Genomic DNA, 115,343 nt, shown 5'->3' on the forward strand with positions numbered 1-115,343 from the left:
GGCGCGCCGCCGCGGCAGCGCGCGGGCCGCAGACCGACTGGCAACTGGCGGCCACGCTGGCCGCGGCGCTGGCGGACTGCCTCGGCATGCCCGGCGACGAGCAGGTGTTCCCGCTGATGGCCGTGGATGCCTACCTGCGCGCCAACCTGGCCGCGCCCCTGCGCGTGGCGGAAGTCGCCGGGCATTTCGGCTGGAGCGTGCGGCGCTTCCAGACCCTGTTTGCCGAGGCCTTCGGCGATACCCCGCACCGCTACCAGACCCGACTGCGGCTGGACCGCGCGCTGCAGCTGCTGACGCAATCCACGCTGCCGCTGGCCGAGATCGCGCTGGCGTCAGGCTACCCGGACCAGACCACCTTCACGCGCAGCTTCACGCGGCGCTTCGGGCAGCCGCCCGGGGCGTGGCGGGCGGCCGCACGCGGCTAGCCTGCCTGCGCGGTAGGCGATTCTGGCACCGGACTAACCGTGGTGACCCTCTCGCGTCGAGGCGAGTTAGAGGGTGGCGCAGGTTGAACGTGCGGCGTATAAGGCTTCCGCCCCTTGCGAGATCCGAGCGCTTAGCGCCGCATTGATCTGCGTCAGACTCAGATCATGCAGGGAAGCTATTGTGTCAATGAGGGCCCCGCGAGTCCCGATATCGCATCGGACTCAACGGTCTGCTTGCCCAGTTTCCCAGGAGGGCGCCATGGCCACCCCACTAGTCACCTCGCTTCCAACTTCACCTTCCGCCGCGCTTTCCACCCCGGGCCCGACACCGCTTGCCGCTTGGCATACCGACCATATCCATTTCGCCTCAATGCTCGACCTGCTGGAAAAGCAGGTCAGCACCTTCCATCAGGGCGAGCAGCCCGACTACGGCCTGATGGCCACGATCATCCACTACCTGCGCAACTATGGCGATTGCGTGCACCACCCCCGTGAGGATGTTGCCTACGCGCTGCTCGTGGACCGGGATCCCGGCACGCGGATCATCATCAGCCGGTTACTGCAGGAACATCGCGTGATCGCCACAGTCGGCGCGGAATTGCTCGACCGCCTGCGTGAAGCCCAGAGCGAGGTGGTCACCTCGCGAGCGGCACTGGAAGCGGCCGCCGCCATGTACCTGGTGTACTACCGCAACCATCTGTCCACCGAGGAGAAACAGGTCATGCCGCGCGCCGCCCGGTTCCTGACCGAAGCGGACTGGGCGGAGGTCGCCGCCATCGATCCGGCCAGTGCCGATCCGCTATTCGGCGCCAATGTGGAGAGGCGCTTCGCGACCTTGCGCAAGCAGATCGACAGCGAAGCGAACGCGTCCATGCACTGAACGTCGGTCGCTTCGCGGCACTGCCGGGCCTCGGCTCAGAACTCATGCCTGCGGCGAGTGTCTTGGCCCTGGCAGAAACCGTCCCGGGCTTTTTAACGGCATCCGGCAACAGCAATGACGGACAGGTATTGCAGCCTATTTGCCGCTCTGGCGGCCCAGCAGCACCGTCTCGCCGGTCTCGCTCGAGTGCCGGCGCAGGGCGTCGTGAACCGAGGCGCCGGTGCCCTCAGCCCACCCTCAGCATCGCCATTGCGATGGTTCTTCTATAGCAACCACTCCCCGATCATCCGCAGGATTTCCGTCTTCACGGCTGCAGGGTCCATGGAGGCCCGGTTCAGGCGGTGCACGGAGATACCGCGCAGCAGGCTCATCAGGATGAAGGCCGCGGATCTTGCGTCCACGTCCGCCCGGATCTGCCCAAGGGTCTTCGCCTCGTTGAGCTTGTACTCGACGTAGGCCATGTTCTTTTCGTTGTAGTCGTGGACAAAGCCATGCAACGGCGAGTCGGCAACGGACGAGTCAAGCACGATGAAAAACATCGCACGGATACTGTTGACCGCGTTTTCCGGCCGCTGGGTGTAGGCGTCCACCAGCGAATAGATGCCGTGAATGCCGCTGGTATCGCTGCAATCCTTCTTGCGCTGGGCATTGAATTCACGCGAGAGCTGTTCCAGACATTCCTCCAGCAGCTTTTCCTTGGAGCCGAAGTGATTGTGCGCCAGGCCGCGGCTATAGCCCGCCTTGGTGCCGACTTCATTCATCGTCAGCCCGGCGAGGCCTTTTTCAGAAATCAGCTCGATAGCGGCCTGCACCATACGGCTGACAGACTCCTCACGCCGTTGCTCCTGGGTGCGACTGGTTTGCTGTTTCATAGGTAGTGAACGTTATGTCGCCTGCGGCCCGCCCGGCACAGTCCGGGCTGCGCCTGGCGCGGGCTCGCCGACCGATGCATGGATCGGCCGGCTATGTCTCGAAGCAGTGGTAATGGTCCATGGCGCCGTTGTGGCTTGCGTTGAACAGGGTATGGGGACCGTTCACGCGGAGCTGCACGGCGCCCAAATTGTACCGAAGCGAAAGGGCCACTTTTCAGAACTGCGTCGACACAAGGGCCTGCGTGCGCAGCTTCCGGCGCAGCAGTAAGGCCAGGCGCTCAACTCGGCCGGATATTGGCTTTTTCCGCCACACGCTTGAAGCGCAGGTATTCCGCACGCTGGAATTCCCCCAATTCGCCGAGCGCCTTGTTCAAAAAGGTACCCGCGCGCTTGGACTGGTATGCCTTTGCCGCCTCCGTCCCTTGCGCGGCGGAAATCGCTGCGGCAAGCTCCCTGAGCTTGTCCCGCGGGGTGCCGGCCTTCATCGAGAAGGACGACCACACGTAGGATTCAAAGTCCGTGTAGCCCAGTTCCTTCATCGTGGGGGCATTCGGCAACAGCTTGTCGCGCGCCCCGCCGGTGATGGCGAGCACGCGGAGCTTCTTGGCCTTTTCCATGGGGGCGATGCCGGTGATGTCGTTGAGGGCGATGTCCAGCCGGTTGCCGATCAGGTCCGTCACCATGGGCGCTCCGCCCTTGTAGGGCACGGGCGTGGTCTTGATACCCGTTACCTGCGCCAGCCACTCGCCTACCAGGCGATAGCCTTCGGAATAATTGCCAATCGAGATCGGGTTGCCCGTGGCCTTGTAGCGGGCCACTACATCCGCAATGCTGTTGTAGGGTGAATCGTTGCCGGCCACAAAGGCGGCGGCGGAGATAGCCAGGCCGTGCAGCGGCACCAGGTCCTTGAACGGGTCGTAGCCCAGGTCCTTCACCATCACCGGGTTCACCGCGATCAGCGAGTTGCTGCCCAGCAGGATGGTGTTGCCGTCCGCCGGCTCCGCCAGCACAGTGCGCACGGCGATGAGGCCGCTGGCCCCCGGCTTGTTCTCGACCACGATGGAGCGTCCCAGCGCCTTGGAGATCAGCTCCGCGTAAAAGCGCGCGCCCTCGTCCGAGCCGCTGCCCGCCGTGAAGGGCACGATGACGCGAATCACCTTGCCCTGCGCCCGGGCGATGTAGGGGAAACCCAACGCTGCCGCGCCCGCCAGCAGCGTGGCGCCAAATTGTCTCCGTTGCATGGTGCTTGTCTCCTGTATATCGAATTGGTTTGGCCTTGGCCGGATTCAGTCTTCAAAGACCGGCAGCCGCCTTTCGGCCATGGCCTTCACGCCCTCGGCCATGTCCGGGCCCGCAAACTGGATAGCCTGCTCCGCGCTCTCGCGCGAGATGGCGTTGCGGATATGGCTGAGCGAGTCCGCCTTCAAGGTTTGGCGGGTGGACTGCAACGCACGCGGGGATGAAGCGGCCATTTCCCGGGCCAGTGCCATCGCGGCGGTGCGCACCTCCGCCTTGGGGACGATGAAGTCCACCAGCCCCAGCTCACTGGCGCGGGCGCCATCTACGCGGGCGCCGGTATACAGCAACCACGCCGCCATCTGCTTGCCGATCAGCGCCGGCAGGGTGTACGAGAGCGCGAAGCCAGGGTGAATACCGAGCCGGTTGAAGTTGGCCGAGAACCGGGCCTCTGCGCACGACACCCGGAAGTCCGCCGCGAGCGCCAGGCCAAGGCCGCCACCCACGGCCGCGCCCTCGATGGCGGCCACAATCGGCTTGCTGAAGCTGAAGATGCGCAGTGCCTCCAGGTAGATGGGATTAATGCGCGAGGCGCTACGCCCCTCCGCGCCATTGCGCCGCGAAAAATCCGCCCCCGCGCAGAACGCGCTGCCGCCCGCCTGCAGCAGCACCGCACGGCAGGTCTTGTCGGCCTGCAGCCGGTCCAGCTCGTCGGCAATCCGGGCAATCATCTCCACATCAAAGAAATTGTGCGGCGGGCGGTTCAGCTCGATGATGGCGACATGGCCGTCGCGGCTGGTCAGGATGGTCTGGTTCGGCGTCTCAGACATGGGTGGTGGTCCTTTCTGCATGCATGGGTTGGGCTTGGTGGTCAGCCGGCGTTGCCGGGGCATCTGCCGACGGCAGGGTGCGCGCGGTCAGGTGCGGCCAGAACTGGTCCGAGCCTGCCTGGATGAACGCCTCGCCAAGGCGCTCTGCCCATTCGGTGCTGCTGCCCGCCTCGGCACGCCACGCCCACAAGCGCCGGGTGGCAAAGTTCAGCGGGTATTCGTGGGTAAAGCCAATGGCGCCATGCACCTGGTGCGCAATCGAGGCACCCGTGCGCACCGCGTCGCTGGCCGTCACCTTGGCTACGGCGGCGCTGAATTCAGCCTGGGGCGCGCTGTCCTCCTGCATGGCGGGCAGATCGCGCAGCGCCGTGGTCGCAGCCGCGTAGCTGCAGGCCACCTCGCCGGCCAGCACGGCAAGCTGCTGCTGGATGGCCTGGTTCTTGCCGATTGGCTTGCCAAACTGCACGCGGTCCTTCACATACTGCACCGCCAGGTCCAGCGCGTATTCCAGCGCGCCGGTTAGCTGCGCGGCGGTGGTGGCGGCGTAGAACACTTCCAGCGGCCGGCTCAGGCCGGAAATGCCAGCAGGCAGCACATGCGCCACGGGGGCATGGTCAAGCACCACCGTGTCGGCCGGCAGCGATGCGGCATCGGCCTTTGGCTCCACCCGCACGCCAGTTCCCTTGGCATCCACCAGGCAGACGTGGCCTGCCGCCTCCACCACCAGCCAATGGGCATGGCGCGCCCACTTCACCGCTGTCATCGTGCCGGTGAGGGTGGCGGGCGTCCCCGCCTCATTGCTGGTCAGTGCCAGTGCCCGCGTCTGCGCGCCGGCGGCCAGCGCAAACACGCTGTCGGCCGCCAGGTCCAGCCCGCTGCGCGATGCCAGGTACTGCCCCACCACCGCCTGCGACAGCGGCACCGGCGCCTGGGTATAGCCGACCTGGTAGAACAGGGGCAACGCTTCCGGCCACGAGGCCTCGATGCCGCCATGCGCCTCGCGGCAGAGGATCTTGGTCATGCCGGCGTCGGCGATGGCTTGCCACAGCCCGTCGGCAAATTCGCCAGCCTCGACAGCGGTGAGCAGTTCGCGGCTTACCTCGTTGGTCAGCAGTCGCTTGACGGTTTCTTCAATCATGTTGTCGCTCATCGCAGCCCCAGTCCTTTCGCAATAATTCCGCGCAAAATCTCCCTCGTGCCTCCGCGCAGCGAGAACGATGGCGCCGCCAGCGTTACCAGGTTCAGCACCTGGTCGAACTCGCTTCCATCCCCCAGCCGGTCGGGGAATACCTCGTATGCGATGTCGGGCAGCGACTGCTCCAGCAGCGCCCCCTGGTCCTTGACGATGGAGGCGGCCAGCGACGGGTCCTGCCCCTCGGCCATCATCAGCGCGATGCCCTGCGACATCTGGCGCAAGGTGGCGTAGCGCGCGATCGCCTTGCCGATGGCCACGGCCTGCTGACGGTTGCCTGCCTCCGCCGCATCGAGCATCTCCAGCAGCAGTTGCGTGCTGCTCAGGAAGCGCTCCGCGCCCGATCGCTCGTACTTCAGTTCATTGATCACCTGGCTCCAGCCCTTGCCCTCCTCGCCCACCAGATGGTCATCGGGCACGAACACGTCGTCGAGGATCACCTCGTTGAAGATGCGCGTGCCCAGCTGCGAGACGATGGGCCGCACCGTCACGCCCGGGCGGTCCATCTCGATGAAGATCTGGCTCATGCCGGCGTGGCGGTCATCGCCGCGCTCGCTGGTGCGCACCAGGGCCACCATGTAGTGCGCATGGTGCGCGCCCGAGGTCCACACCTTGCGGCCGTTGATCTTCCAGCCGCCTTCAACCTTGGTGCCGCGGGTGCGGATGGAGGCGAGGTCCGAGCCCGAGTCCGGTTCGCTCATGCCGATGCAAATGAAGGCCTCGCCCCGGCGGATCTGCGGAATGATTTCGGGAGCAAGCTGGTCGCGGCTGTAGCGGATGAGCAGCGGCCCCATCTGGCGGTCGGCGGCCCAGTGCGCGCCCATCGGGGCACCGACGGCCAGCAGTTCCTCCAGCATCACATAGCGCTCCAGCATGCTCTTTCCGCCGCCGCCGATGTCGGTTGGCCAGGTCATGCCAAGCCACCCCTTTTCGCCCATCTTCCTGGAGAAATCCGGGTCGCGGCCGGCCCAGTTGTGCGCCCGCTCGACGCGCGAATACTTGGTGATGTGCTCCCTGGCAAAGGCTCTTGCCTCCTCCCGGAGCGCCTCGCATTCGGGTGGCAGGTCCCCGACCGTGATGTGCAACGTATCCATGTTTATCCTTACTTGCTTGCTAACAAGCAACACTATAGAGTGGATACAACGAATCTGCTCTAGGTAATAACGATGAGAAGCGAGGCAACCATGAACGCAAGCGACATGACGAACGACCAGAAGAAGCCGGACGCCACCGCTCCCCGAGGCCCTCTTGCCGGTATCCGCGTGCTGGATCTGACCGCGGTGGTACTGGGTCCCGTCGCCACCCAGGTGCTGGCGGACTATGGCGCCGAGGTGATCAAGGTAGAACCGCCCGAGGGCGACCTGATGCGTGCGAACGGCGTGAGCCGCACGCCCGGCATGAGTTCCACCTTCATGAATATCAACCGCAACAAGAGTTCGGTGTGCATCGACCTCAAGACGGAAGAAGGCAAGGCGCAGCTACGCCGGCTGATCGGCCGCTGCGACGTGCTGGTGCACAACATCCGCGTCAAGGCGATCGAGCGGCTCGGCTTCGGCTACGATGCGGTGGCGCAGATCAACCCGGGCATCGTCTACTGCGCCGCCACCGGCTTTGGCGAGGGCGGCGCGTTTGCCGGCCAGCCCGCATTCGACGACATCATCCAGGGCGCCTGCGGCCTGGCCCATCTGGTGGGACACGAAAGCGGCGTCCCTGACTACCCGCCCACCCTGTTGGCCGACAAGATCGCGGGCCTGGCCACGGCCAACGCCATCCTGGGCGCGATCGTCCACAAGGTCCGCACCGGCGAAGGCCAGTACGTCGAAGTGCCGATGTTCGAGACAATGGTCGCCTTCACGATGACGGAGCATCTGGGCGGCCACGGCTTTCAGCCGCCCATTGGCGACGCCGGCTATGCGCGCCTGCTCAAGGGCGGCCGCAAGCCCTCGCCGACCAAGGACGGGTACATCGCCCTGCTGCCCTATACGGAGCAGCACTGGAAGGCCCTCTTTCACCGCTTCGGGCGCGGCGAATTCATCGAACAGTTCAACATCAGCAGCCGGATCGAGCGCAACAAGAACATCCAGGCGATCTATGCGGAGCTGCGCAACATCACCGCGCAGTACACCACAAAGGAGATGATGGACGTGTGCCGCGAGATGGATATCCCGGTCGCGGAAATGTATTCCATCCACACCATCCAGACCCATCCCCAGGTACAAAGCACCGGGCTGTTCCAGACCATGACGCACCCCACCGAAGGCGACGTGGTAACCACCCGCCCGACGGCCCTGTTCTCCAGGACGCCTGCTTCCATCTACAAGCCTGCCCCTCGTCTCGGCGAGGATACCGAGCGGGTCTTGGGTTCCGGGTCCGTGAAATGTTCGACTTGAAGGCGAACCTGAAAAACACGGCCCGGCTGCCGCCCATTGATCCCAAAGTGGAGAAAGCGTCTAATCATCGAGAGAAGGGACCTGAAGTGACGAGGTCTATATGCACTGCACAAACTGCGGTTCCGAGAACCCTCCTGACGCGAGGTTCTGCAAGGATTGCGGATCGCGACTGGGCCGACGCTGCCCGCACTGTGGCCACGACTCGGGTTCGGCCGACAGGTTTTGTACCGCATGCGGCGCATCGCTGACCTTGCCCACTGCCGGCCCTTCCGATGAAAACCAGCCGACGGCGGCGCCCGCTCCCATCGACTACACCCCACGCCACCTGGTCGAACGCATCCTGGCGCAGCAGGCGGCCATGGAAGCCAGGGGCGCGACCGCGGGCGAGCGCAAGACCATCACGGCGCTGTTCGCCGACATGGCGGGCTCCACGGCGCTGATCCACGACCTGGCCCCGGAAGAAGCGCGCCGCCTGATCGATCCCGTGATCGCGCTGATGATGGAGGCCGTGCACCACTACGAAGGCTATGTCGCCAAGTCGCTGGGCGACGGCATACTGGCCCTGTTCGGTGCGCCCATCGCGCATGAAGACCACCCGCAGCGCCCGCTGTATGCGGCGCTGCGGATGCAGGAAGCGATGCGCCGCCACAGCGACCGCATCCGCCTGGAGCAAGGCATACCGCTCCAGATCCGGGTGGGCATCCACACCGGCGAGGTGGTGGTGCGGTCCATCCGCCGGGACGACCTGCATACCGACTACGATCCGGTAGGACACACGATCAACATCGCCTCGCGGATGGAAAGCATCGCCACGCCGTCTTCCATTCTGGTCAGCGAGGCGACCTGCAAGCTGACGGAGGGGTATTTCGACTTCAAGGCCCTGGGCGCGACCCAGGTGAAGGGCATTCGGGAGCCGCTTGCCGTGTATGAGGTGCTGCGCCTGGGCGTGTTGCGCACGCGCCTGCAGGTGGCGCAACACCGCGGCCTGGCGCGCTTTGTAGGCCGCGAGGGTGAGCTGGCGCAATTGCGTGACGCGCTGGAGCGGGCCAAGGCGGGACACGGGCAGATCGTGGGCGTGGTCGGCGAGGCCGGGGTCGGCAAGTCACGGCTGTTCCATGAGTTCAAGATGCTGTCGCAGCGAGGCTGCATGGTGCTGGAGACCTTCTCGGTGTCGCACGGCAAATCATTCGCGTACCTGCCGCTGATCGACCTGGTGAAGAATTATTTCCAGATCGAGCCGCTCGATGATGAGCGCAGGTGCCGCGAGAAGGTCGCCGGCAGGATGCTGATGCTGGACCGCACACTGGAAGAGCTGCTGCCTTACCTGCTCTTCCTGCTGGGCATCAGCGAGCCGGGTTCGGCATTGCCCAACATGGATCCCCGCATCCGGCGCCAGCGCACCTTCGACGCGATCACGCGCCTGCTGGTCCGCGAGAGCCACAACCAGCCGCTCGAGTTGATCTTCGAGGACCTGCAATGGCTGGACAGCGAGACCGAGGCGTTCCTGGATGTCCTCGCCAGCCACCTGCCAGGTTCCAGGATCCTGCTGCTGCTCAACTATCGGCCCGAGTACCAGCATGGCCGGCACCAGCAGGACGCCTATACCGAGCTCCGGCTCGATCCGTTGGGCCAGGCCGAGGCCCAGGAACTGCTCGCCGCGCTGCTTGGCGACGATCCCGCGCTGATGCCGCTCAAGCGGCTCATCCTGGACAAGACCGAGGGCAATCCTTTCTTCATGGAGGAAGTGGTGCAGACCTTGTCCGAGGAGAAGGCCCTGCTCGGCGAACCTGGCCACTACCGCATCGAGCAGACCCCTATCGCGCTGCATATTCCCACCACGGTCCAGGGCGTGCTGGCCGCCCGCATCGACCGGCTGCCCAGCGCCGAGAAAGACTTGATGCAGAGCCTTGCCGTGATTGGCAAGGAGTTTTCCCTGAGCCTGATCCAGCGCGTGGTGTCCCAGCCGGAGGAACAGTTGCAGCCGCTGCTGGCCAGGCTGGAGGCCGGCGAATTCATCTACGAGCGGCCCGCATTCCCGGATACGGAGTACATGTTCAAGCATGCGCTGACCCAGGAAGTCGCCGGCAGCTCGCTGCTGACCGAAGAGCGCACCGCGCTGCACCAACGCACGGCGCAGGCAATCGAAGCCCTGTTCCAGCATCAGTTGAAGGATCACTACAGCGAGCTGGCCCGGCACTACAGCCTGAGCGGCAATGAACCGAAGGCCGTCGAGTACCTGCAGTGCACCGGCCAGCAGGCAGTGCAGCGCTCCGCGTACCACGAAGCGATCCGCCACCTGAATGCCGCGCTGGAATTGCTCCAGCGCCAGCCCGATTCGCCCGAACGCGCACACCAGGACTCACGCTGCGCCTTGCCATCGGGCCGGCGCTGATCGCCACCAGGGGCTTTGCCTCGTCCGAGGTCGAAGCCACTTGCAGCCGTGCCCTGGCGCTGTGCGGCGAGGTCGGGGAGACCCCACAGCTCTTTCCCACGCTGGTCGGCTTGCGCACGTATTTCTCCCTGCGCGCCGAGCATCGCAAGGCTTACAAGCTGGGCAAGCAACTGCTTGCCCAGGCCAGGAAGACGCAGGATCCGGAGCTCTTGGGCGAGGCCCATGTCTCGCTCGCCACGACCTTGTATTACTGCGGAAAGTTCAGGGCCTCCGATGGCCACCTGCGAGATGCGCTCGCCCTCTATGGCGCCAAACCGGATCACGTCCACGTGAATATGCATGGCGTCGACCCAGAGTCACGGGCGCTATCCTTTTCGGCATTGGTCCTGTGGAATCTCGGCTATCCGGACCAGGCCTGCAAGCGAGCACAGAACTCGCTCACGTTGGCCCGGCAGCTGTGCCATCCCTTCAGTCTCGCGCATTCCCTCTGCCTGGCGGCCGAGCTGCACCAGTTCCGCTGCGATCCAAGGCTCACGCTCGAGTGCGCCGACGCGGCCATCGCGCTCTCAAGCGAGCAGGGCTTCCCCGTGTGGCTTGCCTGGTCGACCTTCCTGCGCGGTTGGGCCCTGGCCGAGCAAGGGCAGCATGAGCAAGGCATCGCGCAGATGCGCCAGGGGCTGGCGGCGTACCACGCTACCGGCGCGGCGCTGGGGCAATCGCACCTCCAGCAACTGTTGGCGCTGATCTACGCACGCATGGGACAGGTCGATGCGGCCCTGGACGCGCTAGCCGAAGCGCAAGACGCGGTGCAAGGGACCGGTGAGCACTATTGCGAAGCTGAGTGGCATCGGATCAAGGGCGAGATGATCCTTCACGGCTGCCGTTCTGATGGCCTTCTGCCTGAAGATGACGCGCAAGCGTGTTTTCACCAGGCGATCACGGTAGCCCGCAGGCAGAATGCCAGGTCGCTGGAGTTGCGGGCCTCACTGAGCCTCGCGCGGCTCTGGCTGCACCAGGGCAGGCCCGAGCCGGCCAGGCAACTGCTGGACCAGATCGGCAGCGCGTTTACCGAAGGGCTGGACAGCGCGGACATGCGCGACGTCGAGGCGGCATGCCGTTGATGACGATTTCGCCGCCAGGGGCGATTTGCGCCAGTGTTTTCATTCTGAATCTCCTGATTTCCACTCAGGCCGCCTTGGCGGCCAGTGCGGGATAGTCGGTCAGCCCGCGTGCGCCACCACCAAACAGCGTGTCGCGGTCGTGGGGGTTGAGCGTCGCGCCAGCGCGCAGGCGCTCCGGCAGGTCGGGGTTGGCCACGAACGGCCGGCCGAAGGCAATCAGATCGGCCCATCCCTCGTTGAGCGCGGCTTGCGCACGTTCCGCGGTGTACTTGCCGGCGTAGATCAGCGTACCCCGATACACCTCGCGCAGCCGCTGCTTGAATGCGGCGGGCATATGCGGCGCATCGTCCCAGTCGGCCTCGGCGATATGGACGTAGCCCACGCCCAGCTCGCCGAGCAGCTTTGCCGCGGCCGTATAGGTGGTTTCCGGATCGGCGTCGACGCAGCCATTGAGCGTGGTCAGCGGCGCCAGGCGGATACCGACCCGGTCCTTGCTGCCCGTGCCCTCGATCAGCGCCTGCGTCACCTCGCCCAGGAAACGCAGGCGGTTTTCGAGCGAGCCGCCATATTCGTCGGTACGGTTGTTGGCTTCCGAGTCGATGAACTGGTTGACGAGATAGCCGTTGGCCGCGTGCAGTTCCACACCGTCGAAGCCGGCCGCCATCGCGTTGCGCGCGGCCTGGCGGAATTCGTCGACGATGGCGTGGATCTCTTCCACCTTGAGCGCGCGCGGCCGGGATGCCTGCACGAAGCCCGGCTTGCCATCCTGTTCGGCAACGAACACGTTCACACCGTGCGCCTGGATGGCGGACGACGACACCGGCGCGTGGCCATCGAGCAGACTGATATGGCTCAGGCGGCCCACGTGCCAGAGCTGCGCGAAGATGCGCCCGCCCGCTTCATGCACGGCAGTGGTGACCTTGCGCCAACCGGCGACCTGCGCCGGCGTGTGGATGCCGGGCGTCCACGCATAGCCCTTGCCGAGCGGCGAAATCCAGGTGCCCTCGCTGACGATCAGGCCGGCGCTGGCGCGTTGCGCGTAGTACTCGGCCATCAGTTCGTTCGGCACGTCGTCGGGCTGGCTTGCGCGCGAACGCGTCATCGGCGGCATCACGATACGGTTGGGCAGGGTGAGGGCACCCAGCGCATGCGGCCGGAACAGCGGATTGTATGTATCGGACATCATGGCCTCCTCAGTCCCAGGCCGGGGCGAGGCCCTCGGGGCTGACCTCGCGGCCGTTGCGCTCCAGCGCGGCGATCCGGGCCATGTCGTCGGCGTCGAGCTTCAGGTCGCGCGCCAGCAGGTTGCTGGCCAGGTTCTCGCGCCTGGTCGACGACGGAATCACCGCATAGCCGAGTTGCAGCGCCCATGCCAGCGCAACCTGCGCGACGGTGGCGCGGTGCTTGTTCGCGATCTGTGCCAGCACCGGGTCCTTCAGCACCTTGCCGTAGGCCAGCGTCATGTACGACGTCACGGCGATGCCCTGCTCCTTCAGGAACGCGGTGAGCTTGTGGTTCTGCAGATAGGGGCTCAGTTCGATCTGGTTGGTGGCGATTTCGCCCTTGCCAACCGCATCGGTCGCCTGCTTCGTCAGCGCGATATTGAAGTTGGAAACACCGATCTGCCGCGTCAGGCCCAGCGCCTTGGCTTCGGCCAGCGCTGCCATGAACTCGGGCAGCTCCACGCCATTGCCCGGCGCCGGCCAGTGGATCAGGGTCAGGTCGACGTAGTCGGTGCGCAGCTTGTCCAGGCTTTCGCGCAGGCTTGGCACAAGCTTGCCGGCGGCGTAGTTCGCCGTCCAGATCTTGGTGGTCACAAACAGTTCATCGCGCTTCACACCGGCCTCGGCGATAGCCTGGCCGACGTCGGCCTCGTTGCCATAGATCTGTGCCGTGTCGACGGCGCGATAGCCCAGGTCCAGCGCGTTGCGCACCGAATCGATCACGGCCTGGCCGGTCAGGCGGAAAGTACCAACACCAAATGAAGGAACGCTCATGGTGCAACTCCTATGAAGGAAACTCGAATGCACGCAGTTTGCCGCCCTTACCTTTGCAGATAAAGCCGTGTATAAGGGAAATTCATTTGATTTGAAATCAACAATGAAGACAACGATCGACGAACTGCTGGCCTTTGCCGCCGTGGTGGACACCGGCTCGATCACGGCGGCCGCCCCGCAGCNGTCTCCGCCGCCAGCCGCACCCTGGGCCGGCTGGAGGAAAAGCTGCAGACCACGCTGCTGCGGCGAACCACGCGGCGGCTGGAGCTGACCGAGGAAGGGGCGGCATTCCTGGAACACGCCCGCGCAATCCTGGCGATGGTCGACGAGGCGGAAGAGCAGATCGCGGCGCGCCGCTTGCGGCCGGTTGGGCGCTTGCGGGTCGATGCGGCAACGCCGTTCATGCTGCATGTGATCGTGCCGCTGCTGGAGGGCTTTCGCGCCAGCTACCCGGAAGTGGAACTGGAACTCAACTCGAACGAAGGCATCATCGACCTGATCGAAAAGCGGACCGATGTGGCGTTCCGCATCGGCCAGCTGAAGGACTCCACGCTGCACGCGCGCGCCATCGGCACCAGCCGAATCCGCATCCTGGCCAGTCCCGACTACCTGAAGCGCCACGGCACGCCCACCAAACCGGCGCAGCTCGCGCAGCATGCACTGCTGGGCTTCACGCAGCCGGAATCACTGAACGACTGGCCGCTGCGCGACGACGACGGCAGCGTGCTGCATATCAAGCCAACCATCGCCTCGTCCAGCGGCGAGACCCTCAGGAGCCTGGCCCTGAACGGCCAGGGCATTGTCTGCCTGTCGGACTTCATGACGCGCGACGATCGGCGGGACGGGCGACTGGTGCAGCTGTTTGCGAAACAGACCCTCGATGTGCGCCAGTCGATCAACGCGGTCTACTATCGCAACACCGCGTTGGCGTCCCGCATCACATGCTTCGTCGAATATGTGGTCAAGGTGCTCGGGCAGAAGGCATTCGAGAGCTAGTTTTCATATTTGATGCCAAATCAAAAGTATTTGACCGATACACGGCTTAATCTGCAAAGATGAACCGGGCAAACTGCGCTCCATCGAAACCCATCCCCTGGAGCACAAATGAGCCCCCTCTTCAAGCCCTTTGCCATGGCCGGGCGCACACTTTCCAACCGCATCGCCATGGCGCCGCTGACCCGTTCGCGCAACCCGGACGGGGTGCCCAACGATCTCAACGCGCTCTACTACGGCCAGCGTGCCGACGCCGGCCTGATCGTGACCGAAGGCACGGTGATCTCGCCCAGCGCGCAGGGATTCCTGTTCAATCCGGGCCTCTACACGCCGCAACAGGTTGAAGGCTGGCGCAAGGTGACCGACGCGGTGCATGCGAAGCGCGGAACGATCTTCACGCAGCTCTGGCATGTCGGCCGGGTGAGCCACGTCTCGATCCAGCCCGGCGGCATCCAGCCGGTCAGCGCAACCGGCCAGGTTGCGAAGAACACCAAGGCCTGGGGCTATACCGCCGACGGCACGCCCGGTGCGGTCGATGTGTCCGCGCCGCGCGCGCTGACCAGCGGTGAGGTCTACGGCGTGATCGCCGATTTCGCGGAAGCCGCGGCCAATGCGATCGCTGCCGGCTTCGACGGCGTGGAACTGCACGGTGCCAATGGCTACCTGATCGAACAGTTCCTGAACCCGACGGTGAACGACCGCACCGACGAATTCCGTGGCGACACATTGGAAGGCCGCACCCGCTTTGTACTGGCTGCCATTGACGCCGTGACGGCCCGGATCGGCGCGCATCGCACGGCCATCCGCCTGTCTCCCTATGGCGGACTGGGCGACATGGCCGAGTACCCCGAGCTGGAGCAAACCTATCTCCATCTGGCCGACGAACTCTCGAAGCGGAACATCGCCTACGTCCACCTCATGGACCAGAGCACGCGCGGCAGCTCGGCCACGCCGGTCGACTTCCTGGCAAGGTTCCGTCGTCGCTTCACGGGTGCGCTGATCCTTGCGGGTGGCATGACACGCGCACGCGCCGAGCAGCTGATAGCCGATGACCTGATCGACCTTGCCGCCTTCGGAGAGCCGTTCATCGCCAACCCCGACCTGGTTGCCCGGCTTGAGAAAAACTGGCCGCTGGCCTCGTCGGACCGCGCGCACCACTATGGTGGCGGCGCCGAAGGCTACACGGACTATCCCGCCTACGACGGCGCCGCCGCAGCCTGAACTGCGTCAGACCACCTCGCGCAGCCGCCCCCGGGCGTGGCGGGTGGCCGCACACGGATAGCAAGGCTGCCCTCAGTCCATCGAGCCACACGATTGCGCGCGGGGGTATCGCCGCTCCCGTCGCCAGCAATCTTTCCTGATTTTCACCACGAATTCAGCAACAAATACCCCGGTTATCTGATTAACCTGCCCGCTATTTTCCGTTTGCGACCCGCGCGGACGAGAAAATAGCTGCTCCCGCCGGCCCCACGAAGGCCGGCGCGGCCTTTCAGATGACACGGAGACAACGACACATGAGTGCAAGCGCAGAACATCTGCAACGCGGCCTGGGCGAACGGCATATCCGGCTGATGGCGCTGGGTTCGGCCATCGGCGTGGGCCTGTTCCTTGGCGCCGGCAATGCCATCAAGATGGCCGGCCCCGCCATCATGCTGGGCTACCTGATCGGCGGCGCGGTGATCTTCCTGATCATGCGCGCGCTGGGCGAAATGGCCGTGCACAACCCTGTGGCCGGCTCGTTCTGCCGCTACGCGCAGGACCACATGGGCCCGCTGGCCGGCTACCTGACCGGCTGGAACTACTGGTTCCTGTGGCTGGTGACCTGCGTGGCGGAGATCACCGCCGTGGCCATCTATATGGGCATGTGGTTCCCCGACGTGCCGCGCTGGATCTGGGCGCTGGCCGCACTGGCGGCGATGGGCTCGGTCAACCTGATGGCGGTCAAGGCCTATGGCGAGTTCGAGTTCTGGTTCGCCATGATCAAGATCGTCACCATCGTGCTGATGCTGATCGGCGGCGGCGCGATGATCGTGTTCGGCTTTGGCAACGGCGGTATCGCCACCGGCATCTCCAACCTGTGGGCGCACGGCGGTTTCATGCCCAACGGCGCCTCCGGCGTGCTGATGTCGCTGCAGATGGTGATGTTCGCCTACCTCGGCGTGGAGATGATCGGCCTGACCGCCGGCGAGGCGCGCAACCCGAAGAAGTCGATCCCGGACGCGATCAACTCGGTGTTCTGGCGCATCCTGATCTTCTATGTGGGCGCGCTGTTCGTGATCCTGTCGCTGTACCCGTGGAACGAGATCGGCGCCCAGGGCAGCCCCTTCGTGCTGACCTTCGAGCGGCTGGGCATCAAGACCGCCGCCGGCATCATCAACTTCGTGGTGCTGACCGCGGCGCTGTCGTCATGCAACGGCGGCATCTTCAGCACCGGGCGCATGCTGTACAACCTGGCGCAGCAGGGCCAGGCGCCCAGGGCCTTTGCCAAGGTGGACCGCAATGGCGTGCCGCGCCGCGCGCTGCTGGTGTCGATCGCCGCGCTGCTGTGCGGCGTGCTGCTCAACTACCTGGTGCCGGAGCAGGTCTTCGTCTGGGTGACGGCGATCTCCACCTTCGGCGCGGTCTGGACCTGGGCCATCATCCTGGTCACGCAGATCAATTTCCGCCGCAGCCTTTCGGTGGCCGAGCGCAAGGCGCTGGCCTTCCGCATGCCGTTCTGGCCGTATGGCTCCTACATCGCGCTGGCCTTCCTGGCGCTGGTGGTGGCACTGATGGCCTACTTCCCGGAGACCCGCGTGGCGCTGTACGTGGGCCCGGGCTGGCTGGTGCTGCTGACGGTGTGCTACTACGCGCTGGACATGCGCTCGCGCGGGCCGGTCAGCTACCGCGCCTGACCTAGCTCTAGCCTGCGGGGTGCGCCGGCCGGCGCGCCTCGCTACAATGGCTCCCGGGCAATCCAACGCCAGGGGGCCGAATGTCCGAAACCACTGAGGTTGCTGGCAACGCGGCGGCCGCGCCGCCGCGCAACAGCGCCGCCGATGCCGAGGCCCGCGCCATCGCGGTTGCCGATACGGTCGCTCGCACTGCCGTCGAGCAGGCCGACCATGCCATGCGCCACTGGACCGACCCCACCCCGGGGCCGGTGCGCATCGGCTCCCCGCAGCACCTGCAGATGTTCTGCAAAATGCTGCTGCAGTCCCACAACCCCTACAAACCCGCCGTGATCGACTGGCCGAAGCTGTCACCGGAGGCCCTGCACCGCGTCACCTCGCTGCCGATCTGGGATATCGCCGTGCAGACCGAGGGCCGCGCCTCGATCCGCGTGAAGACCTTTGCCGATACCGTCGGCGATCCGCTGCTGCGCAGCGCGCTGGAAATGGACGGCGGCGAAGAGGCGCGCCACAAGGTGGTGCTGTCGAAGCTGGTCGAGGCCTACGGCATCGCGCTCGCGCCCGAGCCTGACTACCCGCCCCCGGACGATCCGGAATGGGGCTGGCTGGTCACCGGCTACAGCGAGTGCATCGACAGCTTCTTCGCCTTCGGCCTGTTCGCCGCGGCCAGGCGCTCGGGCTTCTTTCCCGCCGAGCTGGTCGAGACCTTCGAGCCGGTGATCCAGGAGGAAGGCCGCCATATCCTGTTCTTCGTCAACTGGGCCGCCTGGTATCGGCGCAACCTGCCGTGGTGGCGCCGCCCGCTGTTTGCGCTGAAGGTGGCGCGGGTGTGGGCCTTCCTGATCTGGGAGCGCATCGGCATAGCGCGCGGCATCGACACTGACGGCGTGGCCCAGGACGCCAACTTCACCATGAACGGCTCCGCAGCGCTGGGCGAAGCCCTGACGCCGGGTGCGATGATCGAGCTGTGCCTGGCCGAGAACGACCGGCGCATGGCCGGCTACGACGCGCGCCTGCTGCGCCCGGAAACCGTGCCGCGGCTGGCCCGGCTGGCGCGCCGCCTGGTGAAATAGGGCCGGCCCATGCACCTTGCGTTGGCGTTGTCGCTGCTGTCGCTGGCGGTCTGGCTGGTGCTGATCTTTGCCCGCGCCAGCTTCTGGCGCGTGCGCAAGCCGGCTGCCGCACCGGATCCCGCGGCCTGGCCGGAAGTGGTCGCGGTCATCCCCGCCCGCAACGAGGCCGAGGTGATTGGCCGCGCCGTGGCCGGCGTGCTGGGCCAGCGCTATCCGGGCCGGCTGGCGCTGGTGGTGGTGGACGACCACAGCCAGGACGGCACCGCCGATATCGCCCACGCCGCCGCCGCGGCCACCGCGCGCCCGCAGGGGTTGACGGTGATTGGGGCCCGCGAGCTGCCCGCCGGCTGGAGCGGCAAGGTCTGGGCGCAGTCTGAGGGACTGGCCGCGGCCGACCGCATCGCCCCACAGGCCCGCTATATCTGGCTGACCGATGCCGATATCTGGCACGGCCCCGGCGTGCTGGCCGCGCTGGTGGCGCGGGCCGGGCACGAACGGCGCGACCTGGTCTCGCTGATGGTGCGGCTGCGCTGCGAATCCGCCTGGGAACGGTTGATCGTGCCGGCCTTTGTCTTCTTCTTCGCCAAGCTCTACCCCTTCGCCCGCGTGCGCGATGCCCGCAGCCGCGTGGCGGCCGCGGCCGGCGGCTGCATGCTGGCCAGCCGCGCGGCGCTGGCGCGCATCGGCGGCTTTGCCGCCATCCGCGGCGAGCTGATCGACGACTGCAGCCTGGCCGCGCGCATCAAGCCCGGCGGCGCGATCCGCCTGGACCTGGCCGACGACAGCGTGTCGTTGCGGCCCTACAACGACTGGCGCAGCCTGTGGGACATGATCGCGCGCAGCGCCTACACCCAGCTGCGCTATTCGCCCCTGCTGCTGGCCGGCGCGGTGGCGGGCATGGTGCTGACCTACCTGGTGCCGCCGGTGCTGGCGATCGGCTGGCGGCTGTGGCCGGCATGGCTGGCCTGGGGCGCGATGACCCTGGCCTACCTGCCGATGCTGCGCGAATACCGGCAGCCGGCGTGGCTGGGGGCGCCGGCGNTGGCGCCGCTGCTGCCGGTCACGGCGCTGTTCTACCTGGGGGCAACCATCGACTCGGCACGGCGCTACTGGCTGCGGCGCGGCGGGCAGTGGAAGGGCCGGGCGCAGGCGCCGGTGCGGTCCTGAGCGCGCCCTGCCAGCTTAGCGCTTGTCGAGATACCCCTGCGCCCGGAACCACTCCAGCGCGTCCCGCAAACCCTCCTGGTATGGCCGCGGCTGATAGCCCAGCACCTGGCACGCCTTGTCTGATGTAAAGAACATCCGGTACCGGGACATATTGAGTCCATCTACAGTGATGAACGGCTCCTTGCCGGTAAAGCGCGCCGCCGCCTCCGCCCCATACGCCAGCGGGTACAGCGGCCAGCGCGGCAGCTGCACGGTCGGCGGGCGCCGGCCGCACAGCTGCGCGATGTCGCGCAGCATCTGCTGCAGCATCACGTCCTGGCCGCCCAGGATGTAGCGCTCGCCGGCCTGGCCGCGTTCCAGCGCCAGCAAATGCCCTTCGGCCACGTCATCCACATGCGCCAGGTTCAGGCCGGTATCGACAAAGGCGGGGATCTTGCCCGTGGCGGCCTCGACGATGATGCGCCCGGTCGGCGTGGGCCGCACGTCGCGCGGGCCGATCGGGGTGGACGGGTTGACGATGACCGCCGGCAGGCCGCGCTCGGACACCAGCTTTTCCACCACGCGCTCGGCCAGCACCTTGCTGCGCTTGTAGGCGCCGATGGCCTCGTGCGGGCGCAGCGCCGCGGTCTCGTCCACCGGCGCCCGCGCGCCGGCCACGCGCAGCGTCGCCACGCTGCTGGTATAGACCACCCGCTCGACGCCGGCCTGCTGCGCGGCCTCCATCACGGCCAGGGTGCCGTCGACGTTGGTGCGCACGATGTCCTCGGGGTCCGGCGCCCACAGCCGGTAGTCGGCGGCCACATGGAACAGGTAGCGCACGCCCTGCAGCGCGGCGGCCACGGCGCCGGCGTCGCGCATGTCGCCTTCCGCCACGGTCACCGGCAGCCCGGCCAAGTTGGTGCGCGGGCTTTGCGGGCGCACCAGCACGCGCACCCGGAAGCCGCGTGCTAGCGCCCTGCGCGCCACCGCCGAGCCGAGAAAGCCAGAGGCGCCTGTCACCAGCACGTCATCGTTTATCGTCATAAACCCGTTTTCCCGTGAGGCGGAGGCGCTTTGGCCAGCCTCGCGCTGGCCAAAGCGCCTCCAGACAAAGCCGGCGTGTCGGGTATATAGTAACCACCGTGCGACGGAAATGTGATCTGCGGTGGATCTCCGGTGGATGCCGGTGCATTTCCTGTCCCGCCATCCCAAACACTGAAACCCGTTGCAAAGGGTCGGGGGGCTTACTCTATGCAGGTGATTCTTGCTCAGCCCCGGGGCTTCTGCGCCGGCGTGGTGCGCGCGATCGAGATCGTCGACCGCGCCCTCGTCAAGCATGGCGCCCCGGTGTTCGTGCGGCATGAGATCGTGCACAACAAGCACGTCGTAGAGGGACTGAAGGACAAGGGGGCGCGCTTCGTCGAAGAACTGGACGAAGTCCCGACCGGCGCCGTGACGATCTTCAGCGCGCACGGGGTCTCGCGCGAGGTCATCGCCGATGCCAGCCAGCGCCAGCTGCATGCCATCGACGCCACCTGCCCGCTGGTGATCAAGGTCCATACCCAGGGCCGCCAGTACGCGGCCAGCGGCCGCACAGTGATCCTGATCGGCCATGCCGGCCACCCGGAGGTGGAAGGCACCATGGGCCAGATCCCGGGCAAGGTGATCCTGGTGCAGAACGAGGCCGAGGTCGCGCAGCTGGACCTGCCCGCCGACACCCCGGTCGCCTATGTCACGCAGACCACGCTGAGCGTGGACGACACCCGCAATATCATAGCCGCGCTCGGGCGCCGCTTCAGCAACCTGGTCGGTCCCGATACGCGCGACATCTGCTACGCCACGCAGAACCGCCAGAGCGCGGTGCGCGACCTGTGCAAGCTGGCCGACGTGATCCTGGTGATTGGCGCGACCAACAGCTCCAACTCCAACCGCCTGCGCGAGATCGGCACTGAAAGCGGCGTGCCCAGCTACCTGATCGCCGAAGGCGCCGAGCTGGACCCTGCCTGGGTGCGCGACGCCAACGTGGTGGGCATCACCGCCGGCGCCTCCGCCCCCGAGGAAATGGTCGAGGACGTGATCAACGCACTGCGCCGGCTGGGCCCGGTAGATGTCACCACCATGGCCGGGCGCGAGGAACATGCCGAGTTCCGGCTGCCGCCCGAGCTGGCCGACGTGAAGCCGCAATCGGCCCCGCGCAAGGCCGGCAAGGAACCCGCCGCAGTCGCGGCCGCACCGGCCACCGCCAACGAGAATATCGCCGGCTGAACCCAACCAGAGGAAGCTGCCTTGGCTATTCCGCTACTGCAGGTCGCCCGCGTGGGCGCCTACATCGTCGGCAAGCATCTGTCGCGACAGAAACGCTATCCGCTTGCCCTGATGCTGGAACCGCTGTTCCGCTGCAACCTGGCGTGCTCAGGCTGCGGCAAGATCGATTATCCGGATCCCATCCTGAACCAGCGCCTGTCGGTGCAGGAATGCCTGGAGGCGGTGGATGAATGCGGTGCCCCGGTGGTTTCCATCGCCGGCGGCGAGCCGCTGCTGCACAAGGACATGCCGCAGATCGTGCAAGGCATCATCGCGCGGCGCAAGTTCGTCTACCTGTGCACCAATGCGCTGCTGATGGAAAAGAAGCTGGACCAGTACCAGCCCAGCCCGTATTTCATCTGGTCGGTGCACCTCGACGGCGACCGCGAGATGCATGACCGCTCGGTGTGCCAGGAAGGCGTGTACGACCGCTGCGTCGAGGCGATCCGGCTGGCCAAGGAACGGGGTTTCCGCGTCAATATCAACTGCACGCTGTTCAACGATGCCCAGCCCGAGCGCGTGGCGAAGTTCTTCGACTCGGTCAAGGCGCTGGGCGTGGACGGCATCACCGTGTCGCCGGGCTATGCCTATGAACGCGCGCCGGACCAGCAGCACTTCCTGAACCGCGGCAAGACCCGCCAGCTGTTCCGCGACATCCTCAGCCGCGGCCGCGCCGGCAAGAACTGGGCTTTCAGCCAGTCGACGCTGTTCCTGGACTTCCTGGCCGGCAACCAGACCTACCACTGCACCCCGTGGGGCAACCCGGCGCGCACCGTCTTCGGCTGGCAGCGTCCGTGCTACCTGGTGGGCGAGGGCTATGCCGCCACCTTCCGCGAGCTGATGGAAGAAACCGACTGGGACGCCTACGGCACCGGCAACTACGAGAAGTGCGCCGACTGCATGGTCCACAGCGGCTATGAGGCCACCGCCGTGGCCGACACCTTTGCCCATCCGCTCAAGGCGCTGGGCGTGAGCCTGCGCGGCGTGCGCACCAGCGGGCCGATGGCGCCCGATATTGCGCTGGACCAGCAGCGGCCGGCCGACTACGTGTTCTCGCGCCACGTCGAGATCAAGCTCGAGGAAATCCAGCGCGCGAAACCGCGCGCCAACCGGCCGCGGCCGGCCGAGGCCAACGCCGCGGCCACGCACTGACTGCACTGCCGATGGCCGCGGAACTTGCTGCCACCCTCCCAGGCGCTGCGCTGACCTGCGTGTCGGCGGCCTATGCGCTGGCTGCGGCATGGCTGTCGCATCGCGCGCCGGCGGCAAGCGGAGGCACCGCAACGACACCGGTCAGCGTGCTCAAGCCTCTGTGCGGCGCCGAGCCCCGGCTGTACCAGAACCTGGCCACGCTGTGCCGGCAGCGGCATCCGTCGTTCCAGCTGGTATTCGGCGTACGTGCCGCGGACGATCCCGCCATCGCCGTGGTCGAACGGCTGCGCCGCGACTTCCCGGCGTGCGACATCGCGCTGGTGGTCGATCCGCAAGTGCACGGCACCAACCTGAAAGTCAGCAACCTGGTCAACCTGTTCGCACAAGCGACGCACGATGTGCTGGTGATCGCCGACAGCGATATCGCCGTGCCGCCCGACTACCTGGCGCGCGTGACCGCGCCGCTGGTCGACGCCGGCGTGGGCGTGGTCACCTGCCTCTACCGCGGCAATCCGACTGGCGGGCCGTGGTCGCGCATCGGCGCGCAGTTCATCAACGACTGGTTCGCGCCGTCGGTGCGCATCGCCCACGCGGGCGGCTCGCAACGCTTTGCCTTTGGCGCGACGATTGCGCTGCGGCGGGATGCGCTGGAAGCCATCGGTGGCTTCGCAGCCTTGTCCGAGCGGCTGGCCGACGACTACTGGCTGGGCGAGCTGACGCGGCAGCAGGGCTTGCGCACGGTGCTGTCGGAGGTGGTGGTCACGACCGATGTCACCGAGGACCGTTTCACCGACCTGTGGCGGCATGAGCTGCGCTGGCTGCGCACGATCCGATCGCTGAATCCGCCGGGCTTTGCCTTTACCTTCATCACGTTCACCTGGCCGATGCTGGCGCTGGGTGTGCTGCTGGCGCCGCAGCCGCTGGTGATTGCGGTGGCGGCCGCCGGCGCGCTGGCGCGCAGTTTGCTGGCAGGCAGCGTCGCCGCCGCACTGCGCGCACCGTTGCGCGATGCGCTGCTGCTGGCCGGCTGGGCATTTGCGCTGGCAGGCAAGCGCGTGCAGTGGCGCGAGCAGGTGCTGTCGGTGCGCGATGCCCTGCACACCAGTCCTGCGCTGACCCCGAACCAACCTTCATCCACCGGCATCCATCCCCAGAGGCCGCAATGAAAAAAACCCTGTTCCTCCAGGCCCCTTCCTTCGACGGCTTCGACGGCGGCGCGGGCTCGCGCTACCAGGCCAAGCGCGAGATCAAGTCGTTCTGGTACCCGACCTGGCTGGCGCAGCCCGCCGCGCTGGTGCCGGGCAGCCGCGTGCTCGACGCACCGGCCGACGGCCTGACCGTGCAGCAGACGCTGGATATTGCCGCGGACTATGAACTGGTCATCATCCACACCAGCACGCCCTCGTTCCCCACCGACGCCAAGTTCGCCGAGGAACTGAAGCAGCGCAAGCCGGATGTGATGATCGGCATGGTCGGCGCCAAGCCCGCGGTCGATCCGGGCGGCACGCTGGGTGCCAGCGAGGCCATCGACTTCGTCTGCCGCGAGGAGTTCGACTACACCTGCCAGGACGTGGCCGCGGGCAAGCCGCTCAAGGACATCCTGGGCCTCTCCTACCGTCTGCCGGACGGCTCGCTCGAACACAACGGGCAGCGCCCGATGATCGAGAACATGGACGAACTGCCCTTCGTCGCGCCGGTCTACCAGCGCGACCTGAAGATCGACAACTACTTCATCGGCTACCTGAAGCACCCCTATGTGTCGATCTACACCGGCCGCGGCTGCCGTTCGCGCTGCACCTTCTGCTTGTGGCCGCAGACCGTGGGCGGGCACCGCTACCGCACGCGCTCGGCCGAAAGCGTGATCGCCGAGGTCAAATGGATCAAGGAGAACATGCCCGAGGTCAAGGAGATCATGTTCGACGACGACACCTTCACCGACTTCAAGCCGCGCGTGGAAGAGATCGCGCGCGGGCTGGGCCAGCTGGGCGTGACGTGGTCGTGCAATGCCAAGGCCAACGTGCCGTACAGCACGCTCAAGATCATGAAGGAGAACGGCCTGCGCCTGCTGCTGGTGGGCTATGAGTCCGGCGACGACCAGATCCTGCTGAACATCAAGAAGGGCCTGCGCACGGACATCGCGCGCCGCTTCACCGAGGACTGCCGCAAGCTGGGCATCCAGATCCACGGCACCTTTATCCTGGGCCTGCCGGGCGAGACGCGCGAGACCATCGAGAAGACCATCGAGTACGCCAAGGAAATCAACCCGCACACCATCCAGGTCTCGCTGGCCGCGCCCTACCCCGGCACCACGCTGTACCGGCAGGCGGTGGAGAACGGCTGGCTCGAGGAAAACAAGGTCATCAACCTGGTCAACGACCAGGGCGTGCAGCTGGCCGCGATCAGCTATCCGCATCTGTCCAAGGAAGACATCTACCACGGCGTGGAGACCTTCTATAAGCGCTTCTACTTCCGCCCCGGCAAAATCTGGGAAATCGTGCGCGAGATGCTGGGCAGCTGGGACATGATGAAGCGGCGCCTGCGTGAAGGCGTGGAGTTCTTCCGCTTCCTGCGCTCGCACGAGGCCTGATCCTGGCCCACGCGCTATCCTGTGCCTCGCAACGCGCGCTGATCGTCACCGCCGACGACTTCGGCCTGCACCCCGCCGTCAATGAGGCGGTGGAACTGGCCCACCGCGACGGCGTGCTCAGCGCCGCCAGCCTGATGGTGGGCGCGCCCGCCGTGGCGGACGCGGTCGAGCGCGCGCGCCGCCTGCCGTCGTTGCGCGTGGGGCTGCACGTGGTGCTGGCCGACGGCCCGGCCACGCTGCCGCGCGCGCAGATCCCCGACCTGGTCGACGCCGGAGGCCGCTTCGGCTCCGCCATGGCCCTGGACGGCTGCCGCTTCTTCTTCCTGCCGCGGGTGCGCCGCCAGCTGGCGGCGGAGATCCGCGCGCAGTTCGAAGCCTTTGCCGCCACCGGGCTGCCGCTGGACCACGTCAACACGCACAAGCATTTCCACCTGCACCCGACGGTGCTGTCGCTGATCCTGTCGATCGGGCGCGACTACGGCCTGCGCGCGATGCGCCTGCCGCGCGAGCACGGCGCACCGTTGCCGCTGCGCCCCTGGCTAGCGCTGCTGCGCCGGCGCCTGGACCGCGCCGGCATTGCGCACAATGACTACGTGGTCGGCATCGCGCGCAGCGGGCAGATGGACGAGGCAGCGCTGCTGCAGGCGCTGGCGCAGCTGCCCGCGGGCGTGGGCGAGATCTACCTGCACCCGGCCGTGGTCTCTGGCGAGGCCATCACCGCATCGATGCGCGGCTACCGCCACGCCGACGAACTGGCCGCGCTGCTGTCGCCGCGCGTGCGCGCCGCGCTGGAGCGCGCGGCCAACCGGCGCGGCGGCTTTGCCGACGTGCTGGTGCCCTGACTCTTCAAGATGAAACGCATTGCTTACCTGACCGGCCTGATCGGGCTGCTGGCGCTCACCGCGCTGGTGATCCACCAGGGCGCCAGCGATATCGCCGCCATCGTGACGCAGGGCGGCTGGCTGCTGCTGTTGCTGGTGCCCCTGCACGCACTGCCGCTGCTGCTCGACGCGCAAGGCTGGCGCGTCCTGCTGACCTCGGCCGACCCCGAGGAGAAGGCGGGACTCGGTTTCCTGTGGTGGGTCGCCACGGTGCGCGAAGCGGTCAACCGCCTGCTGCCAACGGTGGGGATCGGCGGTGAACTGGTCGGTATCCGCCTGACGCGGCTGCGCATCCGCGACACCACCGCCGTCACCGCCAGCATCGTGGTCGAAGTGATGCTGACGCTGTTCTCGCAGTACCTGTTCTCGGCCATGGGGGTGCTGCTGCTGCTGGCCGCGCTGCAGGACAGCGGCGGGGCCTGGGTCATCCTGGCCGGGCTGCTGCTGTCATTGCCGGTGCCGGTGCTGTTCGCGCTGTCGCTGCGGCACACCGCGATATTCGAGAAACTGGAAGGCGCGGCGCGCAAGCTGTTTGGCGAAGATCACCGCATCGTCGCGATGATCGACGGTGCGCGGCTCGATGCCCATATCCGCGCACTCAACCGGCGCCGGCGCGAGCTGCTGGCGGCGCTGGGCTGGCAACTGGCAGGGCTGGTCAGCGGTACGCTGGAGATCTGGCTGGCGCTGATGCTGCTGGGCCATCCGGTGCCGGTCTGGCAGGCGCTGGCGATCGAATCGCTGACCCAGGCCGCGCGCCACGTAGCGTTCTTCGTGCCCGCCGGGCTGGGCGTGCAGGAAGCGGTGGTGATGCTGCTGGGGCAGGTGCTGGGGATGGATGCGCAGGTCTCGCTGGCGCTGGCGCTGGTCAAGCGCGCGCGCGAGATCCTGTTCGGCGTGCCCGCGCTGCTGTCATGGCAATGGGTGGAGTTGCGCCACTGGCGGCGCAACCGGGACACCGGCCACGCCGCGCCATGATGGCGTGCGGCGCTCAGGCGTCAGACGCCTGGCGCGCGTTGTGGGTGGTCAGGTACTTCACCAGCCCGTCGACCCCGCTGCGCGCGACGATGTCCGCAAACTGCTTGCGGTACACCTCGATCAGCCACGCCCCCATCATGTTGATGTCGTAGATCTTCCAGCCGTTGGCTGTGCGCTGCAGCCGGTAGTCGATCTGCATCTCGTCGGCATTGTTGATCACGCGCGTCTGCACCACCACATCGGTGGCGCCGCTGCCGGACTTGACCGGCTGGTAGCGGAACTTGACGTTCTGCTCGCGCAGCTGCGCCAGCGACACCGCATAGCTGCGCACCAGCAGCATCTGGAACTGCTCATGGAGCTGTTGCTGCTGCTCCGGCGTGGCGGTGCGCCAGGCACTGCCCAGCGCCAGCCGCGTGGTGCGCTGGAAATCCGTGTAAGGCAGGAACTGCTTCTGCACGACCGCGGTAATCTTGGCGAGGTCGCCGGCCCGCGTATCGGGATTGGACTGGATGGTGCCGATCACGCCCTCCACCGCGGCCTGCACCAGCCGCTCGGGGCTGGCGCGCAGGTCGCCGGGCTGGACTGCCTGGGCGTGCGCTACGGAAACCATGGCCACCGCTGCAAGCGGCGCCAGGGGAAGCAAACCGTGAATCGTCATGGATGTGAGAGCCAGGAAGGACGGTGAAGCGGCGCCGCCGCTGCAGCGCCGGCGCCAGGCTGACAGTTTATAGCGGATCGGCCTGAATCGCGGATGCCCGGGCCGCGCATGCCGCATGCGCCACGCTGCCAGCCGATATACTCGCGGTTCGTGCTCCTTCCGGATCCGCCCATGCTGACTTCGCTGCTGACACGCATTGTCCGGCTTGCCACCGCCTGGCCGTGGCGCGTCATCATCCTGGCGGCATTGCTGACCGCCGTCAGCGGCGTCTACGTGGCCCGCAACTTTGCGATCAACACCGACATCGGCCGGCTGCTGGAATCCGACGCCCCCTGGGCGGTGCGCGACGCCGCCATCGGCGACGCCTTTCCCCAGCGCAACCAGTTGATCCTGGCGGTGGTGCAGGCGCCCGCGACAGAGCTGGCCGACGCCGCCGCCGACGCGCTGGCCGAGGCGCTGCGCCGCCAGCCGGCACGCTTCACCGCGGTCAGCCAGCCCGGCGGCGGCCCGTTCTTCGCGCGCAACGGATTGCTGTTCGCCAGCACGGATGAAGTGCGCCAGCTCACGCAGCAACTGATGCAGGCGCGCCCGCTGGTCAACGCGCTCGCACATGACCCGACCCTGCGCGGCCTGTCCGATCTCCTCACCACCACGCTGACGCTGCCGCTGCAAATGGGGCAGGTAAAGCTGGGCGACATGGCCAGGCTGCTGGGCAACAGTGCACGGACACTGGACCAGGTGCTGGCCGGCAAGCCCGCCGCGCTGTCCTGGGCGGGGCTGCTCGACGACAGCCTCAAGCCCGGGCCCGATGGCCAGGTCTACAGCTACATCGCGCTCAGCCCGGTGCTGGACTACAGCGACCTGCAGGCCGGGGCCGCCGCCTCGCGCGCGATCCGGCAGGCCGCGGCCGACCTGCAGCTGGCGCAGCGCTACCAGGCCACGGTGCGCCTGACCGGCCCGCAGGCGCTGGCCGACGATGAATTCGCCTCGGTCAGCGACGGCGCCGTGCTCAACGGCGTGCTGACGGTGCTGGTGGTGGTCCTGATCCTGTGGCTGGCCTTGCGCTCGGCACGACTGATCGTGGCGGTGCTGGCCAGCCTGTTTGCCGGGCTGCTGATCACCGCCGCGCTGGGACTGGCGATGGTTGGCGCGCTGAACATGATCTCGGTGGCGTTCGCGGTGCTGTTCGTCGGGCTGGGCGTGGACTTCGGCATCCAGTTCGGCGTGCGCTACCGCGCCGAGCGCCATGACCGCGACCATATCGTCGAAGCGCTGGGGCTGGCCGCGCGCGCTGTGGGCGCGCCGCTGGCGCTGGCCGCCGCGGCCACGGCGGCGGCGTTCTTCTGCTTCCTGCCCACCGACTACCGCGGCGTGGCCGAGCTGGGGCTGATCGCGGGCGTGGGCATGATGGTGGCATTTGCCACCACCTTCACGCTGCTGCCGGCGCTGATCTGCGTGCTCAAGCCCGGCGGCGAGCCCGAGGCGCCGGGCTTCGCGTGGCTGGCGCCCGCGGACCGGTTCTTCGACCGCTATCGCAAGCCGGTGCTGCTGGTCACCCTGCTCGCGATCCTGGCAGGCGCGCCGCTGCTGCCGCACCTGCGCTTTGACTTCGACCCTCTGCACCTGAAGGACCCCAGGTCCGAATCGATGGCCACGCTGCGGGCGCTCAAGGACGCGCCACAGGCCGGCACCGACGATGTCAGCGTGCTGGCGCCTTCGCTGCCGGCCGCGCGCGATCTCGCGGGCAAGCTGGCGGCGCTGCCCGAGGTGGCGCGCGCGGTCACGCTGCAGACCTTTATCCCCGACGACCAGCCGCCCAAGCTGCAGGCCATCGGCCAGGCCTCGGCCGCGCTGATGCCGGCGCTGACGCAGCCCACCGCCACGCCCGCCACCGACAGCGCGCGCGTCAATGCGCTGCGCAATGCCGCGCGGCAGCTCGCCATCGCCGCCGACGAACATCCCGGCCCGGGCGCGGCCGAAGCCGCGCACCTGTCCGCCGCGCTGAAGCAGCTGGCCACCGCCGACGCCGCCACGCGCGACCGCGCCGAGCGCGCCATCGCCGTGCCGCTGCAGCTGGCGCTGGCACGGCTGAAGCTGGCGCTGGGCCCGCAGCCCGTCAGCCAGCAGACGCTGCCGCCCGAACTGGTGCGCGACTGGATCACGCCGGACGGGCGCGCGCTGGTCAGCGTCAGCCCGAAGCTGCCGCCGCCCGCCAGCGCGCAGCGCGAGGCCGCGCTGGACCGCTTCATCACCGCCGTGCTGCGCGTGGAGCCGACCGCCACCGGCGGGCCGATCGCGATCCGCGGCTCGGCCGATACCATCATGGCCGCCTTTGCGCAGGCCGGCATCTGGGCGGTGGTGTCGATCACCATCCTGCTGTGGATCACGCTGCGCCGCTTCGGCGACGTGCTGCGCACGCTGATACCGCTGCTGGTTTCGGCCATCGTCACGCTTGAGTTGTGCGTGCTGTTCGGCATTGCGCTGAACTTTGCCAACGTGATCGCGCTGCCGCTGCTGCTGGGCGTCGGCGTCGCGTTCAAGATCTACTACGTGATTGCCTGGCGGCACGGCAAGACCCAGCTGCTGCAGTCCAGCCTGACGCACGCCGTGCTGTACAGCGCGGCCACCACCGCCACCGCTTTTGGCAGCCTGTGGCTGTCGCAGCATCCCGGCACCGCCAGCATGGGCAAGCTGCTGGCGCTGGCGCTGGCGTGCACGCTGGTCGGCGCGGTGTTCTTCCAGCCGATCCTGATGGGCCGCCCGCGCGAAGGCGCCCATCACAAACATGACAAAGCCGCCCGGTCATGATCACAAACCCGACGCGGCCGACCCCGACTCCCTTCGTACGATGCCTTTACGCCAGCGCGCTACATCCGTTGCCACGACCGCCATTGCCGCCACCCTGCTCGCCGGCTGCGCCACCGGCCCGCAAGCCAATCCCGACGATCCGCTCGAGCCGATGAACCGCGCGGTCTTCACCGTCAACGACAAGCTCGACCAGTACGTGGCCGTGCCCGTGGCCAAGGGCTACAAGGCGGTCACGCCGGAGCCGGTGCGCACCGCGGTCACCAATTTCTATTCGAACATCGCGGACATCGGAAACTTTGCCAACAACCTGCTGCAGGGCAAGGGCGTTGAGGCAGCGGAGAGCTTCATGCGGGTGGCGATCAATTCCGTGCTGGGCATCGGCGGACTGATCGACATCGCCACGCCCGCCGGGCTGCAGAAACATTCGCAGGATTTCGGCCTGACGCTGGGCACGTGGGGCGTGCCGTCGGGACCCTACCTGGTGCTGCCGCTGTTCGGCCCCAGCTCATTCCGCGACGGCGTGGGCCTGTATGTGAATTTCCAGTTCGACCCGACCACCTATGCCGAGCCGGCGGTGCGCAATTCGCTGTTCGGGATGAACGTGGTGGACGTGCGCACCAACCTGCTGGGCGCCACCGACCTGCTGAAGCTGGCCGCGCTGGACAAGTACACCTTTGTGCGCGATGCCTACCTGCAGCGGCGCCGCTACCTGCTGGGAGAGAACACGTCGCTGCCGGACTACGACGAAGATGACGACAGCGGCGCGGCCGCCGCACCCGCCGCGCCCGCCGCGGAGGCGCCGGCGGGCACGCCTGCGCCCGCGCAGCCGCAGGCGCCGCGCTGATGCTCCTTAGCCGCCGATCCCCAGCAGCACCACCTCGAAGGTGAGCGTGGCGTTCGGCGGGATCGTGCCCGGCACGCCGCGCGCGCCGTAGGCCGTGGCCGGCGGGCAGGTCAGCTTGGCCTTGCCGCCCACCTGCATGGCCTGCACCCCTTCGGTCCAGCACGGGATCACGCGGTTGAGCGGGAACGAGATCGGCTGGCCGCGCTTGTACGAGCTGTCAAACTCGGTGCCGTCGGCCAGCGTGCCGCGGTAATGGACCTGCACCGCGTCGGTGGCCTTGGGCGAGGCGCCATTGCCCTTGATCAGGTGCTGGATGGTCATGCCCGACGCCAGCGTCTGCGGCGCCGCAGCGGGGGCGGCCGGGGCCGAGGCGGCCGGGGCGGCAGCGGAGGCGGCGCAGGCCAAGGTCAGGGTGCCGAGGAAAAGCGCAAGTGTTTTCATGGGAAACCTGGTCGTGAGGTCGTGATTGGGGATGCGGCAGTTTAACCGACACACGGCAACGATATGGCGGCAGCGGCATATAGCGCACAACGCACCCCCGCCGTGCGCCTTGCGGCAGGCATGGTGCGGCGCACCCCGCCGCATCCGTTACACGGGGCGTTTTGCCGTCTACGATGGTTCGTGACAGCCCCGCTGCCGCGGGCGCACGGAGATTGCCATGGCACTCACGGATTCACGGGACCTTCCGGTCTCGACCCAGAACGCTCGCTCGGTCGAGCAGTATGAGACCGCCCTCCAACTGCTGAACGGCTACTACGGCGACCCGCTCGCCGCCATCGACACGGCGCTGGCCGCCGACCCCGACTTCGCCATGGGCCACGCGCTGCGCGCCGCGCTGATGGTCACCTCTGGCGATGGCACGGCCGAGCCCATGCTGCGCCAGAGCGTCGAAGCCGGCGAAGCCCTGCACGGCCGCGCCAACGACCGCGAGCGCCGACATATCGCCGCGGCACGCGCCTGGCTGGACGGCGAGTTCGAGCGCTCGGTCCGGCTCTACGGCGATATCGTGATCGACTATCCACGCGATCTGCTGGCGATCCAGACCGCGCATCTCGGCGACTTCCTGCTGGGGCAGTCGTCGATGCTGCGCGACCGCGTGGCGCAGGCGCTGCCGCACTGGGATGCCGGCATGCCGGGCTACGGCTACCTGCTCGGCATGCATGCCTTCGGCCTGGAAGAAACCCAGCTCTACGAGCGCGCCGAGGAAAGCGGCCGGCGCGCGCTGGAGCTCAATCCGCGCGACCCGTGGGCCGTGCACGCGGTGGCGCACGTGATGGAGATGCAGGGCCGGCTGGCCGACGGCATCGCCTGGCTGAACGGGCGCCGCGACGACTGGTCCGACGACAATATGCTGGCCGTGCACAACTGGTGGCACCTGGCATTGTTCCAGCTGGAAGCGGGCAGGACCGACGAGGTGCTGGCGCTGTACGACCGCCATATCAAGCGCCCCACGCCGGCGATCGCGCTGGACCTGGTGGATGCCTCCGCGCTGCTGTGGCGGCTGCACCTGCGCGGCGTGGACGTGGGCCGGCGCTGGCAGCCGGTGGCGGACGACTGGCTGGGCCGCGGCGCGGCCGGCTACTACGCCTTCAACGATGTCCATGCCGTGATGGCCAGCCTGGGCGCGCACCGTCCCGCCGCCGCCGACCAGGTCCGTGCCGCGCTGGAGCGCGCCGCCCTGGGCAACGGCACCAACGCGATGATGTCGCGCGATGTGGGGCTGCCGGTGGCCGATGCCCTGATCGCGTTCGACCAGGGCGATTACGCCACCGCCATCGACCTGCTGCTGCCGGTGCGCCTGATCGCCCACCGCTTCGGCGGCAGCCATGCGCAGCGCGACATCGTCAGCCTGACCCTGCTCGAGGCGGCGCTGCGCGGCCACCGCAGCAACCTGGCGATCGCGCTCACGGCCGAACGCGCCGCGCTCAAGCCCATGAGCCCTAGCCTGCACCGGCTGGTGCAGCGCGCCGACTCGTGCCGCGCATAAGTCTCCCTGCCGCGGCCGGGATCGGCGCCTATACTGCACCTGTCCTGACCGGAGACCACCCATGCCCAGCTTCCGCGCCCTGTTCCGCCCCGCCCTCTTTGCCGCCAGCGCCGCGCTGGCGCTGGCCGCCGTGCCGGCCATTGCCCATCACGGCTGGTCCACCTACGACGAGACCAAGCCGCTGACGCTGACCGGCAAGATCGTCGAAAGCCACTACGAGAACCCCCACGCGCATATCCGCATCGACGCCGGCGGCAAGCGCTGGCTGGCCGTGCTGGCACCCGTGTCGCGGATGGAGGCGCGCGGCGCCACCGCCGACAAGGTGGCCGTGGGGCGCGAGGTCACGCTGGTCGGCTACGCCAGCAAGGAAAAGGCCGGCGAGCTGCGCGCCGAGCGCATCACAGTGGACGGCAAGACCGTCGAGTTGCGCTGAGCCGGCGCGCGCCGCATGTCGGTGCTGTTCGCGCAATGGACGGAATGGGCCGGCGCGCTGGCGCGGCTGCCGTTCTCGATGGCCCTGCGCAGCTCGGCCTGGGCCTATCCCGCGGTAGAGATCGTCCACCTGGCTGGCATGGCGCTGCTGTTCGGCTCCATCTTCGTGGTCGACATGCGCCTGGCCGGACTCGGCCGGCGGCTGCCGGTGAGCCTGCTGTTGCGCCATACGCTGCCCTTCACCGTCGGCGCCTTCGTCGCGGTCGCGGCCAGCGGCGTGCTGCTGTTCCTGGCCCATGCCGATGAGCTGGCCGCCAATCCCGCGTTCCTGGCCAAGCTGTGCCTGGTCGCGCTGGCGCTGGCCAATGTGCTGTGGTTCCACCTCGGGCCCTATCGCAGCCTGCATGCCGGGCAACGGGGCTGGGACAGCGGCGTCGCGCCGCCGGCCGGCGCGCGCGTCAGCGCCATTGTCTCGATGGTGACGTGGTCGCTGGTGATCTGTGCCGGGCGCCTGATTGCCTATGTCTGATGGCCCCGGCCTCACGGCGGTGCCGGAGACAGCATCCCCAGCATGGCCACCAGGGCCATCACCAGCGCGGCGGCGCACGCCTCCAGCAGCAGGCTGCGCCGCAACTCCAGCGTCGCCGCCCGATGCTCTCCGGCCTGCACTGCCAACGCCAGCCGCGGGCTCAGGCGGAAGCGGTTCGCGGCGGCCAGGCCAAGCATCGCCACGAACAGCGCGAGCTTGGCGGCCAGCAGCCCGCCATAGGACATCGGCGCAAACTCCGGCAGCGCCGGGCCCACGATGAACCAGTAGTTGAGCACGCCGGTCAGCAGCAGCGTGGCAACGATGATGGTGCCGACGCGGGCGAACCCGTTCGAGGTGCGACTCAGCAGTGCCACCGCCGCCTGGTCCGATGCCGGCCGCGCCAGCGACAGCAGCACGAACGCGGCCAACGCGCCAACCCAGGCGCCGGCGGCCAGCAGGTGGGCCACGTCGGCGCTCAGGTGGAGATAGCGCAAGGCGCCCTCATGCATCGCGCCGTGGCCGCCCCAGGCCAGCGTGGCCAGCGCTACCCCGCCGAACCCGGCCAGCGCGGCGAAGCGCGCGCCCGGCCGCCTGCGCCAGGATACGCAGGTCAGCACGCAAAGCAGCAGGGCCGCCAGGCGCACCGACCAGGCCACGCCGAAATCCGTCCCCGTGACGATCATCGCGAAGACGTGGCCCTGCAATGCAGCGTAGTCGGACACCCCCGTCATCGCCCGGGCCATCACGACGAGCGCCCCCAGCGAGAGCACGATGCCCGCTACGGCACAGCCCAGCGCAAGCGCCTGGCATCGCATGGCAAAGCGTGAGGCCCGTTCACCCCGATGCAGCGCATAGGTGCAGAACAGCGGCAGCCCGAACAGCAAGGCCAGGTCGACATAGAGCGCCAAGCGCAGCCCGGCGGCTACCCAGTCCGGCTGCGGCAATCACTTCACCGTGAAGGCAATCTTGCCGTTGACGGGATGGGTATCGGACGACACTGCCCGCCAGTCCACCCGATAGCTGCCCGGCGGCAGCGGCTGCGCCGGCGTGATCACCATGGCCTTGGGGTCGTCGCTGCCGGAGACTTTCGCGGCCATCTTCATCGGCGCATGGTCGGCCATGCCCGGCATGCCGGTCATCACCAGGTTGGCGCCGGAAAACTGAGTGACCAGGTTCTCGGAGAACTGCAGTTCGATCTTCTGCGGCGCGGCCACCTCGGCCTTGTCCGCCGGCGTGGACGACACCAGCTTCGGGTGCGCGAAAGCGATGCTGCTGGCCAGCGCCGCGGTTGCGGCAAGCAGGGTCTGGATCAGGGGGCGATTGGCATGCATGGTTATCTCCGCTTGGGGATGATGAAGTTGTGGTGTCAGAACCAGACGCGGACACCGGCGACGAAACGCGTTTCGCCCGCCTTGCCGCCAGAGGTCCGGATCATGTCGGCGGTATTGCCGAAGGTCTGGTAGCGCTCCACGCCGATATATGGCGCGAACTGCCGGCTGAACTCATAGCGCAGCCGCAGCCCCACGGTGCCGTTGGACAATCCGCTGCCGATGCCCACCTCCGGGTCGTTCTTGCCATAGAGGTTGGCTTCGATGCGTGGTTGCAGGATCAGGCGCTGCGTCAGCAACAATTCGTATTCGGCTGACAGCCGCAGCGCAGTGCGGCCGCTGGTGCCGACATAGGCCGTGGCATCGACCTCGAACCAGTACGGCGCCAGCCCCTGCACGCCAAAGGCCAGCCAGTTGCGCGCCGGGCGCCCGCTGCCGGCGTCGTTGCGCAGGCCCAGTTGCGTATCCCAGTAGCTTGCCACGGCGTGGCCCCACAGCAGCTCGGTGCGGGCCTCGTGCAGCTTGCCCTTCGACGCCTCGCCCTCGGCCTTGAGCACCAGCTTGTCGTAGCTGTTGCCGAACCATGCCTGCATCTCGTAGGCGGCGGCATTGCTGCCGTTGGCGTGGGCCCACTCCAGGCGGTCGACCAGCACCGAGGCGAACAAATGCTCGTCGGCCATCACCAGCTGGCGCTTGTCGCCAAGCGCGTACTTGCCGACGCCCAGCTGGTAGCCGCCGGAATAGGCATGCGGATCGCGGGCGTCGGGCGGCGCGCTGCCGCCCTGCATCTTCATGTCGCCGTGGTCCATGGCAGGGGCGGCCATGTCCTGCATGTCCGGCATCGGCGCGCCGCCACCGTCCATGGTCTGGATCCCGTCCTGCTCCATGCCCTGCATCTGGCCATGGTTCATGCCCTGCATGGCGGCCGGGGCATCGTGCTTGTGCGCATGGCCGGCATGCGGGTCCTGCGCCTGGGCTGCGCCGATTGCGGTGAATGCCAGCGCCGCGGCCAGTATCGTCTTCTTGTGCCTGTGCATGGAGATAATTGCGAATTCAGGTTGAGCCATCACGCCACCACCACTTCGCGGAACATGCCCGCATCCATATGCAGCATCAGGTGGCAATGCCAGGCCCAGCGTCCCAGCGCATCGGCGGTGACCAGGAAGCTGATGCGCTGCGCCGGCTGCACGGGGATGGTGTGGCGCCGCGCCTGGAAGCTGCCGTCCGGCGTTTCCAGCTCGCTCCACATGCCATGCAGGTGCATGGGGTGGGTCATCATGGTGTCGTTGTGCAGGATCACGCGCAGCCGTTCGCCATGCTTGAAGTAGATCGGCGTCGACTTGCCGAACTCGACGCCGTCGAAGGACCAGGTGTAGCGCTCCATATTGCCGGTCAGGTGCAGCTCGACCTCGCGCCCGGCGCCGCGCGCATCCATGGCGCCGCCGATGGTGTGCTGGTCGGCCAGGGTCAGCACGCGCCTGCCGTTGTTGCGCAGGCCGATGCCGGGATCGTCCAGGTTGGTGCGGGCCATGTCGACCCGCATGTCGGTGCCCGGACCGTATTCGGTGCGGGCGTGGCGGGCGGTCTTGCTGGGGACCTTGAGCGGATCGGCAGCGGCCATGGCGTGCTGGCTGTGGTCCATGCCGGCGTGGTCCATGCCCTGCATCGGCATCGCGCCGTGCTGCATGGCGCCGTGTCCGGCATTCCCGCCATGGCCGCCATGCCCGCCGTGGCCCGTCATCGCGCCCATCATGTCGGTCATGGTCAGCCATTCGGCCTGGTCGAGCGCGGGCACCGGCGCCGCCAGCCCTTCCCTGACCGCCAGCGTGCCGCGCGCATAGCCGGTACGGTCCATCGATTGCGCGAACAGCGTGTACGCGTCGTCGCGCGGTTCGACGATGGCGTCGCAGGTCTCGCCAGGGCCGAAGCGGAATTCATCGACCGTGACCGGTTCGATATCCTGGCCGTCGACCTGCACCACCCGCAGCTTCAGCCCGGGGATGCGCACGTCGTAGAAGGTGTTGCCCGAGCCGTTGATAAAGCGCAGGCGCACGGTCTCGCCGCGCCGGAACAGCCCGGTCCAGTTGCCGGCCGGCGTGACGCCGTTGGCCAGGTGCGTGAGCGTGGCGCTGGACAGGTCCGCCAGGTCGGTCGGGCTCATCCGCATCTGGTTCCACATGCTGCGCTTGTCCAGCGCCTGCTTCAGCCCGTCGCGCGAGACGTCGCGGAAGAAGTCGACCACGGTCGGCTGGTTGTAGTTGTAGTAGTCGCCCTGGACCTTGAGCTTGGTCAGCACCCGCATCGGGTCCTCGTCGGTCCAGTCCGACAGCAGCACGGTGTGGTCGCGGTCGGCCCGCACATTTTCCCGGCCAGAGGCCGAATCGATGACGATGCCGCCGTACACGCCGGTCATTTCCTGGAAGCCCGAATGCGAGTGGTACCAGTAGCTGCCGGTCTGCGCGACCTTGAAGCGGTAGGTAAAGGTCTGGCCGGGCGGGATGCCGGCAAAGCTGATGCCGGGCACGCCGTCCATCTCAAACGGCAGGATGATGCCGTGCCAGTGGATCGAGGTAGCCTCGCGCAGGCGGTTGGTCACGCGGATGGTAACCGTGTCGCCCTCGCGCCAGCGCAGCGTCGGGCCGGGCAGCATGCCGTTGATGGTGGTGGCAATGGCCGGCTTGCCGGTAAAGTTGACCAGCGACTCGCCGATCACCAGGTCGAACTCGGTGCCGCGCAGGACCGGCGCCGAGCCGGAGCCGGCCGGGGCAGCCTGCCCGGCGCGCTGGCCCGCATGCTGCGCCCACGCGCTGCCGCCGACGCCGGCAAGGCCGGCCACCACGCCGCCGGCAACCAGCCCTTGCACGAAGCGGCGGCGGGGTAAATCGGGCAGCACAAGGCCGGTACTGGGGTGGCGTCGCATGTCATCAGTCCTGGTTGAAAGCATGCCAAGCGTAGCGAAGGCCACCCTACGCTCGTCTGACTGGAACATGACATTCCGGTAATCTTCCGGTCATGTTGGCGCCCGCGTTGCCGGCGTAGAGTTGCCGGACCCTGCCGAAAGGGCTGATCGATCAAGGAATGTGCTGATGAAACTGCTAGTGGTGGAGGACGAGTCCAAGACCGGCGAATACCTGCGCCAGGGGCTGACCGAGGCGGGCTTTGTCGTCGACCTGGTGGCCAACGGGCTGGACGGCCAGCATATGGCGATGACCGAGCCCTATGACCTGGTCATCCTGGACGTGATGCTGCCGGACCTCGACGGCTGGCGCATCGTGCAGGCGCTGCGCGCCGCGGAGATCGCCGTGCCGGTGCTGTTCCTGACCGCGCGCGACAGCGTGGCCGACCGCGTCAAGGGGCTGGAGCTGGGTGCGGATGACTACCTGGTCAAGCCCTTCGCCTTTTCCGAGCTGCTCGCGCGGGTGCGCACGCTGCTGCGCCGGGGCACGGCGCAGATGGCGCTGGACCGCATCCAGGTGGCCGACCTGGTGCTGGACCTGGGCCGCCGCCGGGCCACGCGCGCCGGGCGCCGCATCACGCTGACCAGCAAGGAATTCGCCTTGCTGGAACTGCTGGCGCGCCGCCGCGGCGAAGTGCTGCCGCGCTCCTTGATCGCCTCGCAGGTGTGGGACATGAACTTCGACAGCGACAGCAATGTCATCGACGTCGCCATCCGGCGCCTGCGCGCGAAGATCGACGATGAGTTCGAGCCCAAGCTGATCCAGACCGTGCGCGGCATGGGCTATGTGCTGGAAGCCCCCGAGGCAGCGGAGGACAGTGAATGAAGGGCCGGATGTCGCTGACGGCACGGCTCACCATCCTGTTCTCGCTGTCGTCGGCCGCGGTGCTGCTGGGGCTGGGCGTGCTGATCTGGCTGGCGATCGACAATCATTTCGCCGACGAGGACTACGCCGTGCTCGGCGACAACGTGCGGCTAATCCAGAAGATCGCGGCCGAAGGCCCGGCGGCGTCGCTGCCGCAACGCCTGGGCCCGGTGCTGGAACACCATGCCGGATTCGTGGCCGAAGTGCGCGCCGCCGACGGCCGGCGCCTGTATGCCACGCAGGACTTCGACTTCGGCATGGCACTGGCCGCCGCCGCGCAGCTGCCGGCGCAGCGGCATGCCTTCACCTGGGAACAGGGTGGCCAGACCTACCGCGGCATGCGTGCGCTGGCGCAGGTGCCGCCCGGACAGCCGGGGCCGCTGCAGGTCGTGGTCGGCATGGACACGGCGCTGCATGCCCACTTCATGCACGCCTTCCGCCAGTCGCTGGCCTTCTACACCGCGCTGGCCGCGCTGGCGAGCGGGCTGCTGGGCTGGTGGGCCGCGCGCCGCGGGCTCTCGCCACTGCGCACCATGGCCTCGCGCGCTCGCACCGTCACCGCGCACAAGCTCGACGAGCGCATGCCGGTCGATGCCGTGCCGGTGGAAATGGCCGACCTGGCCGCGACGCTCAACGCCATGCTGGAGCGCCTGCAGCGCGATTTCGAGCGCCTCTCGGAATTCTCATCGGACCTGGCGCACGAGCTGCGCACGCCGATCACCAACCTGATGACGCAAACCCAGGTGGTGCTGTCGCAGCCGCGCGATGCGGACAAGTACCGCGACGTGCTGGCGTCCAACGTGGAAGAGCTGCAGCGGCTGTCGCGCATGGTGTCGGACATGCTCTACCTGGCGAAGATGGAGCACGGCATCACCCTGCCGAACGCCGAGCCGATCGAGGTGGCTGATGAGGTCGCTGCGCTGTTCGATTTCTACGATGCGTTGGCCGAGGACAAGGGTGTGCGCATGGCCGTGCGCGGCAGTGGCCGCATCACCGGCGACCGGCTGATGCTGCGGCGGGCGTTGAGCAACCTGTTGTCGAATGCGCTGCGGCATACCCCAGCGGGCAAGGGCATTGTGGTGGAGATCTTGCCCTCTGCCGAAGGGGTGACGGTGGTTGTCGAGAACGAAGGCGAGACCATCCGGCCTGAACTGCTGCCCTCGCTGTTTGACCGGTTCTTCCGCGCGGACAAGTCGCGGGCGCGGCCCGAGTCCGATGGTGCGGGGCTGGGGCTGGCGATCACGCAGGCGATTGTGGCCGCGCATGGCGGGGGGATTGGGGTGGAGTCGGAGGGCGGGAGGACGCGCTTTGTCCTGACGTTTAGGGCATAGGGACTGAGGAAGATTCCGCCGTGCCAGCGGTGATCGCATCCGCCGGCAAGCCAGGCAGCATGGCGCGTATCGCGGGGACGAGCTCCCGCGTGAGCACCGTCCGCGTGATGCGGGCAATGTCTTCGGCGAGGCCGGACCATTCCGCCATTCGGCAAAGCAGGTAAAAATCGCGCTGGCCCAGCCGGGATGGCGGGATCGGCACCAGCTCGACCTGATCCAGCCACACCCGCGATTGCCAGAGGCAAAGGGGCGTGCTGACGGCCCACCCAAGTCCCGCAGCCACCAGGCTCAGTAGCGGATCGGTCGCATCGAACTCGAATCGACGTGCCGCTTCCACGCCGATATGGCGCAGGTATCGCTCGACTTGCTGGCCGATGACCGAGCGCTGCGTGTAGCGGATCAGCGGCAGATCGCCAACACGGTCGGCGAGGTCTCGGGCCTTGGACAACGGCAGTACATGGCTGCCTTTGGGAAATACGGCCACCCAGCTTTCGGAAAACAGAAGTCGCTGGCCAATGCGTGCTTCGGCTACCGGAACTTCGGTGCAGATCGCCAGGTCCAGCTCCCGGCCCAGCAGCTGGGCATTCAGGCCCGGGGTCAGGCCAGACCAGAGCTGCATTTGCCTGGCAGACCCTGACAGTCCGCGAATCAACGCCGGCCCCAGCGTCGCGGCAAAGGAGTCCACACAACCGAGCCGAATCTGGGCGTGCTCCAGCCGCACGCGCTTGCGCAGCTCCTCATCCACATGCCTGGCGTCGGCCAGCAGGCGATCCACCATCTCCAGCAGGATGTTCCCTGCGCGCGTGGGCCTGGCGGGCCGAACTTCCCTGTCAAAGAGCTGGATCCCGTACTCGATCTCGAGCGAGCGGATCATCTGGCTGACCGCGCTTTGACTGACGCCGAGCCGTTGTGCGGCCATTGCCATGGAACCGGATTCGCAGACCGCCATGAAGGTCTGGAGCGCGTGCAGGTCGGGCACGCGCTCGCGGCGCCGGGTCGGGGAAATCGCGGAGGGCATGGGAGCGGACTTGGCCATGTGCTTGCCTGCAGCAGGGAGCGGTGTCGGCCACTATAACTTAAGCAAATCTAAACTTTCTTATAAATATTTCTTCATCTAAGACTCCGGGCTGCCGTCGCTTCTAGCCTTGCATCCAGTTCTGATCCCACCAGGAAATCTCCATGCAAAGCTACGATGCGATCGTTATCGGGGCCGGCGTGATCGGCAGTTCTGTCGCCTGCCATCTCGCCCGCCAGGGTTGCACCAACGTGCTGGTGCTCGAGCGCATGCAGATCGGTACAGGAACCACCTCCCAATCCAGCGGCATTCTGCGGACGCACTACTCGGTCATCGAGAACGTCCGGCTGGCGCAAGCGTCGTGGCAGGTGTTCAACGACTTTGCCGCTTACCTGGGCGACGAAGAGGCCTCCGCCGGCATGGTCAAGTGCGGCTACCTGATCGCCGCGCCGGATGGTCCCAAGCTGGCCCCGCTGCGTGCCTCGCTGGAGGCCCAGCAGGCACAGGGGATCGAAGTGCGTTTGCTCGATGCAAAGGAAGCGCAAAGCCTGCTTCCGATTGCCCGCTTCGATGACGCCGCGCTGATCGGCTACGAGCCGGAAGCCGGCTTTGCCGACGCTTACCTGGTCGCCACCGGCTTTGCGCGGGCGGCGCGCCGCCTCGGGGTCCGGATCCTCGAAGGCGTCGGAGTCGAAAGGTTGTTGCTCGACGGCGGCAAAGTCGCCGGCGTTGAAACCTCGCGAGGGACCTTCCTCGCCGGCACAGTGATCAGCACCCAGAATATCTGGGCGACCGAAATCGAGCGCTGGACCGGCATCGCCAGCCCGGTCGTCCCCGAGCGCCATGCCGTGCTGGCACTGGAAGCGGCATCGCCCTATACGTTCCAGATGCCGGTGTACAAGGACCTCGGCTCGCCCGGCATGCTGTATTGCCGCAGTTACGGCGGCAGGCAGATGCTGGTCAGCGAGGGCACCGTCGGTGAGACGCTGTCGTCGCCGGACAACGAGCAAGGCGACATCAGCATGGATTACATGGTCGAAGTCGGCGCGCAAGTCGCCGAGCGCTTCCCCGCCTATGCGGACGCCGGGATTGCTTCGTCCTGGACCGGCGTCTACGACGTGACGCCCGACTGGAACCCGGTGCTCGGGCGTCTGCCCGATGTACCGGGTCTCGTGGTGGGTTACGGCTTCTCGGGCCACGGCTTCAAGCTGGCTCCCGCGGTCGGACGCGTGCTGGCCCAGGCAGCCCTGGGCATCGAGACCGAGATCGACATCGCCCCTTATTCGCTGGAGCGCTTCCGCAATGGTGCGTTGCTGACTGGCAAGTACGGTCTCGGCGCGGTGTCCTGAGCCCCGCCTTTGCTGTGCTGCCGATCCTGATCGCAGGGCACCATCACTCCCCTTGTCGCGGATAGATGGTGATGGACAGGAACCTGATCGGACACCTGGTCAGGCCTACCGGGCCATGCGGTATCTCGCCGGCGAAGGTCAGGGAATCGCCGGGTTCGAGCGTATAGGTTTGCTGTCCGCAGCGATACTCGACCACACCCTCCAGCATGTACAGGAATTCGGTGCCGGGGTGCTGGAAGGTCGGATAGCGCTCGGTGTCGTCCTCGATCGTGATCAGGAACGGCTCAAAGGCTTTCACGGGGCCCTGGTCATAGGCCAGCAGATGATAGGTATGGCCGCTCTTGGTGCCGCGCCGCACCACCTCCATCCCCGCCCCATGCCTGACATGCTGCGCGGCGGCCGACGCGCCATCGTACTTGCTGAACAGCACCGCCATTGGCACGCCCAGCGCGCGGGCGATACGGGCAAGCGTATCCATGCCGGCCATGGTGCTGCCGGTCTCGATCTTCGACAGCATCCCGCGGCTCAGGCCTGCCTGTTCCGCGACCTGGGCAATCGTCAGCCTTTCCCGCAGCCGCAGCTCGCGAATGACCATGCCCACCGATTCCTCAATGTGGGGCACGTGGGCTTCAAAAGGGGGCTCGGCATGGGTCTTCATGTGGGTCTCTCGGTCATTGACGCACCAGGAGGATGATTCCTGATGGGCACACTTGTTGCTCCACAGGAATCATCGCAGATTTGCGTCCCAGTGAGCAAGTCATGCGCCTGGCGCTGCGAGGCGCATTCCAAAGTCGGAAGGAGCCGATCCATGAAGTCAGAGTTGAGTGTGCATCTTTCCGCGCCAGCCGGGGCGCTGACCCCGGCTCCGCGGTTCAACACCGTCGAAGACGCTCAAGACTATCTGCTGACGCGCGGCGTCAGCTACGTCCTCGCGCAGTTCGTCGATATCCACGGCGTCGCCAAGGCCAAATCGGTGCCAGTGGCGCATCTTGGCTCGGTCCTGGCGGAGGGTGCGGGCTTTGCCGGCTTTGCCATCTGGGGCGTCGGCATTGAACCGCATGGCCCGGACTTCATGGCTCGCGGGGATCTCGACACCATCGGGCTGGTGCCATGGCAGCCGGGCCTGGCCCGGATCGTATGCGAAGGGCATGTCGATGGTGCGCCATGGCAGTACGACAGCCGGGTCGTCCTGAAGCGGCAGATCGCCAGGCTCTCGCAACGAGGCCACACGCTCTATACCGGCCTCGAGCCTGAATTCTCGCTGCTGCGCCGTGACGACAAGGGCGGCATCGCGCCGTGCGACCCGAGCGATACGCTGGCCAAGCCTTGCTACGACTACAAGGGGCTGTCGCGCACGCGCACTTTCCTGGAGCGTCTGTCCAACGGACTGCGCGCGGCGGGAATCGATGTCTATCAGATCGACCATGAAGACGCCAACGGGCAATTCGAGCTGAATTACACCTACACCGACTGCCTGACCTCTTGCGACCATTTCATCTTCTTCAAGATGGCAGCATCGGAAATCGCCAACGAGCTGGGCCTGGTGTGCTCCTTCATGCCGAAGCCGTTTGCGAACCGCCCCGGCAACGGCATGCATATGCACATGTCGATCGGCGATGGCCAGCGCAACCTGTTTGCTGACAAGAGCGACCCGCGCGGGCTGGACCTGTCCCAGCTGGCCTATCACTTCCTTGGCGGGCTGCTGGCCCATGCGCCGGCGCTCACGGCGCTTTGCGCGCCCACCGTCAATTCCTACAAGCGGCTCGTGGTGGGCCGTTCCCTCACCGGCGCCACCTGGGCTCCCGCGTATATCAGCTATGGCGACAACAATCGCTCGAGCATGATCCGCATCCCCAAGGGCCGGCTGGAACTGCGGCTGCCCGATGGCGCCGCCAACCCGTATCTCGCCACAGCGGCCGTGATTGCGGCGGGGCTTGACGGCATCGACCGGAAGCTCGATCCCGGCGCACCGCGCAACACCAATCTCTATGAGTGGAGCGAGGCGCAGCTGGCCGAAGCCGGCATCGGCCTGCTGCCCCAGAACCTTGGCAGCGCGCTGGATGCCCTCGAAGCCGATGCGCTGATGACCGAGGCACTGGGACCCGTTGCGCAAGAGTTCCTGAAGCTCAAGCGCATGGAGTGGCTCGAATATCAACGGCATGTCTCGGACTGGGAAGTGAAGCAGTACCTGGAATTCTTTTGAAGAAGGAATCACGCTATGTGCGGAATTGTTGGATTGTTAGTCAAGACATCTTCGCTGCGGGAAAAGCTTGGCGAGCTGATGGTGCCCATGCTGATCGGCATGACCGAGCGCGGCCCGGATTCAGCGGGATTGGCGGTGTTCTCGGCGCCTGTGGAAGAACGCCACAGGAAGATCAGCGCCTATGCCGGCTACACCGATGACGGCGAACGCTATGACTGGAATCGCCTGGCCGACGCATTGAATGCGGCCCTCGACGTGCACGCATCCGTGCAGGCACAGGGAAACCATGGCATCGTGACCTTCCGCGGCGAGCCAGAGCGCGTCAAGGACTGGATCGCCGCGAACGACCCCAAGCTGCATGTGTTCTCGACGGGCCGCAGCATCGACCTCTACAAGGACATCGGCACCCCGGCTGAAGTGGCAGCCCGTTACCGCTTCGCCGAACTCCAGGGCAGCCACCTCGTCGGCCATACCCGCATGGCCACCGAGTCCGCCGTCACGCCCGATCGCGCACACCCGTTCACCGCCGGCGAGGACTTTTGCCTGGTGCATAACGGCTCCCTGTCGAATCCCAACGGCATCCGGCGCATGCTGGCGCCCCATGGCATCCACTTCGACACCGACAACGACACCGAGGCGGCAACGCGTTTCCTGGAATGGCGGCTGCGCGAAGGCGACACGCTCGAGCAGGCGCTGCAGGCAGGCTTTGATGTCCTCGATGGTTTCTACACCTTCCTGATGGGAACCCCCACGGAACTGGCGCTGATCCGCGACCCCTTCGCCTGCAAGCCCGCGGTAGTGGCCGAAACCGACGACTACGTCGCCATCGCGTCGGAATTCCGCTCGCTGGCCCACCTGCCCGGCGTCAGGCACGCCCATGTTTTCGAACCAGCACCCGAGGAGATGTACGTATGGAAAGCGTGAAGTTTGACCTCGCGGTCACGCCGCTGCGCGAAGTCAACCAGTACCTGCACAAGGACGTGCCTGCGCAAGGCGGCTTGCACGTGCGGATCGACAACCCGAACGGCGCGCACGCGATCGCTGCCGGATTGAACGCGCCTGTCGACGTGGTCATCGAAGGCCATGCCGGCTACTACGCCGCCGGGATGAACCAAGGCGCCACCGTGACGATCAATGGCAGCGCCAGCACGGGCGTTGCCGAGAACATGATGAGCGGCAAGGTCCACGTCAAGGGCTTCGCTTCCAACGCCGCAGGTGCCACCGCCCAGGGCGGCCTGCTGGTAATCGACGGTGATGCCGGCCTGCGTTGCGCGATCTCCCTGAAGGGCGCCGATATCGTCGTCGGCGGTTCCGTCGGCAGCTTCTCGGCGTTCATGGCACAGGCGGGCAACCTGGTGGTGCTCGGCGACGCCGGCGAAGCGCTGGGTGACTCGCTATACGAAGCCGCCATCTACGTGCGCGGCAAGGTGAAGAGCCTGGGCGCTGATTGCGAAGAAAAGACCATGGGCCCGCGCGAACGCGAGGTGCTGGCCGACCTGCTCCACCGCGCCGGCCATGTGGATGTCGACCCGTCGTCGTTCAAGCTCTATGGCTCGGCCCGCACGCTCTACAACTTCCATGTCGATAACGCCGGAGCCTACTGATGAATGCCCCGACCCAACTGCAGGAGCTGGCATTGAGCTCCACCCAGACTCCCCCGCGCTATTCCGCGACGTTCGACCCGGCCACCCTGGCCGAAATCCGCCGCGCCGCGGCCACCGGCATCTACGATATCCGCGGCGGCGGCACCAAGCGCAAGCTGCCGCATTTCGATGACCTGCTGTTCCTGGGCGCCTCGGTCAGCCGCTATCCGCTGGAAGGCTACCGGGAGAAGTGCGGGACCGACGTCGTACTGGGAACGCGCTACGCCAGGAAGCCGATTCACCTGAAGACGCCGGTCACCATTGCCGGCATGAGCTTCGGCGCGCTGTCCGCACAAGCCAAGGAAGCACTGGGACGCGGTGCCACCATCGCCGGCACGAGCACAACGACGGGCGACGGTGGCATGACACCGGAGGAGCGCGGCCAGTCGCAGACGCTGGTGTACCAGTACCTGCCCTCGCGCTACGGCATGAACCCCGACGACCTGCGCAAGGCTGACGCCATCGAAGTGGTCATCGGACAGGGCGCGAAACCCGGTGGCGGCGGCATGCTGCTGGGACAGAAAATCAGCGCGCGCGTGGCAAGTATGCGATGCCTTCCCGAAGGCATCGATCAACGCTCGGCATGCCGGCATCCGGACTGGACCGGCCCCGACGACCTCGAGATCAAGATCCTCGAACTGCGGGAAATTACCGACTGGGAGAAGCCCATCTACGTCAAGGTTGGCGCCACCCGCCCCTACTATGACGTGGCCCTGGCGGTCAAAGCCGGCGCCGACGTGGTGGTGCTCGATGGCATGCAGGGTGGCACCGCCGCGACGCAGGAAGTGTTCATCGAGCATGTGGGCATCCCCATCCTTGCGGCAATCCGGCCCGCGGTGAAGGCGCTTCAGGACCTGGGCATGCATCGCAAGGTGCAGCTGATTGTCTCGGGCGGCATTCGCAACGGCGCGGACGTTGCCAAGGCCCTCGCTCTTGGGGCAGATGCCGTTGCCATCGGCACGGCTGCACTGGTCGCGCTGGGAGACAACGATCCGCGCCATGCCAGCGAGTATCACAAGCTCGGGACCGTTCCGGGGGCTTACGACGACTGGCATGAAGGCAAGGATCCCGCAGGCATTACCACGCAGGATCCGGAACTGGCTTCTCGCCTGGATCCGGTACAGGCCGGCCGGCGCCTGGCCAACTACTTGTCGGTCATGACGATGGAAGCGCAGATTATCGCGCGTGCCTGCGGCAAGTCGCACCTGCATAACCTGGAGCCGGAAGACCTCGTTGCGCTGACCGTCGAGGCGGCGGCGATGACACAGGTGCCGCTTGCCGGGACCGCGTGGGTGCCTGGGCAAGGTGGGTACTGAGTTCAAGTGGCACCCAAAAAAGCCGCCCACGCCAGTTACGGCCATTGGGGGAGCTGGCGTGGGCGCGAAGACCACCGGATGCGGCTCCAGCGGCAAGCCGATGCTACGCAAATCCCCCTGTGACGACTGCCAACAATTGTGTCGGCAGCCGTAACGTGGCTTGCGGCCGTTGGCGTGCCGCTCAGGCCACAGGCAATTCGATACGGAACACCGCCCCCGCCCCAGCCGCGCTGCGCACGCTGGCCTTGCCACCATGCCGCTCGGCCACGGCCCGCACCAGCACCAGCCCCAGACCCGCGCCTTCCGGCGCGCCCTGCTGCCCCTCATGCAAGCGCGCGAACGGTTCGAACAATCGTGCCTGGTCGGCCTCGGCAATTCCCGGCCCATGGTCCTGCACGGCAACGACAAAGCTGCCCGGCTCACACGTGAGCGAGACCGTCACGGTCCCCCCTTGCGGGCTGAACTTGATCGCATTGCTGACCAGGTTGGCGATGGCGCGCGCCAGCAGCGTCGGTTCGCCCTGCAGCACCGTGGGCTCGTCAGGCAGGTCGATCTGCAGCGTCACGTCGCGGGCATTGGCCAGCGCCCAGAGCTGGTCCGTCGCATCCAGCACCAGGCCACCCAATTCCACTTCCATGAACGCCAGGGTCTTAGACTCCGCGCGCGCGACGTTGATGAAGTCGTCGGCCAGCGTCATCGTGCGGCGTGCATGGGCGGCGATGCGTGCCAGCACGCCGCTGTCCGTGGCGACGTCGCCGGCTGCTGCCCCATCGCGCCGCGCGCGGCGCTCATGCAGCTCGATCAAGGCCAGGATCGATGCCTGCGGCGAGCGCATGTCGTGCGACAGGAAGCGCAGCATCTGCTCGCGCTGGCGCTCGGCAATGCGGATCGCAGTGATGTCGATCACGCTGACGATCAAGCCGGCCACGGCGCCGGCCTCGGCGTGCAGCGGCGCGCCATGCAGCAGGTAGCGGCGGTCGCCGCGCCCGGCCACCTCGATGCCGCCGTCGGGGATCGGAGCCGGGGCGATGCGGGCGCCGGCGTGGCGGTCATGCAGCGACTGCCAGTACGCCAGGGCCGGCGCCGGCGCGGGAAAGATTGCCTCGATCAGCGCGCGGATGGCCGGCCGCGGCGGCCCGGCCTCGCCCGGCGCGCGCGCAGGCTCGCCGTCCAGCACCGCGGGCGCCAGCGCCACGCAGCGCCGGTTAGCCAGCATCACGCCGCCATCCAGGTCGCAGATCGCGGTGGCATCGGGCAGGCTTTCCAGGCCATCGGACAGGAAGCGGCGCGTGCCGCGCAGCTGCGCGCTCATGCCGTAGACGGCGCGCATGCGGCTGTCGAGCGTGGCGCCGGTATGGCGCGGCGCGGCAATCAGGCCGGGTTCGCGCTCCAGCCGCGCCAGTTCGTCGGTAAGGAAGCGCAGGGCCGCCTCCTGGCGCAGCCAGCTCCACAGCGGGTAGAACAGCACGCAGCCCAGCGCCGCGGCGGCGGGTGCAAACCACAGCCGCGCCAGCGCCAGCAGCAACAGCGAGCCGCCCAGCAGGGCGGCCAGCAGCAGCCCGGTGGCCACCAGCGCGCCGCGCGGCGGCAGGCGCAGCGCGGCCAGTGCGGCCAGCAGCACCGCCAGCAGCGTGCCGCCGACCTGCCAGGCGCGCGGCACCGCCACGATGGCATCGCCGTCGGTCAGTGCCTGCACGGTATTGGCCAGGATCTCCACCCCGCTCATGCCGCGGCCATCGCGCGACACCGGCGTCGGCAGCACGTCGCCCATGCCGGTGGCGAGCGCGCCGATCAGCACGGCCTTGCCGGCAAAGATGGCGGGGTTGGCGCGGCCGTCCAGCACGTCGCGCGCCGACACGCGGGCAAAGGTGCCGGGCGGGCCGGCATACGGAATGCGCAGGCGGCCGCTGCGCTCCCAGCCGTTGGCTTCGGTGATCCGGGCCGGCTCCTGGCGCGCGATGCCGGGCGGCTCGCCGGCGCGCCCGAACGCCGCCATCACCGCGGCCAGGTGCGGCACGCCCGCGGCGGCCACCGGATGGGGTCCCTCGCTCAGATAGACCTGGCGCGCTACGCCATCGGTATCGACCACCATGTTGATATGGCCCACCGCTGCGCCCAGCCCCGCCAGCGGGTAGCGCACCAGCATGCCGGCGGGGCCGGATTCGGCCACCACCGGCAGCACCACGTTGCCGGCCTGGGCCAGGCTGCGGGCCAGCACGGCGTCGTCTTGCGGATAGCGGGTGTCGCGCTCGGACAGGATCACGTCCACGCCGATCACGCGCGGCCGGCCGGCGGCGATGCGCTCGACCAGCTGCGCCAGCACCGCGCGGCGCCACGGCCAGCGGCCGATGGCGGTGATGCTGGCGTCATCGATGCCGACGATGACGATGTCGTCGCGGGCCGGATGGTGCTGGGCGCTGATGGCGATGTCGTAGGCGGCCAGGTCGGCGCGCTCGGCCCAGCCCTGGCGCGCGGCCAGCACCACCAGGGCCAGCACGGCAGCAAGCAGCAGGCACCATTCGATCAGCGTGCGCTGCCCGAACGCGTGCCCTGGCGCGGCCGGTGCCGGGCCTGGCGCGTCAGTTGAGCCGGATGCGGCCACCACCGTCCGGCCGGTCGCCCGACCCGATCGCACCGCCCTGCGAGTCGCGCAGGAGGGCATTGACTTCAATGCGCTGCGGCGCGGAGAACGCCGCCGGGTCCGGCGTCACCCCCGGCGCCGCACGTGCCACGCGGATGAAATAGACGCCGGGCGCGGGGCGCGGCAGGTCAATGGTGTTGGTGGTGGTGTGCTCGTCGGCCAGCAGCGTGGCAAAGCCGGCATCGGCCGACACCTGGACCCGGTAGCCCGCGCCGGCGCCGCTGCCCTCGGGCCAGCCGACATGCAGCGCGCCGCCGTCGTCCTGCAGGGTCGGCACGGGCGGCTTGGGCTCGACGCTGAACGGCACCGCGTCCGACCATGGGCCCGGCCGGTCCGCCGCATCGACGCTGCGCACGCGCCACCACCAGCGGCCCGGCACCAGCGCTTGCGTGGCGGCGGGCTCGGATGCCGCCTGCACCGCGGCATCCCGCGTAAAGGCCGGATCGGCGGCCAGCGCCAGTTCGTAGCGCGCCGCGCTCGGCACGGTGGCCCATTCGAAGGCGACGGCGTCGGCATAGCGCACCGCATCGGCGGCAGGCTGCTGCGTGAACGGCGCCGGCGGGTTCAGCCGCACCGACACCGGTGCCTGGGCGTCATGGCCGGTCAGCTGGTGCTTGTCGATGGCGCTGACGCTCAGGTACAGCGTGCCCTCGGGCAGCCCGTCTACACGGGCGGTCGTGGCATTGGCGCCACTGGCGGTGCCGGGCCCGGCCAGTTCGCTCAGCGCCGCATCGCGCGCCACCAGCACGCGGTAAGCGGTGGCGCCCGGCACCGGCTGCCAGGCGGCCTCGAAGGACGGGCCCAGCACGGTATCTGCCGGGGGCAGCAGGGCCGGCGCCGGCAGCAGCGCCACCGGCTGCGACAGCTTGCCGCCGGCCGACACGCCGATGCCATAGCCGGCACCGACCGAAGCCGCTGCGGTCATGGCGCGGTCCGATGCCGGCCGGGCGCGGGCGCCCCGCGCCGCACTGACGCCGACGCGCCCTTCCAGCACCTCGCTGCGGCTGCCTACCGTGTCGGCCGAAACCCGGTAGCGGGTGCCGCGCACGCCCGTCACCATCATCGGCGTATGCAGCTCGAAGCGGCCGACGCCGCCGCCCTGCGGCGCCACGCGTGTATCGGCGGCGCCCTTGTCGATGCGGATCACGGTGTCGGTCAGGCCGCTGCGCGCGAACGTGCGCAGCCGGCTCACCGAGACCGTGGTGGCGGGAGGCAGGATGACGCGGGTGCGGTCCGGCAGCTCCAGCGTGACCGAGCCGCCCGCGGGGGTCTCGATGCGCGCGGCTTCGTCCAGCGTCATGCCGGCCTGCACCGGCCGGCCATTGGCGCGGACCTCGCCGGCGACATAGACCACGCGCGCCGAGGCGGCCTGTCCGGGAATCTGGCTGAGCGGGATGCGCAGGCGCGAGCCGGGCACCAGCCGGTACGGATCGGCCACGCGGTTCAGGCGCTGCAGCGTGCGCCAACCTTCCTCGGACGCCATGTAGCGCGAGGCCAGGCCGATCAGCGTATCGCCCGGCTCCACCAGGTAGATAAAATCGGCGCCTTCCGCGCCCGCGGGCCCGGCGTGCGCCGGAACCGCCACGCCGGCCAGCAGGGCCAGCACGACACCACCCATCACCTTACGCATCCGCCCCGGCCTCATCCGCCTCCACATCTGCCGCGGAAACCTCTTCAAAGCGATAGCCGTGCGAATACACGGAGGTCAGCCGCACGCCGTTCTCGGGGCGCAGCGCAAGCTTCAGGCGCAGCCGCGAGATATGCGTATCCAGCGTGCGCGAGCCCGCCCCCATGGCGCGGCCCCAGACGGCCTGCTCCATCACCTCGCGCGCCAGCAGGCGCCCGGTATTGCGGAACAGGAACAGGGCCAGCTCATATTCGCGCGGGGACAGCAGCGCCGGCTCGCCGCCGACGGTGATGGTGCGCGCGTGGGTATCGACGGTGTAGTTGCCGCGCCGGATCAGCTCCACTTCCTGCGCCGCCTCGGGGTAGGCGCGGCGCAGCAGCGAGCGCACGCGGGCGATCAGCTCGCCGGCGCGGATGGGCTTGAGCATGTAGTCGTCGGCGCCCACCGTGAGGCCGTCGACGATGTCGGATTCGGCGGTGCGGCTGGTGACGAACAGGATCGGCGGCATATTGCCGGACTTCTGCCGCACCCAGCTGACCAGCTCATAGCCGCTGGTGCCCGGCAACTGCCAGTCGACCAGCAACAGGTCATAGGCGCGCTCGCGCAGCGCGCGCAGAAAGTCCGCGCCGTTGGCGAAGGACTCGCACTCGAAGCCGGCTTCGCTCAATATCTGCCGGATCAGTTCGGCCTGATCCGGATCATCCTCCACGGAGGCAATACGCATACCTCTACATCCTTCTGCCAGCTTCCGACTGCAACTGCGGTCTCTGCCACGGCATGTCGACGGCTCGGCCGGCAAGTCATTCCTCATATTCACCCCCAGGGGGGCGCGGCCGTCGATCTGATCCGACGGGCCAGGCCGAAGCCCGCCGGCTGCCGCCATGTTACCCAATCGCGGGCCCTTTCGTCGAGATGCCCCGACGAGGGGTGGCCGCAGCAACTGCGCCGATCCCTCCGCGATCGTCTTTCGATCTGCATCATCCTTGCCGCCATCGCGCTGCCCGGGGAGCCGGGCGGCGCGGCCCCGGCCGGGCCTATTGCAGCATGTAGGTCTCGTACTCCAGCCGGTCCAGCTTGCGGTCCAGCAGGTACAGCGCCAGCGCCACCACCACCAGCAGCGACACCGCAAAGCCGTAGCCGTACCAGGCCGGCCCCAGGTGCAGCGTCAGCAGCGTCAGCGCGAAGTTCAGCACCACGAAGGTCGCGGTCAGCAGCAGCACCTCGCGGCGGCGGTCCAGGTAGAAGTAGATGTTGAGCACCCCCAGCAGCACCACCTGCAGGCTGGCGCCGATCACGTCCACGTACAGCAGCGGCAGGTACAGCTCGGAAATACCCAGCAGCCGCAGCACCCACACGCCCACCGCGAACAGCAGCAGCGCGGCGATGGCCTGCACCTTGACGATCTCGTACAAACCCAGCCGGATGGTCTGGACCATGGTGTTGCGCATGTCCTCGATATGCTCGAGCGAGCTGCCGCCGCGCACCGCGTTGTAGAACGCGTCGTAGTACTCGACGAAATCGGTCTCGATGCGCACCAGGAACACCGCCATGCCAGGGATGATCGCCAGGTAGGCCAGGAACACCGGGATGTCGTAGATGATCGACGCATGCAGCGGCCCGATCACCTGCTGCCCGGTGGAGGGCGCGTACCAGAACATGAACTTGTCGATCCAGATGCCCAGGTTGTACAGCAGGCCGATCGCCACCAGGCTGGGGTAGGCATAGCGGCGCTCGAACACCTCGAACGACATGAACTGGCGGCTGGTGTAGTTGCGGTAGATCAGCGTCACCATGCCGGTCAGCAGGCACAGCTGGCCGGCGGCGAAACCGCCCAGCAGCCCTTCCAGCCCGTGGCCGCGCAGCGCCAGCGCGGCCCCGACCGAGATCGCGTAGCCCAGCAGGAAGGTCCACACGATGGCCTTGTACTGCTTCATGCTCGACAGGAAGATCGCGGCAATCCAGATATTGCTCAGCACCACGAATCCCGCCACCATCAGCAGCCGGTACAGCACCGACTGCTCGCCGAAGCTGAATACCGCGCACGCCACGCCGATGCCGCCCGCGAGCACCGTCGCCAGCAGCGCCACCGCGTGGTAGTTGCTCAGAATCAGGTGGTCGCGCTTCTCGAACAGCCGGTCCGAGGTGAAGCGCGTGAACGCCAGCTGCATCGGCCCGGTCAGGATCAGGCTGCCGGCGATCAGGTAGGTCACCGACACCTGGAACTGCGTGATCAGCGAGCCCGGCACCACGAAGGGCAGGCTCAGCATGCCGATCAGCAGGATGCCGACGATCGACAGGATCCACGGCCCGGAGCTGATGATGCCGGCATACGCGTAGGCGCTCAGCATGCCCGACAGGTTGTCCCGCCGCAGCATCTTGCGCAGCTCGAATCCAATGCCAGCCATGCTCAGGCTCCTCCGTGGACCGGGCAGCGCGCGGGGTTGCCGCCGCCCTGCCGCTCATGTCCGCCATGCCCGGCGCCGTCTGCCTGCGCCATCAGCCGTTGATACAGTTCGCGGTAGCTGCCCACCATGCGGTCCTGGGTGTAGTAGCGCTCCACGCGCGCCACGCCGGCGGCCTGCGCCGCCTGCCAGCGCGCCGGGTCCTGCAGCAGCCCGAGCGCCGCCGCGGCCAGTGCCGCGGGGTCGGCAATACGCACCACTTCGCCGGCCGAGCCCAGCGCGGCGTCCTCGCCGGGCAGGCCGAACAGCAGCTCGCGGCACGAGCCTACGTCGGTGGTCACGCACGGCACGCCGGCGGCAAAGCCTTCCAGCACCACCAGCGGCAGCGCCTCGCTGATCGAGCTCAGCACCAGCACGCCCACCTGCGGCAGCAGCGCGTCGATGCGCTGGAAGCCCAGGAACTTCACCTTCTGGCCCAGGCCCAGGCTTTCGGCCAGGCTGCGGCATTCGCGCGCGTAGTCGGGATCCTCGTCCTCCGGGCCGGCGATCCAGCCTTCGGCGTCGGGGTACTCGCGCACCACCGTCAGCATGGCGCGGATAAAGGTCTTGACGTCCTTGATCGGCACTACCCGGCCGATCAGGCACAGCACCGGCGGCACGCCCGGCTTGCGGCGGGCGCGCAGCGGCGCCAGGCGCGGCAGGTCGATGCCGTTGGGGATGCTGCGCGTGCGCGCCTCAGGCGCGCCGTCCTGCACCTGGCGGCGGCGGTTGCCCTCGTACAGCGCGACGATGTCGTCGCCGGCGTCGTAGCAGACCCGGCCGATGGTCTCGAAGAAGCGCACCCACAGTTCGCGGAAGTAGCTGATCTGGGAGATGTCGCGCTCGAACACATTGCGGTTGTCGCGGATCCACTGGCTCTGGAACAGGTCGATCTTGCGTTCCTTGGTGTAGATGCCGTGCTCCGACACCAGCAGCGGGCGCTGGTTGCGGTGGCGCAGCAGCGCCCCGAGAAAGCCCGCATAGCCGGTGGAAACCGTGTGGTAGACACGCGCCGGGATCAGGTTGTCGGCAATGCGCACCAGCTGCCACAGCGGCTTGTGCATGATGCGCACGGTCCAGAAATAGTCCGTGAACGACGGGTCCGTGCAGAAGCGCCGGTATTGCTCGGTGATGGTCTGCCAGGCGCGGCGGCTGTACAGGAAGGCGTCCTCGCCCAGCGCCCCGCCCTCGCGCAGCGCCGGCATCAGCTCGCGCATCATGGCGCCGGCCTCGGCCTCGCGGCCCGGGTCCCGCAGCAGCTCGTGCAGGCGGTCCGAGGCGTCGAACGCCTTGGCATCGCCGGTGCTGCCTTGTACCAGCGGCGGCGGCGGGAAGTCGTACAGGTAGTGCGTTTCCAGGTGCACCACGTTGGGCGGCAGCTGGTAGGCCATGTCGCCATAGTCCTCGCGCCGGCTGCCGATAAAGACGATGCCGAAGCGCAGGTCCGGGAACGCTCGAATCATCTGGTTGACCCAGCTCGACACCCCTCCGCTCACATATGGGAAGGTGCCTTCGAGCAGCAACATGACGTCGGCCGACGTCCCTTTTACCAGGATCTCGCTCATGATTGCCAGTACCGCAGCAGGGGCCGCACCAGCGGGAGCGGCGAGGGGCTGTCAAACGATGCCATCAGCTGGCGCACCGCGGCATAGTCGCGTTCCAGATAGGCGGCTTCGGCCAGGTGCGGCAGCACGCGTTCGCGCGCGAAGCCGAGGGATTCGGCGCGCTGCAGCCAGTCACGCGCTTCGCGCGGGGCATTGCGCGCCAGCGCCAGGCGTCCGCGCATGTACCACAGCGAGGCATTGCTGTCGTCGTACTCCAGCGCCGCGCTGGCGTAGCGCTCGACCTGGCTGGCGGTGTAGCGGTAGACGTCGCCCTGCACCAGGTTCTGGTAGATCAGTTCCCAGTACAGGTCGGCCAGCCGCTTGCTGATCTCGGCGCGCTCGCTGGCGCTGTTGGCGCTCTCCAGGCGCGGCAGTTCGGCCAGGATCTGCTGGGTCAGCTGCTTCTCGGCGCCGTCCAGCATGCCGTAGGCCAGCAGCCGCACGTCGTCGACGCTGTCGGCCAGCAGTTCGCGCAGCACCGGGCTGGCGGTGCGCGCCGGCATCGACTGCATCGCCACCAGCGCGGTCATGCGCTCGGGCAGGGGCGCGCGCGCATTGCCCAGCTGCGCACGCAGGCGCGCGCCGCCGCCGTGCGTGACGCGCGACATCAGGTGCGTGACGAACTCGGGCAAGCCCACGGTGCCGATGCCGCTGGTGTCCACGCGCCGCGGGAACAGCTTCGACAACAGGTAGCTGCCCAGGCACACCAGCGCGCCGCCCAGCGGCACGAAGAAGCAGAACAGCGCGAGAAAGCCATAGCTCCACCCGAACGGCACGCGAAAGCGCCGCGGCAGCAGGCGCCACAGCAGCAGCGCGGTCAGCGCGGCGGCCACCGCCTGCATGCCGAAGAAGGCCAGCAGCAGCGCGGTGCTGTTGCCGGCGCGCGCCAGCAGCGCCAGCGCGGCAATCTGGGCGGCGAGCCCGCTGGCGCCGAGCTTAAACATGGGGCGCTTCCCCGGCCGGCAGCGTGGCGGGCGCGATCGCGCCATCCACCTGGGCCCGGCGCAGCAGCTTGACCAACGCGTCTTCCGAGCCGGAGCCGGGCACCGCCAGCGTATAGACGCCGATGCCCGCACTGGTGAAGTCGGTGCCGAACTGCGCGCGCAGCATGTCTTCGATGCGCACCAGGTAGGCCGCCACCGCCTGCGCATCGGACAGCGGCATCAGCGTCAGCATGGCGCGGTGATGGGCGTTGACCACCGGCCACGCCACGTCCAGCGCGCGCCGGCTGCGCACCACCTGCTCGAACAGCGCATCGCGCTCCGGATCCGCGTCGAACACCAGCGCCACCACCGAGCTTTCGATGCCGGTCTCGCGCCGCAGCCGCGACAGCCGCGCATAGTCCAGCGCAAACGGGTACGGGCAGGCCAGCAGCGCCGCCTGGATGGCGCGGGTGGCGCCGGCGTGCTCCACGCCGTCGGCGTAGTAGCCCAGCAGCACCATCAGCATCTGCAGGTTCTCGTAGGTCAGCGACAGGAACGGCATGCGCTCGACCACCAGCAGGCCGATCAGGTGGTCGGAGCCGGCCAGCACCGGCGCCACCGCCACATAGCGCGTCTGCGCGCCATGCTGCAGGCCGTCGGCGCGCAGGTGCGCGAGCTGGCGCGTGTCCAGGCAGTGGCGCACCAGCGGGTCGGTGGTGTCGAGCGTGAATTCGGGGCCGACGCTGGCGACCGGGGCACCGTCCACGTGCTCGCCATCGCAGGCATAGAGCGCGGCTGCCTCAAGCTGGCAGGCCTGCGCCACCACCTGAAGCATCGGCTGCGCGCCGGCCAGCACCTGGCCGGTGCGAGCGGCCTCTTCCAGCGCCACGCTGCGCAGCTGCGACAGCGTGTCGCGCAGCGTGGTGGGCCGCGCCAGCAGGTCGTTCTCCAGCCGCGCATGCGAGATGCGCAGCAGATAGTGGTTCTTGGTCAGTGCCGCCAGGCGTTCGTCCAGGTAGCGGTTCACCGCGCGGGCACGCGCCAGGCGCGTGCCCCAGATATCGCCGAACTGCCCGGCCACCAGCACCAGCAGCAGCCCGCCGAGGAAGAACAGGCGCGGGAAGGGCCCTGCCATCACGCCGGTCTGCTGGTAGAAGTACCAGCCGCCCAGCAGCATCAGCACGCTGCCCACGCCGATCAGCGTGCCGTAGCGCAGCGCCAGGATCACCGGCAGCAGCCAGGCCCACGGAAAGCCCATGCCGAGCAGCAGCGGATTCTGCGGCAGCCCCAGCCACGCCAGCCCCATGGCCGCCAGCATGGCCACCACCAGTTCCACCACGGCCGCGCGCCCGCTGACCGCCGGCGCCAGCAGGCGCGCATAGCGCCCACCCAGGCCGATACCCTGTCCTTGCCGCGCGCGATATGTCTTGTCAGCCGTATTGGCCACGCTCATCCCCTTGCTTCAACCATTGCATCGCCGCATCGATGTGCAGCCTCTTCCTGATGGCTTGCCGCCGCCTCAGCCCTGCATCAGCGGCGCCAGCAGGCGGCGCAGCAGCTTCTGCGCGGTGCCCGACAGCGATGCGCGGCTCCAGCCGCTGTCGCTGCCGGTGGCCGACCACACCACTTGACCGCTGTTCACGTCCAGCAGCTGCAGCGAGATGCCGACCGCGGGCTCGCCGTCCACACCCACCTTGTAGCGCCATTCCTGCACCGCACCGGTCAGCGCGTAGCGGGCCTTCTCGGCACGCGCCCATTCCAGCGCCTTGCCCACGGCTTCGCGCTCGGCCGGCTCGAACAGCGTTTCCGGGTTCAGGCTGGCCGGATAACGCTTCAGGCTGGCCACGCCGCCGGTCTTCAGCAGGCTCTCGGCAATCGCCTCGGCGCGCAGGCCGGCCTGCGGCGTCTCGGTGTAGTTCACGATCGGCAGCACCGCGATGGTCTCGCCACGTGCCAGCGCCGGCGCGCGGCCGACATCCGTCACCGCGCAACCCGCCAGCCACAGTGCCGCGCCCAGCGCGCCGCACCATGCCGCCAGCCGCCTGGCCACCGTCTTGCCCGTCATTGCCGTGGTTTGCTTGTTCATCTTCATCCCCTTTTCCATGTCCTGTTGTTACCCGATCCCTGCCATCCGCTGCCGCCGGCTCAGTACAGCCAGCGATAGCGCATTCCCAGTTCCGTCAGCGGCCTGCCACCGTTGCGCGCCGCGGTCTCATGCGAGATATACAGCGCCAGGTGGTCGTTGCCGAACACCGATCCGGCCACCCCGCCCTGCACGCGGAAGTTCTGCCGTGCGCGCGTGTCGCGCAGCAGCCCCACTTCACCGAACGGCCGCCACTTGCGTGTGTACTCATCCAGCAGCTCAGTGCCGAAGCCGAACAGCACGCCGGCCTGCGTAAAGCCCTGCGGCATGTAGAACGCCGGCGTGGCTTCGTCGTCGACCGGCACCAGCGACGCCATGCGCGGTGTCAGGCTGCCGCCGTTGGCGCTGTAGTTGGCATGCGTGCCGACCACGCGCACGGTGTAGTCCGGATACGAGGTGCGGATCTTGTAGCCGGCCTCGACGTCATAGACCATGCCATGCCCCAGCGCGCTGCGGTCCTGCCCGCGGAAGCTGCTGTACTCGATGCGCGCGCCGACGAACTCGCGCAGGCTGAAGCGCCAGGTTGCGCCCAGCCCCACCACGTCCTTGGCCCCGCCCACGCGCAGCGGCGCCGATTCATCGGCCGGCTGGTTCAGCCCGGCCAGCGTGCTGAACTGCAGCCGGCCCTGCTGGTTCCACTCGCCGAAGAAGCGCGCGGTCGCCATCGTGTCCAGCCCCTCGCGGTAGCCTGCCGTGGCACGCCAGCGCTTGCTGTTGTCGCGATAGCCCAGCGACAGGTCGGCGCGCCGGTCGGACGACGGCACGTTGACCAGCTGCTGCGGATCGGTGCTGCGCTGGTCGCGCCAGGTGCCGCGCAGGTTCAGGTCATACCCGTCCCACAGGCGCACGCCGCCAGCGAGGCTGCCTTCGGTGTATTCCAGCGGCTTCTGGTGCATGAAGCTCACGCGCGGCTCGATCGCCTGGGCGTTGTAGAGCAGCGTCTCCTGCAGGGTGTCCTGCAGCGTGTCGTCGGAACGGGCCCGCTCCTGGGTCTCGAAGGCCAGCGTCTGCGCGGCGCTGATGCGGTCCAGGCGCTGGTTGGCCTCGATCTGGTTGGCCACCGGCACGCGGCCGGCCTGCCGTTCCAGGATACGGTCAAGGCTGTTCATGTCCTGCCGGTCCAGCGCGATCGCCACTTCGGCATAGGCCGGGCGCTGCAGCCGGTTGACGTACTGGCGGGCCAGCCAGCTTCGCGCCAGCTCGTTGGATTCCGCGGACATCGCCCATGCCAGCGCGGCATCGCGCCCGGCAGCGGACAGCGCGGCATCGCGGCGGGCCGCATTGCGCGCGACCTCCGCGGACGCGGGCTCGCGCAGCGGCGGCAGCCCGGCCACCTCGCCCAGCTGCGACGGCGCGCCCGCCATCGGCGGCACCAGTTCGCGCGCCGCCGTGGAAGCGCGGTCCGCGCGCAGCATCTGGATCACCAGCGCGCGCGAGACATCGCCCGAGGCAAAGATCTGCCCCAGCGCCACGGTCTGGCGGCGCAGGTCCGCGCGCGAAGGCGCGCCGGACTCGTTCTCGTACTCTTCGTCGCCGTCGGTGTTGTCGGGCCGCAGCCCGGCATAGCGCACCCCGCCCTGGGACCAGCCGTGGTGCAGGTCGATCCAGGCCTGGCGGCGCACGCGCCAGGCCATGTCGGTCTGCCCTATGGCTTCATAGGCGTCGGCCATCAGGCTGAGCCAGAGCGGGTCGGCGCTCTTGCCGTCATTGAGCTTGCGCAGGTAGTGCATGGCCGCGCGCCCGTCCTGGAAGCGCATATGGCCCGCGGCAAAGGCGCCCCACAGGTCGGGGTTGTCTTCCGCGTCGTCCTTGACCCGGCGCATCACCGCGCGCACCTCGGTATCGCTGCCCTGGTCGACCAGCGTCCACAGCAGCGCCGCCAGCGTTTCGCTGTCGGCATCGCGCAGGCCCGCGGCGCGGCGCAGGTCGGCCAGGGCCTGGTCGCGCTGGCCGGCCACGCGGTAGTACTCCGCGCGCCGCATCAGGAAGCGGCTCGACTGCGCTGCCGCCTGGCGCTGCTCGGGCGTCATGTCCTGCAACAGGCGCCCGATGCGCCGGTAGGCGTGGGCACGCGTGTAGTAGTACAGCGCCAGTTCCAGCGATTCCGGCTTGCCGCCGCGGCGCCAGTCGGCCTCGGCGATGCGCCCGGCGTCGATCGGGGTCTTGTCGTAGTAGGCGATCAGGTTGGAGAAATCCGCCTCCTGCGTGTCGCGGACCTCGTCCATGCAGTCGTTGCGCGCCGGGCCCGCCGGCATCTGCAGGCAGTGTTCGTCCTGCGTCTGCGCCGCCGCCAGCATCAGCTGGCGATAGCCGTCCTTGAGCAGGTCGTCGCGCTGGTTCAGGCGCGCCAGCTCGGTAAAGGTGCGCCAGTAGAGGATGTCATCCTTCCCGGCCGTGGCACGCGCCGGCAGCATGGCGTCCAGCGCCTGCGCCAGCTTGCCGCGCACATAGAGCAGGTTGGCGAGCTTCAGCGCATAGGCTGGGCGCGGGCCGAAGCGCTGCTGCAGCTGCGTATAGATCTGGAACGCGCGCTCGTCCTTGCCGGCGCGCTCGGCCAGCGCGGCGTGGCGTTCCATGATTTCGCGCGCCCTGGGGCCGTGGCTCAGGCCTTCGAGGAAGCGCATGGCCTCTTCCGGCTCGCCCAGGCGTTCGTAGGCGGCCACCACCTCGTCCACGGTCTTCAGGTCCGAGCCGCCCGCGCGGTGGCGCAGCGCGGCCAGGTAGGCGCGATCGTCGGACAGGCCGGGGGCGAGCCGCATCACAGCATCCCACGCGCGCTCGTCGTTGGTGGCGCGGGCATAGTCGAGCCAGCTCTTCAGGGCCACGGCCGGCTGGCGGTTCCATTCGGCCACCTGTGCCAGCCGTTCGCGCCAGATCGCCTCGCCCGGCAGCCGGCGCACCGCGGTCTCGGCCACGCGCTGCGCCTGGTCGAGCTTGCCTGCCGACAGGAACACGCGATAGGCAAGGTCGTAGTCGTCGGCGTTGAACGGCTTGTCGGCTGGCTCCGCCTGTGCCTGCGCGGGCGCAGCAGCTTGCGCCGCGATCCTGCGCGTACCCAGCTGGCCGGAAGCGGCCAGCGCTTCACGCAAGGCCAGGCCGCGCGGCCCGTCGAGGAAGACAAAGCCGCGCTCGGCCCAGGGCTGGCTGGCGGCGATGCGCCGCACCTCGGCCTGGCGTGCGGCCAGTGCCGCCGGGCCGGCGTCGCGCGTGCGCGCCGAGACCTTCAGCAGCCGCTCGACATAGCGGCTGGCCTGCTCCGGCTTGTTGGCCGCCAGCGCCAGTTTGGTCAGGTAGCGCAGCACCTCCGGATCGTCCAGCAGCTTGCCGCCGTGGCGCTCGGCCTGCGCCAGCGCTTCGTCCAGCAGGTTGCCTGACTGCAGCGTCTGCACCGCCGTCAGGAACAGCGCGCGCCGCTCGGCCAGCGGGGTGGCGGCCGCCTGCTGCGCGAACAAGGCGTTGGCGGCGTCGCGATAATCGCCGCCCGCGATCGCCATGTCGGCCAGCTGGCGGTTCCAGAAGGCCGCGTTGTTGCGGTCCTGGCTGGCCAGCGCCGTATAGAACTTGCGCATGGCGTCCTGGGCGCCGGCCTGGCTGGACTGCGTGGCCAGCGTTTGCAGGTCGGCCAGCCCCCAGCTGCGCCCGGCAGCCTGGTCCAGCAGGCTGCGCAGCTGCACCAGGTTCTGTTCGCGCTCGGGGGTATCCGGCAGCGCGGCCCAGGCGCGCTGCTGCGCAATCTCGATACGCGTGCGCAGGATCTGGCCCGACAGGTCGGTGCCCTGCACCGCCTGCATGCGCGCCAGCATGGCCTGCGCCTCTTCCAGCCGGCCGGTGCGCGCGTATTGTTCGGCCAGCACGCCCATGAAGCCGGGGTCGTCGGGCGTGACCTTCCACCAGGCTTCCAGGTAGGCCATGGTCAGCCCGTCGATGGTGCGGCCCTGGCCCAGCAGGCGTTCGCGCAAGGTCTCGCGCGGGAACATCAGCGCCAGGCCGATCCCCACCATCGCGGTGAAAGTCAGCACCAGCGCCGGCGGCAGCAGCCGCTCGCGCTCAACCGGCGCAGCGGACTTCGACTTGTTGCCTGGCATGGTTCGGATCGGTGACGGGTGCGGTATCCACGCGCAGCGTGTTGCGCTCGCGGATGGCCTGTACGGGCTTGCCATCGACGCTCACACGGCAGTTGCCGGCGTTGGCAAGACGGAAGAATGGCTTGAAGTAGCCGCTGAAGGCGAAGCGCGTGACGCCATCGCGCTGCGACCAGTCGCGCACGATGCCGTTGGCTTCGGCCAGCTGCGGCGCGGCCGGGGCAGTGACGGTGTCGCGCACGGCAAAGCGCGCATCGCCGCCATCCAGGTGCAGGTAGACGCCGCCGCCCGGTGCCGGCGAGGTGCCGGTCACGCCGTTCGCCATGCCCACGTCGGGCATGCCCGCGCCGCTCCAGCGCAGGTTGCGCAGGTTGCCGTCGCCGCGCACGATCCATTCGGCACCGGTGCCGCCGGGCTGGCCGTCGCCCACGTCCCGCGCCACGGCCATGTCCTGCCAGTCGAGCACCTTGCGCACGTAGTCGGTCGAGTGCAGCGGCAGCAGCGGCTGCGCCAGCACATAGTCATAGACCTTGCGCAGCGCCTTCAGCGACGCGGCCTTGGTGCCCGAATAGCTGTGGTAGTAGATATTGACCGGCTTGAAGCGATAAGGCTTGTCGGTCAGCTCGTAGGTCTCGATCACGCGCTCGAAGCCGTAGAACGGGCCGTGCCAGAGGTTGGTGTAGACGTTCTCGTTCTGGTTGGGCGCAAACACCTGGAAGGTGCCGCCGGGCTTGTTGATGCCCAGCGGCGCAATCGCGGTCCAGCTGGGATTGCTGCGCGTGATCAGCGTATCGCCGCCGTTCATGTTGAGCACGCGCGCCTTCTCGGTCAGGCGCAGCGCCTCGGCCGGCGGCTGGCAGTCGCCCGACCACAGCAGCATGCTGACCGGCTTGCCGGCCGGCGCCAGGGTGCGGTTGATGTAGTCGATGGAGCCGCCGATCTCGCGGTTCAGGTCCATGCTGTAGCCGGGGATGCTCAGGTGGAAGGCCTCGTCGCCCTCGACCACGGCGGCCCCGCTGGATGGCGCTGCCTGCCCTGGCTGTGCCGGCACCGTGCGCGACCACTCGAACGGATGCGAGAAGGTATGGCTGGCCACCTCGACATAGGGCTGCGCGAAGATCTTGCGCGCGATCGGCTCAAGCTCAGCGCTGAGCCTGGGGTACATGCCGTCCTTGCTGACTTCGCCCTGGATCACCGACATCGTCATCGGCAGCCGGTAGCGGTCGAAGATCTCGCGGAACAGCACCTCGCCGGAGAAGCCGCCACCGGGAATCTCGGCGCGCGAGGCAAAGCCGTCGCCGTCGATATGGATGGTCAGCAGGCGCCGGCCGTTCTCGGTGGTGACATCGGGCACGGGCATGGCGGGCAGGCGCAGCGCCTCGCGCAGGAAGTCCAGCGGCTGCACCACCCAGCGGCTCTGGCCATTGCCGTTGCCGCTCTGGCGCACCGCGTACGGCCCCAGCACATAGCCGCCCCACGGCGTGATCGCGGCGGCGTCATAGGTCAGCGTGCCGGAGCGCAGGCGCAGCAGCGAACGGTAGCCATCGCCGTCCGGCACCTGGATCGCTTCGGCCTGGGTGCGGTCGGGCGCCACCGGCATCTCGAAGCCCATCATCCGGTCCTTGGCCAGCACCTCGACCGGGCCCGACACGCGGCCCTTGACGGTCTTCAGGCCAAAGCTGCGCGCCACCGCGCCGCTCACGCTGGTGCCGAAGTCGTTGAGGAACACCACCGGCATGCCCTGCGCCATGCGCGCCTGCACCCAGGCATGGAAGCGTCCCGGCTGCGCCGTGACATTGCCTGACAGGTACACCACCACGCCGGCGTAGCGGTCCGGCCCGATCTCGGGCAGGTCCTCGCTGGTCTCGGCGAAATCCACGCGATAGCCAAGGTAGTTGAGCGGCATCGAGACAAAGCGCACACCCTCGGAATCATCGATCGACACCCCGGGGCGGCGCTCCTGCACCACCAGCACGCGCCGGGGCAGCACCTCGACCTTGCCGATGCCGACCGTCTGCAGCCCGGGATCGGCCACATAGGGCGTGATGCCCAGCGCGCGGATGCGCTGCGCGGTTTCGCGTGCGCAGCGGCGATCCGCCGGCGGGCAATAGTCGATCGAGATCACCGGCAGGCGGTATTGCTCGCGGATGGTGCGCGCCTGAGCCAGCAGCCAGTCGCGGTCAGCCTGCGGCACGTCGACATAGCGGCCCTGGGCCTGGTTCCAGCCGCGGAACAGCGACTCGAAGGCGACGGCATAGGCCAGGTCATGCACCTGCGGCAGGATCTCGAAGCCGCGGTTGAAGACCAGGCGCGCCTCGGGGTAGCGCGCCTTGATGGCGCGGATCACGCGCACCAGCCCGGCTTCCTGCCGTGCGCGCTCGGCGTCGGTCCTGGCGGCAAGCTGGTAGGAATCGAGGGTATCGAGGAAGAAGCCGCGGAAGCCGCGCTGCCACAGCGGGGCGATCACCTTGTCGACATAGAAGGCGGGCCAGCCGTCGGCTGCCTGGTCGATGACCGGGGCGTTCCAGGCGTCATTGCGCCCGACGAACCAGGCCTTGGGGATGTCCTTGAAGTAGGGGCGGCTCTCCAGCACCTCGCCCACGCTGACATAGGCAAACCAGGCGGTGGCCGGCGTCGCCGCCTGGCGCGGGTCGAAGCCGCTGTCGGGCTCGACCACGGCGATGTCGAAGGCCTGCAGCGCGTCAACCGGCGGCTTGGTGCCATAGTGCAAGGCAATCGACGGCATGGCTGGCGTCTGCGCCGCGGGCGCCGGCGCGGCCGCAGCCGTCGCCGCCCCAAGGGCCAGCGCCAGCGCCAGCGCGATGCCTTGCACCCGCTGCGCCATGCGCATCCCTACCCACCCCGATCGGAACGGCATGCGGCCGCCCCGGCTCCCTTGTGCTTCCTCCAGCTGCTTCACAGGCTTGCTTCCTCTTGTCTGCGCACGCCGGCAAGTGCCTCACGCACGACATTTCCCGAGGCGGTCGTCGCCGCCTTGTGTCCGACTGCGGATCTCAGAATCGGAAAAATCTGATGGTATCCGGAAACGAATGCTAGGACAGACGCATGGATCACATTGTCAACAATTGTCCCAACACTGAGACATTGAGCCGGCTCGCGCGTTAACGCGCGCCACCGTGCGGCAGGGCGCGCGCCAGCCCCCCCNNNNCTCGCGGTACGGGCGTACCGCGAGCGTGGCTCAGCTCAAATGCAAACAACGGAAACCGTCCAGGCCCCGTGCGCGACGGGTGGTGGGGCTGTCCGCAACCGCAATGCCGGACAGCTAGGTTTGAAACGCCATGATGGATTCCCCGTTCCGATCTTTTATGTATGGGCCCGCATACAGTGGGCGCGCTCATGTATGTCTGCGCACGACGCGAGCGCGGCCACCGGCCTGGCCTTTATTGTCGGCATAATGATATATCCGGGCCGCGCCCGCTTCCCCCGAACGCGGTAGGCATTGGGTGCCGTAAGAATTTGTAAAAAAGATGGCCCGCCCATGCACCGGACGGCAGCCATTATGCACGGGGGCATGGCATCGCGCTCCCCGACGGTGCACGCACAACCAAATCCGCCAATAGAAAATCAGGGAATTCACTGAACTGAAGCCGAAGTAGAAAACGCTAATATCTCCTATCGGAACCTCTCATCATGATTAGGCGCTTAGCCTGATTGACACGCCGGGAAAATTCGGCAGAATGATTCCCACTTGTGCAGCGCCCATGCGGTGTGTCTTTTGGTGTTGTCGTTCCGTGACGTTTTCGGTTGTCACGACAGCGACATATCGAAGTCATATGGAATGCGCTGGCGGGGAACATAAAAAGGATCCGCTGGGTGCGTTGCACACGGTGTATAACGAGCGTTTTCGCTCATTTTGAAATTCAAGGTTGAGATAGATATGGAAACCGGTACCGTTAAGTGGTTCAACGACGCCAAGGGCTTCGGCTTCATCACGCCGGATGAAGGCGGCAATGATCTGTTCGCGCACTTCTCCGCAATCGAAGGCAATGGCTTCAAGTCGTTGAAGGAAGGCCAGAAGGTTCGCTACGTCAAGGCCATGGGCCAGAAGGGCGAGCAAGCCACCAAGATTCAGGCCCTCTGATACCGGTGGATTCCGGGCCGGTCCAGCGGACCGGCCGGAAGGAAAGCCCCGCAGCTTCGGCGCGGGGTTTTTTTATTGGCGCGCCGGCACCGGGGGCCGCCGATGCGGCGGTCTTGCAACGGGTGAAATTGCTATAATCGGCCGACCCACAACCGCCCTCCCGCCTGTGAGCGCGCACGGATGCTGCGCGGTCAGTGCGGGACGGTATGCAGCGTGTCGAGGAGTTACGTGGCCGGTACTCAAATCGCAACGCAAGACGCCCCTGTCGCCGCCGACCATGGCAGCCAGGCGGGCCCGGCGGCCTCGGCCGGCAGCTCCTTCCATGCCGCGCTGCGCATCCTGCCGCCAGCGCAGCGCCAGGCCATGTTCGAGATCTATGCGTTCTGCCGCGCGGTCGACGACATCGCCGACGGCAACGCACCGCACGCCGAGCGTCTTGCCGCCCTCGATGCCTGGCGCCGCGACATCGCCGCCTGCTACACCGGCAATCCGCCTCGCGCCCTGCAGCCGCTGACTGCGCAGATCCGGGCCTTCCACCTGCAGCAGCAGGATTTCCTCGCCGTGATCGACGGCATGACCATGGACGTGGTGCAGGACATCCTCGCCCCCGACGCGGCCACCCTCGACCTGTATTGTGATCGCGTCGCCAGCGCTGTCGGCCGGCTGGCGGTGCGCGTGTTCGGCCTGGAAGAAGCGTGCGGCATCGCGCTCGCGCACCATCTGGGCCGCGCGCTGCAGCTGACCAATATCCTGCGCGATATCGACGAAGACGCTGCCATCGGCCGGCTCTACCTGCCGGCAGAGGCGCTGGCCGCGGCCGGCATCGGGGCGGACACGCCCCAGGCCGTGGTGGCCCACCCCGCCGTCGGCCAGGCCTGCGCGGCCGTGGCAAGCGAGGCCCAGGCGCACTACGACCAGGCCTACGCCATCATGGCGCGCTGCCCGTCCCGCCAGGTGCGCTCGCCGCGCATCATGGCCGAGGTCTACCACCGCATCCTGGCGCGGCTGCGCACGCAGGGCTGGCGCGCGCCGCGCCAGCGCGTGCGCCTGCCGCGCGCCCAATTGCTCTGGATCGTGCTGCGCCACGCCATTGGCTGAGCGCTGCACCCGATGCATGCCGGGCGCGGCCGCGCCGTGCGCCGGCACAAGGAGTCTGCATGTCGATGAACGAGACCGCCTTTGCCACGGCAGTGCCACGGATCGCGCCGGCCAGCGCGGGGGACAGCCCCTCGCCGCGCGGCGCCGCGCAGGCACTGGACCACGGCATCGGCCGCGCGATCGACGCGCTGCTGCACCAGCAGCGCCCCGACGGCCACTGGGTCTACGAACTGGAAGCCGACGCCACCATTCCCGCCGAATACGTGCTGATGGTGCACTACCTCGGCGAAGCCCCGGACCTGGAGCTTGAAGCGCGCCTGGCCCGCTACCTGCGCCGCATCCAGAATCCCGATGGCGGCTGGCCGCTGTTCCATGAAGGCCGCTCCGACGTCAGCGCCAGCGTGAAGGCCTATTTCGCGCTGAAGATGGCCGGCGACGATCCCCAGGCCGCGCATATGCAGCGCGCGCGCCGGGCCGTCCACGCGCTGGGCGGCGCCGAGGCCAGCAATGTATTCACGCGCACGCTGCTGGCCCTGTACGGCGTGATGCCGTGGTCGGCGGTGCCGATGATGCCGGTCGAGATCATGCTGCTGCCGCAGTGGTTTCCGTTCCACCTGTCCAAGGTCTCGTACTGGGCGCGCACGGTGATCGTGCCGCTGCTGGTGCTGAACAGCCTGCGCCCGCAGGCGCGCAACCCGCGCGGGGTCGGCATCAACGAGCTGTTCGTCGGCAACTGCCATACGGTGGGGCTGCCGCCGCGCGCGGCGCACCAGCACGCCGGCTGGTACACCGTGTTCCGCGGCCTGGACGCGCTGCTGCGCGTGGCCGAGCCGCTCGTCCCGCGCACGCTGCGCCGGCGCGCCATTGCCGCGGCGCGGGCCTTCGTGCATGAGCGGCTCAACGGCGAGGACGGCCTGGGTGCCATCTTCCCGGCAATGGCCAACAGCGTGATGATGTTCGACGTGCTGGGCGTGCCGCCCGACGACCCGGCGCGCGCGCTGGCGCGGCAATCCATCGAGCGGCTGCTGGTCGAGCACGGCGACGAAGCCTATTGCCAGCCCTGCCTGTCGCCGGTGTGGGATACCGCGCTGGCCGCGCACGCGCTGCTGGAAACCGGCGAGGCGCGCGCAACGGCCGCGGCCGGGCGCGGCCTGGACTGGCTCAGGCCGCTGCAGGTGCTGGACGTGCGCGGCGACTGGACCGTGCGCCGCCCGCTGGTGCGCCCCGGCGGCTGGGCCTTCCAGTACGCCAATGCCTATTACCCGGACGTGGACGACACCGCCGTGGTGGCCGCCGCGATGGACCGCTACATGCGCGCGCACGATGTGCCGGGCCGCTATGACGAAGCCGTGGCGCGCGCCGCCGAGTGGATCGTCGGCATGCAAGGCGGAGACGGCGGCTGGGGCGCGTTCGAGCCCGAGAACACGCATCTCTACCTGAACAACATCCCCTTTGCCGACCATGGCGCGCTGCTGGACCCGCCCACCGCGGACGTGTCCGCGCGCTGCCTGTCGATGCTGTGCCAGATCGGCGCCACGCCGGGCAAGAGCGAACCCGCCGCGCGCGCCCTGCGCTACCTGCTGGCCGGGCAGATGCCCGACGGCAGCTGGTTCGGCCGCTGGGGCACCAACTATATCTACGGCACCTGGAGCGCGCTGTGCGCGCTTAACGCCGCGGGCCTGGCCCCGGAAGCCCCCGAGATGCGCCGCGCCGTGGCGTGGCTCGAGCAGATCCAGAACGCCGACGGCGGCTGGGGCGAGGACGGCAGCAGCTACCGGCTCGACTACCGCGGCTACGAGCCCGCGCCCAGCGTGGCCTCGCAGACCGCATGGGCGCTGCTGGCGCTGATGGCAGCCGGCGCCGCGCAGCATCCCGCGGTGGCGCGCGGCATCGACTACCTGCTGCGCACGCAGCAATCCGGCGGGCTGTGGCATGAGCCACGCTTTACCGCCGTGGGCTTTCCGCGCGTGTTCTACCTGCGCTATCACGGCTATGCGCGCTACTTCCCGCTGTGGGCGCTGGCGCGCTACCGCAACCTGCAGCGCGGCGTCGCGCACCAGGTGTCGTGGGGGCTGTGACGGCACCGTTCGTGCTGGTCGTCACCGGCATGGCGTTCGAGGCGCGCATCGCCGCCGGCCCGCATTGCCGCGTGGTGCACGGCCTGCGCGGACTTGCGCTGGAACAAGGCGTTTCCGCGATGGCGAGCCGGCACTGCATGGGCATCCTCAGCTTTGGAGTGGCGGGCGGGCTGGATCCCGCGCTGGCGCCGGGCGCTCTCGTGCTGGCGGACTCGGTGTGCGCGGCTGGCGATCGCTACGACACCGACATGACTTGGACCCGGGCGATGCACGCGGCGCTGCCGCATGCCAGGGTCGGGATACTTGCCGGCGCGGACCAGCCGGTGCTTTCGGTTGCCGCCAAGCAGATGCTGCACCGGGCCACGGGGGCACTGTGCGTCGACATGGAATCGCACCTCGCCGCGCGCATGGCGGCGGCTTGCCGGCTGCCGTTCGCGGCTTGCCGCGTGGTGATCGACCCGGCCAGCCGCGCGGTCCCGGCTGCCGCGGCGGCGGGCATGGGTGAAGATGGCAAGACGGATGTGGGCGCGGTGCTGGGCGGGCTCGTGCGCGCGCCGTGGGAACTGCCGGCGCTGATGCGGCTGGCCGGCGATGCGGCGGCCGCGCGCGGGGCGATGCGGGCGGCACGACTGGCGCTGGGGGATGAATACGGCTTGCGCGATGTGCGGACGCAGTAAAACTGGCGTCGTCATCCGAGCCTGCCGATCGACTTCTCCCTCACCCATTGTTTTCTCCCTCTCCCGCTTGCGGTAGAGGGTTGGGGTGAGGGTGAGCGTGTCTTACGAAGTCAGGCCCGCGGTATGCCACCGCCTGCCCTCACCCCCTGCCCCTCTCCCGCAAGCGGGAGAGGGGAGCAAACCAGCGGGCGGCCAGACGCCAGCGGCAAGCGCCAGCCCGCCCCTCACCCAAACTTCCTCACCGCATCCAGCGCCAGCCCGCTGCCGATGCTGCCAAACCGGTCCCCTTCCACGCAACGCGCTTGCGGCAACAGCGCCGCCAGCCGCTGCCGCAGCATCGGCACGCTGCTGGAGCCGCCGGTGAAGAAGATGGTATCGACCGCGGCGCCATCCACGCCGGCATCCACCAGCAGCTTCTGCACGGTCTGCTCGGTCTTCACCACCAGCTTGTCGATCGACGCATCGAACTCGTCGCGCGTGATGGTCAGCGTCAGCCCCTGCTCCAGCCGGTGCAGGTCCACGTCGGTGCTGCCGGCGTCGGACAAGGCGATCTTGGCGGCTTCCACCTGGATCGCCAGCCAGTGCCCCGCGCGCTCGCGGATCAACCGCACCAGGCGGTCGAGCTTCACCGTATCCGCCGCGTCGCGGTAGTTGTCCATCACCAGCGACCACGCCTTGCGCGTATAGACCAGGTTGATGGTGTGCCAGCTGGCCAGGTCGAAATACTGGCTGGACGGCATCGCCTTGCCGTTGCGCAGCGCGCTGCCCAGGCCCAGCAGCGGCATCGCGCGCGCCAGGCTGAGCGCACGGTCGAAGTCGGTGCCGCCGATATGCACGCCGCCATTGGCCAGGATGTCGTCGCGCCGGTCGCTGCGCGCGGCGCGCTCGGGCGACAGGCGCACCAGCGAGAAGTCCGAGGTGCCGCCGCCGATGTCGGCCACCAGCACCAGTTCCTCACGCGTGATCCGGGCCTCGTAGTCGAAGGCCGCGGCGATCGGCTCGTACTGGAATGCGATCTCGCCGAAGCCCGCGTCGCGCGCGATCTCGGCCAGCGTGTCTTCGGCCAACTGGTCGGCGGCCGGGTTCTCGTCGATGAAGAACACCGGGCGGCCCAGCACCGCACGCGAGAATTCCGTGCCGGCGGCCTGCTCGGCACGCGTCTTCAGCTCGCGGATGAAGTGCGCCAGCAGCTTGCGGAACGGCATCGCCTGGCCCATCACCTCGGTGCTGTCGTCCATCATCGAGGTGCCCAGCAGGCTTTTGAGCGAACGCATCAGCCGGCCTTCATAGCCGGCCAGGTAATCGCCCAGCGCGGCGCGGCCATAGCTGACCAGCGGATCCTCCGCGTGGAAAAAGATCACCGAGGGCAGCGTCACCTTGCCGTCCTCCAGCGGCAGCAGCGCCGCCGGCCGCGCCGGATGGCTCCAGCCGACCGTTGAGTTGGACGTGCCGAAGTCCAGGCCGCATGCGTTTGACATCATTGATTCCGTTTCCTGCAAGACACCACTAAAGAGGCCCCCGCGGCAGCAGGCCGCGCGGACGGGGCGCCATTGTATGGCAGGTGCCGGCCAGGCGCCCGGCTTGACACGCCCAAACGCGGCTCCTATCCTCCGCATGTTCTCTGTTAAAGATCGTCATTCTGTTGTACAGAACATGAAAAAGCCCCTGCGCCATATCCGCGTGCTCGACCTGACCAATGTGCTGGCCGGGCCATTCTGCTGTCACCAGCTTGCCCACCTGGGCGCCGAAGTCATCAAGGTGGAAACCCCCGGCACCGGCGACCTGGCGCGCCAGCTGGGCGCCGATGCCGAACTGAACCAGCGCCTGATGGGCGTTTCGTTCCTGGCCCAGAACCCCGGCAAGCAGTCGGTCACCCTCAACCTGAAGCACGCGCGCGGCAAGGAGGTGTTCCGCAAGCTGGTGCAAAGCGCCGACGTGCTGGTGGAGAACTTCCGCCCCGGCGTGATGGACCGGCTCGGGCTGGGCTACGAGACCCTGAAGCAGGACAACCCGCGCCTGATCTACTGCGCGATTTCCGGTTTCGGCCAGGACGGGCCGCTGGCGGGGCTGCCGGCCTATGACCAGATCATCCAGGGCATGGCCGGCGTGATGAGCATTACCGGCGACGCGCAGAGCGCACCGCTGCGGGTCGGCTATCCGGTCTCGGACACCATCGGCGGGCTGACCGCGGCGCTGGCGGTGTCGGCGGCGCTGGCGGACCACCAGCGCACCGAAGGCTATTTCATCGACGTATCGATGCTGGAAGCCACGCTGGCCACCATGGGCTGGGTGGTGTCCAACCACCTGATCGCCGGCAAGGTGCCGGCGCCGATGGGCAACGAGAACATGACCGCCAGCCCTTCGGGCACTTTCCGCACCGCGGACGGGCTGCTCAATATCGCCGCCAACAAGCAGGAACAGTTTGAAGCCGTGTGCCGCGTGCTGGGCCGCCCCGAGCTGGCCGCCGATCCGCGCTTCGCGCAGCGCCAGGCGCGGCTGGCCAACCGGGGGGAACTGACACAAGCGCTGGAAGCGGAACTGGCGAACAAGCCTGCCACCGAGTGGTGGCCGCTGCTGACCGAGGCCGGCGTGCCCGCCGGCCCGGTGCTGGACGTGCCGCAGACGCTGGCCCATCCGCAGGTGCGCGAGCGCGGCATGATCGGCGAATTTGCCGATGCGCCCGGCGTGGGCCGCGATATCCGCGTGGTGCGCACCGGCTTCAAGCTCAACCGCGAGGCCCCGGCCGTGGACACGCCGCCGCCGCAGCTGGGCCAGCATACGCGGCAGGTGCTGGCCAGCCTGGGCTACAGCGATGCGGACATCGACCAACTGAGCGAGGAGCGCGCGATATGAGCGGCATCGACACCGACCACTACCCCGGCCACCCCCGGGATGACGCCATGGACCTGGGCCAGCGCCAGTCGCAGGACTGGTGGCGCACCGGCATCATCGACATGCGCCCGGGCGAGATCCGCTACCGCGGCTACCCGATCGAACAGCTGATCGGCCGGGTCTCGTTTGCGCAGATGATCTGGCTGATGCTGCGCGGCGAACTGCCCGGCCCCGGGCAGGGCGAGCTGCTGGACGCGGCGCTGATGGCCGCGGTCGACCACGGCCCGCAGGCGCCCAGCATTACCATCGCGCGCATGGCGGCCACCTGCGGCGTGGGGCTGAACAACGCCATGGCTTCCGCCGTCAACGTGCTGGGCGACGTGCATGGCGGCGCCGGCGAGCAGGCGGTGGCGCTGTACCAGGACGTGGCGCAGCGGCTGGATGCGGGCAGCGCCATGGACGACGCTGTCGCCGCCGCGCTGCAGCACTACCGCGACCTGCACGGCAAGTTCATTGCCGGCTTTGGCCACCGTTTCCACCCGGTCGACCCGCGTGCGCCGCGGCTGCTGGCGCTGGTCGACCAGGCCGCGGCCAACGGCGTGGTCAGCGGGCGCTACGCGGGGATCGCGCGCGCGGTCGAGGCGGCGCTGGGTGCCGGCCGCGGCAAGCCCATCCCGATGAATATCGATGGCGCCACCGCGGTGATCTATGCCGAGCTGGGCTTTGCCGCACCGCTGGCGCGGGGGCTGTTCTGCCTGTCGCGCTCGGTCGGCATCCTGGCGCATGCCTGGGAACAGACCTGCGAGGGCGGGCGCAACAAGGGCCCGATGCCGCGCCAGTTCCTGTGGACCTATGACGGTGCGCCGCAGCGCGACGTGCCGGAGCCAGGCCGGCAGGCATAACGGGGTCAGCCGGCCAGGTCGGGCTCTGGCGCCAGCAGCGGCGCGGGCGATGCGCTCGCGGCCGCCGGCACCGCCATGGACGAGGCCAGCACGTAGCGGTCGCGCCCATGTTCCTTGGCATGGTAGAGGGCGCGGTCGGCATCGGCGAACAACAGGCGCCACAGCGCTTCCTTGCTGCCCGGGCCGCCGCGCAGCTGCGCCACGCCAATGCTGACGCTGGCATGGCCGTGCCCGGCGGGCAGTTCAATCGCGCGCACCTTGCGCAGGATCCGGTTGGCCAGCGCCGAGGCCTGCTGCTCGTCGGTATGCGGGCACAGGATGCAGAACTCTTCGCCACCGTAGCGCCCGGCCACGTCCGAGGCGCGGCGCGAGTTGTCCAGCGCATGCGCGACCTCGCGCAGCACGGCGTCGCCGGCGTGGTGGCCGAAGGTATCGTTGACCTGCTTGAAATAATCGATGTCGATCACCAGGCAGGACAGCGCCTGCCCGTCGCGCTGCCAGCGCGCCACCAGCGACAGTGCCGACATCTCCAGCGCCCCGCGGTTGAGCAGCCCGGTCAGGGCATCCACGCGCGCGCCGCTTTCGTTGTGCGCGACGATCTGCTCCATCGCCATCATGGTGAAGCCGAACAGGCCCAGCAGCGTGGCGATCAGCGGCGCCAGCAGCCAGGCCGAGCCGGCCGGGCCGGCAAAGAACAGCGTCAGCGGCGCGGCGCCCGCGCCGCCCGCCACGGGCAGGTTCATGGCATGGCTGAAGCCAGCCAGCTGCGTGGCCAGATGCACCTGGCTGGCCACCAGCACCAGCGGCGCGCCGATGCTGCGGCTCCCGCGCCCGGCGCGCGCCAGCGTGGCGAAAATGGCCAGCGACACCAGCGCCAGCAGGCCGTAGACGATGCGCAGCACCACCTGCTGCCCGGCGGGCATGCCGCTGGTGGCCGCCATCAGGCCAAGCACGATCACGCCCGCGGCGGCCAGCGCCGCGGGATGGGCCGGCACGCCGTAATAGACCCGCACGCCGCGATAGATCAGCAGCCAGCCAGCCACGAACGCCAATGCACCCAGCGTGCCCAGCTGGCCCGTGCCGCTGGCCTCGCTGATGGCCAGCGCCAGGCCCGCGGCCGACACCAGCACGTGCCCGAACGCCCACAGCCGCCCCGCCTCGCTCGCGCGCAGCGCGAACACCAGCCCCGCCGCAATAATCAGCGTGCTGCAGAAAAACACCATCATCACCACCGCAATGGTCTGCTGGTCCAGGTGCACGGGGATTTCCTCAAGGATGCCGTCCGCCGCGCCGTCATTTCAAGCGGCGGGCATCAGGCCACAGGGGCGCGATGCAGGCATTTCCCGCACTTGTTTTCACAAAATGTGACGTGCGTTGATTTCAATGCCAGCCGCATGATAGCCCGCGCATGCAGGCCCGTGGCACCCCCGACAAGCCGGGTCGGGCCGGCTGCACACGCAAGCCCGGCGGCTCAGTCCGGGGCGGCCGCAATGCTGTCCGGAAAGGAGCCGCCCAGCGCTTGGGTCAGCGCACGCGCCGCATGCAGCACATCGACGCGGAAGTCTTCTCGGTAGCGCGAGGCCGGGCAGGTCAGTGTCAGTGCACCGCACAGCACATCGCCGGGACCGAACACCGGCGCCGACACCCCGGCCAGATCGGGGCTGCGGTCGCCCACCAGTGCCGCCACGCCCTCGTGCCGGATGCGCTCGTAGAGCGTGCCGGACTCGCCGGCAAAGGCGCGCAGCACGCGCGCGCCGGCGCCGCGGTCGCGCGGCAGCAGTTCGCCGGCGCGGACATGGTCGCGCACCGGCTGCGGCGAATCGACGCGGTACAGGCACAGCCGGTGCTCGCCCTGCTCGACATGGAAGGCCGCGCTTTCACGCGTGATGCGCACCAGCTCGCGCAGCGCCGGCATCACCACCGCCTCCATGGAGAACGACGCCGCGTAGACGGCATTGAGCCGCGCCACCTCGGGACCCAGGCCATAGCGCCCGTCGGCCTGGCGCCGCACCAGCCCGGCGTGCTCGAGCGAGGCCAGCAAGCGCAGCAGCGTGCTCTTGTACAGGCCGCTGCGCTGCGCCAGCTCGGCCAGCCCCAGCGCGGTATCGCCAAGACGGAACACCGACAGCACGAACAGCGCCCGGTCAACGGCGATGGCGCCGCCCGCGGCGGCGTGCTTGTCGGCTTCTGAAACCTGTGCGGATTTGCGTGGCATGGCGGACGGCGGCGATCCTGGCTGGACCGGATGACGGAACGATGCGCCAACGTATAGAACGCATCCCGGCTTGTCAATCCGACCTGCGGCGTGTCAGTGAACCGGCACACGGGCGGCGAGCTCGCGCAACAGACGCCGCATGCATTCACGTATCCGCGCGGCGCGCTGGCGTTTTTCTGCAACACCGTGGCCGACACCTGCTGCCGCCCGGGCCGCCGCCCAAGCGCCTTCGCCGCCCCCTCGGCTACCGCATGCGCCACATTGCTTGCGCGTACTCGCCACTCCCCGGTTTGCAAGCCGAATTAGAGGGAAAGTTACCTGCTTTTGATTAAGCAGCCGCTGCACGGGGTGGATAAAATCATGCGTTGCTGACCTTCGCGCAATCCCTGCGCTGCTTTACGTACCCTCGCTGCAATGTCTCACCGCCGTGCTTTTTCCGACCCTGGTATGACCGTTCCCGCCCTCTCGCTTGGTGCCATCCTGGATGACCTGCGTAGTGCCCCGCGCCCGCTGACTTCCGCGGAGTACACATACCTGGCCCACCTGCGGCAGCGTATCGTCACCGGCGACGCAGACCTGTGGACCACGCTCGAGACCGCGGGCGTGCCATGCAGGGAACGCCGCCTGTCGCCCGAGGTGGTGCAGGCGCTGACCGCTATCGGCCATTTGCCGATGCACTGAGCCCGGCGCGCGCCACCCCACATTGCAGAAATTTCCGGGGATCATTTCGGAAAGCCGCACTCTCCAGCCAGCCTGCGTCCCGCTAAGATCGATTCACTTCCGATCCGCCGGGCACCGTGCTTTCAGTCAAGCGCCAAGCATGCCCCGGCCATGGCCCAGGCATGGCATACCCATCCAGCAACCGGCGCGTCAGCTTCCTGTCGTTGCGCGCCTATGTCGCAGTGATGCAGCACCGTGATGCCGTCCGCGCCGCCCAAGCGCTGCGCATCCATCCGCAAAGGCTGTACTACCATATCCGCGGCCTCGAGGCCGCGCTCGGCAAGCCGCTGTTCCGCACTTGCAGCCCTGACTGGCTGCCGACATCCACGGGCGTGAACGCACTGCCCAAGGTCATCGCCATGCTGGCCATCTGGGAACAGATCGAGGCCGGCATCCGTGCCAGCCAGCCTGCCGCGACAGCCCGGGAACCAGAGCCCGGCGCCATTGCGCGCCACGGCGCCGCATTCTGGGTGCGGCAGGCGACGATGTAGCGTCAGGCCAGCCGTTCGCAGCAATAGGCTTCGGTGCGATAAGGGAAAGCAGCCTCGGCACGGCCCGCCAGCGCGGGATGCCCGTCGATGACCGCCTGCAGCCGTGCGCGCACGCGGGCCTGCTCCGCCGCCGGCAGCGCGGCAATGAAGCTCACCGACAACACCCGGTCCACGATCACCTGCTGCGGCGCCCCCACATGCGTGTAGGGCAGGCTCTGCAGCGCCAGCGGCCCGAAGCCCTCGGCGGGAAAGATCCGCTTCCAGTCGCCCTTGTAGAAGCGCGGCGCGTCGCCTTCGTACGGCGTCATGATGGCCGTCAGCTGCGCCACCCAGTCCACGCATTCATCGCGCACGTTCCACACCAGCCCGAGCCGGCCGCCGGGGCGCAGCAGGCGGCCGATTTCCGCCATCGCGCGCGCATTGGCAAACCAGTGGAAGGCCTGCGCGCAGACCACGGCATCGACGCTGGCATCGGCCAGCGGGATAGCTTCGGCACTGCCTTCCAGCGTCTGCACCGATGGCAGCGCCGCGGCCAGCTGCGCGCGCATCTGCGCGACCGGTTCGACCGCGATCACCGTCGCCCCGGTCTCCGCCAGGCGGCGCGTGAACTTGCCGGTGCCAGCGCCCAGGTCCAGCACGGTGCGGTCCGCGCGCAGGCCCAGCGTGCCGCGCAGCCAGGTGTCGATTTCAGCGGGATATTCAGGGCGTCCGCGCGCGTAGGTATCGGCCTGGCTGGCGAATCCCTGTGCGGCGGCGCGGTGGATGGCGGCGGTCATGGGCGGGCTCCGGTTGATTACCGGTGCCGTAGCCTACGCTTCATGCCGCCGTCGGGCAAGGCTAGTGCTGCATGCCCCAGCGACGCACGGTCAGCCGCTCCAGCGTGGTGAACACCAGCCCCTCCACCAGCAGCCCGATCAGGATCACCGCGGCCAGCCCCGCGAACACGCGGTCGGTATAGAGCTCATTACGGTTCTGGAAGATGAACCAGCCCAGCCCGCCCTGCCCCGACGACGCGCCGAACACCAGCTCGGCCGCGATCAGCGTGCGCCAGGCAAAGGCCCAGCCGATCTTCAGGCCCGACAGGATCGCCGGCAGCGCCGCCGGCACCAGCACCAGCGCGACATAGCGCAGCCCGCGCAGGCCGTAGTTGCGGCCCGCCATGCGCAGCGTCGGCGGCACTGACTGGAAGCCCGCGTACATGTTCAGCGCCAGCGGCCACAGCACCGAATGGACCAGCACGAAGACCAGGCTTTTGGTGCCCAGCCCGAACCACAGCAGCGCCAGCGGCAATAGCGCGATCGCCGGCAGCGGGTTAAACATGGCGGTGAGCGTGTCCAGCACATCGCGCCCGAAGCGCGTGGACACCGCCAGCGAGGTCAGCACGAACGCCAGCACGATCCCGGCCGCATAGCCGCGCAGCAGCACCGACAGCGAAATCGCCGCCTTGCCCGGCAGCTCGCCGCTGCCCACCGCGTCGGCAAAGGCGCGCATCGTGGCCAGGCAGGACGGCAGCAGCAGGTCGTTGTCCTGCACGCGCGCCACCAGCTCCCAGATCAGCCCCAGCGCCAGCAGGATCACCGCCTTGCGCAGCCAGCCGTGTTGCCACAGGCGCTGGTGCCACGGCAGCGCGCGCGCAAGCGGGGCTTCGGTGAAGGGTTCAGGCTCGCGCTCGTATTCGGGCCGAAGCGTGTCGGCCAGTGTCAGTGTCGGTTGCGTCATGATGCGATGTCCCGGTTCAGCGGCCCGCCGCGCTGCGCGCACGCGGCGCGGCCTCGGCGGCAGGCTCGTCGAACAGCAAGGTATGGATGCGTTGCGCGGCGGCCTGGAATTCGGCGCCGCCCTGGCTGGCCAGGCTGAACTGGTGGCTGTTGAGTTCCGCGCGCACGCGGCCCGGGTGCGGCGACAGCAGCAGGATGCGGCTGCCCACCACCAGCGCTTCTTCGATCGAATGCGTGACGAACAGCAGCGTGAAGGCCGCGTCATCCCACAGCGCCAGCAGCTCCTCCTGCATGCGCCGGCGCGTGAGCGCGTCCAGCGCGGCAAAGGGCTCGTCCATCAGCAGCACCTTGGGGCGCATCGCCAGCGCGCGCGCGATCGCCACGCGCTGCTTCATGCCGCCCGAAAGCGTATGCGGGTAGGCATCGGCAAAATCGGCCAGCCCCACCTTGTGCAGGCTGTCCAGCGCCAGCTCGCGCGCCTCCGCCCGCGACAGCTTGCGCGCCTGCCGCAGCGGGAACATCACGTTCTGCACCACCGTTTTCCACGGCGGCAGCTGGTCGAACTCCTGGAACACCACGATGCGGTCCGGGCCGGGCTGCAGCACACGCCGGCCTTCGAGCCGGATCTCGCCCTCGCTGGGCGGAACGAACCCGGCAACCGCCTTCAGCAGCGTGGACTTGCCGCAGCCGGACGGGCCCAGCAGCACGAAGCGGTCGCCGGCATGCACGTCGAAGCTGACGCGATGGGTCGCGCGCACGATGCGCTCGGGCGTGCGGTATTCCAGCGACACGCCGTCGACCTGCAGCAAGGGCGTGGCGCGGTCCGACACCACGCGCAGGTTGTGGGTGGCCATGCTCAGCTCCCCTGCGCGGTGACCGGGTCCTGGAAGAAATAGTCCTGCCAGGACTTGGGCTGGTTGCGGATCGCGCCCACACGGTGCATGAAAGCGGCCAGCGCAAAGGTGTTCTGCGGCGCCACTCGGAACTGCACCTGCGGGTTCTTCAGCACGCGCAGCAGCAGCGCGCGGTCGGTCTTGGCCTTGCTCTGGCGCAGGTAGATATCGGCGGCGGCTTCCGGATTGGCGGTGGCGAACGCCGCGGCCTCGGCCAGCGCATCGACGAAGGCGCGATAGGTCTTGGGGTTGTCGCTGCGGAATTTCTCGGTCGCGTACAGCACCGTGGAGGAACTCGGGCCGCCCAGCACGTCATACGAATTCAGCACGATGCGCGCGTTGGGGTTGCCCGCCAGTTCCTGCTCCTGGAACGGCGGATTGCCGAAGTGGCCGGTGATCTCGGTGCCGCCGGAAATGATCGCCGCGGCCGCATCCGGGTGCGGCACCGCCACGGTCCACTTGTCGAGGCGGTTGTATTCCTTGTCGCCCCATTGCCTGGCCGCAGCCAGTTGCAGCACGCGCGACTGCACCGACACGCCCACCGCCGGCAGCGCGATGCGGTCCTTCTCGGTGAAATCGGCAATCGACTTCACCTTGGGGTTGTTGCTGACCAGGTAGTACGGGAAGTTGCCCAGCGACGCCACGCCGCGCACGTTCTGCTTGCCGTGGGTGCGGTCCCACAGCGTCAGCAGCGGGCCCACGCCGGCGCCGGCGATATCGATGGCACCGGAAAGCAGCGCATCATTGACTGCGGCGCCGCCCGACAGCTGGGTCCATTCGACCTTGATGTCGACACCCTGCTGCTTGCCGTGCTTCTCGATCAGCTGCTGGTCGCGCGCCACGTTGAGCAGCAGGTAGACCACGCCGAACTGCTCGGCGATGCGCAGCTTGCCTTCTGCGTGCGCGGCGCCGGTGATGGCCAGGCCGGCGCTCAGCGCCAGCAGGCCGAGCTTGCGGGAAAAACGAGTGAACATGATCAGGACTCCGGGGAATATGGTGGATCGGCGCTCGCCGCTGCGAGCGCCCTGGGATGACTTGCGATACCGTTGCCGCCTTCAGCGCGGCACGTCGCCTTCGATGGTGGTGCGGTACATTACGCGCCGCAGTTCCGGCGGACAGCCCGCGGCAAGATGCAGCAGCGAGCGGTTGTCCCAGAACACCAGGTCATGTGGCTGCCACTGGTGGCGGTAGATGTGGGCGGGCTTGACGCTGTGCGCGAACAACTGGTCCAGCAGGTCGCGGCCTTCATCCTCGGGCAGGCCGACGATGCGGGTGGTGAAGTGCTCACTGACAAAGAGCGCCTTGCGCCCCGTTTCCGGATGGGTGCGCACCACCGGCTGCAGCACCGGCCTGACCTGCGCGATCTGCTCCGGCGTCAGGTTGGGCCGCCACGGGCTGCGCTGCTGCAGCTCGGCGTAGCGCGCCAGGTAGGTGTGCTCGGCCTGCAGGCCATCGACGGCGCGTTGCAGCGCCGCCGGCAGCGTGTCCCAGGCCAGGTGCATGTTGGCGAACAGCGTGTCGCCTCCCTCGGCGGGCAGCTCGCGCGCATGCAGCAGCGAACCGAGGCTGGGCTTTTCCTTGTACGACAGGTCCGAATGCCAGAAGTGGCCGGCATCGCCCAGCCCGATAGGCTTGCCGTTCTCGACCACGTTGGACACCACCAGCACTTCCGCATGGCCCGGCAGCTGGAACTGGTGCAGCACGTGGATCTGCAACGGCCCGAAGCGGCGGCTGAAATCGATCTGCTGCGCCGGCGTGATCTGCTGGTCGCGGAACACCACCACGTGGTAGTCGAGGTCGGCGCGATGGATGCGGGCAAAATCCGCGTCGGACAGCGGCTGCGACAAGTCGAGCCCGATCACTTCCGCGCCCAGCGGCGCGTCCAGCGGACGGATCTCGAAGTTGCCCGCGTCTGCGGACAATGCGGTGGAAAGCGGCGCGCTCTGCTGGCGCGAAACACTGGCGTGGGCGGTTGCGGTCGTCATGGCAAGCTCTGGCATACGGGGGAAGCCGATGCGGCATCCGGGATGCCGCGTACAAGCTTGCACTGTAGAGAGCCGGCCATTGCACGGTCAACGAATCATATCGCTGGCCCTTATCCGCTTATCGCATATCCATGTCTCGACATTGGCAGGCCATCAGGGCTTGCCGGGGCAACCGCTGCGGCACGGCACGTTGGCCGTATCCGGGCGCGCGTCGGCGACGAAGCCATCGCGGTTCGGCATCTTCACCTGCGGCAGCGTGCGCGCGTCAAGCACCGCATCTGCGGGCAGGATGCCGTTCTTGTGCAGCAGCCACGCGGTGACGGCATAGACCTCGTCCGGCGCCAGGCTCTGCGGCGCGTTGTAGGGCATGGCGCGGTTGATGAAGTCGAATACGGTGGTCGCATAGGGCCAGAAGCTGCCGATGGTCTTGACGGGGTCCTTGCCCCTGGCGGCGTCCTTCAGCGTGCCCTGCCCGCCCACCAGCGCATCGGCCGGCTTGCCTTCGCCATTGACGCCGTGACATGCGGCACAGTGCTGCGCATAGACCTGCTGGCCCCGCGCGACCGTGCCGCTGCCCGGCGGCAGGCCCGTGCCGTCCGGGGTTACGTCGATATTCCACGCGGCAAGGTCGCGCTCGCTGGCGGGGCGGCCTATGCCATAGGTCTGCGCAACGGCCGCTTGCGCGGTGCAGGCCAGCGCGAGCACCGCGACGGTACTGCTGAATCGTTCAAGCGCGCGCATTGGCAATGCTCCCGTCCGCGGCCACGCGCCAGCGCTGGATCGCGTTGTAGTGATAGGTGGAAGCCACGCCGCGCGCGGCAACCAGCTGGTCCGGCGTGGGCTGGACGTTGCCGGCTTCGTCGATGGCGCGGCTCTCCAGCGAAGCTGGCCCGCCATCCCAGCGCCACGGCAGACGGAAGCGCACCAGCGCGCGGTCCAGCACCGGCTCCTGCAACTGCGCCTCGCGCCAGCTGCGGCCGCCGTCGACCGACACCTCGACGCGGCGGATCCGCCCGTGACCCGACCACGCCAGGCCCGAGATCTCATAGAACCCGCGCTCACGCAGCTTGTGATCCGGCGCGGGGAAGGTGATCACGGACTTCACGTCCATCAGGAAGGTGAACTGCCGCGCGCTGCCGTCGGGCAGGGAATCCGTGTATTTCGAAGTCTCTTCGCGCGACATGAACGGCGCGCGCCCCAGCTTCAGGCGCCGCAGCCACTTGATGGACATGTTGCCTTCGTAGCCCGGCAGGAACAGCCGCAGCGGATAACCGTGCTCGGGCCGGAGCATCTCGCCGTTCTGCGCATAGACCAGCAGCGCGTCTTCCAGCGCCTTGGCCAGCGGCACGCTGCGCGTCATGGCTGCGCCATCGGCGCCCTCGGCCAGCACCCACGCTGCTTCCGGCGCTACGCCGACTTCGTCCAGCACCACGGACAACGGCACGCCGGTCCATTCGCAACAAGACAACAAGCCGTGGCTGATCTGCACCGACTTCGCACCGGGCGCCTTCCACTCGCGTCCGGTGTTGCCCGAGCACTCCAGGAAATGGATGCGCGACACCGACGGCAGGCGCACCAGGTCGTCCATGGTGAAGATGCGCGGGCGCGCCACCAGCCCGTGCACCGCCAGCCGGTGCTGCGCCGGGTCGATCAGCGGGATGCCGGCGTGATGGCGCTCGAACACCAGCCCGGTCGGCGTGATGATGCCGCGCAGGTCCTGCAGCGGCGTCATCGACGAGTTGGCGCCAGGCAGCGGCGCCGCGCTGCGGCTGCGCCGCACCACGTCTTTCTCGAACGGCGACGGCTGGCCGTACGCATGCCACAGCACGGGCTCGCCCGGCGTGCGTGTCCACGGCGCAACCGTCAGGGGTTCAGCGCGCGCCGCAGTAGCGGCGCCGGCCGCGGCGGCGCCCAGCACCGCCCCGCGCTGCAGGAAGCGCCGGCGGCCGGAAGTCAGGTCATTGCTCATCGTGAGGGCGTGGTCAGTCTGGTAGCGATCAAAATGCGCAGACTGTAGGACAGCACCGGCACTCGGCCAACGAAGAAGAATGCATGCCGATATGCCAACGCCGCGCTGCGCGCCATATGCGCGGGGCCGATAACCAAAGCCGGAATGATTCGTTCAGGTCCGCGCGCAGCGCCGCTTATCGTGGAGCCGTCCTCCACTTCAAGAAGGTCTGCATGATGACGACCCCGCGCCCCGATGCCACCGCTGCACCCACGCTGACCCGCCGCGAGCTGCTGCGCTGCGCGGCCTGGTCCGGGCTGGGGATGGCCGCGTCGCTGTCGCCGCTGTCCGCGTTCAGCGCCAGCCCGGCCGCGCGGCCTGACGTGATCCGCGTCGGCGTGGCCCAGCCCGCCACCGGAACCCCGCCCAGCTTTGCCGGCAGCTCGCTGGCGATTGCCCATGCGCGCGGCTGGCTGGAGGAATCGTTCAAGCCAACCGGCACGCGCGTGGAGTGGTTTTTCTTCAAGGGCGCCGGCCCCGCCGTCAACGAGGCGCTGGCCAACCGCCAGCTCGACTTTGCGCTGCAAGGAGACCTGCCGTCCATCGTGGCGCGCTCCGCGGGCCTGAAGACGCGGCTGGTGCTGGCCACCGGCGTGCGCGCCAATATCTACGTGGGGGTGCCACCCGATTCGCCGCTGAAGACGGTCAGCGACCTGCGCGGCAAGCGCGTGTCGCTGTTCAAGGGCACCAACATGCATCTGCCGGCGCTGCGCCTGCTGGAAGCGAACGGGCTGTCGGACAAGGACCTGCGCCTGCTGAACCTGGACACGGCCGGCTACCTGGCGGCGCTGTCCACGCGCGACATCGACGCCGCCATCGGCGCCATGGACATCCTGCGCCTGCGCGACAAGGGCGCGGTGCGCATCCTGTATTCCAGCAAGAACCAGTCGCCGATCTACACACGGCAAAGCCACGTGCTGGTGAGCGACGAATTTGCCGGGCGCTATCCGGAGGCCACGCAGCACCTGGTGAAGGCCGCGGTCGAGGCGGCGCGGTGGGCCTCGGACGAGAGCCATCGAGAAGAAGTGCTGCGCACCTGGGCGCGTGCGGGCACGCCTTATGACCACTGGAAGGAGGACTTCGACGGCGAGCCTTTGCGGGTGCGGCTGAACCCGAATTTCGATCCTTTCCTGGTCAGCCGCTACAAGGATGCGGTCGAGCAGGCCTATCGCTTCAAGCTGAGCCGTGCGCGCTTTGACGTGGACCAGTGGATCGACCAGCGCTTCCTAAGGGCGGCTCTCAACGACCTAAGCCTGCAGAGCTACTGGCCCGTCTACCAACCCAACGGCAAGATCCTGGGAGCCTGACACCATGTCCGTCGCCGAATCGCTTTCACTGCCCGCCGCCGCGGCGCCGCGCGCGCCTTCCCCGCGCAAGCCACTGCGCTGGCAGGATGCCACGCGCTGGCTGCTGGCCTGGCCGGTGCCGCTGGCGCTGCTGCTGGTCTGGTATGTGGCCGCCCGCAATGCCTGGATTCCGCCGCAGGTGCTGCCCGCACCCGAAGACGTCGCACGCACACTGGCCGACCTCTGGCAAAGCGGTGAACTGCAGGCCAACCTGGCCATCAGCGCGCTGCGCGTGGCCGGTGGCTTTGCCGTGGGGCTGGCCGGCGGCCTGGCGCTGGGCGCGGCCATGGGCCTGTCGCCGACGTTGCGCGACTACGTCTACCCGACCTTCAAGGCCTTCAGCCAGGTGCCGGTGCTGGGCTGGCTGCCGTTGCTGATGCTGCTGGTCGGCATCGACGAGGCGCTCAAGGTGATCCTGATCGCCAAGGCCGCCTTCGTGCCGGTGGCGCTGAACACGTACAAGGGCATCGGCAGCGTGCCGACCCGCTACCTGGAAGTGGCGCGGGTGCTGCAGCTCACGCGCTGGCAGACGCTGTCGCGCGTGGTGCTGCCCGCCGCGGCCGCGCCGGTGTGGAACGGCGTGCGCTACGGCCTGACGCACGCGTGGCTGGCGCTGGTGGTGGTGGAGCTGCTAGCCTCGTCCGAGGGGCTGGGCTACATGATCGTCTACGGGCGCCAGCTGTTCCAACTCGACATGGTGCTGGCCGCCGTGGTGGTGGTGGGCGTGGTGGGTTTTGCGCTGGACAAGACGCTGGCGCTGGCCGAAGGCGCGGTGCTGCGCTGGCGCAAGCCGGGCTTCTGAGGCGAGGCCGCGATGACCACTTCCGCTATCCGCCCCCGTATTCGCCTGCCCCGCGCCTTGCGCGGCTGGGTGCTGCCGCTCACGCTGCTCGCGCTGTGGTGGGCCGCCGTGCGCTTTGGCTGGACCACTTCGCCGCTGCTGGTGCCAGTCTCCAGCGTCTGGGACACCGCGGTGCGCCAGGTGCAGAGCGGCGCGCTGGCCACGGCATTGGCTGCCAGCCTGTGGCGCGACCTCGCCGGCTTTGCCATCGGCGCCAGCGCCGGGCTGGTGTTCGGCACGGCACTGGGCCTGTCGCGCCTGTTCGAACGCCTGGTCGGCCCGAGCTTTCACACCGTCAAGCAGATCTCGCTGTTTGCATGGATCCCGCTGATCTCGGTCTGGTTCGGGCTGGGCGATGCCGCCAAGGTGGTGTTCCTGTCGCTGGCCGCATTCTTCCCGGTGGTGCTGAACACCTTCGAAGGCATCCGCGCCGTGCCAGCCGACCTGCTCGAGGTTGCGCGCGTCTTGCGCTTCAACCGGACCCAGGTGCTGTGGCGCGTGGTGCTGCCGTCGGCGGCCCCGTCGATCTTCGCCGGCATCCACCTGGGGCTGATCTATGCGTGGCTGGCGACGCTCGGCGCGGAGTACCTGCTGGTATCCGGCAAGGGCATCGGCAACACCATGACCGACGGCCGCGAGAACTTCTGGATGGACCTGGTGATTTTCGGCGTGATCGTGGTCGGCCTGGTCGGCTTCACGCTGAACTGGATCGCCAGCCGCATCGAATCCCGCCTGCTTGCCTGGCGCGGGCGCTCGGTGGCCGCGGGCTGAGCCACGCTGCCCCTTATTGAACGGAGACCACAAATGCCACATGCCGGCACGCTAAGCATCGCGCACCTGCACAAGCAGTACGAAGTCGAGGGCCGGGCGCTGCCCGCGCTCGAGGACATCACCCTGACCATCGCCCCGGGCGAGTTCGTCAGCATCGTCGGCGCCAGCGGCTGCGGCAAGTCCACGCTGCTGCGGCTGGTGGTGGGCCTGGAAGAGGATTACCGCGGCGAGATCCTGCTGGACGGCAAGCGCGTATCGGGCACCAGCCTGCAGCGCGGCATCGTGTTCCAGGAGCATCGCCTGTTCCCGTGGCTGACGGTGGAACAGAACATCCGGCTGGCGCTGCTCAACACGCCGGGCAGCGACGCGGAGAAAGACCGCAACGTGGCCGAGCATATCGCGCTGGTTGGCCTGCGCGGCTTCGAGCAGGCCTATCCGCACCAGCTCTCCGGCGGCATGTCGCAGCGCGTGGCAATTGCGCGGGCACTGGTGACGCGCCCCGAGATCCTGCTGCTCGACGAGCCCTTCGGCGCGCTCGACGCGATGACGCGGGCCTACCTGCAGCAGGAGCTGCAGCGCATCTGGCAGGCCGAGGGCATCACCATGATCCTGGTCACCCACGACGTCGAGGAAGCCGTCTTCCTGGGTGACCGCGTGGTGGTGATGGAACCCCGGCCCGGCCGCATCCGCCGCATCCTGCCGGTGGACCTGCCGCATCCGCGCGAACGCGCCGGGCTTCCCTTCGCGCGGGCGCGCGATGCCGTGCTGCGCGAATTCGCCGGGCAGGAGCCTGTCGTGCAGCGGGCCCCCGAACCTGAACTCGCCTGACCCAACCCTCTTACATCCCCGGAGCTTCGTGATGACCCAAGCCAACGCCACGCAAGACCAGACCGTCCAGCTGGACATCCACCCGGTTGCCGGCCGCATCGGCGCCGAGATCCGCGGCGTCGCGCTGCACGGCGACCTGCCGCCCGCCACCTTCGCCGCCATCCGCGCAGCCTTGCTCAGGCACAAGGTGCTGTTCTTCCGCGACCAGGTGCATCTGGACGATGCCGCGCAGCAGGGCTTTGCGCGCCTGTTCGGCGACACCGTGCCGCACCCGACCGTGCCCTCGCGCGACGGCACGCAGCTGCTTGAGCTGGACTCGCAGCACGGCGGCCGCGCCAACTCCTGGCATACCGACGTGACCTTCGACCTGGCCTACCCCGCGGTCTCGGTGCTGCGCGCCGTGACCGTGCCCGCCGCCGGCGGCGACACGGTGTGGGCCAACACCGCCGCCGCGTACCAGGACCTGCCCGAGCCGCTGCGCGAACTGGCCGACAAGCTGTGGGCGCTGCACACCAACGACTACGACTACGCGGCCACGCGCGTCAATCCCAGCGACGAAGGGCTGAAGCGCTACCGCAAGGTATTCACCTCGGCGCTCTACGAGACCGAGCACCCGGTGGTGCGCGTGCATCCGGAAACCGGTGAACGCACGCTGGTGCTGGGCCACTTCGTCAAGAAGCTGCTGGACTACTCGTCGGCCGATTCAGCGCACCTGATTGCCGTGCTGCAGGGCCATGTGCACCGGCTGGAGAACACCGTGCGCTGGCGCTGGCGCGCGGGCGACGTCGCCATCTGGGACAACCGCGCCACCCAGCACTACGCCATCAACGACTATGGCGACGCGCACCGCGTGGTGCGCCGGGCCACCGTGGCCGGCGATATACCAGTCGGTGTGGATGGCCGCCGCAGCAAGGCGGTGAAGGCGGGCGTGCGCAGCGAAAGCGCGGCGCCGGCCAACCAGTCCGCCGGTGCCGCGCAACGGCAAGCGGCCTGATCCAGCCAGTTTCTTCCGGGGAGCACGATCGATGCCACAGCAAAAGCCGCCGCGCCAGCTGCATCTGGGCGCCTTTCTCCAGGCCACCGGGCACCATGTCGCCGGGTGGCGCCATCCGGGCGCGCAGGCCGATGCCGGGCGCAACCTGGCGCACTACATCGCGCTGGCGCAGCGCGCCGAGGCCGCGGGATTCGATGCGCTGTTCCTGGCGGACGGCGTCGCCATCCGCGGCATGGACGATGCCACCCTGCCGCGCACCGCGCGCGCCGCCACCTTCGACCCCCCCCCCCCGCCCCCCGCGCGCCCCGCCCCCTTCGAGCCGCTGACGCTGCTGTCGGCCCTGGCGGCGGTGACGCAGCGCATCGGCCTGGTGGCAACCGTCTCCACCACCTACAACGAGCCCTTTCACGTGGCGCGCAAGTTCGCCTCGCTCGACCACCTCAGCGGCGGTCGCGCGGGCTGGAACGTGGTGACGTCGTGGTCGGATGCCGAAGCACGCAACTTCAGCCTCGAACGTCATCCCGCGCACGCCGACCGCTACGCCCGCGCCGAAGAGTTCGTCGACGTGGTCACCGGGCTGTGGGACACCTGGGAGGACGATGCCTTCCTGTACGACAAGGACAGCGGCCGGCATTTCGATGCGGACAAGCTGCACACGCTGGACCATCGCGGCGCGCACTTCCAGGTGCGCGGGCCGCTCAACGTCCCGCGCCCGCCGCAGGGCCATCCGGTGATCGTGCAGGCCGGCTCGTCCGAGGCCGGGCAGGAGCTGGCGGCACGCACCGCCGAGGTCATCTTCACCGCGCAGCAGTCGCTGGCCGATGCGCAGGCCTTCTATCGCGGCCTGAAAGCGCGGCTCGCGCGCTATGGCCGCACGCCCGACCAGCTCAAGATCCTGCCTGGCGTGTTCCCGGTGGTGGGCCGCAGCGAGGCCGAGGCGCAGGAGAAATTCGAAGCGCTGCAAAGCCTGATCCATCCGTCGGTGGGGCTGGCCCTGCTGTCGCAGCACCTGGGCGGGATCGACCTGAGCGGCTATCCGCTGGACGGCCTGCTGCCCGACAACCTGGCCGAACCGAACGGCGCCAAGAGCCGCTTCCAGCTGGTTACCGGCCTGGCCCGGCGCGAGGGGCTCACCATCCGTCAGCTGTGCCTGCGCGTGGCCACCGCGCGCGGCCACTGGTCGATCCACGGCACGCCGCAGTCCATCGCCGACCAGCTGCAGCCGTGGTTCGAGAGCGAGGCCGCCGATGGCTTCAATGTCATGCCGCCCTGGCTGCCGGGCGGGCTCGATGACTTCATCGAACTGGTGCTGCCGGAACTGCGCCGGCGCGGGCTGTTCCGCGAGCGTTATACGGGCGCCACGCTGCGCGAGCACTTGGGGCTACGCCGGCCGGAGAACCTGCGCTGGCGGCAGGCCGAAGCGCCGCTCGCGGTCGGGGCATGACCCCTGCGCCGCGGCGCCGCGCATATCCAAATGCAATAAGTTTCCTTGCCTCGCGCGAGCGCCGTCGGCAACCATAGCGGCCACGCCGCAGGGGCGTGCGCGGGCCGGCTGGTACCATCGCACGGCCTGGTGCGCCCGCGCGGCGCACCGCTCGGCATGCCCGGCGCCATGGCAGGCACTGCCCCGGCGCGCCGGTCCGGCACCCAACAGCGAGAACAAGAGAGAAGAAGATGAGACTCGAAACCCTGGCCGTCCATGGCGGCTATTCGCCAGATCCCACCACGCGCGCGGTGGCCGTGCCCATCTACCAGACGGTGGCGTACGCCTTCGACAACGCCCAGCACGGCGCTGACCTGTTCGACCTGAAGGTGGCCGGCAATATCTACAGCCGCATCATGAACCCGACCAACGACGTGCTGGAGCAGCGCCTGGCCGCGCTCGAGGGCGGCGTGGGCGCGCTGGCGCTGGCGTCCGGCATGGCGGCGATCACGTACGCCATCCAGACCATTGCCGAGGCCGGCGACAACATCGTCTCGTCGAGCCAGCTCTATGGCGGCACCTACAACCTGCTGGCGCACACGCTGCCGCAGTCCGGCATCGAGACCCGCTTTGCCGATGGCCGCAACCCGGCCAGCTTCGGCGACCTGATCGACGCGCGCACCAAGGCCATCTTCGTGGAGTCGGTGGGCAACCCGCTCGGCAACGTGGTCGATATCGAAGCCATTGCGCGCGTGGCGCACAACCACGGCGTGCCGCTGATCGTCGACAACACGGTGCCGTCGCCCTACCTGTGCCGGCCGTTCGAGCATGGCGCGGACATCGTTGTGCATTCGCTGACCAAGTACCTGGGCGGCCATGGCAACAGCGTCGGCGGCGCCATCATCGACAGCGGCAAGTTCCCTTGGGCCAAGCACAAGGAGCGCTTCAAGCGCCTGAACGAGCCCGACGTGTCCTACCACGGCGTGGTCTATACCGAGGCGCTGGGCCCGGCCGCCTATATCGGCCGCGCGCGCGTGGTGCCGCTGCGCAATACCGGCGCGGCGCTGTCGCCGTTCAATGCCTTCCTGATCCTGCAGGGCATCGAGACCCTGGCGCTGCGGCTGGACCGCATCACCGAGAACGCGCTGGCGATCGCCCGCCACCTGCAGCAGCATGCCAAGGTGGACTGGGTCAACTTTGCCGGCCTGCCCGACCACGCCGACCACGCGCTGGTGCAGAAGTACCTGGGCGGGCGCGGTCCCGGCATCCTGTCGTTCGGCCTGAAGCAAGGCGGCCGCGAAGGCGGTGCGCGCTTCCTGGACGCGCTGCAGCTGTTCACGCGGCTGGTCAATATCGGCGATGCCAAGTCGCTGGCCACGCATCCCGCGTCGACCACACATCGGCAACTCAATGCGGATGAACTGAAGGCGGCTGGCGTCAGTGAGGACATGGTGCGGCTGTCGGTCGGCATCGAGCATATCGATGATCTGATCGAGGACCTGGATCGGGCGTTGGCGGCGGCTTGAGCCGAGGCTACAGACGTCAGAGCGACCCGCTGGTTTGCTCCCCTCTCCCGCTGGCGGGAGAGGGGCAGGGGGTGAGGGCAGGCGGTGGCATACCGCCAGCACAACCTACCCCCCACCACGCTTGCCGTGCGCCTCCAGCACAAAGTAGCCGATCGACCCGATCATCAGCGGAATCAGGTAATACATCGCGCGATACGCAATCAGCGCCGCCAGCAGCAGCCCGTGCGGCACCTGCCCGCCCAGCATCGTCAGGAACACGGTCTCGATCACGCCTAGGCCCCCCGGGACCCGTACCACCACCCCCGCCAGCCCCGACGCCAGCAACACCCCAAGCACCGTGAAGTACCCCGCGTGCGTATGCAGCAGCGAATACAGGATCGCCGCCATCGCCATCCAGTGGGCCGCCGACAAGAGGATTTGCAGCGCCGCGAAGCCCACCGACGGAACGTAGATATCATGGTCGCGCACGGTCCGGTGGCGGCCGTGCCAGGCGGCACAGGCAGCCAGGTAGGCAGCCGGCACCGCCAGCATCAGCGCGCCCAGCACCCGTGTCAGCGCCGCGGGAATACCCCACTCCGGCGGCAGCACCACCAACTGCGCCACCAGGATGCCCCCCGCCAGCAAGGCATAGCCGAGCCAGTTGCTGCTCACCACCACCACGAACAGGCTCCAGATCTGCGGCAGGGTCAGCCCGGCGCGCGTGTACAGGCGATAACGCACGCCCGCGCCCCCCAGCGTGGCCCCGAGGTTGAGGCTGAGCGTGTAGCTGACATAAGAGATCGCCATCACCCGCCGCGCCGGCAACGGGTGTCCGGCATAGTGGCAGCCGAGGCGGTCGAACTGGCTGTACAGCAAGCCGCTCAGCGCAACGAAGGCCGCCGCCGGCGCCAGCGTGCGGGCGTTGAAGCCGCGCAGCGCGGCCAGCACCGCGTCCCAGTCGATGGCGCCCAGCTTGCGCGCGATCAGCGCCAGCACCGCGGCAATGAACAGGATGCCGATGGCACGGCGCCACGCGGGCCAGTGCGCGTGCTGGCGGATGGCCGAGAAGGTCGTCGCGCCCATCATTGCGCGCCTCCCATCGTCGACGCGCGCGGCAAGGCCGGCCGCGGCAGGAATGTGCTGGAATGCAGGCCTGCGTGCGCCAGCCCGGCATGCAATTTCTGACCTGCGTCGGCTTCAAACAGGATAAAAGTTTCCGGCACTGCGCTTTCGCGCGCGCACGGGATCGCACCGAGCCCGCACGACAGGCGCCGCTCTGCGCCGTGTCCTGGCCGGCGGAAACGATTGGAGGCGGACTGCATCGCTGTCATGACCTGGGAAAGCCGCAAACACCGTGCCAGCGCCGCTCCGTCAACCACGGCGCCGCCAGCGCGCCAGGGCCGCGGCTGCCAGCGCACCGGCGGCAAGCCCGGCAATGAACACCGCGGCAGTGGTCCCCTCCCAGCCCGTCGCGGCGGCCGCATCTGCACGGCCCCGCGCAAGGGGCGCGAGCGACTGCCAGTCGGCAGCCGTGAACTGCGTCATCGCCTGCGCCCCGTCCAGGCCATACACGCAGATCTCCCCGCCCGGCAGCTTGCAGAAGCGCTCGCGCGGGCAGGCCTTGAGGATGGTCTGCGGGGCGCCCTCGCCGCAGCTGGCCCCGGCGCTGCGCAAGACCTGGATCGTGACTTCGGGATGCCGGGTAAGTTGTTCGGGCATGGCCGCCTCCAAAACGGGTGACGCTGTCCTTCAGCGTAGTGCAGCCAGGCGCCGGCGCCCTTATTCACCAGTGGCATATGACCATGCGGAATAACTCGTTCGCCTATTGCCTGCCTTTCCATACAATGAGCCGACGCCGCGGCGGGACGCTGCCGGCCTCCAACAACATAACGGGGAGCATCAGATGCAATACGGGAAAATCGGCTTGGTCGCACGGCTGACGGCAGCGGTGCTGGCACTGGGCGTGATTCAGGGTGCGGGCGCGGCCGATCCGGACAAGAAGGAAATCCGCTTCGGCGCAACCGCCGGCCCCTACGCCGACCAGATCCGCTATGGCGTGAAGCCGGTGCTGGAAAAGCGCGGCTACAAGGTCACCATCATTGAGTTCAGCGACTACGTGCAGCCCAACCTGGCGCTGGCCGACGGCGCCATCGACGCCAATGCGTTCCAACACGTGGCCTACCTGAAGAAGTTCTCGGCCGACCGCAAGCTGGCGCTGACCGACGTGATCCAGGTGCCGACCGCACCGATCGGCATCTACAGCCGCAAGCACAAGGGGCTGGCCGAGGTGAAGCCCGGCAATACCGTGTCGCTGCCGAACGATCCCACCAACCTGGCGCGCGCCATCGCCATCCTGCAGCAGATCGGCTGGGTCACGCTCAAGCCGGGCACCGACCCGATCCGCGCCAGCGAGCGCGACATCGACGCCAACCCGCACAAGCTCAAGCTGATCCAGCTGGAAGCCGCCCAGCTGCCGCGCTCGCTCGACGACGTGGACTATGCCTTCGTCAACGGCAACTATGCGCTCGCCTCGGGCCTGAAGCTGACCTCGGCGCTGGCGCTGGAAAAGATCCCCGACTACTACATGAACCTGGTCGCAGTGAAGACGGCGGACCTGAACAAGCCCTTCGTCAAGGACATCCGCGAAGCCTACGAGTCGGCGGAGTTCAAGGCCGTGACGCAGCAGCGTTTTGCGGGCTTCGTCCAGCCGCCGTACCAACGCTGAGCCACCGCGCTCTCGCCAGCAAGAAAGCGCCGCCAGGCGCTTTCTTGCGTTTGGGGGCCGCTGTCGCGCGCATTGTGCGCAGCAAGACAATTTTGCGCCGCGCGCGCCGCGCAAATGCCCTACACTCAAGCTCAAGTCCCCCGCGCCCAAAAAGCACGGCAGGGATCACAACGCGATCATTGCTGCGGATAGCTGCGAAGATCCTCGCGGCCGTCCCAGCGGATCCTGTCGAGACAACCGCATCGAGAGACCTGCCATGTCCACGGTTGCGCGCTTTGAGATCGGCTACACCCGCTACCTTGCCCCGCCGGGCGACACCTCCCCCCCCACTTCTCCTCCCCCACCCCTTGCCAGCAACCCCGACGCGCTGCTGCCGCTGTACCAGGCGATGGTGCTGACGCGCCAGTTCGACCTGAAAGCGATTGCGCTGCAGCGCACCGGCAAGATCGGCACCTTTGCCTCGGCACTCGGCCAGGAAGCCATCGGCGTGGGCGTGGCCTTTGCGATGCGGCCGGAAGACGTGCTGGTGCCCTCGTACCGCGATCACGCGGCACAGTTTGTGCGCGGCGTCACAATGACCGAGAGCCTGCTGTACTGGGGCGGCGACGAACGCGGCAGCGGCTTTGCGGCGGCGCCGCATGACTTTGCCAACTGCGTGCCGATCGGCACCCAGGTCTGCCACGCGGCCGGCGCCGCCTATGCGTTCCAGCTGCGCGCCGAGCCGCGCGTGGCGGTCTGCCTGCTGGGCGACGGCGGCACCTCCAAGGGCGATTTCTATGAGGGCATGAACATGGCCGGCGCGTGGCACGCGCCGCTGGTGATCGTGATCAACAACAACCAGTGGGCAATCTCGATGCCGCGCAGCGGCCAGACCGCGGCGCAGACGCTGGCGCAGAAGGCCATTGCAGCCGGCATCCCCGGCGAGCAGGTCGACGGCAACGACGTGGTCGCAGTGCGGCACCGCGTCGGCGAGGCCATCGCGCGCGCCCGCGCCGGCGGCGGCCCGGCGCTGATCGAGGCCATCACCTACCGCCTGGGCGACCACACCACCGCCGACGACGCCTCGCGCTACCGCGACGAGGCCAGCGTCAAGGCGCACTGGCAGGAAGAGCCGCTGCTGCGGCTGCGCACGCACCTGCTGGCGCTGCACGCGTGGGACGCGGCGCGCGAGGAAGCACTGGTCAAGGCCTGCTCGCAGCAGGTGGCGCAGGCCGTCGAGACTTACCTGGCCATGCCGCCGCCGGATCCGGCCGCGATGTTCGACTGCCTGTACGCGACCATGCCGGCCGAATTGCAGGCGCAGCTGGAGATTGCCCGGCGCTTCCCTGCGCCGCACGCCTAACCAGCGAACCCTGCGCCTCCACGTAGCGACCACAGCGAGCGAACCATGGCGGAAATCAATCTGGTCGAAGCAGTCAACCTGGCGCTGGCCCATGCGCTGGATCATGATCCCGATGTGCTGCTGCTGGGCGAGGATATCGGCGTCAATGGCGGCGTGTTCCGCGCCACCGCGGGCCTGCAGGCGCGCTTTGGCGCGGCGCGCGTCATGGATACCCCACTGGCCGAAGGCGGCATCGTCGGCGCGGCGATCGGCATGGCGGCAATGGGGCTCAAGCCCGTGGCCGAGATCCAGTTCACCGGCTTTATCTACCCGGCGGTCGACCACATCATCAACCACGCCGGACGCATGCGGCACCGCACGCGCGGGCGCCTGTCGTGTCCGATGGTGGTGCGCTCGCCGTGCGGTGCCGGCATCCATGCACCCGAGCATCATTCCGAAAGCCCGGAGGCGATGTTCGCGCATATGCCCGGCATCCGCGTGGTGGTGCCTTCCTCGCCCGCGCGCGCATACGGGCTGCTGCTGGCGGCCATCGCCGACCCGGACCCGGTCATCTTCCTCGAACCCACGCGGCTGTACCGCCTGTTCCGCCAGGAAGTGGCCGACGATGGCGCGGCGCTGCCGCTGGACACCTGCTTCACGCTGCGCGAAGGCAGCGACATCACGCTGGTGAGCTGGGGCGCGATGGTGCAGGAGACGCTCGCCGCCGCGGACGCACTGGCCGGCGAGGGCGTGACGGCCACGGTCATCGACGTGGCCACGCTCAAGCCGCTGGACATGCGGACCATCCTGGAATCGGTGACGCGCACGGGCCGCTGCGTGATCGTGCACGAGGCCCCGCGCACCGCCGGCTTCGGCGCCGAGATCGCGGCGCAGCTGGCCGACGCGGGCCTCTACTCACTGGCAGCGCCGGTGCAGCGCGTGACCGGCTTCGACACCGTGGTGCCGCTGGCGCGGCTGGAATACACCTACCTGCCTGGCGTCGCCCGCATCGTCGACGCGGCGCGCAAGGCGATGGCGGCATAACGCGGGAATTGCCGACGATAGGCAAGGAGTGCCGATGAGAGTCTTCAAGCTGCCCGACCTGGGCGAAGGCCTGCAGGAGGCCGAAATCGTGACCTGGCACGTCAAGGCCGGCGACACCGTGGCCGCGGACCAGCCGCTGCTGTCGGTGGAGACGGCCAAGGCCATCGTGGAAATCCCGTCGCCCTATGCCGGCACCATCGCCAAGCTGTTTGCGCAGCCCGGCGATATCGTCCACCTGGGCGCGCCGCTGGTCGGCGTCGAGGGTGCGGGCGAGGATGCCGACGCCGGCACCGTGGTGGGTTCGGTGCAGGTCGGCACGCACGTGGTCAATGAAGCCGCGCCCCCGGGCACCGCGGCACCCGCCGCGGCCATGGCGGCGCGCGTCAAGGCCACGCCGGCAGTGCGCGCGCTGGCGCGCCGGCTCGGGGTGGACCTGGCAATGGCCACGGCATCCGGCCCCGAGGGCGTGGTCACCGCCGCCGACGTGGAGCGGGTAGCCAGCACGCTGGCCGAGCTGGGCGCGCCGGAACAGCTGCGCGGCGTGCGCCGGGCGATGGCGCAGAACATGGCGCGTGCACAAGCCGAAGTGGCCGCCGCCACCGTCATGGACGACGCCGACATCCACGCCTGGCAGCGCGGCGCCGATGTCACCATCCGGCTGGTGCGCGCCCTGGTGGCCGGCTGCCGCGCCGAGCCCGGCCTCAATGCCTGGTACGAAGGCCAGACCGCCCGCCGCCACGTGCTGAAGAAGATCGACGTCGGCATCGCGGCGGACCTGCCTGAAGGCCTGTTCGTGCCCGTGCTGCGCGACGTCGGCAACCGCGATGCCGCAGACCTGCGCCACGGCCTGGACCGCATGCGCGCCGACATCCGCGCGCGCACCATCGCGCCGGAGGAGATGCGCGGCAACACCATCACGCTGTCCAACTTCGGCATGATCGCGGGGCGTTATGCCGCACCCATCGTGGTGCCGCCGACCGTGGCAATCCTGGGTGCGGGACGCGTGCGCGAGGAAGTGGTGGCGGCCGGCGGCGTGCCGGCGGTGCACCGGGTGATGCCGCTGAGCCTGACCTTTGACCATCGCGTGGTGACGGGTGGGGAGGCGGCGCGGTTTCTGGCGGCGGTGATTGCGGATCTGGAGATGGCGGTGTAAATCTGGCCGACAGCAGGCACACTGGCCGGCCGATAGCTGCTGAGAATGCTGCCACCCACCCTGGACGCCCCCTATTCCGCAAGACAGGATAGGGGGGAATTCGCCTGTCTCCCAGAGGAATCTTCTTATCTATCGACCGTTCCACGTCAACTATCTGGCCCGCCCTCAATCCGTCTGCATCGCCTGATTTCCTCAGCTCGGTAGAGCTTCGTTCTCAAATCTGATTTATGCAACACCTCGCCGCAGCGCATGATTTTTCCCAGGTGTCGCGAAGCATTTTTCCGCACGTCGGCATTCGTTCGTCCGTTCGCATCTGCCAATGAAAATCATTCAGATGAATTAAGATTTTCTTAATTATGATTTCAATAAAGACGATCCTTTTCTAGGAAACGTCTGATTTTCCGCCGGACACACCTTCCATATCATTCCCCATGTATTGATGCGTCCTTGATGCGGGCGCAGCAATTGCCTCGCAAAATGGGCAGTCGTTGGCTGCTTGCCGCAGCCACCAATCCATTTTCGCGGGTGCTTGCATGGGTAATCGTCGGCCATCCTTCATTTCGTACTGTCACCGTGTCCGGTGAGGGCCTCCCGGAGTTGCTGGGGCAGCCGCTGCTGGTGTTCTCCCGGCTGTCGGGCATCGAAGGCATCAATTCCCTATTTGCGTATGACTTGGAACTGAAGACCCCCGACTCCCGCAACGTCCTGTACGGCCCCGCAGGCGACTTCGACATGGAAGCCATGCAGGGCAAGGAGTTGACCGTCAGCATTGAGCTGGATGGCTCCGGCACTGGCCTGCCGGGCGGCTTCGGCCAAGGCAAGCGCGAGATTACCGGCCTCGTGACCGACGTGCGAGGACCATTCCACGAGAATGAGCGCATCCTCTATCGCCTGACCTTGCGCCCCTGGCTGTGGCTGGCGACGCTTACCAGCACCTTCAAGCGATACCAGAACATGAATGTCCTGGAAATCGTGGAAGCGGTGTTGAGCAACTATATCTTCCCGGTCGAGCGCCGCCTGCTGGATATCCAGTACCCCAAGCGCGAATATCAGTTGCAGGCCGGCGAGACAGATTACCAGTTCGTGCGGCGCCTGCTCGCAGAATGGGGAATTTCGTTCTTCTTCGAACATTCGAACGGCCATCATCGGATGGTCCTGACTGACGGCAACGGGGCTTTCCAGAACATCCCCAGCCCCGCGTATCACACCATCAGCTGGTATCCGTCCTCGGACCGCGTGGACGAGGAACACCTCTACCAGTTCGCGGCGCACGACCGCCTGGTTACCGGCAAATGGGCGCACGGCGACCACGACTTCAAGCAGCCGCGCGCCGACCTGAATGTGTCCGCCGACGACCCGCGCAACACCAGCCACGCGAGCTATGAACTGTACGCGTGGCCGGGCGACCACGCCGAACCCATGGCTGGTAGCGATGCCCGCGCGGAAGGCGACATGCTGGCGCGCATTCGCATGGAAGCGATCCGGCAGCACGGGCACCGCGTGCGCGGCAAGGGCAATGTCCGCTCCATGGCGGCAGGCCACACCTTTACGCTCTCGCGCTTCCTGCGCAAGAAAGCCAATTGCGAGTACCTGATTTTCGACACGCGCCTGCTGATCGAGGACGTGGGCGAATTCGCCGGCAGCGGCCAGCAATGGCGCTGCGAGGTCGAATTCGAGGCGCAGCCCACCCGCGAGATCTTCCGGCCCGAATGGGTCGAGAAGCCCTACATCGGCGGCACTCACATTGCGCGGGTCACGGGGCCGGCCAACCAGGAAATCTGGTGTGACAAATGGGGCCGGGTCCGCTGCGAGTTTTCCTGGGACCGCTACGGCAACAACGATGAGAACAGTTCCTGCTGGATTCGCGTGTCCAACTTTGCCTCGGGCGATCGCTTCGGCAACACGCACCTGCCACGCATCGGCCAGGAGGTCATTGTGGCCTATGTGGGCGGCGACCCGGACCGGCCCGTCATCGTCGGTGTGATCAACAACCAGCTCAATCTGCCGCCGTGGGACCTGCCGAGCCAGCTCGCCCTGTCCGGCTACCAGAGCAAGGAACTGTTCGGCGAAGGCCGCAACCAGACGCTCTACGACGACACGCAGGGCCAGCAGCAGGTGCAAGTCGCGTCGGACCATCAGAGCAGCCTGCTCGCGCTGGGCCACAACGTCCGCGTCAACGACTGGGAGGGGCGCAAGGACAAGCGCGGCGAAGGCTACGAATTGCGCACTGACGCACATGGTGCGCTGCGCGCCGCCCTTGGCCTGCTCATCACCACCTTCTCGCGCCTGAACGCCGAAGGCAACGCCATGAACGTGCGTGATGTCGTTCAGTTGCTGGAAAAGGCCCAAGACATTGCCGCCACCATGGGCGAGAAGGCCACCGAAGCCCAGGCGCAGGACGGCGAGCAGCCGGACATCGCGAAGAAGCTGGAGACGCAAAACGAGCAGATCAAGGGCGGTGGCGACCTGAAGGAGTTCACCGCCCCCCACCTGGTGTCGGCCAGCCCCGCCGGCATTGTTTCCACCGCTGCCGGTTCAACCCACATCGCCAGCTGCACAGACACCGCGCTAACTACCGGGGAACACCTGTCAATCACCACCGGCGGCGGGCTCTTTGCCAGCGTGCGCAAGGCGCTGCGCCTCTTCGCATACGAGGCGGGCATGAAACTGGTCGCCAACATGGGCGACATCGACCTGCATGCGCTGAAGAACAATATCAACCTGCTGGCGAAGCTGAAGATCACGGCCACAGCCGACGAGATTGTTATCCAGGCGAAGGAGAAGCTCCTGCTGGCAGGCGGCAGCAGCTACCTGCGCCTGGACGGCAACATCGAGCACGGCACCAACGGCAAGTTCACGGTCCACGCCGCCAGCAAGCTGCTGACGGGGCCGAACAGCATTCCGACCGAACTGAGCATCAGGCAGGTTTGCCTGGAATGCCTGCTGAAGGCGGCCAAGCGAAATACCGGCCTGCTGCTGCGCTGACAGGGGTGCCAATGACCGCGGAACGACACCCCGTGTACATCTACGCGCTGGCCGATGGCGCGCAGCACCCGTTGCTTATCGGCAACCTCATGCGCGAGGCCACCGAGCACCGCAACGTCTATGCCGGCCTGCCGGAGGAAGACGCCGGTGACGCCTCGCTGTTCCTAGCGCTGATTGCCGATGCCGGCGAGCCCTGGCTCACCAGGCTGGACGAACTCGACGTGCAGGCGCCTTGCATGACCCTGCTCTGGAGCCGAGTCGGCATCGATGCGCTTGCCGCGCACCTGCGCCATTTCCTGATCGCCGACCTTGGCGACGGCTTGAGCGCGATGGTGCGCTACTTCGACCCGCGCAACCTGCGCACGGTCATGAACCTATGGGGCGAGGACACGACACGCAAACTGATGGCCCCTATCCTGCAATGGAAGTATCGCGGTCACGAGCCCGAGTGGAAGCGTGTGGATGGTCCGCTAAACGGCCAGCAAGTCCAGACCGCACCGGTCGCCATCACGCTCGGCCAGCAGCAGGTGGATGATCTTGTCGCGCACTGCGAGCCAGATGAAATGCTGGCGGGCCTGATTGACGACGGCACTGTGCCCGGCGACGGCCCCTACCTGCCGCGCTTTCTGGATTTCATCGGACGTTACAAGCGCGTGGCGGCATGGCGGATCACCGAACCCGCCGACCGCGTGGGCTACTGCCAATACTCGTACCGCTATGGCGCGGACTTCGACCAGGACCCCGAGGTGCGTCGGGGGCTGGGAGAACGCTCGCGCGCGGGCAGCACCTTCGACGCCTGCATGGAACGCATTCCGGATTATGTGTGGAACCGCGTACTTGCCAGACAGGCCAATCAGAAAGCAGAGACCAACAATGAAAACAAGTAGCTTGAATTGGAAGCGCGCGCACCCATGGCTCACCGCCCTGATGCTGCTGGGCACGGTCGGCGCCATGTCCGCATGCTCGGGAGAGTCGCGTGCTGATCTGCCAGCCAATGCCTCTAGAGGCGCTAGCAAGGAAGTCATCTATGCGGGTGGCGTGCGCGGCCTGAACTACTCACCGGACTACATCCACAGTTTCAGCGTTAGCGGCCCGCGTGGTATGGAGGGGGGCGGGGGCAACATGATTCGCGCCGGCAAGGACGGGCCTGGTGAGGCTGGCGAGCGTTGCTGCATCGGCATTCCTCAGCCATGGCAGCCCGATACCAAGCTGGAAATCGAATGGGAGCTGGATCGGTCCCCCTATGACGGCGACATCCAGAACGGCTTGGAAGCAATGCGTGCAACGGTCACAGTACCGCCATATGGGCCGGAGACCTATGGTTTTTGGGCGATCTTCCTACCGGGAGATCGCGGCGCGCGTCAAGGCAGTTGTCGCCTCATTCATGCAGCCAAACGCTGTTTTTCTGCGCCTAGCTTGATACTGTTGGGCACGGCAATCTCGCGCTCCGGATTGAGCGTGACCGTGTCGATTGGCGACCAGTCTCGCGTGTCGCATGTCCAGCGACGCGGGTTGCGCTCACGGGCCTGAACATACAGCGCGTGGCGCGCGGCCAGAATCTTGTCGTCTTGTCCGGCGTGGCGCTGTGCCGGGCTCACGTAGCGGATGCCGCTGTGCCGGTGCTCATGGTTGTACCAGTGGACGAAGTGCGCCGCCCAGGTGCGCGCCGCGGCCAGATCGGCAAAGCCCGTGGACGGGAACTCGGGTCTGTACTTGGCCTGTGCGGAACAGGCTCTCCACAAAGGCGTTATCGTCGCTCACGCGTGGGCGCGAATACGAGGGCTTGACGCCCAGCCAGTGCAACATCGCCAGCACCGTGGTGGCCTTGAGCGTAGCACCATTGTCCCCGTGCAGCACCGGCTTGGTCGCCATGGCGTGAATACCCTCGGCCAGCGCCGTGCGCTTGACCAGATGCGCCGCGTGGTTGGCGCCGTCCCGATCGTGGACCTCGAAGCCCACGATCTTGCGGCTGTACACGTCCAGGATGAGGTACAGATAAAACCAGCGCCCAGCGACCTCGGCCGGCAGGTAGGTCATGTCCCAGCACCACAGTTGGCGCGGCCCCGTTGCCACGTGCGTGGTGGGCGGACGGCTTTGGCGCGGCGCCTTGGCACGCCCCCGATGCCGGGTCTGCCCATGGGCGCGCAGCACCCGACCGAAGCTCGATTCGCCTTGACCTCGAAACCGAAAGGCGCAAGCAGAACGATCCCGAGCTTCTGCGGCTACGCAAAGAGAAGTCCGAGCTATGTATCCAGGCTGCGCGGCTGCAAGCGTACTCCGGACAGCGCCAGGCGATTCCTCAGAAAATGGATGACATGAAGGAAATGGCCGCCATCCGAGCCAAAGCGGCGGCAAATGAAGCGGCCATTGCCAAGCGCGAGTGGGACATCATGTCGGAAGCTGCCGGGAAGGACCCTGCGGAACGCCGCGCCGGGGAAGGCGCTGACGAACTTGTCACCAATGACCGGACCGACTTGCTGGAGGCAGCGGAAGAATTCCAACTGCTGTTGGGCTTCCTTCATCCGGAGCAGCAGGCCAGTTTGAACGTGCGCAAAGAGTCTGTCATGCGCCTGTTCGGCCTCGACGACGCTGGCAAGGGAGCTGCTACCGGCGCTCCCGGTGGAATAGTCGGTGCAGTCGTCGGTTCCATTGGTGGCGCCGTTGGCGGCACCATCAAGAAGTCTGGCGAACATCTTGCGGTGCCCCGCGCGGATCGCGCGAAAGCGGATTCACCCAACGTTGTGCTTGTGGACCCCGATGCGCTGGTTTCCACCGCCGCCCTCCGGTTCTATTACGCCATCGATGATGTGCTGGTCAAGCCGGCTCCGGAGATGATTTCCTATCTGACCGCGACCACTGCCCCGAAAGCGGTAGACGAGTTTGCTCTGCGCGAGAAGGCGGCCATCGAACTGTTTGACAACTACATCCACGACAGCCGCGCTTGGTTCCGCGTACCGAATTTCCATGAATACGCGCCAGGCGGGTACGGTTGGGCTCGCAGCTTCTTTGTCGGCGGCGACCAAAAGATCCAGTACCTCGGCATGACGGGCAGTGCGCAAAAACGTGCGGCCTGACAACAGCCCGTTCGCGTTCCACAGAATCCAATCCATCAACCTTGAAAACCACGTATGAACTACGCGAAAACGATGCGGAACTGGAAAAAAATCATTGGCTACGGCCTTGTTGGAGTGCTGTTCGGCGCTGCGCTGGCGCTTGGCTTAGAAGCTGCTGGCGATGCCGCATGTCGAGCCGGTATCGACCGCTGGATGGTTATCCGAGCCTACGCCGAATGGCTGACGCTTATATGCGCGTTCATAGGAATCCTGATTGCCATTCTACCCGAGAGGAAGAGCCCGCCAACTTTATATAGCACAATAGGAGCATTGATTGGCGCATTAATATATCTTTCGTGGTTAATATTCAAAATAATATTAATCTGGGTGTTAGATTCAAAATTATGGATGGATATAGCTGAAAATTATCTTGTTCCATCCGCTCGGCTCTTTGACTTTCTATTTGCTCCTCCCGTCTATTTGGGAATACCTTGCTATGCATTAATTGGATTTCTACTTGGAAGCCTTCGAAGCAGGCATCTCGATAAATCGCGTGTAAGCACGAGGTAAAGCATGACAGCGTGGCTGAACAAGGACGATCCCGCGCCAAAGCCGAAGCCGCCGGCGCAAGGTTCCACCGCCAGGCAGGCGGTGACAGGGCAGGAAAGGCAGGAGCCCATCGCGGCGCCGCTGCCCGCCGGAAAATCCATCGAGGCCCGGGTCGCGGAAATTGCTGGCGCGCGAAATCCACTGTACGAAGCCGCCAGACGGTTACTGCGCGCACTCGCTGAAATCCCGGCAAAGATGGAAGAGCGCGGCGAGGTGGAGCGGCTGCGTGCTCTGCTGGAACAGGAACTGCGGGATTTCCAGGCGATTTGCGACCGGCTGAACATCGACCGCAAGCACACCACCGCCGCGCATTACGCGCTGTGCACGGCGCTGGATGAGGCGGTCAGCCACACCGAATGGGGCGGTGGCAATGCGGATTCGCTCGGCGCATGGCCGGGCAGTGCTCTCGCCTCGACCTTCCATCAGGACCGCCAGGGCGGCACCAAGGTGTTCCAGATCCTGGGCCGTCTGGTGGAATCAGTGCCCGAGAACATTGGCACCATCGAGGTCTACTACCTCATCCTCTCACTGGGCTTTCAGGGGCGGTATCGCGGACTGGCGGACGGCGGCCTGCAGTTGCGCACGCTCCGGGGTCGCCTGCTCGATATGCTCAACAAGCATTACGGCCCGGTGCCCAAGGAACTGTCCCCGCACTGCGAACCGGCCCCACCCGGCCGCTTCCATCACCTGCGCGGCGTTCCCGTCTGGATGAGCTGGGTATTGGCGGCGCTGGTTCTGGCCGGCCTGGCCGGCTGGTACAAATACCAGTTGCTTCTCAAGGAGCACGACCTGACGCAGCAGATCGCTGCCATCGGTAATCTGACGCCGCCACCGGCACCGAAGGCGCTGCGCCTGGCCGAACTGCTCAAGGACGAGATTGCGCGCGGTGTGGTGGCGGTCAAGGACGACGACCGCCGCAGCACCGTGGTGTTCCGGGGCGACGCCGTGTTCGGCGCGGGTCAGGCCGAAATCAACGCGACGCTAATGCCGGCGCTTAACAAGGTGGCGTCCGAGATCAACAAGGTCGAAGGCAAGGTGCAGGTCATCGGCCACAGCGACAACCAGCCGATCAAGAGCGCGCGGTTCCCGTCCAACCAGGCGTTGTCGGAAGAGCGCGCCGCCATGGTCAGCGAATACCTCGCCGGCAATGGCGTTGCCAAGGGCCGCCTCGAAGCCATCGGCAAGGGCGACAGCGAGCCCATTACCGATAACCAGACCCCCGCCGCACGTGCCGCGAACCGGCGCGTGGAAGTGGTGGTGACCCGGTAACGCAGGGGCCACGCCAATGTCAGGAATACTCATCAGGAAGGGCGACGCGGGCCAGCCGATGGCCCGACTGCCACTCCTGCCCGCCGTTGAACCCCGCTGCCTGTGGCAGTTGTCGGTAGCCGGCTGGTGCCACGGGGGGATTTCCTGTAAGCCGCTCCAGATAAGGCTTTGGTTTGTGAGGGGAGAAAACCGCTGGCCTCGGCACTGTTTTGCCCTGTATATAATGCCCATCCAATCGCCGCCGCCATCACCGGCCGGGACAGCCGGACACCCTCATGGAATCCAAGACCGCCCGCCTTACCATCCTGATCGATCCGGTCAAGAAAAAGGCCTTTGAAACCCTGTGCGCCTCGCAGGACCTGACACCGTCGCAGGTCGTGCGCCAGCTGATCCGCGAATACCTGGCCCAGCATGGCGTGGAATACGCCACCAAGGCCAAGCCTGCGGGCAGCGCACGGCAGAAGAAGTAACTCAGCGCGGGGCGTCGCCCTCGCCTGCGCCTTCGCCTTCGCCTGCCAGCTCGCTGCAGCGCTGTACCGCCTGCGCCAGCGAATCCACGTAGTTGCCCTCCCCCAGCGCCGCCAGCACGCCCGCGCGCGCCAGCTTTTCCCTGACCCGCTCGTTGGCTTCGGCCAGCACCACCGCTACGCCGCGTTTCTGCAGCGTCACGATCACGGCCTCAAGCGTCTGCAGTCCGGTCATGTCCATGAAGGGCACGCGGCCCAGGCGGATCAGCAGCACGCGCGGCTCGGTATGGGTCTGCACCAGTGCGCGCTCGCAGGCTTCGACGGCGCCAAAGAAGAAGGGGCCGTCGATTGCGTAGACCAGCACGTCCGGCGGCATCCGCGCGGGCAGGCCGGCGCCGGTATCGCCCAGTTCGCGCGCCAGGTCCACGGCATCCTGGCGCGCCACCTCCACTGACGCCGACATGCGCCGCAGGAACTGCAGCATGGCCAGGATCACGCCGATATTGACCGCCACCACCAGGTCGGTCAGCACGGTCAGGGTGAAGGTGATCAGCAGGATAGCCACGTCGGCGCGCGGCGCGCGGCGGACCATGCGCGCGAACTGGCGCCCCTCGCTCATGTTGTAGGCCACCACGAACAGGATCGCGGCCAGCGTCGCCAGCGGCACGCTGGCCGCGAGCGGCGCCAGGACCAGCAACACCATCACCAGCGTGAGCGCATGCACCACGCCGGCCAGCGGGCTGTTGCCGCCATTGCGGATATTGGTGGCGGTGCGGGCGATGGCGCCGGTGGCGGCAAACCCGCCGAACAGCGGCGCCAGGATATTGGCGATGCCCTGGCCGACCAGCTCCTGGTTGGAATCGTGCCGCGTGCCCGCCATGCCGTCGGCCACCACCGCGGACAGCAATGACTCGATCGCGCCCAGCATGGCGATGGTGAAGGCCGGCCCGGCCAGCTCCAGCACGCGCGCCAGCGTGATGTCCGGCAGCGCGGGCACGGGCAGCCCGCGCGGCAGGCCGCCAAAGGCGGTGCCGATGGTGGCGACGCCGTCAAAGCGGAACAGCGCCTGCACCGCGGTGGCCACCAGCAGCGCCACCAGCGGCCCGGGAATGCGCCGCAGCCAGCGCACGCGCGGCGCGCCCACGACCAGCGCCAGGCTGCCCAGCGCCAGCGCGGTGGTGGCCGGGTGCCATTGCGGCAGCGCCTGCAGCAGGTGCCAGAGTTTTTCGTGGAAATGCTCGCCGGCGACCGGCGGCAGGCCAAAGAAATCGCGCCACTGGCCGACAAAGATGATCACGCCGATGCCAGCCGTGAAGCCGACGATCACCGGCGCGGGAATGAACCGGATCACGCTGCCCAGCCGCGTCAGCCCCATCGCCAGCAGGATCAGCCCCGCCATCAGGGTGGCGATCTGCAGGCCGTCGATGCCGTGGCGCGCGGTCACGGCGGACAGCACCACGATAAACGCGCCGGTGGGCCCCGCGATCTGCAGCCGGCTGCCGCCGAACAGCGACACCGCCAGCCCGGCGACGATGGCCGTGTACAGGCCCTGCTCCGGCTTGGCGCCCGACGCGATCGCAAATGCCATGGCCAGCGGCAGCGCCACCACCCCGACGATCACGCCCGACACGATGTTCGGCAGCCAGTTGCCGCGTCGGAACAGTCCGGCCAGCCAAGCTTCGCGCAGCGCGATCATGCGTCAATCCCTCGGGTTCGTGCAGGATGATGATGGTGCATTGGATGATAACAGCATGTTAATTCCCGCCGGCTTGCTGCTGGCGCCGTGATATTCGCCACGTCTGCCCTGTCGCTTATGCCACTCAATTCCTATACTGGATTGGCTCGCCCGGGCGTACGGGGTATGGGCCCAGGCGGACGCGGCAATCTTCTGCAATCGGAGGCCCATCATGTTCAAGCACCTCCTTGTGCCTACCGACGGCTCCGCACGCGCCGACGCGATGGCGGCCCGCGCCATGGCCTTTGCCAGCCGCATCGGCGCCCGCGTGACCGGGCTGCATGTGATTCCCGAGTACCACGTACTGACCTACCGGCTGACCAGCCTGCAGGACACCAAGGACACCTTTGCCGCAGAAGCAGCGCGCCACGCGGATACCTTCCTGGCCACGCTCAGCCACACCGCGGCGCAGGCCGGCGTGGCCTGCGAGACCGTCACCGCCACCGACGACCATCCCTGGCAGGCCATCATCCAGTGCGCGCAGCAGCGCGACTGCGACCTGATCGTGATGTCGTCGCATGGCAAGCGCGGGCTGCAGGCGCTGCTGATCGGCAGCGAGACCCACAAGGTCCTGACCCACAGCACGATCCCGGTGCTGGTCTTCCGCTAGGCGGCCGGGCGAACAACGAGACAGCGGGATAGCGGGCAACAGTGCGCGGCGACGCGCGTTTCCAAACCACGCCAACTGCAAGGAGCGCAACCATGGCGATTCGACTGGGCGAGCAAGCCCCTGATTTCACCGCCGACACCACGGAAGGCAAGATCAGCTTCCATGAGTGGATCGGCGACAACTGGGCCATCCTGTTCTCGCATCCCAAGGACTTCACGCCGGTGTGCACCACCGAACTGGGCTATATGGCCGGGCTCAAGCCCGAGTTCGACAAGCGCAATACCAAGATCATCGGCCTGAGCATCGACCCGGTCGGCGACCACCAGCGCTGGGCCAAGGACATCGAGGAAACGCAAGGCCATGCGATCAACTATCCGATGATCGGCGATGCCGACCTGACCGTGGCCAAGCTCTACGACATGATCCACCCCGAGGCCAGCGGCAGCGGCCCGCGCACGGCGGTAGACAACGCCACCATCCGCTCGGTGTTCATCATCGGCCCGGACAAGAAGGTCAAGGCCATGCTGGTGTACCCGATGAGCGCCGGGCGCAATTTCGACGAGGTGCTGCGCCTGCTGGATTCGCTGCAGCTCAATGCCAAGCACACCGTGGCCACGCCGGTGAACTGGAAGCCGGGCGAGGACGTCATCATCCCGACTTCGGTCTCGGACGAGGATGCAAAGAAGAAGTACCCGCAGGGCTTCAAGACCCTGAAGCCCTACCTGCGCACGGTGGAGCAACCCAAATAAGGGGGAGCGAGGAGCGCCAGCACCAGGGAGTGCGGCCAGGCGTGGAGGTCACGCCGGCCGCCGTCGGGCCTTCCGGTCAGTCACGGCCGGGAGGCCCGACTTGTCCACAGGAACTATCCACAGCTTCAGTGGATATCCCCCCTCTTGACAACCGCAAAGGGCGCGCCGGTGCTGGAATTCACTGGAGTGCCCGTTTTATAGGCAACCCGCCGGGCTACGGGAATGGTTGCGGGCGTTCGAATTTTGTGCCTGTTGCGATTCTTCCGCCACCAGGCGCTCAGCGCGTCAGCACCTCGCGGATGGTGTCGGCCAGTTCCTTGGCCACGAATTTCGCCACATAGGCGTCCGCGCCCACCTTGCGCACATGCTCCTCGCTGGCCTCCCCCGACAGTGACGAGTGAATCACCACCGGCAGCGACTTCAGCCGGATGTCCGCCTTGATCTTGCGGGTCAGGGTGAAACCGTCCATCTCCGGCATCTCCAGGTCGGTCAGCACCAGCGCCACCTCGTCCTGCACTGACCTGCCATGGCTGGCCGCCTCGTCGGCGATGCGGTCGAGCAGCTCCCACGCCTCCTTGCCGGACTTGGTCATCACCACCGGCGCGCCCAGCGCCTTCAGCCCCTGCTCGATCAGGCCGCGCGCCAGTGCCGAATCGTCGGCGGCAATGACCTTGGCGCCCGGGCGCAGGCCCAACTGCGGGCCGACCGTGCCCGGGTCCACGTCCGGCTGCCGCGTCGGCAGCACATCGCGCAGGATCTGCTCGACGTCCAGCACCTGCACCAGCCGCGACGGGTCCGTGCCCCCCGCGGAATCCCCATCCAGCTTGGCGATGCTGGTGACGTGGCCGGTCCGCACGCTGGCCTCGGCCGAATGCACCTGGTTCCACTCCAGGCGCACGATTTCCTCCACTGCCTCCACCGCGAAGCCCTGCGTCGAACGTGCATATTCCGTCACCAGCAGGATGCCCAGGCCGCTGCGCGGCTTGCAGCCCACCAGGCGGGGCAGGTCGATCACCGGAATCACCTGGCCGCGGATATCCGCCATGCCCAGGATCGACGGGTCGGCCCCCACCACGGTCGTCACGTGCGGCATCACCAGGATCTCGCGCACCTTGAAGACATTGATCCCGAACAGCTCCGTCTGGCCTGAATGCTCGGCTTCGCCAAGCCGGAACAGCAGCAGCTCGAACTGGTTGTTGTTGGTCAGGTTGGTCCGTTCGTCGATGTCCCTCATGGAACTGCTCATGCTGCGCTCCCGTGCCGTGCGTGTGGTATTTGCCGCCGTCGTTGTCATCTGCCTGCGGCCGCGGCGGATGGCGGACGGCAGGGTTCATGACTGGATATCGGCGCGGGGCAACGGGAGTTGAGCGGCCCACGCAGGCATGTTCGGATTTCATCCTTGCATATCCGGATTGCTTCGTTCCTCCGGCACAGCGTCGTCCATATAGTGGTTCCCAACTTGTCATAACACGCTATGTCGATCCCCATGACGACCCGGACCAACGTGGTATCCGTCCCCGCCGCCGCAGCCATGCCGGCACTGATCCCGCTGCCGCTTTACACGCAGATCAAGGACGCCTTGCGCGCCCGCATCCTGGACGGCACCTATCCGCCGCACCACCAGATGCCGTCGGAAAGCGAGCTGGGCGAGCGCTTTCGCGCCAGCCGCATCACCGTGCGCCAGGCGCTGGGCGACCTGCAGAAGGAGGGGCTGATCTTCAAGATCCATGGCAAGGGCACCTTCGTCTCCAAGCCCCGCGCCTTCCAGAACGTGACCTCGCTGCAAGGCTTTGCCGAAGCCATGTCGAACATGGGCTACGAGATCCTGAACCAGGTACGCAGCTGCAAATGCGTACCTGCCAGCCGTCACGTTGCCACGCAGCTGCGGCTGCGCGAAGGCGATCCGGTGGTGGAAATCCGGCGCGTGCGCCTGCTCAACCGCGAGCCGGTGTCGCTGGAGCTGACCTGGGTGCCCGAGGCCGTCGGCCGCCGCCTGCTCAATGCCGACCTGGCCATGCGCGACATCTTCCTGATCCTGGAAAACGACTGTGGCGTGAAGCTCGGCCATGCCGACCTGAGTGTCGACGCCATCCTCGCCGACGACGACCTGACCCAGGCCCTGCGCATCCAGGAAGGCGCGCCGGTGCTGCGCATCGAACGCCTGACCCATGACGCGCAAGGCACGCCGATCGATTACGAGTTTCTCTACTTCCGCGGCGACGCGTTCCAGTACCGGCTGCGCGCAGACCGGCACAAGACCGCGCCAGCCACCAGCGTCACCAACCCGGCCGGCCGCGCACGGCCCCGCAAACCAGCCAGCAAGGCGAAGCCCTCCGCATGAATACCCTGACTCACGAATACGACATCGTTGTCGTCGGCGGCGGCACCGCCGGCCCGATGGCCGCGATCAAGGCCAAGGAACGCAACCCCGCGCTGCGCGTGCTGCTGCTCGACAAGGCGCACGTCAAGCGCAGCGGCGCCATCTCGATGGGCATGGACGGGCTGAACAATGCCGTGATTCCCGGCCACGCCACGCCCGAGCAGTACACCCGCGAGATCACCGTGGCCAACGACGGCATCGTCGACCAGTCCACCGTTTATGCCTACGCGCGCCACAGCTTTGCCACCATCGAGCAGCTGGATCGCTGGGGCGTCAGGTTCGAGAAGGACGAGACTGGCGACTACGCAGTGAAGAAGGTCCATCACATGGGCTCCTATGTGCTGCCGATGCCGGAAGGACACAACGTCAAGAAGGTGCTGTACCGCCAGCTCAAGCGCGCGCGGGTGGAGATCACCAACCGCATCGTCGCCACGCGCGTGCTGACCGACGCCAGCGGCGCCGCCAGCGGCGTGATGGGCTTCGACTGCCGCACCGCGGACTTCCACGTGATCCGCGCGCGCGCCGTGATCCTGTGCTGCGGCGCAGCCGGCCGCCTGGGCCTGCCCGCTTCCGGCTACCTGATGGGCACCTACGAGAACCCGACCAATGCCGGCGACGGCTATGCCATGGCCTATCACGCCGGCGCGGCGCTGGCCAACCTGGAGTGCTTCCAGATCAATCCGCTGATCAAGGACTACAACGGCCCGGCCTGCGCCTACGTGACCGGCCCGCTGGGCGGCTATACCGCCAACGGCAAGGGCGAGCGCTTTATCGAATGCGACTACTGGAGCGGCCAGATGATGTGGGAGTTCTACCAGGAGCTCCAGGGCGGCAACGGCCCGGTGTTCCTGAAGCTGGACCACCTGGCGGAAGAAACCATCCAGACCATCGAGACGATCCTGCACACCAACGAACGGCCCAGCCGCGGTCAGTTCCACGCCGGGCGCGGCACCGACTACCGCAGGCAGATGGTGGAGATGCATATCTCGGAGATCGGCTTCTGCAGCGGCCACAGCGCTTCCGGCGTGCATGTGAACGAGCGCGCCGAGACCACCGTGCCGGGCCTGTACGCAGCCGGCGACATGGCCGCCGTGCCGCACAACTACATGCTGGGCGCCTTCACCTATGGCTGGTTTGCCGGGCACAACGCGGCCGACTACGTCGCCGGCCGCGGCCTGCCTGAAGCCGATGCGGCCCAGGTCGAGGCGGAGCGCGCGCGCGTGTTCGCACCGCTGGCGCGCGAGAGTGGCCTGCCGCCCGCCCAGGTGGAATACAAGCTGCGCCGCATGGTCAACGACTACCTGCAGCCGCCCAAGGTCACACGCAAGATGGAAATCGGCCTGCAGCGCTTTGACGCGATCGCCGAGGACATCGGCCAGATCCGCGCCGCCAATCCGCACGAGCTGATGCGTGCGGTCGAGGTGATGGCGATCCGCGACTGCGCGGAGATGGCGGCACGTGCTTCCCTGTTCCGCACCGAGAGCCGCTGGGGTCTCTACCACCATCGCGTCGACTATCCGCAGCGCAATGATGCGGACTGGTTCTGCCATACGCACCTGAGCAAGGATGAAGCCGGGCGCATGGTCAGCCACAAGCGCGCGATCGAACCGTACATCGTCCCGGTGGCAGGCGACGACGCCACCGCCTACCAGCGGCTGGGGGGCCGCCCCCGGCNCTGCGCGTCAGCCGCGGCCAGGCCGCCGCCACGGCCGCCACTGCCGAACCCGCCACCCTGGCTGCCGCCTGAAGGAACC

At 67.8% G+C, this 115,343-nt stretch carries 94 protein-coding genes and 4 pseudogenes; 57 read left to right on the forward strand and 41 right to left on the reverse strand.

What is annotated here, in order from left to right:
- Together CF68_RS22290 and CF68_RS22295 are read left to right on the forward strand one after the other, a co-directional pair.
- On the forward strand, positions 1-425 hold a 425-nt coding region (locus tag CF68_RS22290; protein WP_152548532.1), incomplete at its 5' end, for a helix-turn-helix domain-containing protein.
- A gap of 259 nt (positions 426-684) precedes the next feature.
- Positions 685-1,305: a hemerythrin domain-containing protein gene (locus CF68_RS22295; RefSeq protein ID WP_035823005.1), complete on the forward strand. Its 621-nt coding sequence runs from the start codon at positions 685-687 to the stop codon at positions 1,303-1,305.
- Between the two features lie 263 nt (positions 1,306-1,568).
- Here the strand turns inward: CF68_RS22295 and CF68_RS22300 are convergent, their stop codons facing one another.
- The 5 genes from CF68_RS22300 to CF68_RS22320 form a co-directional block, all read right to left on the reverse strand.
- Positions 1,569-2,177 carry a TetR/AcrR family transcriptional regulator gene (locus CF68_RS22300; protein WP_235205853.1) on the reverse strand — a complete coding sequence of 203 codons (609 nt, stop codon included), beginning with the start codon at positions 2,175-2,177 and terminating at the stop codon, positions 1,569-1,571.
- A gap of 278 nt (positions 2,178-2,455) precedes the next feature.
- A complete protein-coding gene (locus CF68_RS22305; protein ID WP_035823008.1) occupies positions 2,456-3,418 on the reverse strand; it encodes a tripartite tricarboxylate transporter substrate binding protein in 963 nt (320 codons plus the stop codon).
- A gap of 45 nt (positions 3,419-3,463) precedes the next feature.
- The gene (locus CF68_RS22310) at positions 3,464-4,243 is read right to left on the reverse strand and encodes an enoyl-CoA hydratase/isomerase family protein (protein ID WP_035823009.1); all 780 of its coding nucleotides are present in this window, start codon (positions 4,241-4,243) and stop codon (positions 3,464-3,466) included.
- Positions 4,236-5,381 (reverse strand): acyl-CoA dehydrogenase family protein, encoded by a 1,146-nt coding sequence (locus tag CF68_RS22315; protein ID WP_235205854.1) that lies wholly within the window; start codon positions 5,379-5,381, stop codon positions 4,236-4,238. Before CF68_RS22315 ends, CF68_RS22310 begins: the two co-directional genes overlap by 8 nt.
- A gap of 8 nt (positions 5,382-5,389) precedes the next feature.
- Positions 5,390-6,529 (reverse strand): acyl-CoA dehydrogenase family protein, encoded by a 1,140-nt coding sequence (locus CF68_RS22320; protein WP_035823013.1) that lies wholly within the window; start codon positions 6,527-6,529, stop codon positions 5,390-5,392.
- 90 nt (positions 6,530-6,619) lie between these two features.
- Between CF68_RS22320 and CF68_RS22325 the strand changes: the two genes are divergently transcribed.
- Both CF68_RS22325 and CF68_RS22330 read left to right on the forward strand, forming a co-directional pair.
- Complete coding sequence (locus CF68_RS22325) at positions 6,620-7,825, forward strand: CaiB/BaiF CoA-transferase family protein (RefSeq protein WP_035823015.1); 1,206 nt, start codon at positions 6,620-6,622, stop codon at positions 7,823-7,825.
- Positions 7,826-7,925: 100 nt separating this feature from the next.
- Positions 7,926-11,338 (forward strand): annotated as a pseudogene (locus CF68_RS22330) (adenylate/guanylate cyclase domain-containing protein).
- Positions 11,339-11,402: 64 nt separating this feature from the next.
- On the opposite strand, the gene CF68_RS22335 reads toward CF68_RS22330, so the two are convergent.
- Together CF68_RS22335 and dkgB are read right to left on the reverse strand one after the other, a co-directional pair.
- Positions 11,403-12,524, reverse strand: coding sequence for an alkene reductase (locus CF68_RS22335; RefSeq protein WP_200872583.1), 1,122 nt, complete (start codon positions 12,522-12,524; stop codon positions 11,403-11,405).
- A 7-nt stretch (positions 12,525-12,531) separates the two neighbouring features.
- Positions 12,532-13,335, reverse strand: coding sequence for a 2,5-didehydrogluconate reductase DkgB (gene dkgB, locus CF68_RS22340; RefSeq protein ID WP_035823020.1), 804 nt, complete (start codon positions 13,333-13,335; stop codon positions 12,532-12,534).
- Between the two features lie 103 nt (positions 13,336-13,438).
- Here dkgB and CF68_RS22345 point away from each other — a divergent pair.
- The 5 genes and pseudogenes from CF68_RS22345 to CF68_RS22365 all read left to right on the forward strand — a co-directional run bounded on the left by CF68_RS22345 (position 13,439) and on the right by CF68_RS22365 (position 19,459).
- Positions 13,439-14,331: pseudogene (locus CF68_RS22345) on the forward strand (LysR substrate-binding domain-containing protein).
- A 108-nt stretch (positions 14,332-14,439) separates the two neighbouring features.
- Positions 14,440-15,549, forward strand: coding sequence for an alkene reductase (locus CF68_RS22350; RefSeq protein ID WP_035823023.1), 1,110 nt, complete (start codon positions 14,440-14,442; stop codon positions 15,547-15,549).
- Positions 15,550-15,842: 293 nt separating this feature from the next.
- Positions 15,843-17,222: an amino acid permease gene (locus CF68_RS22355; protein WP_035823025.1), complete on the forward strand. Its 1,380-nt coding sequence runs from the start codon at positions 15,843-15,845 to the stop codon at positions 17,220-17,222.
- Positions 17,223-17,302: 80 nt separating this feature from the next.
- The gene (locus tag CF68_RS22360) at positions 17,303-18,292 is read left to right on the forward strand and encodes a hypothetical protein (RefSeq protein ID WP_035823027.1); all 990 of its coding nucleotides are present in this window, start codon (positions 17,303-17,305) and stop codon (positions 18,290-18,292) included.
- 9 nt (positions 18,293-18,301) lie between these two features.
- Complete coding sequence (locus CF68_RS22365; RefSeq protein WP_035823029.1) at positions 18,302-19,459, forward strand: glycosyltransferase; 1,158 nt, start codon at positions 18,302-18,304, stop codon at positions 19,457-19,459.
- Between the two features lie 15 nt (positions 19,460-19,474).
- On the opposite strand, the gene hpnA is transcribed toward CF68_RS22365, so the two are convergent.
- Positions 19,475-20,482 carry a hopanoid-associated sugar epimerase gene (hpnA, locus tag CF68_RS22370; protein ID WP_035823032.1) on the reverse strand — a complete coding sequence of 336 codons (1,008 nt, stop codon included), beginning with the start codon at positions 20,480-20,482 and terminating at the stop codon, positions 19,475-19,477.
- Between the two features lie 207 nt (positions 20,483-20,689).
- Here hpnA and ispH point away from each other — a divergent pair, with 207 nt between their 5' ends.
- The 6 genes from ispH to CF68_RS22400 are packed head-to-tail and all read left to right on the forward strand — an operon-like array spanning position 20,690 to position 27,337.
- Positions 20,690-21,703, forward strand: a complete 1,014-nt coding sequence (gene ispH, locus CF68_RS22375; RefSeq protein WP_010810967.1) for a 4-hydroxy-3-methylbut-2-enyl diphosphate reductase — start codon at positions 20,690-20,692, stop codon at positions 21,701-21,703.
- 21 nt (positions 21,704-21,724) lie between these two features.
- Positions 21,725-22,894: an adenosyl-hopene transferase HpnH gene (hpnH, locus tag CF68_RS22380; RefSeq protein ID WP_035823035.1), complete on the forward strand. Its 1,170-nt coding sequence runs from the start codon at positions 21,725-21,727 to the stop codon at positions 22,892-22,894.
- An 11-nt stretch (positions 22,895-22,905) separates the two neighbouring features.
- Entirely contained in the window at positions 22,906-24,060 is a 1,155-nt protein-coding gene (gene hpnI, locus CF68_RS22385) for a bacteriohopanetetrol glucosamine biosynthesis glycosyltransferase HpnI (protein ID WP_035823036.1), read from the forward strand.
- Positions 24,057-25,481: a hopanoid biosynthesis associated radical SAM protein HpnJ gene (gene hpnJ / locus CF68_RS22390; RefSeq protein WP_035823038.1), complete on the forward strand. Its 1,425-nt coding sequence runs from the start codon at positions 24,057-24,059 to the stop codon at positions 25,479-25,481. Before hpnI ends, hpnJ begins: the two co-directional genes overlap by 4 nt.
- 38 nt (positions 25,482-25,519) lie before the next feature.
- Positions 25,520-26,323, forward strand: coding sequence for a hopanoid biosynthesis-associated protein HpnK (hpnK, locus tag CF68_RS22395; protein WP_084187383.1), 804 nt, complete (start codon positions 25,520-25,522; stop codon positions 26,321-26,323).
- Positions 26,324-26,332: 9 nt separating this feature from the next.
- Positions 26,333-27,337 (forward strand): lysylphosphatidylglycerol synthase domain-containing protein, encoded by a 1,005-nt coding sequence (locus tag CF68_RS22400; RefSeq protein ID WP_035823043.1) that lies wholly within the window; start codon positions 26,333-26,335, stop codon positions 27,335-27,337.
- Positions 27,338-27,350: 13 nt separating this feature from the next.
- Here CF68_RS22400 and CF68_RS22405 read toward each other — a convergent pair whose 3' ends face one another.
- Entirely contained in the window at positions 27,351-27,995 is a 645-nt protein-coding gene (locus CF68_RS22405) for a phospholipid-binding protein MlaC (RefSeq protein ID WP_035823045.1), read from the reverse strand.
- 171 nt (positions 27,996-28,166) lie between these two features.
- On the opposite strand from CF68_RS22405, the gene CF68_RS22410 reads away from it, so the two are divergent.
- Together CF68_RS22410 and CF68_RS22415 are read left to right on the forward strand one after the other, a co-directional pair.
- Positions 28,167-30,803: an MMPL family transporter gene (locus CF68_RS22410; protein ID WP_035823287.1), complete on the forward strand. Its 2,637-nt coding sequence runs from the start codon at positions 28,167-28,169 to the stop codon at positions 30,801-30,803.
- Between the two features lie 40 nt (positions 30,804-30,843).
- Positions 30,844-31,647 (forward strand): VacJ family lipoprotein, encoded by an 804-nt coding sequence (locus CF68_RS22415; RefSeq protein WP_035823047.1) that lies wholly within the window; start codon positions 30,844-30,846, stop codon positions 31,645-31,647.
- Positions 31,648-31,653: 6 nt separating this feature from the next.
- On the opposite strand, the gene CF68_RS22420 is transcribed toward CF68_RS22415, so the two are convergent.
- On the reverse strand, positions 31,654-32,088 hold the full coding sequence (locus CF68_RS22420; RefSeq protein WP_035823049.1) for an FKBP-type peptidyl-prolyl cis-trans isomerase: 435 nt from the start codon (positions 32,086-32,088) through the stop codon (positions 31,654-31,656).
- Positions 32,089-32,305: 217 nt separating this feature from the next.
- Here CF68_RS22420 and CF68_RS22425 point away from each other — a divergent pair, with 217 nt between their 5' ends.
- The 3 genes from CF68_RS22425 (at position 32,306) to CF68_RS22435 (ending at position 34,595) form a co-directional block, all read left to right on the forward strand.
- A complete protein-coding gene (locus CF68_RS22425) occupies positions 32,306-33,634 on the forward strand; it encodes a tetratricopeptide repeat protein (RefSeq protein WP_035823051.1) in 1,329 nt (442 codons plus the stop codon).
- A gap of 61 nt (positions 33,635-33,695) precedes the next feature.
- Positions 33,696-34,067 (forward strand): DUF6152 family protein, encoded by a 372-nt coding sequence (locus CF68_RS22430; protein WP_063832578.1) that lies wholly within the window; start codon positions 33,696-33,698, stop codon positions 34,065-34,067.
- Between the two features lie 15 nt (positions 34,068-34,082).
- Positions 34,083-34,595 (forward strand): DUF6644 family protein, encoded by a 513-nt coding sequence (locus tag CF68_RS22435; protein ID WP_035823053.1) that lies wholly within the window; start codon positions 34,083-34,085, stop codon positions 34,593-34,595.
- An 11-nt stretch (positions 34,596-34,606) separates the two neighbouring features.
- On the opposite strand, the gene copD is transcribed toward CF68_RS22435, so the two are convergent.
- The 4 genes from copD to CF68_RS22455 are packed head-to-tail and all read right to left on the reverse strand — an operon-like array spanning position 34,607 to position 38,843.
- Complete coding sequence (copD, locus tag CF68_RS22440) at positions 34,607-35,539, reverse strand: copper homeostasis membrane protein CopD (protein ID WP_035823055.1); 933 nt, start codon at positions 35,537-35,539, stop codon at positions 34,607-34,609.
- On the reverse strand, positions 35,540-35,926 hold the full coding sequence (gene copC / locus CF68_RS22445) for a copper homeostasis periplasmic binding protein CopC (protein WP_035823058.1): 387 nt from the start codon (positions 35,924-35,926) through the stop codon (positions 35,540-35,542).
- Between the two features lie 35 nt (positions 35,927-35,961).
- Positions 35,962-36,960: a copper resistance protein B gene (locus CF68_RS22450; RefSeq protein WP_035823059.1), complete on the reverse strand. Its 999-nt coding sequence runs from the start codon at positions 36,958-36,960 to the stop codon at positions 35,962-35,964.
- Positions 36,961-36,989: 29 nt separating this feature from the next.
- Entirely contained in the window at positions 36,990-38,843 is a 1,854-nt protein-coding gene (locus CF68_RS22455; RefSeq protein ID WP_035823061.1) for a copper resistance system multicopper oxidase, read from the reverse strand.
- Between the two features lie 166 nt (positions 38,844-39,009).
- Here CF68_RS22455 and CF68_RS22460 point away from each other — a divergent pair, with 166 nt between their 5' ends.
- Both CF68_RS22460 and CF68_RS22465 read left to right on the forward strand, forming a co-directional pair.
- Positions 39,010-39,705, forward strand: coding sequence for a heavy metal response regulator transcription factor (locus tag CF68_RS22460; protein ID WP_035823062.1), 696 nt, complete (start codon positions 39,010-39,012; stop codon positions 39,703-39,705).
- A complete protein-coding gene (locus CF68_RS22465) occupies positions 39,702-41,075 on the forward strand; it encodes a heavy metal sensor histidine kinase (RefSeq protein WP_035823063.1) in 1,374 nt (457 codons plus the stop codon). The genes CF68_RS22460 and CF68_RS22465 overlap by 4 nt, the downstream gene beginning before the upstream one ends.
- Here the strand turns inward: CF68_RS22465 and CF68_RS22470 are convergent.
- Positions 41,065-42,111, reverse strand: a complete 1,047-nt coding sequence (locus tag CF68_RS22470) for a LysR family transcriptional regulator (RefSeq protein WP_084187385.1) — start codon at positions 42,109-42,111, stop codon at positions 41,065-41,067. The two genes, CF68_RS22465 and CF68_RS22470, sit on opposite strands and share 11 nt — an antisense overlap.
- 143 nt (positions 42,112-42,254) lie before the next feature.
- Here CF68_RS22470 and CF68_RS22475 point away from each other — a divergent pair, with 143 nt between their 5' ends.
- A complete protein-coding gene (locus CF68_RS22475) occupies positions 42,255-43,439 on the forward strand; it encodes an FAD-binding oxidoreductase (RefSeq protein ID WP_035823064.1) in 1,185 nt (394 codons plus the stop codon).
- Between the two features lie 43 nt (positions 43,440-43,482).
- Here CF68_RS22475 and CF68_RS22480 read toward each other — a convergent pair whose 3' ends face one another.
- Entirely contained in the window at positions 43,483-44,097 is a 615-nt protein-coding gene (locus tag CF68_RS22480; protein WP_051591631.1) for a helix-turn-helix domain-containing protein, read from the reverse strand.
- 150 nt (positions 44,098-44,247) lie between these two features.
- Between CF68_RS22480 and glnT the strand changes: the two genes are divergently transcribed.
- The 4 genes from glnT to CF68_RS22500 are packed head-to-tail and all read left to right on the forward strand — an operon-like array spanning position 44,248 to position 48,601.
- Positions 44,248-45,642 (forward strand): type III glutamate--ammonia ligase, encoded by a 1,395-nt coding sequence (gene glnT, locus CF68_RS22485; protein ID WP_235205855.1) that lies wholly within the window; start codon positions 44,248-44,250, stop codon positions 45,640-45,642.
- Between the two features lie 15 nt (positions 45,643-45,657).
- Positions 45,658-46,566, forward strand: a complete 909-nt coding sequence (locus CF68_RS22490; protein WP_035823069.1) for an amidophosphoribosyltransferase — start codon at positions 45,658-45,660, stop codon at positions 46,564-46,566.
- Positions 46,554-47,246: a protein glxC gene (locus CF68_RS22495; RefSeq protein WP_035823071.1), complete on the forward strand. Its 693-nt coding sequence runs from the start codon at positions 46,554-46,556 to the stop codon at positions 47,244-47,246. Before CF68_RS22490 ends, CF68_RS22495 begins: the two co-directional genes overlap by 13 nt.
- The gene (locus CF68_RS22500) at positions 47,246-48,601 is read left to right on the forward strand and encodes an FMN-binding glutamate synthase family protein (protein WP_051591632.1); all 1,356 of its coding nucleotides are present in this window, start codon (positions 47,246-47,248) and stop codon (positions 48,599-48,601) included. The genes CF68_RS22495 and CF68_RS22500 overlap by 1 nt, the downstream gene beginning before the upstream one ends.
- Before the next feature lie 181 nt (positions 48,602-48,782).
- Here CF68_RS22500 and CF68_RS22505 read toward each other — a convergent pair whose 3' ends face one another.
- The 10 genes from CF68_RS22505 to CF68_RS22550 form a co-directional block, all read right to left on the reverse strand.
- Complete coding sequence (locus CF68_RS22505; RefSeq protein ID WP_035823073.1) at positions 48,783-51,206, reverse strand: CHASE2 domain-containing protein; 2,424 nt, start codon at positions 51,204-51,206, stop codon at positions 48,783-48,785.
- Positions 51,181-52,872: a FecR domain-containing protein gene (locus CF68_RS22510; protein ID WP_035823077.1), complete on the reverse strand. Its 1,692-nt coding sequence runs from the start codon at positions 52,870-52,872 to the stop codon at positions 51,181-51,183. The genes CF68_RS22505 and CF68_RS22510 overlap by 26 nt, the downstream gene beginning before the upstream one ends.
- On the reverse strand, positions 52,865-53,593 hold the full coding sequence (locus CF68_RS22515; RefSeq protein ID WP_035823083.1) for a response regulator transcription factor: 729 nt from the start codon (positions 53,591-53,593) through the stop codon (positions 52,865-52,867). The genes CF68_RS22510 and CF68_RS22515 overlap by 8 nt, the downstream gene beginning before the upstream one ends.
- A 310-nt stretch (positions 53,594-53,903) precedes the next feature.
- Positions 53,904-55,274, reverse strand: coding sequence for an exopolysaccharide Pel transporter PelG (pelG, locus tag CF68_RS22520; RefSeq protein ID WP_035823085.1), 1,371 nt, complete (start codon positions 55,272-55,274; stop codon positions 53,904-53,906).
- A gap of 2 nt (positions 55,275-55,276) precedes the next feature.
- Entirely contained in the window at positions 55,277-56,875 is a 1,599-nt protein-coding gene (gene pelF / locus CF68_RS22525; RefSeq protein ID WP_035823087.1) for a GT4 family glycosyltransferase PelF, read from the reverse strand.
- Positions 56,872-57,858, reverse strand: coding sequence for a lipopolysaccharide assembly protein LapB (locus CF68_RS22530; RefSeq protein ID WP_035823089.1), 987 nt, complete (start codon positions 57,856-57,858; stop codon positions 56,872-56,874). Before CF68_RS22530 ends, pelF begins: the two co-directional genes overlap by 4 nt.
- A complete protein-coding gene (locus tag CF68_RS22535; RefSeq protein ID WP_035823093.1) occupies positions 57,851-59,290 on the reverse strand; it encodes a PelD GGDEF domain-containing protein in 1,440 nt (479 codons plus the stop codon). Before CF68_RS22535 ends, CF68_RS22530 begins: the two co-directional genes overlap by 8 nt.
- Positions 59,291-59,356: 66 nt before the next feature.
- A complete protein-coding gene (locus CF68_RS22540; RefSeq protein ID WP_035823297.1) occupies positions 59,357-59,923 on the reverse strand; it encodes a transporter in 567 nt (188 codons plus the stop codon).
- 59 nt (positions 59,924-59,982) lie between these two features.
- Positions 59,983-64,065 (reverse strand): tetratricopeptide repeat protein, encoded by a 4,083-nt coding sequence (locus tag CF68_RS22545; RefSeq protein WP_035823095.1) that lies wholly within the window; start codon positions 64,063-64,065, stop codon positions 59,983-59,985.
- Positions 64,028-66,913 carry a bifunctional glycoside hydrolase 114/ polysaccharide deacetylase family protein gene (locus CF68_RS22550; protein WP_051591633.1) on the reverse strand — a complete coding sequence of 962 codons (2,886 nt, stop codon included), beginning with the start codon at positions 66,911-66,913 and terminating at the stop codon, positions 64,028-64,030. The genes CF68_RS22545 and CF68_RS22550 overlap by 38 nt, the downstream gene beginning before the upstream one ends.
- A 1,047-nt stretch (positions 66,914-67,960) precedes the next feature.
- Here CF68_RS22550 and CF68_RS22555 point away from each other — a divergent pair.
- From CF68_RS22555 to CF68_RS22570, 4 genes are all read left to right on the forward strand, one after another.
- A complete protein-coding gene (locus tag CF68_RS22555) occupies positions 67,961-68,164 on the forward strand; it encodes a cold-shock protein (protein ID WP_010810931.1) in 204 nt (67 codons plus the stop codon).
- 228 nt (positions 68,165-68,392) lie between these two features.
- Entirely contained in the window at positions 68,393-69,262 is an 870-nt protein-coding gene (gene hpnD, locus CF68_RS22560; protein ID WP_035823097.1) for a presqualene diphosphate synthase HpnD, read from the forward strand.
- A 59-nt stretch (positions 69,263-69,321) separates the two neighbouring features.
- The gene (shc, locus tag CF68_RS22565) at positions 69,322-71,340 is read left to right on the forward strand and encodes a squalene--hopene cyclase (protein ID WP_035823100.1); all 2,019 of its coding nucleotides are present in this window, start codon (positions 69,322-69,324) and stop codon (positions 71,338-71,340) included.
- Complete coding sequence (locus CF68_RS22570; RefSeq protein ID WP_035823104.1) at positions 71,337-72,017, forward strand: phosphorylase; 681 nt, start codon at positions 71,337-71,339, stop codon at positions 72,015-72,017. Before shc ends, CF68_RS22570 begins: the two co-directional genes overlap by 4 nt.
- A 224-nt stretch (positions 72,018-72,241) precedes the next feature.
- Here CF68_RS22570 and CF68_RS22575 read toward each other — a convergent pair whose 3' ends face one another.
- The gene (locus CF68_RS22575; RefSeq protein ID WP_035823106.1) at positions 72,242-73,498 is read right to left on the reverse strand and encodes an Hsp70 family protein; all 1,257 of its coding nucleotides are present in this window, start codon (positions 73,496-73,498) and stop codon (positions 72,242-72,244) included.
- A 172-nt stretch (positions 73,499-73,670) separates the two neighbouring features.
- Here CF68_RS22575 and CF68_RS22580 point away from each other — a divergent pair, with 172 nt between their 5' ends.
- Both CF68_RS22580 and CF68_RS22585 read left to right on the forward strand, forming a co-directional pair.
- Positions 73,671-74,870 carry a CaiB/BaiF CoA-transferase family protein gene (locus CF68_RS22580; protein ID WP_035823108.1) on the forward strand — a complete coding sequence of 400 codons (1,200 nt, stop codon included), beginning with the start codon at positions 73,671-73,673 and terminating at the stop codon, positions 74,868-74,870.
- Complete coding sequence (locus tag CF68_RS22585; RefSeq protein WP_035823110.1) at positions 74,867-75,751, forward strand: citryl-CoA lyase; 885 nt, start codon at positions 74,867-74,869, stop codon at positions 75,749-75,751. Before CF68_RS22580 ends, CF68_RS22585 begins: the two co-directional genes overlap by 4 nt.
- A 5-nt stretch (positions 75,752-75,756) precedes the next feature.
- On the opposite strand, the gene CF68_RS22590 is transcribed toward CF68_RS22585, so the two are convergent.
- Together CF68_RS22590 and CF68_RS22595 are read right to left on the reverse strand one after the other, a co-directional pair.
- The gene (locus CF68_RS22590) at positions 75,757-77,010 is read right to left on the reverse strand and encodes a diguanylate cyclase (protein WP_035823112.1); all 1,254 of its coding nucleotides are present in this window, start codon (positions 77,008-77,010) and stop codon (positions 75,757-75,759) included.
- A gap of 212 nt (positions 77,011-77,222) precedes the next feature.
- A complete protein-coding gene (locus CF68_RS22595; protein ID WP_035823114.1) occupies positions 77,223-77,966 on the reverse strand; it encodes an IclR family transcriptional regulator in 744 nt (247 codons plus the stop codon).
- Positions 77,967-78,413: 447 nt separating this feature from the next.
- On the opposite strand from CF68_RS22595, the gene CF68_RS22600 reads away from it, so the two are divergent.
- Positions 78,414-78,647 carry a hypothetical protein gene (locus CF68_RS22600; RefSeq protein ID WP_010810922.1) on the forward strand — a complete coding sequence of 78 codons (234 nt, stop codon included), beginning with the start codon at positions 78,414-78,416 and terminating at the stop codon, positions 78,645-78,647.
- A gap of 161 nt (positions 78,648-78,808) precedes the next feature.
- Positions 78,809-79,177, forward strand: a complete 369-nt coding sequence (locus tag CF68_RS22605) for a LysR family transcriptional regulator (protein WP_035823118.1) — start codon at positions 78,809-78,811, stop codon at positions 79,175-79,177.
- Between the two features lie 2 nt (positions 79,178-79,179).
- Here CF68_RS22605 and CF68_RS22610 read toward each other — a convergent pair whose 3' ends face one another.
- The 7 genes from CF68_RS22610 to soxC all read right to left on the reverse strand — a co-directional run bounded on the left by CF68_RS22610 (position 79,180) and on the right by soxC (position 85,742).
- Entirely contained in the window at positions 79,180-79,953 is a 774-nt protein-coding gene (locus CF68_RS22610; RefSeq protein ID WP_035823120.1) for a class I SAM-dependent methyltransferase, read from the reverse strand.
- 61 nt (positions 79,954-80,014) lie between these two features.
- Positions 80,015-80,896, reverse strand: a complete 882-nt coding sequence (locus CF68_RS22615) for an ABC transporter permease (protein WP_035823122.1) — start codon at positions 80,894-80,896, stop codon at positions 80,015-80,017.
- A gap of 16 nt (positions 80,897-80,912) precedes the next feature.
- Positions 80,913-81,749 (reverse strand): ABC transporter ATP-binding protein, encoded by an 837-nt coding sequence (locus tag CF68_RS22620; protein WP_035823124.1) that lies wholly within the window; start codon positions 81,747-81,749, stop codon positions 80,913-80,915.
- Positions 81,750-81,751: 2 nt separating this feature from the next.
- Positions 81,752-82,762: an ABC transporter substrate-binding protein gene (locus CF68_RS22625; RefSeq protein ID WP_035823127.1), complete on the reverse strand. Its 1,011-nt coding sequence runs from the start codon at positions 82,760-82,762 to the stop codon at positions 81,752-81,754.
- Positions 82,763-82,843: 81 nt separating this feature from the next.
- On the reverse strand, positions 82,844-83,773 hold the full coding sequence (locus tag CF68_RS22630) for a TauD/TfdA family dioxygenase (protein ID WP_035823299.1): 930 nt from the start codon (positions 83,771-83,773) through the stop codon (positions 82,844-82,846).
- 153 nt (positions 83,774-83,926) lie between these two features.
- The gene (locus tag CF68_RS22635) at positions 83,927-84,514 is read right to left on the reverse strand and encodes a c-type cytochrome (protein ID WP_035823129.1); all 588 of its coding nucleotides are present in this window, start codon (positions 84,512-84,514) and stop codon (positions 83,927-83,929) included.
- A complete protein-coding gene (gene soxC, locus CF68_RS22640; RefSeq protein WP_035823131.1) occupies positions 84,501-85,742 on the reverse strand; it encodes a sulfite dehydrogenase in 1,242 nt (413 codons plus the stop codon). Before soxC ends, CF68_RS22635 begins: the two co-directional genes overlap by 14 nt.
- A gap of 215 nt (positions 85,743-85,957) precedes the next feature.
- Between soxC and CF68_RS22645 the strand changes: the two genes are divergently transcribed.
- The 7 genes from CF68_RS22645 to CF68_RS22675 all read left to right on the forward strand — a co-directional run bounded on the left by CF68_RS22645 (position 85,958) and on the right by CF68_RS22675 (position 93,510).
- The gene (locus CF68_RS22645; protein ID WP_051591642.1) at positions 85,958-87,088 is read left to right on the forward strand and encodes an ABC transporter substrate-binding protein; all 1,131 of its coding nucleotides are present in this window, start codon (positions 85,958-85,960) and stop codon (positions 87,086-87,088) included.
- Positions 87,089-87,092: 4 nt separating this feature from the next.
- On the forward strand, positions 87,093-87,929 hold the full coding sequence (locus CF68_RS22650; protein WP_035823133.1) for an ABC transporter permease: 837 nt from the start codon (positions 87,093-87,095) through the stop codon (positions 87,927-87,929).
- Between the two features lie 12 nt (positions 87,930-87,941).
- Positions 87,942-88,739 carry an ABC transporter permease gene (locus tag CF68_RS22655; RefSeq protein WP_035823135.1) on the forward strand — a complete coding sequence of 266 codons (798 nt, stop codon included), beginning with the start codon at positions 87,942-87,944 and terminating at the stop codon, positions 88,737-88,739.
- 33 nt (positions 88,740-88,772) lie between these two features.
- Positions 88,773-89,567 carry an ABC transporter ATP-binding protein gene (locus CF68_RS22660; RefSeq protein ID WP_035823137.1) on the forward strand — a complete coding sequence of 265 codons (795 nt, stop codon included), beginning with the start codon at positions 88,773-88,775 and terminating at the stop codon, positions 89,565-89,567.
- A gap of 31 nt (positions 89,568-89,598) precedes the next feature.
- Positions 89,599-90,561 carry a TauD/TfdA family dioxygenase gene (locus CF68_RS22665; RefSeq protein WP_035823140.1) on the forward strand — a complete coding sequence of 321 codons (963 nt, stop codon included), beginning with the start codon at positions 89,599-89,601 and terminating at the stop codon, positions 90,559-90,561.
- 31 nt (positions 90,562-90,592) lie between these two features.
- Positions 90,593-92,005, forward strand: a complete 1,413-nt coding sequence (locus CF68_RS22670) for an LLM class flavin-dependent oxidoreductase (protein ID WP_035823142.1) — start codon at positions 90,593-90,595, stop codon at positions 92,003-92,005.
- Positions 92,006-92,235: 230 nt separating this feature from the next.
- The gene (locus CF68_RS22675; RefSeq protein ID WP_035823144.1) at positions 92,236-93,510 is read left to right on the forward strand and encodes an O-acetylhomoserine aminocarboxypropyltransferase/cysteine synthase family protein; all 1,275 of its coding nucleotides are present in this window, start codon (positions 92,236-92,238) and stop codon (positions 93,508-93,510) included.
- Positions 93,511-93,615: 105 nt separating this feature from the next.
- Here CF68_RS22675 and CF68_RS22680 read toward each other — a convergent pair whose 3' ends face one another.
- Together CF68_RS22680 and CF68_RS22685 are read right to left on the reverse strand one after the other, a co-directional pair.
- The gene (locus CF68_RS22680) at positions 93,616-94,575 is read right to left on the reverse strand and encodes a lysylphosphatidylglycerol synthase domain-containing protein (RefSeq protein WP_051591634.1); all 960 of its coding nucleotides are present in this window, start codon (positions 94,573-94,575) and stop codon (positions 93,616-93,618) included.
- A 285-nt stretch (positions 94,576-94,860) separates the two neighbouring features.
- Positions 94,861-95,208 (reverse strand): hypothetical protein, encoded by a 348-nt coding sequence (locus CF68_RS22685; RefSeq protein WP_035823146.1) that lies wholly within the window; start codon positions 95,206-95,208, stop codon positions 94,861-94,863.
- Between the two features lie 184 nt (positions 95,209-95,392).
- Here CF68_RS22685 and CF68_RS22690 point away from each other — a divergent pair, with 184 nt between their 5' ends.
- The 7 genes from CF68_RS22690 (at position 95,393) to CF68_RS36405 (ending at position 104,247) form a co-directional block, all read left to right on the forward strand.
- Positions 95,393-96,214, forward strand: a complete 822-nt coding sequence (locus CF68_RS22690; protein WP_035823148.1) for a MetQ/NlpA family ABC transporter substrate-binding protein — start codon at positions 95,393-95,395, stop codon at positions 96,212-96,214.
- A gap of 256 nt (positions 96,215-96,470) precedes the next feature.
- Complete coding sequence (pdhA, locus tag CF68_RS22695; protein ID WP_035823149.1) at positions 96,471-97,556, forward strand: pyruvate dehydrogenase (acetyl-transferring) E1 component subunit alpha; 1,086 nt, start codon at positions 96,471-96,473, stop codon at positions 97,554-97,556.
- Between the two features lie 45 nt (positions 97,557-97,601).
- The gene (locus CF68_RS22700) at positions 97,602-98,579 is read left to right on the forward strand and encodes an alpha-ketoacid dehydrogenase subunit beta (protein WP_035823151.1); all 978 of its coding nucleotides are present in this window, start codon (positions 97,602-97,604) and stop codon (positions 98,577-98,579) included.
- Positions 98,580-98,613: 34 nt separating this feature from the next.
- A complete protein-coding gene (locus CF68_RS22705; protein ID WP_035823153.1) occupies positions 98,614-99,732 on the forward strand; it encodes a dihydrolipoamide acetyltransferase family protein in 1,119 nt (372 codons plus the stop codon).
- 477 nt (positions 99,733-100,209) lie between these two features.
- Positions 100,210-102,717, forward strand: a complete 2,508-nt coding sequence (locus CF68_RS22710) for a type VI secretion system Vgr family protein (protein ID WP_084187389.1) — start codon at positions 100,210-100,212, stop codon at positions 102,715-102,717.
- A 32-nt stretch (positions 102,718-102,749) separates the two neighbouring features.
- The gene (locus CF68_RS22715; protein WP_235205856.1) at positions 102,750-103,604 is read left to right on the forward strand and encodes a DUF4123 domain-containing protein; all 855 of its coding nucleotides are present in this window, start codon (positions 102,750-102,752) and stop codon (positions 103,602-103,604) included.
- Positions 103,591-104,247: a DUF3304 domain-containing protein gene (locus tag CF68_RS36405; protein WP_235205857.1), complete on the forward strand. Its 657-nt coding sequence runs from the start codon at positions 103,591-103,593 to the stop codon at positions 104,245-104,247. The genes CF68_RS22715 and CF68_RS36405 overlap by 14 nt, the downstream gene beginning before the upstream one ends.
- Here CF68_RS36405 and CF68_RS22725 read toward each other — a convergent pair.
- Positions 104,148-104,886 (reverse strand): annotated as a pseudogene (locus tag CF68_RS22725) (transposase); the annotation flags it as partial. The gene CF68_RS36405 and the pseudogene CF68_RS22725 sit on opposite strands and share 100 nt — an antisense overlap.
- A gap of 137 nt (positions 104,887-105,023) precedes the next feature.
- Here CF68_RS22725 and CF68_RS22730 point away from each other — a divergent pair.
- The 4 genes from CF68_RS22730 to CF68_RS22740 all read left to right on the forward strand — a co-directional run bounded on the left by CF68_RS22730 (position 105,024) and on the right by CF68_RS22740 (position 108,118).
- The gene (locus CF68_RS22730) at positions 105,024-105,791 is read left to right on the forward strand and encodes a hypothetical protein (RefSeq protein WP_200872586.1); all 768 of its coding nucleotides are present in this window, start codon (positions 105,024-105,026) and stop codon (positions 105,789-105,791) included.
- A 54-nt stretch (positions 105,792-105,845) separates the two neighbouring features.
- Positions 105,846-106,340 carry a hypothetical protein gene (locus tag CF68_RS37170; protein WP_152548534.1) on the forward strand — a complete coding sequence of 165 codons (495 nt, stop codon included), beginning with the start codon at positions 105,846-105,848 and terminating at the stop codon, positions 106,338-106,340.
- A 3-nt stretch (positions 106,341-106,343) separates the two neighbouring features.
- On the forward strand, positions 106,344-107,648 hold the full coding sequence (tssL, locus tag CF68_RS22735; protein ID WP_035823158.1) for a type VI secretion system protein TssL, long form: 1,305 nt from the start codon (positions 106,344-106,346) through the stop codon (positions 107,646-107,648).
- Between the two features lie 275 nt (positions 107,649-107,923).
- Complete coding sequence (locus CF68_RS22740) at positions 107,924-108,118, forward strand: hypothetical protein (protein WP_035823160.1); 195 nt, start codon at positions 107,924-107,926, stop codon at positions 108,116-108,118.
- A 1-nt stretch (position 108,119) separates the two neighbouring features.
- Here the strand turns inward: CF68_RS22740 and CF68_RS22745 are convergent, their stop codons facing one another.
- A complete protein-coding gene (locus CF68_RS22745; protein WP_035823162.1) occupies positions 108,120-109,811 on the reverse strand; it encodes a SulP family inorganic anion transporter in 1,692 nt (563 codons plus the stop codon).
- 211 nt (positions 109,812-110,022) lie between these two features.
- Between CF68_RS22745 and CF68_RS22750 the strand changes: the two genes are divergently transcribed.
- Together CF68_RS22750 and CF68_RS22755 are read left to right on the forward strand one after the other, a co-directional pair.
- Positions 110,023-110,460, forward strand: coding sequence for a universal stress protein (locus tag CF68_RS22750; protein WP_035823164.1), 438 nt, complete (start codon positions 110,023-110,025; stop codon positions 110,458-110,460).
- Positions 110,461-110,552: 92 nt separating this feature from the next.
- Positions 110,553-111,209, forward strand: coding sequence for a peroxiredoxin (locus CF68_RS22755; protein WP_013953840.1), 657 nt, complete (start codon positions 110,553-110,555; stop codon positions 111,207-111,209).
- A 277-nt stretch (positions 111,210-111,486) separates the two neighbouring features.
- Here the strand turns inward: CF68_RS22755 and CF68_RS22760 are convergent, their stop codons facing one another.
- Entirely contained in the window at positions 111,487-112,455 is a 969-nt protein-coding gene (locus CF68_RS22760) for a chemotaxis protein (protein WP_035823166.1), read from the reverse strand.
- Positions 112,456-112,695: 240 nt separating this feature from the next.
- On the opposite strand from CF68_RS22760, the gene CF68_RS22765 reads away from it, so the two are divergent.
- Together CF68_RS22765 and CF68_RS22770 are read left to right on the forward strand one after the other, a co-directional pair.
- Positions 112,696-113,550 carry a GntR family transcriptional regulator gene (locus CF68_RS22765; RefSeq protein WP_035823306.1) on the forward strand — a complete coding sequence of 285 codons (855 nt, stop codon included), beginning with the start codon at positions 112,696-112,698 and terminating at the stop codon, positions 113,548-113,550.
- Positions 113,547-115,280 (forward strand): annotated as a pseudogene (locus CF68_RS22770) (fumarate reductase/succinate dehydrogenase flavoprotein subunit); the annotation flags it as partial. The gene CF68_RS22765 and the pseudogene CF68_RS22770, both read left to right, overlap by 4 nt.
- Between the last annotated feature and the right edge of the window lie 63 nt (positions 115,281-115,343).

This window comes from Cupriavidus sp. SK-4 (assembly GCF_000611125.1).
GTDB classification, from domain to species: Bacteria; Pseudomonadota; Gammaproteobacteria; order Burkholderiales; family Burkholderiaceae; genus Cupriavidus; species Cupriavidus necator.

Bases quoted from the DNA above. Each gene is read 5' to 3' on its own strand.
- CF68_RS22295 (WP_035823005.1), top strand. From the start codon at position 685: ATGGCCACCCCACTAGTCACCTCGCTTCCAACTTCACCTTCCGCCGCG.
- CF68_RS22300 (WP_235205853.1), bottom strand. From the start codon at position 2,177: ATGAAACAGCAAACCAGTCGCACCCAGGAGCAACGGCGTGAGGAGTCT.
- CF68_RS22305 (WP_035823008.1), bottom strand. From the start codon at position 3,418: ATGCAACGGAGACAATTTGGCGCCACGCTGCTGGCGGGCGCGGCAGCG.
- CF68_RS22310 (WP_035823009.1), bottom strand. From the start codon at position 4,243: ATGTCTGAGACGCCGAACCAGACCATCCTGACCAGCCGCGACGGCCAT.
- CF68_RS22315 (WP_235205854.1), bottom strand. From the start codon at position 5,381: ATGATTGAAGAAACCGTCAAGCGACTGCTGACCAACGAGGTAAGCCGC.
- CF68_RS22320 (WP_035823013.1), bottom strand. From the start codon at position 6,529: ATGGATACGTTGCACATCACGGTCGGGGACCTGCCACCCGAATGCGAG.
- CF68_RS22325 (WP_035823015.1), top strand. From the start codon at position 6,620: ATGAACGCAAGCGACATGACGAACGACCAGAAGAAGCCGGACGCCACC.
- CF68_RS22335 (WP_200872583.1), bottom strand. From the start codon at position 12,524: ATGATGTCCGATACATACAATCCGCTGTTCCGGCCGCATGCGCTGGGT.
- dkgB (WP_035823020.1), bottom strand. From the start codon at position 13,335: ATGAGCGTTCCTTCATTTGGTGTTGGTACTTTCCGCCTGACCGGCCAG.
- CF68_RS22350 (WP_035823023.1), top strand. From the start codon at position 14,440: ATGAGCCCCCTCTTCAAGCCCTTTGCCATGGCCGGGCGCACACTTTCC.
- CF68_RS22355 (WP_035823025.1), top strand. From the start codon at position 15,843: ATGAGTGCAAGCGCAGAACATCTGCAACGCGGCCTGGGCGAACGGCAT.
- CF68_RS22360 (WP_035823027.1), top strand. From the start codon at position 17,303: ATGTCCGAAACCACTGAGGTTGCTGGCAACGCGGCGGCCGCGCCGCCG.
- hpnA (WP_035823032.1), bottom strand. From the start codon at position 20,482: ATGACGATAAACGATGACGTGCTGGTGACAGGCGCCTCTGGCTTTCTC.
- ispH (WP_010810967.1), top strand. From the start codon at position 20,690: ATGCAGGTGATTCTTGCTCAGCCCCGGGGCTTCTGCGCCGGCGTGGTG.
- hpnI (WP_035823036.1), top strand. From the start codon at position 22,906: ATGGCCGCGGAACTTGCTGCCACCCTCCCAGGCGCTGCGCTGACCTGC.
- hpnJ (WP_035823038.1), top strand. From the start codon at position 24,057: ATGAAAAAAACCCTGTTCCTCCAGGCCCCTTCCTTCGACGGCTTCGAC.
- CF68_RS22400 (WP_035823043.1), top strand. From the start codon at position 26,333: ATGAAACGCATTGCTTACCTGACCGGCCTGATCGGGCTGCTGGCGCTC.
- CF68_RS22405 (WP_035823045.1), bottom strand. From the start codon at position 27,995: ATGACGATTCACGGTTTGCTTCCCCTGGCGCCGCTTGCAGCGGTGGCC.
- CF68_RS22410 (WP_035823287.1), top strand. From the start codon at position 28,167: ATGCTGACTTCGCTGCTGACACGCATTGTCCGGCTTGCCACCGCCTGG.
- CF68_RS22415 (WP_035823047.1), top strand. From the start codon at position 30,844: ATGCCTTTACGCCAGCGCGCTACATCCGTTGCCACGACCGCCATTGCC.
- CF68_RS22420 (WP_035823049.1), bottom strand. From the start codon at position 32,088: ATGAAAACACTTGCGCTTTTCCTCGGCACCCTGACCTTGGCCTGCGCC.
- CF68_RS22425 (WP_035823051.1), top strand. From the start codon at position 32,306: ATGGCACTCACGGATTCACGGGACCTTCCGGTCTCGACCCAGAACGCT.
- CF68_RS22430 (WP_063832578.1), top strand. From the start codon at position 33,696: ATGCCCAGCTTCCGCGCCCTGTTCCGCCCCGCCCTCTTTGCCGCCAGC.
- CF68_RS22435 (WP_035823053.1), top strand. From the start codon at position 34,083: ATGTCGGTGCTGTTCGCGCAATGGACGGAATGGGCCGGCGCGCTGGCG.
- copC (WP_035823058.1), bottom strand. From the start codon at position 35,926: ATGCATGCCAATCGCCCCCTGATCCAGACCCTGCTTGCCGCAACCGCG.
- CF68_RS22450 (WP_035823059.1), bottom strand. From the start codon at position 36,960: ATGCACAGGCACAAGAAGACGATACTGGCCGCGGCGCTGGCATTCACC.
- CF68_RS22455 (WP_035823061.1), bottom strand. From the start codon at position 38,843: ATGCGACGCCACCCCAGTACCGGCCTTGTGCTGCCCGATTTACCCCGC.
- CF68_RS22460 (WP_035823062.1), top strand. From the start codon at position 39,010: ATGAAACTGCTAGTGGTGGAGGACGAGTCCAAGACCGGCGAATACCTG.
- CF68_RS22465 (WP_035823063.1), top strand. From the start codon at position 39,702: ATGAAGGGCCGGATGTCGCTGACGGCACGGCTCACCATCCTGTTCTCG.
- CF68_RS22470 (WP_084187385.1), bottom strand. From the start codon at position 42,111: ATGGCCAAGTCCGCTCCCATGCCCTCCGCGATTTCCCCGACCCGGCGC.
- CF68_RS22475 (WP_035823064.1), top strand. From the start codon at position 42,255: ATGCAAAGCTACGATGCGATCGTTATCGGGGCCGGCGTGATCGGCAGT.
- CF68_RS22480 (WP_051591631.1), bottom strand. From the start codon at position 44,097: ATGAAGACCCATGCCGAGCCCCCTTTTGAAGCCCACGTGCCCCACATT.
- glnT (WP_235205855.1), top strand. From the start codon at position 44,248: ATGAAGTCAGAGTTGAGTGTGCATCTTTCCGCGCCAGCCGGGGCGCTG.
- CF68_RS22490 (WP_035823069.1), top strand. From the start codon at position 45,658: ATGTGCGGAATTGTTGGATTGTTAGTCAAGACATCTTCGCTGCGGGAA.
- CF68_RS22495 (WP_035823071.1), top strand. From the start codon at position 46,554: ATGGAAAGCGTGAAGTTTGACCTCGCGGTCACGCCGCTGCGCGAAGTC.
- CF68_RS22500 (WP_051591632.1), top strand. From the start codon at position 47,246: ATGAATGCCCCGACCCAACTGCAGGAGCTGGCATTGAGCTCCACCCAG.
- CF68_RS22510 (WP_035823077.1), bottom strand. From the start codon at position 52,872: ATGCGTAAGGTGATGGGTGGTGTCGTGCTGGCCCTGCTGGCCGGCGTG.
- CF68_RS22515 (WP_035823083.1), bottom strand. From the start codon at position 53,593: ATGCGTATTGCCTCCGTGGAGGATGATCCGGATCAGGCCGAACTGATC.
- pelG (WP_035823085.1), bottom strand. From the start codon at position 55,274: ATGGCTGGCATTGGATTCGAGCTGCGCAAGATGCTGCGGCGGGACAAC.
- pelF (WP_035823087.1), bottom strand. From the start codon at position 56,875: ATGAGCGAGATCCTGGTAAAAGGGACGTCGGCCGACGTCATGTTGCTG.
- CF68_RS22530 (WP_035823089.1), bottom strand. From the start codon at position 57,858: ATGTTTAAGCTCGGCGCCAGCGGGCTCGCCGCCCAGATTGCCGCGCTG.
- CF68_RS22535 (WP_035823093.1), bottom strand. From the start codon at position 59,290: ATGAGCGTGGCCAATACGGCTGACAAGACATATCGCGCGCGGCAAGGA.
- CF68_RS22540 (WP_035823297.1), bottom strand. From the start codon at position 59,923: ATGAACAAGCAAACCACGGCAATGACGGGCAAGACGGTGGCCAGGCGG.
- CF68_RS22545 (WP_035823095.1), bottom strand. From the start codon at position 64,065: ATGCCAGGCAACAAGTCGAAGTCCGCTGCGCCGGTTGAGCGCGAGCGG.
- CF68_RS22550 (WP_051591633.1), bottom strand. From the start codon at position 66,913: ATGCGCATGGCGCAGCGGGTGCAAGGCATCGCGCTGGCGCTGGCGCTG.
- CF68_RS22555 (WP_010810931.1), top strand. From the start codon at position 67,961: ATGGAAACCGGTACCGTTAAGTGGTTCAACGACGCCAAGGGCTTCGGC.
- shc (WP_035823100.1), top strand. From the start codon at position 69,322: ATGTCGATGAACGAGACCGCCTTTGCCACGGCAGTGCCACGGATCGCG.
- CF68_RS22575 (WP_035823106.1), bottom strand. From the start codon at position 73,498: ATGATGTCAAACGCATGCGGCCTGGACTTCGGCACGTCCAACTCAACG.
- CF68_RS22580 (WP_035823108.1), top strand. From the start codon at position 73,671: ATGAAAAAGCCCCTGCGCCATATCCGCGTGCTCGACCTGACCAATGTG.
- CF68_RS22585 (WP_035823110.1), top strand. From the start codon at position 74,867: ATGAGCGGCATCGACACCGACCACTACCCCGGCCACCCCCGGGATGAC.
- CF68_RS22595 (WP_035823114.1), bottom strand. From the start codon at position 77,966: ATGCCACGCAAATCCGCACAGGTTTCAGAAGCCGACAAGCACGCCGCC.
- CF68_RS22600 (WP_010810922.1), top strand. From the start codon at position 78,414: ATGACCGTTCCCGCCCTCTCGCTTGGTGCCATCCTGGATGACCTGCGT.
- CF68_RS22605 (WP_035823118.1), top strand. From the start codon at position 78,809: ATGGCATACCCATCCAGCAACCGGCGCGTCAGCTTCCTGTCGTTGCGC.
- CF68_RS22610 (WP_035823120.1), bottom strand. From the start codon at position 79,953: ATGACCGCCGCCATCCACCGCGCCGCCGCACAGGGATTCGCCAGCCAG.
- CF68_RS22615 (WP_035823122.1), bottom strand. From the start codon at position 80,896: ATGACGCAACCGACACTGACACTGGCCGACACGCTTCGGCCCGAATAC.
- CF68_RS22620 (WP_035823124.1), bottom strand. From the start codon at position 81,749: ATGGCCACCCACAACCTGCGCGTGGTGTCGGACCGCGCCACGCCCTTG.
- CF68_RS22625 (WP_035823127.1), bottom strand. From the start codon at position 82,762: ATGTTCACTCGTTTTTCCCGCAAGCTCGGCCTGCTGGCGCTGAGCGCC.
- CF68_RS22630 (WP_035823299.1), bottom strand. From the start codon at position 83,773: ATGACGACCGCAACCGCCCACGCCAGTGTTTCGCGCCAGCAGAGCGCG.
- CF68_RS22635 (WP_035823129.1), bottom strand. From the start codon at position 84,514: ATGCGCGCGCTTGAACGATTCAGCAGTACCGTCGCGGTGCTCGCGCTG.
- soxC (WP_035823131.1), bottom strand. From the start codon at position 85,742: ATGAGCAATGACCTGACTTCCGGCCGCCGGCGCTTCCTGCAGCGCGGG.
- CF68_RS22645 (WP_051591642.1), top strand. From the start codon at position 85,958: ATGACGACCCCGCGCCCCGATGCCACCGCTGCACCCACGCTGACCCGC.
- CF68_RS22650 (WP_035823133.1), top strand. From the start codon at position 87,093: ATGTCCGTCGCCGAATCGCTTTCACTGCCCGCCGCCGCGGCGCCGCGC.
- CF68_RS22655 (WP_035823135.1), top strand. From the start codon at position 87,942: ATGACCACTTCCGCTATCCGCCCCCGTATTCGCCTGCCCCGCGCCTTG.
- CF68_RS22660 (WP_035823137.1), top strand. From the start codon at position 88,773: ATGCCACATGCCGGCACGCTAAGCATCGCGCACCTGCACAAGCAGTAC.
- CF68_RS22665 (WP_035823140.1), top strand. From the start codon at position 89,599: ATGACCCAAGCCAACGCCACGCAAGACCAGACCGTCCAGCTGGACATC.
- CF68_RS22670 (WP_035823142.1), top strand. From the start codon at position 90,593: ATGCCACAGCAAAAGCCGCCGCGCCAGCTGCATCTGGGCGCCTTTCTC.
- CF68_RS22675 (WP_035823144.1), top strand. From the start codon at position 92,236: ATGAGACTCGAAACCCTGGCCGTCCATGGCGGCTATTCGCCAGATCCC.
- CF68_RS22680 (WP_051591634.1), bottom strand. From the start codon at position 94,575: ATGATGGGCGCGACGACCTTCTCGGCCATCCGCCAGCACGCGCACTGG.
- CF68_RS22685 (WP_035823146.1), bottom strand. From the start codon at position 95,208: ATGCCCGAACAACTTACCCGGCATCCCGAAGTCACGATCCAGGTCTTG.
- CF68_RS22690 (WP_035823148.1), top strand. From the start codon at position 95,393: ATGCAATACGGGAAAATCGGCTTGGTCGCACGGCTGACGGCAGCGGTG.
- pdhA (WP_035823149.1), top strand. From the start codon at position 96,471: ATGTCCACGGTTGCGCGCTTTGAGATCGGCTACACCCGCTACCTTGCC.
- CF68_RS22700 (WP_035823151.1), top strand. From the start codon at position 97,602: ATGGCGGAAATCAATCTGGTCGAAGCAGTCAACCTGGCGCTGGCCCAT.
- CF68_RS22705 (WP_035823153.1), top strand. From the start codon at position 98,614: ATGAGAGTCTTCAAGCTGCCCGACCTGGGCGAAGGCCTGCAGGAGGCC.
- CF68_RS22710 (WP_084187389.1), top strand. From the start codon at position 100,210: ATGGGCAGTCGTTGGCTGCTTGCCGCAGCCACCAATCCATTTTCGCGG.
- CF68_RS36405 (WP_235205857.1), top strand. From the start codon at position 103,591: ATGAAAACAAGTAGCTTGAATTGGAAGCGCGCGCACCCATGGCTCACC.
- CF68_RS22730 (WP_200872586.1), top strand. From the start codon at position 105,024: ATGGATGACATGAAGGAAATGGCCGCCATCCGAGCCAAAGCGGCGGCA.
- CF68_RS37170 (WP_152548534.1), top strand. From the start codon at position 105,846: ATGAACTACGCGAAAACGATGCGGAACTGGAAAAAAATCATTGGCTAC.
- tssL (WP_035823158.1), top strand. From the start codon at position 106,344: ATGACAGCGTGGCTGAACAAGGACGATCCCGCGCCAAAGCCGAAGCCG.
- CF68_RS22740 (WP_035823160.1), top strand. From the start codon at position 107,924: ATGGAATCCAAGACCGCCCGCCTTACCATCCTGATCGATCCGGTCAAG.
- CF68_RS22745 (WP_035823162.1), bottom strand. From the start codon at position 109,811: ATGATCGCGCTGCGCGAAGCTTGGCTGGCCGGACTGTTCCGACGCGGC.
- CF68_RS22750 (WP_035823164.1), top strand. From the start codon at position 110,023: ATGTTCAAGCACCTCCTTGTGCCTACCGACGGCTCCGCACGCGCCGAC.
- CF68_RS22755 (WP_013953840.1), top strand. From the start codon at position 110,553: ATGGCGATTCGACTGGGCGAGCAAGCCCCTGATTTCACCGCCGACACC.
- CF68_RS22760 (WP_035823166.1), bottom strand. From the start codon at position 112,455: ATGAGCAGTTCCATGAGGGACATCGACGAACGGACCAACCTGACCAAC.
- CF68_RS22765 (WP_035823306.1), top strand. From the start codon at position 112,696: ATGACGACCCGGACCAACGTGGTATCCGTCCCCGCCGCCGCAGCCATG.